Annotated in this window: 109 protein-coding genes, 5 tRNA genes and 1 other RNA gene (2 of these 115 only partly in view); 78 read left to right on the top strand and 37 right to left on the bottom strand. The window is 71.1% G+C overall.

The window, feature by feature from the left end; genetic code table 11:
- Window positions 1–328: the 5' portion of a YqaJ viral recombinase family protein gene (locus tag ACIQID_RS15000; protein ID WP_312675549.1), read on the bottom strand. The gene continues 353 nt to the left of window position 1, outside the view; the window shows 328 of its 681 coding nt (coding positions 1–328); the start codon lies at window positions 326–328; its stop codon lies beyond the left edge, outside the window.
- Window positions 329–732: 404 nt separating this feature from the next.
- Between ACIQID_RS15000 and rplJ the strand changes: the two genes are divergently transcribed.
- On the top strand, window positions 733–1221 hold the full coding sequence (rplJ, locus tag ACIQID_RS14995; RefSeq protein WP_025104226.1) for a 50S ribosomal protein L10: 489 nt from the start codon (window positions 733–735) through the stop codon (window positions 1219–1221).
- A 48-nt stretch (window positions 1222–1269) separates the two neighbouring features.
- A complete protein-coding gene (rplL, locus tag ACIQID_RS14990) occupies window positions 1270–1653 on the top strand; it encodes a 50S ribosomal protein L7/L12 (RefSeq protein WP_025104227.1) in 384 nt (127 codons plus the stop codon).
- A 66-nt stretch (window positions 1654–1719) separates the two neighbouring features.
- On the opposite strand, the gene ACIQID_RS14985 is transcribed toward rplL, so the two are convergent.
- Complete coding sequence (locus ACIQID_RS14985; protein WP_400286543.1) at window positions 1720–2724, bottom strand: LacI family DNA-binding transcriptional regulator; 1005 nt, start codon at window positions 2722–2724, stop codon at window positions 1720–1722.
- Window positions 2725–3007: 283 nt separating this feature from the next.
- Between ACIQID_RS14985 and ACIQID_RS14980 the strand changes: the two genes are divergently transcribed.
- The 7 genes from ACIQID_RS14980 (at window position 3008) to ACIQID_RS14950 (ending at window position 10784) form a co-directional block, all read left to right on the top strand.
- A complete protein-coding gene (locus tag ACIQID_RS14980; RefSeq protein ID WP_312675546.1) occupies window positions 3008–4330 on the top strand; it encodes an extracellular solute-binding protein in 1323 nt (440 codons plus the stop codon).
- Window positions 4331–4441: 111 nt separating this feature from the next.
- Window positions 4442–5779, top strand: a complete 1338-nt coding sequence (locus ACIQID_RS14975; protein ID WP_312675545.1) for a sugar ABC transporter permease — start codon at window positions 4442–4444, stop codon at window positions 5777–5779.
- On the top strand, window positions 5779–6747 hold the full coding sequence (locus ACIQID_RS14970) for a carbohydrate ABC transporter permease (protein WP_025104231.1): 969 nt from the start codon (window positions 5779–5781) through the stop codon (window positions 6745–6747). The genes ACIQID_RS14975 and ACIQID_RS14970 overlap by 1 nt, the downstream gene beginning before the upstream one ends.
- Before the next feature lie 139 nt (window positions 6748–6886).
- Window positions 6887–8257, top strand: coding sequence for a cystathionine beta-synthase (locus ACIQID_RS14965; protein ID WP_312675544.1), 1371 nt, complete (start codon window positions 6887–6889; stop codon window positions 8255–8257).
- Between the two features lie 54 nt (window positions 8258–8311).
- On the top strand, window positions 8312–9472 hold the full coding sequence (locus ACIQID_RS14960) for a cystathionine gamma-synthase (protein WP_071328902.1): 1161 nt from the start codon (window positions 8312–8314) through the stop codon (window positions 9470–9472).
- A gap of 47 nt (window positions 9473–9519) precedes the next feature.
- Window positions 9520–10161, top strand: coding sequence for a phosphatase PAP2 family protein (locus tag ACIQID_RS14955; protein ID WP_312675543.1), 642 nt, complete (start codon window positions 9520–9522; stop codon window positions 10159–10161).
- Window positions 10162–10181: 20 nt separating this feature from the next.
- Window positions 10182–10784 (top strand): GNAT family N-acetyltransferase, encoded by a 603-nt coding sequence (locus tag ACIQID_RS14950; RefSeq protein WP_400286536.1) that lies wholly within the window; start codon window positions 10182–10184, stop codon window positions 10782–10784.
- Between the two features lie 52 nt (window positions 10785–10836).
- Here ACIQID_RS14950 and ACIQID_RS14945 read toward each other — a convergent pair.
- Window positions 10837–10924 (bottom strand) — tRNA-Ser (locus ACIQID_RS14945).
- A 165-nt stretch (window positions 10925–11089) separates the two neighbouring features.
- Between ACIQID_RS14945 and mpaB the strand changes: the two genes are divergently transcribed.
- From mpaB to ACIQID_RS14885, 12 genes are all read left to right on the top strand, one after another.
- Window positions 11090–12157, top strand: coding sequence for a daptide biosynthesis RiPP recognition protein (gene mpaB, locus ACIQID_RS14940; protein WP_400286533.1), 1068 nt, complete (start codon window positions 11090–11092; stop codon window positions 12155–12157).
- A complete protein-coding gene (gene mpaD / locus ACIQID_RS14935; RefSeq protein WP_312675538.1) occupies window positions 12154–13413 on the top strand; it encodes a daptide-type RiPP biosynthesis aminotransferase in 1260 nt (419 codons plus the stop codon). The genes mpaB and mpaD overlap by 4 nt, the downstream gene beginning before the upstream one ends.
- Entirely contained in the window at window positions 13410–14582 is a 1173-nt protein-coding gene (gene mpaC, locus ACIQID_RS14930) for a daptide-type RiPP biosynthesis dehydogenase (protein ID WP_400286529.1), read from the top strand. The genes mpaD and mpaC overlap by 4 nt, the downstream gene beginning before the upstream one ends.
- A 5-nt stretch (window positions 14583–14587) precedes the next feature.
- Window positions 14588–14722, top strand: a complete 135-nt coding sequence (gene mpaA1 / locus ACIQID_RS14925; protein WP_255218700.1) for an MpaA1 family daptide-type RiPP — start codon at window positions 14588–14590, stop codon at window positions 14720–14722.
- 43 nt (window positions 14723–14765) lie between these two features.
- The gene (gene mpaA2 / locus ACIQID_RS14920; RefSeq protein ID WP_256209429.1) at window positions 14766–14891 is read left to right on the top strand and encodes an MpaA2 family daptide-type RiPP; all 126 of its coding nucleotides are present in this window, start codon (window positions 14766–14768) and stop codon (window positions 14889–14891) included.
- Between the two features lie 10 nt (window positions 14892–14901).
- Window positions 14902–15021 carry an MpaA3 family daptide-type RiPP gene (gene mpaA3, locus ACIQID_RS14915; protein WP_292788270.1) on the top strand — a complete coding sequence of 40 codons (120 nt, stop codon included), beginning with the start codon at window positions 14902–14904 and terminating at the stop codon, window positions 15019–15021.
- A gap of 68 nt (window positions 15022–15089) precedes the next feature.
- Window positions 15090–15902, top strand: coding sequence for a daptide-type RiPP biosynthesis methyltransferase (gene mpaM, locus ACIQID_RS14910; protein ID WP_400286523.1), 813 nt, complete (start codon window positions 15090–15092; stop codon window positions 15900–15902).
- Window positions 15899–17584, top strand: a complete 1686-nt coding sequence (gene mpaP, locus ACIQID_RS14905) for a daptide biosynthesis intramembrane metalloprotease (protein ID WP_400286520.1) — start codon at window positions 15899–15901, stop codon at window positions 17582–17584. Before mpaM ends, mpaP begins: the two co-directional genes overlap by 4 nt.
- Window positions 17581–18303, top strand: coding sequence for an ATP-binding cassette domain-containing protein (locus ACIQID_RS14900; protein WP_400286517.1), 723 nt, complete (start codon window positions 17581–17583; stop codon window positions 18301–18303). Before mpaP ends, ACIQID_RS14900 begins: the two co-directional genes overlap by 4 nt.
- Window positions 18300–19028 (top strand): ABC transporter permease, encoded by a 729-nt coding sequence (locus tag ACIQID_RS14895; protein WP_400286514.1) that lies wholly within the window; start codon window positions 18300–18302, stop codon window positions 19026–19028. The genes ACIQID_RS14900 and ACIQID_RS14895 overlap by 4 nt, the downstream gene beginning before the upstream one ends.
- On the top strand, window positions 19025–19756 hold the full coding sequence (locus tag ACIQID_RS14890) for a hypothetical protein (protein WP_400286511.1): 732 nt from the start codon (window positions 19025–19027) through the stop codon (window positions 19754–19756). Before ACIQID_RS14895 ends, ACIQID_RS14890 begins: the two co-directional genes overlap by 4 nt.
- Before the next feature lie 29 nt (window positions 19757–19785).
- Window positions 19786–20694 carry a rhodanese-related sulfurtransferase gene (locus ACIQID_RS14885; protein WP_312675524.1) on the top strand — a complete coding sequence of 303 codons (909 nt, stop codon included), beginning with the start codon at window positions 19786–19788 and terminating at the stop codon, window positions 20692–20694.
- A gap of 19 nt (window positions 20695–20713) precedes the next feature.
- Here ACIQID_RS14885 and ACIQID_RS14880 read toward each other — a convergent pair whose 3' ends face one another.
- From ACIQID_RS14880 to ACIQID_RS14865, 4 genes are all read right to left on the bottom strand, one after another.
- Window positions 20714–22978, bottom strand: coding sequence for a transglutaminaseTgpA domain-containing protein (locus ACIQID_RS14880; protein WP_400286507.1), 2265 nt, complete (start codon window positions 22976–22978; stop codon window positions 20714–20716).
- On the bottom strand, window positions 22965–24155 hold the full coding sequence (locus ACIQID_RS14875; protein WP_312675522.1) for a DUF58 domain-containing protein: 1191 nt from the start codon (window positions 24153–24155) through the stop codon (window positions 22965–22967). Before ACIQID_RS14875 ends, ACIQID_RS14880 begins: the two co-directional genes overlap by 14 nt.
- Window positions 24156–24165: 10 nt before the next feature.
- Window positions 24166–25155 (bottom strand): MoxR family ATPase, encoded by a 990-nt coding sequence (locus ACIQID_RS14870; RefSeq protein WP_312675521.1) that lies wholly within the window; start codon window positions 25153–25155, stop codon window positions 24166–24168.
- Window positions 25156–25264: 109 nt separating this feature from the next.
- Window positions 25265–28198, bottom strand: coding sequence for a DEAD/DEAH box helicase family protein (locus tag ACIQID_RS14865; RefSeq protein ID WP_400286502.1), 2934 nt, complete (start codon window positions 28196–28198; stop codon window positions 25265–25267).
- A 65-nt stretch (window positions 28199–28263) separates the two neighbouring features.
- On the opposite strand from ACIQID_RS14865, the gene ffs reads away from it, so the two are divergent.
- From ffs to ACIQID_RS14785, 16 genes are all read left to right on the top strand, one after another.
- Window positions 28264–28360, top strand: an RNA gene (gene ffs, locus ACIQID_RS14860) — signal recognition particle sRNA small type.
- 48 nt (window positions 28361–28408) lie between these two features.
- Window positions 28409–29017, top strand: coding sequence for a rhomboid family intramembrane serine protease (locus ACIQID_RS14855; protein WP_400286499.1), 609 nt, complete (start codon window positions 28409–28411; stop codon window positions 29015–29017).
- A complete protein-coding gene (locus tag ACIQID_RS14850) occupies window positions 29014–29712 on the top strand; it encodes a hypothetical protein (RefSeq protein WP_400286496.1) in 699 nt (232 codons plus the stop codon). Before ACIQID_RS14855 ends, ACIQID_RS14850 begins: the two co-directional genes overlap by 4 nt.
- A 62-nt stretch (window positions 29713–29774) precedes the next feature.
- A complete protein-coding gene (pta, locus tag ACIQID_RS14845) occupies window positions 29775–31904 on the top strand; it encodes a phosphate acetyltransferase (protein WP_312675516.1) in 2130 nt (709 codons plus the stop codon).
- On the top strand, window positions 31901–33121 hold the full coding sequence (locus ACIQID_RS14840; RefSeq protein WP_312675515.1) for an acetate kinase: 1221 nt from the start codon (window positions 31901–31903) through the stop codon (window positions 33119–33121). The genes pta and ACIQID_RS14840 overlap by 4 nt, the downstream gene beginning before the upstream one ends.
- Window positions 33122–33220: 99 nt before the next feature.
- On the top strand, window positions 33221–33979 hold the full coding sequence (locus tag ACIQID_RS14835) for a beta-phosphoglucomutase family hydrolase (RefSeq protein WP_312675514.1): 759 nt from the start codon (window positions 33221–33223) through the stop codon (window positions 33977–33979).
- Window positions 33976–36483 carry a glycoside hydrolase family 65 protein gene (locus tag ACIQID_RS14830; RefSeq protein WP_400286491.1) on the top strand — a complete coding sequence of 836 codons (2508 nt, stop codon included), beginning with the start codon at window positions 33976–33978 and terminating at the stop codon, window positions 36481–36483. Before ACIQID_RS14835 ends, ACIQID_RS14830 begins: the two co-directional genes overlap by 4 nt.
- Before the next feature lie 126 nt (window positions 36484–36609).
- Complete coding sequence (locus ACIQID_RS14825) at window positions 36610–38877, top strand: DNA polymerase III subunit gamma and tau (protein ID WP_400286488.1); 2268 nt, start codon at window positions 36610–36612, stop codon at window positions 38875–38877.
- Entirely contained in the window at window positions 38877–39470 is a 594-nt protein-coding gene (recR, locus tag ACIQID_RS14820) for a recombination mediator RecR (RefSeq protein WP_025104255.1), read from the top strand. Before ACIQID_RS14825 ends, recR begins: the two co-directional genes overlap by 1 nt.
- A complete protein-coding gene (locus tag ACIQID_RS14815; RefSeq protein WP_331201982.1) occupies window positions 39467–40381 on the top strand; it encodes a DMT family transporter in 915 nt (304 codons plus the stop codon). The genes recR and ACIQID_RS14815 overlap by 4 nt, the downstream gene beginning before the upstream one ends.
- 81 nt (window positions 40382–40462) lie before the next feature.
- On the top strand, window positions 40463–41743 hold the full coding sequence (locus tag ACIQID_RS14810; protein WP_025104257.1) for an aspartate kinase: 1281 nt from the start codon (window positions 40463–40465) through the stop codon (window positions 41741–41743).
- Window positions 41744–42081: 338 nt separating this feature from the next.
- A complete protein-coding gene (locus ACIQID_RS14805; protein ID WP_136051091.1) occupies window positions 42082–43152 on the top strand; it encodes an aspartate-semialdehyde dehydrogenase in 1071 nt (356 codons plus the stop codon).
- 46 nt (window positions 43153–43198) lie between these two features.
- The gene (locus ACIQID_RS14800) at window positions 43199–44671 is read left to right on the top strand and encodes a malate:quinone oxidoreductase (protein ID WP_400286483.1); all 1473 of its coding nucleotides are present in this window, start codon (window positions 43199–43201) and stop codon (window positions 44669–44671) included.
- A gap of 9 nt (window positions 44672–44680) precedes the next feature.
- Window positions 44681–45334, top strand: a complete 654-nt coding sequence (locus ACIQID_RS14795; RefSeq protein ID WP_312675505.1) for a thymidine kinase — start codon at window positions 44681–44683, stop codon at window positions 45332–45334.
- Between the two features lie 159 nt (window positions 45335–45493).
- The gene (locus ACIQID_RS14790; protein ID WP_331201981.1) at window positions 45494–46216 is read left to right on the top strand and encodes an FCD domain-containing protein; all 723 of its coding nucleotides are present in this window, start codon (window positions 45494–45496) and stop codon (window positions 46214–46216) included.
- Between the two features lie 10 nt (window positions 46217–46226).
- On the top strand, window positions 46227–47504 hold the full coding sequence (locus ACIQID_RS14785; protein WP_400286478.1) for an alpha-hydroxy-acid oxidizing protein: 1278 nt from the start codon (window positions 46227–46229) through the stop codon (window positions 47502–47504).
- An 88-nt stretch (window positions 47505–47592) separates the two neighbouring features.
- On the opposite strand, the gene ACIQID_RS14780 is transcribed toward ACIQID_RS14785, so the two are convergent.
- The 5 genes from ACIQID_RS14780 to ACIQID_RS14760 form a co-directional block, all read right to left on the bottom strand.
- Complete coding sequence (locus ACIQID_RS14780; protein ID WP_400286475.1) at window positions 47593–48360, bottom strand: HAD-IIB family hydrolase; 768 nt, start codon at window positions 48358–48360, stop codon at window positions 47593–47595.
- Complete coding sequence (locus ACIQID_RS14775) at window positions 48357–48833, bottom strand: VanZ family protein (protein ID WP_312675501.1); 477 nt, start codon at window positions 48831–48833, stop codon at window positions 48357–48359. The genes ACIQID_RS14780 and ACIQID_RS14775 overlap by 4 nt, the downstream gene beginning before the upstream one ends.
- A 68-nt stretch (window positions 48834–48901) precedes the next feature.
- Window positions 48902–48978, bottom strand: a tRNA-Pro gene (locus ACIQID_RS14770).
- Between the two features lie 119 nt (window positions 48979–49097).
- A complete protein-coding gene (locus ACIQID_RS14765) occupies window positions 49098–50039 on the bottom strand; it encodes a metallophosphoesterase (protein ID WP_400286472.1) in 942 nt (313 codons plus the stop codon).
- Entirely contained in the window at window positions 50030–52591 is a 2562-nt protein-coding gene (locus ACIQID_RS14760; RefSeq protein ID WP_400286469.1) for a transglycosylase domain-containing protein, read from the bottom strand. The genes ACIQID_RS14765 and ACIQID_RS14760 overlap by 10 nt, the downstream gene beginning before the upstream one ends.
- 89 nt (window positions 52592–52680) lie before the next feature.
- On the opposite strand from ACIQID_RS14760, the gene ACIQID_RS14755 reads away from it, so the two are divergent.
- Window positions 52681–52905 (top strand): hypothetical protein, encoded by a 225-nt coding sequence (locus tag ACIQID_RS14755; protein WP_400286466.1) that lies wholly within the window; start codon window positions 52681–52683, stop codon window positions 52903–52905.
- Window positions 52902–53360 carry a RidA family protein gene (locus ACIQID_RS14750; RefSeq protein ID WP_312675497.1) on the top strand — a complete coding sequence of 153 codons (459 nt, stop codon included), beginning with the start codon at window positions 52902–52904 and terminating at the stop codon, window positions 53358–53360. Before ACIQID_RS14755 ends, ACIQID_RS14750 begins: the two co-directional genes overlap by 4 nt.
- 99 nt (window positions 53361–53459) lie before the next feature.
- On the opposite strand, the gene acs is transcribed toward ACIQID_RS14750, so the two are convergent.
- The gene (gene acs / locus ACIQID_RS14745; RefSeq protein WP_312675495.1) at window positions 53460–55427 is read right to left on the bottom strand and encodes an acetate--CoA ligase; all 1968 of its coding nucleotides are present in this window, start codon (window positions 55425–55427) and stop codon (window positions 53460–53462) included.
- A 398-nt stretch (window positions 55428–55825) separates the two neighbouring features.
- Between acs and ACIQID_RS14740 the strand changes: the two genes are divergently transcribed.
- From ACIQID_RS14740 to ACIQID_RS14685, 12 genes are all read left to right on the top strand, one after another.
- Window positions 55826–56830, top strand: a complete 1005-nt coding sequence (locus ACIQID_RS14740; RefSeq protein ID WP_400286462.1) for a TadA family conjugal transfer-associated ATPase — start codon at window positions 55826–55828, stop codon at window positions 56828–56830.
- Window positions 56824–57723, top strand: coding sequence for a type II secretion system F family protein (locus ACIQID_RS14735; RefSeq protein WP_400286459.1), 900 nt, complete (start codon window positions 56824–56826; stop codon window positions 57721–57723). Before ACIQID_RS14740 ends, ACIQID_RS14735 begins: the two co-directional genes overlap by 7 nt.
- Window positions 57724–57760: 37 nt before the next feature.
- Window positions 57761–57961, top strand: coding sequence for a DUF4244 domain-containing protein (locus tag ACIQID_RS14730; RefSeq protein ID WP_312675465.1), 201 nt, complete (start codon window positions 57761–57763; stop codon window positions 57959–57961).
- Entirely contained in the window at window positions 57958–58338 is a 381-nt protein-coding gene (locus tag ACIQID_RS14725) for a TadE family type IV pilus minor pilin (protein ID WP_400286455.1), read from the top strand. The genes ACIQID_RS14730 and ACIQID_RS14725 overlap by 4 nt, the downstream gene beginning before the upstream one ends.
- On the top strand, window positions 58338–58667 hold the full coding sequence (locus ACIQID_RS14720; protein WP_025104274.1) for an Rv3654c family TadE-like protein: 330 nt from the start codon (window positions 58338–58340) through the stop codon (window positions 58665–58667). Before ACIQID_RS14725 ends, ACIQID_RS14720 begins: the two co-directional genes overlap by 1 nt.
- Before the next feature lie 78 nt (window positions 58668–58745).
- Window positions 58746–61616: a type I DNA topoisomerase gene (topA, locus tag ACIQID_RS14715; RefSeq protein ID WP_400286451.1), complete on the top strand. Its 2871-nt coding sequence runs from the start codon at window positions 58746–58748 to the stop codon at window positions 61614–61616.
- Window positions 61613–62242, top strand: a complete 630-nt coding sequence (gene tmk / locus ACIQID_RS14710; protein WP_025104276.1) for a dTMP kinase — start codon at window positions 61613–61615, stop codon at window positions 62240–62242. Before topA ends, tmk begins: the two co-directional genes overlap by 4 nt.
- Before the next feature lie 87 nt (window positions 62243–62329).
- Window positions 62330–63487 (top strand): DNA polymerase III subunit delta', encoded by a 1158-nt coding sequence (locus tag ACIQID_RS14705; RefSeq protein WP_312675461.1) that lies wholly within the window; start codon window positions 62330–62332, stop codon window positions 63485–63487.
- The gene (locus tag ACIQID_RS14700; RefSeq protein ID WP_400286445.1) at window positions 63484–65037 is read left to right on the top strand and encodes an alpha/beta hydrolase; all 1554 of its coding nucleotides are present in this window, start codon (window positions 63484–63486) and stop codon (window positions 65035–65037) included. The genes ACIQID_RS14705 and ACIQID_RS14700 overlap by 4 nt, the downstream gene beginning before the upstream one ends.
- A gap of 69 nt (window positions 65038–65106) precedes the next feature.
- Window positions 65107–65179: transfer RNA gene (locus ACIQID_RS14695), tRNA-Thr, on the top strand.
- A 78-nt stretch (window positions 65180–65257) separates the two neighbouring features.
- Window positions 65258–65839 carry an isochorismatase family protein gene (locus tag ACIQID_RS14690; protein WP_400286442.1) on the top strand — a complete coding sequence of 194 codons (582 nt, stop codon included), beginning with the start codon at window positions 65258–65260 and terminating at the stop codon, window positions 65837–65839.
- A complete protein-coding gene (locus tag ACIQID_RS14685; protein ID WP_400286439.1) occupies window positions 65836–66369 on the top strand; it encodes a DUF1697 domain-containing protein in 534 nt (177 codons plus the stop codon). The genes ACIQID_RS14690 and ACIQID_RS14685 overlap by 4 nt, the downstream gene beginning before the upstream one ends.
- On the opposite strand, the gene ACIQID_RS14680 is transcribed toward ACIQID_RS14685, so the two are convergent.
- Window positions 66350–66568, bottom strand: coding sequence for a hypothetical protein (locus ACIQID_RS14680; protein WP_400286436.1), 219 nt, complete (start codon window positions 66566–66568; stop codon window positions 66350–66352). The genes ACIQID_RS14685 and ACIQID_RS14680 overlap by 20 nt on opposite strands.
- Before the next feature lie 25 nt (window positions 66569–66593).
- Between ACIQID_RS14680 and ACIQID_RS14675 the strand changes: the two genes are divergently transcribed.
- Complete coding sequence (locus ACIQID_RS14675) at window positions 66594–67112, top strand: CGNR zinc finger domain-containing protein (protein ID WP_312675454.1); 519 nt, start codon at window positions 66594–66596, stop codon at window positions 67110–67112.
- Between the two features lie 3 nt (window positions 67113–67115).
- On the opposite strand, the gene ACIQID_RS14670 is transcribed toward ACIQID_RS14675, so the two are convergent.
- On the bottom strand, window positions 67116–67661 hold the full coding sequence (locus ACIQID_RS14670; protein ID WP_025104283.1) for a type 1 glutamine amidotransferase domain-containing protein: 546 nt from the start codon (window positions 67659–67661) through the stop codon (window positions 67116–67118).
- 158 nt (window positions 67662–67819) lie between these two features.
- Here ACIQID_RS14670 and ACIQID_RS14665 point away from each other — a divergent pair, with 158 nt between their 5' ends.
- Complete coding sequence (locus ACIQID_RS14665) at window positions 67820–68278, top strand: hypothetical protein (protein ID WP_400286431.1); 459 nt, start codon at window positions 67820–67822, stop codon at window positions 68276–68278.
- A gap of 8 nt (window positions 68279–68286) precedes the next feature.
- Here ACIQID_RS14665 and ACIQID_RS14660 read toward each other — a convergent pair.
- Both ACIQID_RS14660 and ACIQID_RS14655 read right to left on the bottom strand, forming a co-directional pair.
- Window positions 68287–68359, bottom strand: a tRNA-Lys gene (locus tag ACIQID_RS14660).
- Between the two features lie 135 nt (window positions 68360–68494).
- On the bottom strand, window positions 68495–69154 hold the full coding sequence (locus ACIQID_RS14655; RefSeq protein ID WP_312675451.1) for a fasciclin domain-containing protein: 660 nt from the start codon (window positions 69152–69154) through the stop codon (window positions 68495–68497).
- A 167-nt stretch (window positions 69155–69321) separates the two neighbouring features.
- On the opposite strand from ACIQID_RS14655, the gene ACIQID_RS14650 reads away from it, so the two are divergent.
- The 5 genes from ACIQID_RS14650 to ACIQID_RS14630 all read left to right on the top strand — a co-directional run bounded on the left by ACIQID_RS14650 (window position 69322) and on the right by ACIQID_RS14630 (window position 74157).
- Window positions 69322–71037 (top strand): cytochrome c biogenesis protein DipZ, encoded by a 1716-nt coding sequence (locus ACIQID_RS14650; protein WP_400286427.1) that lies wholly within the window; start codon window positions 69322–69324, stop codon window positions 71035–71037.
- A gap of 31 nt (window positions 71038–71068) precedes the next feature.
- On the top strand, window positions 71069–71671 hold the full coding sequence (gene sigK / locus ACIQID_RS14645; RefSeq protein ID WP_177173817.1) for an ECF RNA polymerase sigma factor SigK: 603 nt from the start codon (window positions 71069–71071) through the stop codon (window positions 71669–71671).
- On the top strand, window positions 71668–72444 hold the full coding sequence (locus tag ACIQID_RS14640; RefSeq protein WP_400286423.1) for an anti-sigma factor domain-containing protein: 777 nt from the start codon (window positions 71668–71670) through the stop codon (window positions 72442–72444). The genes sigK and ACIQID_RS14640 overlap by 4 nt, the downstream gene beginning before the upstream one ends.
- A gap of 29 nt (window positions 72445–72473) precedes the next feature.
- A complete protein-coding gene (locus ACIQID_RS14635) occupies window positions 72474–73103 on the top strand; it encodes a hypothetical protein (RefSeq protein ID WP_060923078.1) in 630 nt (209 codons plus the stop codon).
- A 169-nt stretch (window positions 73104–73272) separates the two neighbouring features.
- Window positions 73273–74157 (top strand): aminodeoxychorismate lyase, encoded by an 885-nt coding sequence (locus ACIQID_RS14630; protein WP_312675448.1) that lies wholly within the window; start codon window positions 73273–73275, stop codon window positions 74155–74157.
- A gap of 119 nt (window positions 74158–74276) precedes the next feature.
- Here ACIQID_RS14630 and ACIQID_RS14625 read toward each other — a convergent pair whose 3' ends face one another.
- The 8 genes from ACIQID_RS14625 to ACIQID_RS14590 form a co-directional block, all read right to left on the bottom strand.
- Complete coding sequence (locus tag ACIQID_RS14625) at window positions 74277–75089, bottom strand: hypothetical protein (protein WP_400286418.1); 813 nt, start codon at window positions 75087–75089, stop codon at window positions 74277–74279.
- Between the two features lie 234 nt (window positions 75090–75323).
- Window positions 75324–76103, bottom strand: a complete 780-nt coding sequence (gene pstB / locus ACIQID_RS14620) for a phosphate ABC transporter ATP-binding protein PstB (RefSeq protein ID WP_025104291.1) — start codon at window positions 76101–76103, stop codon at window positions 75324–75326.
- Window positions 76104–76131: 28 nt separating this feature from the next.
- On the bottom strand, window positions 76132–77229 hold the full coding sequence (gene pstA / locus ACIQID_RS14615; RefSeq protein WP_312675447.1) for a phosphate ABC transporter permease PstA: 1098 nt from the start codon (window positions 77227–77229) through the stop codon (window positions 76132–76134).
- Between the two features lies 1 nt (window position 77230).
- Window positions 77231–78214 carry a phosphate ABC transporter permease subunit PstC gene (gene pstC / locus ACIQID_RS14610; RefSeq protein WP_071328849.1) on the bottom strand — a complete coding sequence of 328 codons (984 nt, stop codon included), beginning with the start codon at window positions 78212–78214 and terminating at the stop codon, window positions 77231–77233.
- Window positions 78215–78320: 106 nt separating this feature from the next.
- Window positions 78321–79424 carry a phosphate ABC transporter substrate-binding protein PstS gene (locus tag ACIQID_RS14605; RefSeq protein WP_312675446.1) on the bottom strand — a complete coding sequence of 368 codons (1104 nt, stop codon included), beginning with the start codon at window positions 79422–79424 and terminating at the stop codon, window positions 78321–78323.
- A gap of 220 nt (window positions 79425–79644) precedes the next feature.
- The gene (locus tag ACIQID_RS14600; protein WP_312675445.1) at window positions 79645–80631 is read right to left on the bottom strand and encodes an NUDIX hydrolase; all 987 of its coding nucleotides are present in this window, start codon (window positions 80629–80631) and stop codon (window positions 79645–79647) included.
- Window positions 80628–82796 carry an RNA degradosome polyphosphate kinase gene (locus tag ACIQID_RS14595; RefSeq protein ID WP_312675443.1) on the bottom strand — a complete coding sequence of 723 codons (2169 nt, stop codon included), beginning with the start codon at window positions 82794–82796 and terminating at the stop codon, window positions 80628–80630. Before ACIQID_RS14595 ends, ACIQID_RS14600 begins: the two co-directional genes overlap by 4 nt.
- Before the next feature lie 44 nt (window positions 82797–82840).
- Window positions 82841–83524 (bottom strand): response regulator transcription factor, encoded by a 684-nt coding sequence (locus ACIQID_RS14590; protein WP_025104297.1) that lies wholly within the window; start codon window positions 83522–83524, stop codon window positions 82841–82843.
- 74 nt (window positions 83525–83598) lie between these two features.
- Here ACIQID_RS14590 and ACIQID_RS14585 point away from each other — a divergent pair, with 74 nt between their 5' ends.
- The 3 genes from ACIQID_RS14585 (at window position 83599) to ACIQID_RS14575 (ending at window position 85770) form a co-directional block, all read left to right on the top strand.
- Window positions 83599–83889 (top strand): hypothetical protein, encoded by a 291-nt coding sequence (locus tag ACIQID_RS14585; protein WP_400286409.1) that lies wholly within the window; start codon window positions 83599–83601, stop codon window positions 83887–83889.
- 150 nt (window positions 83890–84039) lie between these two features.
- Window positions 84040–84642 (top strand): FABP family protein, encoded by a 603-nt coding sequence (locus tag ACIQID_RS14580; RefSeq protein ID WP_400286406.1) that lies wholly within the window; start codon window positions 84040–84042, stop codon window positions 84640–84642.
- Between the two features lie 12 nt (window positions 84643–84654).
- Complete coding sequence (locus ACIQID_RS14575; RefSeq protein ID WP_400286403.1) at window positions 84655–85770, top strand: YgfZ/GcvT domain-containing protein; 1116 nt, start codon at window positions 84655–84657, stop codon at window positions 85768–85770.
- Window positions 85771–85782: 12 nt separating this feature from the next.
- On the opposite strand, the gene ACIQID_RS14570 is transcribed toward ACIQID_RS14575, so the two are convergent.
- Complete coding sequence (locus ACIQID_RS14570) at window positions 85783–87300, bottom strand: amino acid permease (protein WP_400286400.1); 1518 nt, start codon at window positions 87298–87300, stop codon at window positions 85783–85785.
- Window positions 87301–87440: 140 nt separating this feature from the next.
- The gene (locus ACIQID_RS14565) at window positions 87441–88262 is read right to left on the bottom strand and encodes a class I SAM-dependent methyltransferase (protein WP_400286397.1); all 822 of its coding nucleotides are present in this window, start codon (window positions 88260–88262) and stop codon (window positions 87441–87443) included.
- A gap of 60 nt (window positions 88263–88322) precedes the next feature.
- Here ACIQID_RS14565 and ACIQID_RS14560 point away from each other — a divergent pair, with 60 nt between their 5' ends.
- The gene (locus ACIQID_RS14560) at window positions 88323–89072 is read left to right on the top strand and encodes a phosphoglyceromutase (RefSeq protein WP_101848551.1); all 750 of its coding nucleotides are present in this window, start codon (window positions 88323–88325) and stop codon (window positions 89070–89072) included.
- An 80-nt stretch (window positions 89073–89152) separates the two neighbouring features.
- On the opposite strand, the gene phoU is transcribed toward ACIQID_RS14560, so the two are convergent.
- The gene (phoU, locus tag ACIQID_RS14555) at window positions 89153–89851 is read right to left on the bottom strand and encodes a phosphate signaling complex protein PhoU (protein ID WP_187662086.1); all 699 of its coding nucleotides are present in this window, start codon (window positions 89849–89851) and stop codon (window positions 89153–89155) included.
- 215 nt (window positions 89852–90066) lie between these two features.
- Here phoU and ACIQID_RS14550 point away from each other — a divergent pair, with 215 nt between their 5' ends.
- Both ACIQID_RS14550 and ACIQID_RS14545 read left to right on the top strand, forming a co-directional pair.
- Window positions 90067–91290: an ATP-binding protein gene (locus ACIQID_RS14550; RefSeq protein ID WP_312675436.1), complete on the top strand. Its 1224-nt coding sequence runs from the start codon at window positions 90067–90069 to the stop codon at window positions 91288–91290.
- On the top strand, window positions 91287–91970 hold the full coding sequence (locus ACIQID_RS14545; protein WP_071328841.1) for a response regulator transcription factor: 684 nt from the start codon (window positions 91287–91289) through the stop codon (window positions 91968–91970). Before ACIQID_RS14550 ends, ACIQID_RS14545 begins: the two co-directional genes overlap by 4 nt.
- 59 nt (window positions 91971–92029) lie before the next feature.
- On the opposite strand, the gene ACIQID_RS14540 is transcribed toward ACIQID_RS14545, so the two are convergent.
- Entirely contained in the window at window positions 92030–92500 is a 471-nt protein-coding gene (locus ACIQID_RS14540; protein WP_312675435.1) for a DNA modification methylase, read from the bottom strand.
- A gap of 134 nt (window positions 92501–92634) precedes the next feature.
- On the opposite strand from ACIQID_RS14540, the gene ACIQID_RS14535 reads away from it, so the two are divergent.
- The 5 genes from ACIQID_RS14535 to ACIQID_RS14515 all read left to right on the top strand — a co-directional run bounded on the left by ACIQID_RS14535 (window position 92635) and on the right by ACIQID_RS14515 (window position 97502).
- Complete coding sequence (locus ACIQID_RS14535; RefSeq protein ID WP_050722636.1) at window positions 92635–93117, top strand: CarD family transcriptional regulator; 483 nt, start codon at window positions 92635–92637, stop codon at window positions 93115–93117.
- Window positions 93118–93185: 68 nt separating this feature from the next.
- Complete coding sequence (gene ispD / locus ACIQID_RS14530; protein ID WP_400286389.1) at window positions 93186–94433, top strand: 2-C-methyl-D-erythritol 4-phosphate cytidylyltransferase; 1248 nt, start codon at window positions 93186–93188, stop codon at window positions 94431–94433.
- Window positions 94434–94442: 9 nt separating this feature from the next.
- Entirely contained in the window at window positions 94443–95849 is a 1407-nt protein-coding gene (gene cysS, locus ACIQID_RS14525; protein WP_312675431.1) for a cysteine--tRNA ligase, read from the top strand.
- On the top strand, window positions 95842–96846 hold the full coding sequence (gene rlmB, locus ACIQID_RS14520; protein WP_136051549.1) for a 23S rRNA (guanosine(2251)-2'-O)-methyltransferase RlmB: 1005 nt from the start codon (window positions 95842–95844) through the stop codon (window positions 96844–96846). The genes cysS and rlmB overlap by 8 nt, the downstream gene beginning before the upstream one ends.
- Before the next feature lie 14 nt (window positions 96847–96860).
- The gene (locus ACIQID_RS14515; RefSeq protein ID WP_331201954.1) at window positions 96861–97502 is read left to right on the top strand and encodes an NAD(P)H-binding protein; all 642 of its coding nucleotides are present in this window, start codon (window positions 96861–96863) and stop codon (window positions 97500–97502) included.
- Window positions 97503–97538: 36 nt separating this feature from the next.
- On the opposite strand, the gene ACIQID_RS14510 is transcribed toward ACIQID_RS14515, so the two are convergent.
- Complete coding sequence (locus tag ACIQID_RS14510) at window positions 97539–98840, bottom strand: DUF4032 domain-containing protein (RefSeq protein WP_400286383.1); 1302 nt, start codon at window positions 98838–98840, stop codon at window positions 97539–97541.
- Window positions 98841–98920: 80 nt separating this feature from the next.
- On the bottom strand, window positions 98921–100024 hold the full coding sequence (locus ACIQID_RS14505) for an ABC transporter ATP-binding protein (protein WP_187662078.1): 1104 nt from the start codon (window positions 100022–100024) through the stop codon (window positions 98921–98923).
- 228 nt (window positions 100025–100252) lie between these two features.
- On the opposite strand from ACIQID_RS14505, the gene ACIQID_RS14500 reads away from it, so the two are divergent.
- The 4 genes from ACIQID_RS14500 to ACIQID_RS14485 all read left to right on the top strand — a co-directional run bounded on the left by ACIQID_RS14500 (window position 100253) and on the right by ACIQID_RS14485 (window position 102893).
- Window positions 100253–101203, top strand: a complete 951-nt coding sequence (locus tag ACIQID_RS14500) for a thioredoxin domain-containing protein (protein WP_312675423.1) — start codon at window positions 100253–100255, stop codon at window positions 101201–101203.
- Between the two features lie 42 nt (window positions 101204–101245).
- Window positions 101246–101321: transfer RNA gene (locus ACIQID_RS14495), tRNA-Thr, on the top strand.
- A gap of 113 nt (window positions 101322–101434) precedes the next feature.
- Complete coding sequence (locus ACIQID_RS14490; RefSeq protein ID WP_400286377.1) at window positions 101435–101722, top strand: hypothetical protein; 288 nt, start codon at window positions 101435–101437, stop codon at window positions 101720–101722.
- Between the two features lie 217 nt (window positions 101723–101939).
- Complete coding sequence (locus ACIQID_RS14485; RefSeq protein ID WP_400286374.1) at window positions 101940–102893, top strand: aldo/keto reductase; 954 nt, start codon at window positions 101940–101942, stop codon at window positions 102891–102893.
- 7 nt (window positions 102894–102900) lie between these two features.
- On the opposite strand, the gene ACIQID_RS14480 is transcribed toward ACIQID_RS14485, so the two are convergent.
- The 4 genes from ACIQID_RS14480 to ACIQID_RS14465 are packed head-to-tail and all read right to left on the bottom strand — an operon-like array spanning window position 102901 to window position 106575.
- A complete protein-coding gene (locus ACIQID_RS14480; RefSeq protein WP_400286371.1) occupies window positions 102901–103569 on the bottom strand; it encodes a response regulator in 669 nt (222 codons plus the stop codon).
- Window positions 103566–104834: a sensor histidine kinase gene (locus tag ACIQID_RS14475; protein ID WP_400286368.1), complete on the bottom strand. Its 1269-nt coding sequence runs from the start codon at window positions 104832–104834 to the stop codon at window positions 103566–103568. Before ACIQID_RS14475 ends, ACIQID_RS14480 begins: the two co-directional genes overlap by 4 nt.
- Before the next feature lie 8 nt (window positions 104835–104842).
- Window positions 104843–105667, bottom strand: coding sequence for an ABC transporter permease (locus tag ACIQID_RS14470; protein ID WP_400286365.1), 825 nt, complete (start codon window positions 105665–105667; stop codon window positions 104843–104845).
- Window positions 105664–106575 (bottom strand): ABC transporter ATP-binding protein, encoded by a 912-nt coding sequence (locus tag ACIQID_RS14465; RefSeq protein WP_400286362.1) that lies wholly within the window; start codon window positions 106573–106575, stop codon window positions 105664–105666. Before ACIQID_RS14465 ends, ACIQID_RS14470 begins: the two co-directional genes overlap by 4 nt.
- 164 nt (window positions 106576–106739) lie before the next feature.
- Here ACIQID_RS14465 and ACIQID_RS14460 point away from each other — a divergent pair, with 164 nt between their 5' ends.
- A complete protein-coding gene (locus tag ACIQID_RS14460; protein ID WP_331202183.1) occupies window positions 106740–107654 on the top strand; it encodes a DMT family transporter in 915 nt (304 codons plus the stop codon).
- On the opposite strand, the gene ACIQID_RS14455 is transcribed toward ACIQID_RS14460, so the two are convergent.
- Both ACIQID_RS14455 and msrB read right to left on the bottom strand, forming a co-directional pair.
- Window positions 107651–108322 (bottom strand): nitroreductase family protein, encoded by a 672-nt coding sequence (locus tag ACIQID_RS14455; RefSeq protein WP_400286359.1) that lies wholly within the window; start codon window positions 108320–108322, stop codon window positions 107651–107653. The two genes, ACIQID_RS14460 and ACIQID_RS14455, sit on opposite strands and share 4 nt — an antisense overlap.
- Complete coding sequence (gene msrB, locus ACIQID_RS14450; protein WP_312675412.1) at window positions 108319–108723, bottom strand: peptide-methionine (R)-S-oxide reductase MsrB; 405 nt, start codon at window positions 108721–108723, stop codon at window positions 108319–108321. Before msrB ends, ACIQID_RS14455 begins: the two co-directional genes overlap by 4 nt.
- Before the next feature lie 71 nt (window positions 108724–108794).
- On the opposite strand from msrB, the gene ACIQID_RS14445 reads away from it, so the two are divergent.
- The 4 genes from ACIQID_RS14445 to groL all read left to right on the top strand — a co-directional run.
- Window positions 108795–109787, top strand: a complete 993-nt coding sequence (locus ACIQID_RS14445; RefSeq protein WP_400286355.1) for a DUF2332 family protein — start codon at window positions 108795–108797, stop codon at window positions 109785–109787.
- A gap of 9 nt (window positions 109788–109796) precedes the next feature.
- Window positions 109797–110057: a DUF3263 domain-containing protein gene (locus ACIQID_RS14440; RefSeq protein WP_312675410.1), complete on the top strand. Its 261-nt coding sequence runs from the start codon at window positions 109797–109799 to the stop codon at window positions 110055–110057.
- Window positions 110058–110128: 71 nt separating this feature from the next.
- Window positions 110129–110695 (top strand): LytR C-terminal domain-containing protein, encoded by a 567-nt coding sequence (locus tag ACIQID_RS14435; RefSeq protein ID WP_331201946.1) that lies wholly within the window; start codon window positions 110129–110131, stop codon window positions 110693–110695.
- A gap of 124 nt (window positions 110696–110819) precedes the next feature.
- Window positions 110820–111300 carry the start of a chaperonin GroEL gene (groL, locus tag ACIQID_RS14430; protein ID WP_136051540.1) on the top strand. Its footprint extends 1139 nt past the window's final position, so only the first 481 of its 1620 coding nucleotides appear in the window; the start codon lies at window positions 110820–110822; the stop codon falls past the right edge of the window.

The following is a 111300-nucleotide window of genomic DNA, read 5'->3' as shown; positions in this document are numbered from 1 at the left end:
GCCCCTCCGCGTCGACCGCGATCCCGTCCGGGGTGGCCAGGTGGCGGTGCTCGACCTCGGCCCGGAACAGGGCGGAGGACGGCATGATCCCGTGCGTCGCCGCGACCCATGCCGCGATCTCCGGCTCCCGACGGCGGCCGTGGTCGGTGTAGGCGTTGCCGCCGAACCGCGGACCTCCGCCGAGCTTGGCGTCGGCGGCACGGGCGATCGAGCGTTCGCTGGTGAGTCCCGCGACGTCGGTGGCCGTGATGCCCCGGGATCGTGCCCTCATCCAGGCCACGCGGTCGCGGGAGTCCGCGACGATGCGTTCGAGGAGTTCCGGGGTCACCAGAAGACTCTAACTCTCCCCCACCCCCGTCCCCGCCGTACACGCCGCCCCTCGCCCGACCCACCCCTCGCGTACGTCCCGGCCTCTCTGCGCGCAGCCGTAAGGGGCCGGGATGCGCGGAAAGGGGTGGGGTCGACGGAGGAGGAGGAGGAGGAGGGGAAGAGGCCGAGGGAGCGGGGATTTGGGGGAGAGGTGGGGGTGGGGTACAGTGGTCATAACCGAAGACCGCTGGTCATCGTGTGCGCGTGAGTGCACAGGATCGAAGCTCTGCATCGCAGGGGCCCGCGCAGGTGTCACGAACTTCCGAGCTCCGTGCGCTTGCGCCGGAGCTCTTCTCTTTTGCAGGGGGTCGGAGGCCGGCGCCCCACCACCGTGCGGCGCCTCGTACACACCAAGGAGTGACCATGGCGCAGAAGGATGCATCGGTCAACGAGCTCACGAAGTCATTCGAGAACTCGAACGCCGTCCTGCTGACCGAGTACCGCGGTCTGACGGTTGCCCAGCTCAAGCAGCTGCGCAACAGCATCCGTCAGGACGCTGAGTACGCCGTGGTGAAGAACACGCTGACCAAGATCGCCGCCAACAAGGCCGGCATCTCCGCGCTGGATGACGACCTCAAGGGGCCGTCGGCTGTCGCGTTCGTGCACGGTGACTTCGTCGCCACCGCCAAGGCTCTGCGTGACTTCGCCAAGGCCAACCCGCTTCTCGTGATCAAGTCGGGCATCTTCGAGGGCAAGGCCCTCACCGCCGACGAGGTCAACACGTACGCCTCGCTCGAGAGCCGTGAGGTTCTGCTGGCGAAGGCCGCGGGCATGATGAAGGCGACGATGGGCAAGGCTGCGGCCACCATCGACGCGCTTCGCGAAAAGCTGGAGACCGCCGAGGCCGCGTAAGCGACCGGCGATCTCGTCTACAAACCCCATCTATCTAGGAGATACATCATGGCGAAGCTTTCCACCGAGGAGCTGCTCGAGCAGTTCGCCGGCCTGACCCTCATCGAGCTCAACGAGTTCGTGAAGGCGTTCGAGGAGAAGTTCGAGGTCACCGCTGCTGCCCCCGTCGCCGTCGCCGGTGCCGCTGGCGGCGCAGGCGAGGCCGCGGCCGAGGAGGAGAAGGACTCCTTCGACGTCATCCTCGAGGCTGCTGGCGACAAGAAGATCCAGGTCATCAAGGCTGTCCGCGAGCTCACCTCGCTCGGCCTCGGCGAGGCCAAGGCCGTCGTCGACGGTGCTCCGAAGGCCGTCCTCGAGGGCGCCAACAAGGAGACGGCCGAGAAGGCCAAGGCTGCTCTGGAAGAGGCCGGCGCGACCGTCACCCTCAAGTAATTCCAGCGCACCAGCGCTTCTGCGAAGGCCCCGGGTTCCGCCCGGGGCCTTCGTGCGTCCGCGGGGTCAGCGCGGCGCCGCGGTCGAACTGCGGACGACGAGCGCCGAAGCGGCCTCGACGCGCTCGACCGGGGCATCCGGCTCGCTCATCCGCCGCATGAGCAGGCGCACGGCCTCCCGGCCCTGGTCCCGCGGCGACTGCCCGATGGTCGTGAGGGCGAACATCTCCGCGTGCTCGTGGTCGTCGATCCCGACCACGCTGAGTTCGGTCGGCACCGCGATCCCCAGGCGGCGAGCGGCGATCACGGCGCCGATGGCCGCCTCGTCGCACACGCCGACGATGGCGGTCGGCCGGTGCCGGCGGTCGCCGAGCAGGCCCGCCGCCGCCGCGTAGCCGCCGGGCATCGTGGGGGCCGCTCCGGCGACCCGCGCCCGCGCGGTCAGTCCCGCCGCGTGCAGTGCCTCCCGATAGCCGGCCAGGCGTCGGGCGTCGCCGTAGCTGAGGTCGGTGTCGTCCGTGGCGCCGCCGACGAAGGCGATGTCGGTGTGGCCGAGGTCGATCAGGTGCTCGGTGGCGATCCGGGCGGCGGCCGCGTCGTCGATCGACACGGCGCTCGATCCGGCGCTGTACGGGCCCACGCTCACGAGCGGGCGCCCGGTGCGATGCAGTCGCTCCAGCTCACGGGCGCTGGGCTGGATGCCGACGGCGATGATGCCGTCGAACCTCCGGCCGGGCAGCACGCTCTCGAACAGCCGCTCCCTGGCCTCCGTGCGCTCGGGGACGCCGTAGAGCGACAGGTCGTGGTCGAGCGCGAGCAGCGATTCCTGCACGCCCGCCAGCAGCTCGGAGAAGAACCACCGGTCCACGGGCGGCATCACCAGTCCGATGGTGCCGGTGCGCCCCGTGGCCAGACTCGTGGCGGAGGAGTGCGCGACGTACGCGAGATCCTGCGCCGCCTCCTCCACCCGCTGCCTGGTCTCCTCCGAGACGTAGCCGCGGCCGCTGAGTGCGCGGCTGGCCGTCGCCTTGGACACACCGGCGCGCATCGCGACGTCGGTGATCGTGCTCATCGTGTCCTCCTCGACCCGGTTCCACGACGGCGAGTGATCGGGCACTCGCCGGGAGCCATCGTAGCCGTTCCAGGACGGGGGAGGAACCGGTTCCAGGCGCATGGAACTGGGAGCGCTCCCACCCGAGCCCCCGCTGCCGCGTCAAAGGGTTGTGATCTTGTAACCTTCCCCAGTTGTACGGCGGGAAGGAACGCGAGTAGGTTGGCCTGGAATCGGTTCCCCAATGGTTGCGGCGATTGCTCTCCTTGGGCGGACTGAAGATCCACCTGAAGAGGAGAAGTACATGGCTTTGTCACAGCGATACCGCCTGCTCGCCCCCATCGCACTCGTCGGCGTCGCGTCTCTCGCGCTCGCCGGCTGCGCCGAGGGCGGGGGCGATGAGGGCGGGGAGACCAAGGACACCGTCCGGATCTCCGGCGGCATCACCGGCGTCGAGGCCGACGACCTGAACGCCTCCTTCGAGCAGTTCACGAAGGACACCGGGATCAAGGTCGAGTACACCGGCGACAAGGGCTTCGAGGGCAACATCGTCACCAAGGTGACCGGTGGCGACGCCCCCGACATCGCGATCGTCCCGCAGCCCGGTCTGCTCAAGACCCTCGTCGACACCGGCAAGGTCATGCCGGCACCGGAGGCGGTCGAGTCCGCCGTCGACGAGAACTGGTCCGAGGACTGGAAGAAGTACGGCACGTTCGACGACACCTTCTACGCGGCGCCGATGCTCGCGAACCTCAAGGGCTACGTCTGGTACTCGCCGAAGCAGTTCGCCGAGTGGGGCGTCGAGGTCCCGGAGACGTGGGACGACATGATCGCCCTCACCGACACGATCGTCGAGAAGACCGGTGGTCCGGCCTGGTGCGCCGGGTTCGCGTCCGAGGCCGCCTCCGGCTGGCCGGGGACGGACTGGATCGAGGACCTCGTCCTGCGTCAGTCGGGCCCCGACGTCTACGACGACTGGGTGGCCGGCGACGTGAAGTTCACCGACCCCGAGATCAAGCAGGCGTTCGACGCGGTCGGGGAGATCCTCCTCAACCCGGAGTACGTCAACGCGGGCTACGGCGACGTCAAGAGCATCAACTCCACCGCCTTCGGCGACGTCGCCAACGCGGTGGCCAAGGGCGACTGCGCGCTGACCCACCAGGCCTCGTTCCTGTCGGCGAACTTCCTCGACACGGAGACCGCGGACGGCAACGTCCCCGAGGTCGCGCCGGACGGCGACGTCTACGCGTTCATCATGCCGGGCGAGACCGCCGGTGAGCTCCAGGTCGAGGGTGGCGGCGAGTTCGTCGCGGCCTTCTCCGACGACGAGGCCACCCAGAAGGTGCTCGAGTTCATGGCATCGCCGGAGTTCGCCGACGCCCGTGTCGAGCTCGGTGGCGTCATCTCCGCCAACAAGAACGCCGACCCGAGCCTCGCCTCGAGCGAGTTCCTCCAGGAGGCGATGACCATCATGCAGGACGACGCGACGACCTTCCGGTTCGACGCTTCCGACCTGATGCCGTCGACCGTCGGCTCGGGCTCGTTCTGGAAGGGGATGGTCGACTGGATCGACGGCAAGGACACCGACACGGTGCTCTCCGACATCCAGGCCGGCTACGAGAACTGATCGCCTCGTCGCGATCTTCTCAGGCTGAGCGGGGCCGGGCTGCACAAGCCCGGCCCCGCTCCACCCATCCATACTGCGCGGGAACCCAGCATGATCCAGAAGGGGACGTTCATGTCGCACGCGACCATCGAGAAACCCGTCGAGGCTGACGCGCCGCCGACGACGCACGGCACCGACGAGAAGGGGAGGAAGACCACGCGCACGATCCTGGCGATCGGATTCGTGGTCGTCGTCGCGCTGGCTCTCCTCCTCGTCTTCACCGCTCCGACCGAGGAGTCCTCGCGGATCACGATCGGGTTCTCGCTCAACAGCTTCTTCCTGTGGCTGGGAGGACTGAACCCGCTGGTGCAGATCCCCGCCGTGCTGCTGGTGTTCGGCGTGGTCGTGGCCCTCATCCTCGTGCTGATCGAGTTCGCGCCCCGCCCCGGCAACGGCTACTTCGTCATGCGGCTGGTCGCGTGCCTCGTCATCCCGGTGCTCGCGCTGCTGCTGCTGCGCCCCTATGCGAACGCCGTCGTGTACGTCGTCGCGATCGCGCTCCTCGTCGGAGCGCTCCTCTTCTTCGCCGACTTCCGCGCCCGCCAGGGTGCCGGCTACCTGTTCCAGCTCGTGCTGTTCATGGCCCCCGCGGCGATCATGCTGCTGCTGGGTCTCATCTACCCGGCGATCTCGACGATCTTCAAGTCGTTCTTCGACAAGTCGGGGGACGAGTTCGTCGGACTCGAGAACTACATCTGGGTCTTCACGAACCCGGTCGGCACGTCGTCGGTGATCAACACCATCATCTGGGCGCTGCTCGCCCCGGTGATCTCTGTCGTCATCGGCCTCGCCTACGCCGTGTTCATCGATCGCGCCCGCGGCGAGAAGTTCCTCAAGGTGCTGGTCTTCATGCCGGTGGCGATCTCGTTCGTCGGCGCCGGCATCATCTGGAAGTTCATGTACGACGCCCGTCAGGGCGACCAGATCGGTCTCCTCAACGCGATCGTGACCGCTTTCGGCGGGGACCCCGTGCAGTGGCTGGCCATCAAGCCGATCCTCAACACGCTCATGCTGCTCATCGTGTTCATCTGGACCCAGACCGGCTTCGCCATGGTCATCCTCTCTGCCGCGATCAAGGCCGTGCCGGTGGAGCAGATGGAGGCGGCCGAGCTCGACGGCACGAACGCCTGGCAGCGCTTCCGCAACGTGACCGTGCCCGGCATCCGGTCGTCGCTGATCGTCGTGCTGACGACCATCACGATCGCCTCCCTGAAGGTGTACGACATCGTCGCCGTGATGACCGGCGGACGGGATGAGACCAGCGTCCTCGGCTTCGAGATGGTCAACCAGCAGCAGCGCTTCCAGAGCTACGGGCATTCCTCGGCGCTCGCCGTCGTGCTGTTCCTGTTCGTGTTGCCGCTGATCATCTACAACGCCCGATCGATGGCCAAGCAGAGGGAGATCCGCTGATGAGTGCAACGCAGGCCACCGTCGTGGACAACCGCACCAAGCGCCAGGTGGCGCGGGACACGCGCCGCAACGAGGCGACCGCCCACAAGAAGCTGACCTCGAAGGGGGCGACGATCGCGGCCGCGGTCATCGCGCTCTTCTGGACGATCCCGACCTTCGGGCTGTTCGTGACGTCGTTCCGGCCGGGCGCCGACACGCAGAACAGCGGCTGGTGGACCGTCTTCTCCAACCCGGAGTTCACGTTCGACAACTACGTGCAGGCGTGGAACTCGGGCGGGACCTCGACGACCCTCGCGACGGCCTTCATCAACTCGCTGGCGATCACCATCCCGGCGACCGTGTTCCCGATCGTGATGGCGTCGCTGGCCGCGTACGCGTTCGCGTGGATCGACTTCAAGGGTCGGAACATGCTGTTCATCTTCGTGTTCGCACTGCAGATCGTGCCGCTGCAGATGGCCCTCGTGCCGCTGCTGAGCCTGTTCTCGGACGGGCTGACGATCAACGACGTGCCGATCTTCCCCGGATTCGGCCTGAACGAGGTGCAGTACAGCTTCGCGCGCGTCTGGATCGCGCACGCGATCTTCGCGCTGCCGCTCGCGACGTTCATGCTCCACAACTTCATCTCCGAGATCCCGGGCGAGATCATCGAGGCGGCGCGCGTGGACGGGGCCGGGCACGGACAGGTGTTCTTCCGCATCATCCTGCCGCTCGCGGCTCCGGCGATCGCCTCCTTCGCGATCTTCCAGTTCCTCTGGGTGTGGAACGACCTGCTGGTCGCGACGATTTTCGCCTCGCCCGGCGCCCTGCCGATCACCCAGGCGCTGAACTCGCTCTCCGGAACCTGGGGGAACAAGTGGTTCCTGCAGTCGGCCGGAACGTTCATCTCGATCATCGTCCCGCTGATCGTGTTCTTCGCCCTGCAGCGCTTCTTCGTGCGCGGCCTGCTGGCCGGCGCGACGAAGGGCTGACCCGTCGACAGGCTCAGCCCCTTCGACAGGCTCAGCCCCTTCGACAGGCTCAGGGACCCACGTTCTGGGTCGCTGAGCCTGTCGAAGCGCGGGTGAAACACAGCCCCGGAGGCGGGAGCCCGCGCCGTACCCTGAACAGATGAAGTATGCGGACTCCATCGTCGACCTCGTCGGCGACACCCCCCTGGTGAAGCTCCAGCACGTCACCGAGGGCATCGCGTGCACGGTGCTCGTGAAGCTCGAGTACCTGAACCCCGGGGGGTCGGCGAAGGACCGGATCGCCGCGCGGATCATCGACGCCGCGGAGGCCGCGGGCGATCTGCAGCCGGGGGGCACGATCGTCGAGCCCACGAGCGGCAACACCGGCGTCGGGCTCGCCCTCGTGGCCCAGCAGCGCGGTTACCGGTGCGTCTTCGTGCTCCCGGACAAGGTGGGCGAGGACAAGATCGACGTGCTCCGTGCCTACGGCGCGGAGGTCGTCGTGACCCCGACCTCCGTCCCGGCGGACAGCCCGGAGTCGTACTACAGCGTGAGCGACCGCCTGGCACGCGAGATCCCCGGGGCCTTCAAGCCGAACCAGTACGAGAACCCGAACGGGCCGCGCAGCCATTACGAGACGACGGGGCCGGAGATCTGGCGCGACACCGACGGGCGCGTGACCCACTTCGTCGCCGGCGTGGGGACGGGCGGCACGATCACCGGCACCGGGCGCTACCTGCGCGAGGTGTCGGACGACGCGGTGCGCATCATCGGAGTCGACCCCGAGGGCAGCGTCTACAGCGGCGGCACCGGCCGGCCCTACCTCGTCGAGGGCGTCGGCGAGGACATCTGGCCCGGTGCCTACGATCCCGCCGTCCCGCACGAGATCGTCGCGGTGGGCGACGCGGAGTCGTTCGCGATGACGCGGCGCCTGGCCCGCGAGGAGGGCATCCTCGTCGGCGGCTCCAGCGGCATGGCGGTGGTCGGGGCGCTGCGGGTGGCGAAGGAGCTGCCGGCGGACGCGATCATGGTCGTGCTCCTGCCGGACGGCGGGCGCGGCTACCTGGGCAAGATCTTCAACGACGGGTGGATGCGCTCGTACGGGTTCAGCGAGGTGGAGGAGGGGGAGACGGTCGCGGACGTGCTCGCGGCCCGATCCTCCCGGCACGGCCTTCCCGACCTCGTGCACGCGCATCCCACCGACACGGTGCTCGAAGCGATCGGCATGATGACGGAGTACGAGGTGTCGCAGCTCGTCGTCCTCAGCGCGGAGCCGCCGGTGATGATGGGCGAGGTCGTGGGAACCGTCGACGAGAAGGGGCTGCTCGACCTGCTCTTCCGCGGCGAGGCCGAGCCGAGCGATGCCGTCGGCGCGCACGTGGGGGAGCGGCTTCCGCTCATCGGCATCCACGCGCCGGTCGCGCAGGCGCGGGCCGCGCTCGCCGACGCCGACGCCCTCCTCGTCACCGAGGGTGGCAAGCCGCACACCGTGCTGACCCGACAGGACCTGCTCGGCTACCTCTCCCGGTGACGCGGGACGTAACAGGCCGGGACCGGTCGGAGGAGCCGGACGTAGGCTGAGAGCATGTCCGACCACGACCACGCCTTCGCCACACGAGCCATCCACGCCGGGCAGGCGCCCGACCCGATCACCGGGGCGATCATCCCACCGATCTACCAGTCGTCGACGCACGTGCAGGACGGCATCGGCGGCTTCCGGGACGGCTACGAGTACAACCGTGCGGGCAACCCGACGCGCTCCTCGCTGGAGACGCAGCTCGCCGCTCTCGAGGGCGGAGTCGGGGCGCTGTCGTTCGCGTCCGGTCTCGCGGCCGAGGACGCGCTGCTCCGTGGCATCCTCAAGCCCGGCGACCATGTGCTCCTCGGAAACGACGTCTACGGCGGCACCTACCGCCTGCTCACGAAGGTGCTCGCGCCCTGGGGGATCGACACGACCACGGTCGAGCTCTCCGACGTCGACGTGATCCGGGCGGCCATCCGTCCCGAGACGCGCATCGTGTGGCTGGAGACGCCGAGCAACCCGCTGCTGAAGGTCGTCGACATCGCGCTCATCGTCGAGGTGGCGCACGCGGCCGGTGCCCTCGTCGTGGTGGACAACACGTTCGCCTCGCCGGCTCTGCAGCAGCCGCTCGCGCTCGGCGCCGACCTCGTCGTGCACTCGACGACGAAGTACCTGGGCGGGCACTCCGACGTGCTGGGCGGCGCCGTCGTCTTCGGCGACGACCGCTTCGTCGAGGCCGTGAAGTTCCAGCAGTTCGCGGTGGGCGCGGTCTCGGCGCCTCTGGACGCCTGGCTGACGACCCGCGGCATCAAGACCCTCGCGGTGCGGGTGCGCCAGCACTCCGAGAACGCGCAGGCCATCGCCGAGTGGGCCCAGGCGCGGCCGGAGTTCGCGCAGGTGTTCTATCCCGGCCTCCCGTCGCACCCCGGTCACGAGATCGCGGCGCGGCAGATGAGCGGCTTCGGCGGGATGCTGTCGCTCGGCCTCGCCGCGGGTGCGGACGCCGCCCGCGCCTTCGCCGAGAGCACGCGCGTGTTCCAGCTCGCCGAGTCGCTCGGCGGCGTGGAGTCGCTCATCGGCTACCCGCCGGAGATGACCCACGCGTCGGTCCGCGGCACGGAGCTCGCGGTGCCGGAGAACGTCGTGCGCCTCTCGGTCGGCATCGAGGACGTGGCCGACCTCATCGCGGACCTCGAGGAGGGTCTCGCCCGCATCGCCCGCTGACCGGCACGCCGACCCGCGATCGCGGGGGCGTCCGTCACAATGGGACGATGAATCGACGGATGCTGCTGTGGTGGGGCGTCGCCTGCCTCCTCCTGGCCACTGCCCTCGGCGCTCTCGTCGTCTTCGTGTATCCGCAGACGCCCGGCCTCGACCAGTGGTGGAACGACACGATCAGCGCGGTCCGCGCGGACTGGATGCTGAGCTTCGCCCTCGCGCTGAACTGGATCGGCGGCGGCTGGGTTGCCATCCTCGCCGTTCCGCTGCTGACGATCCTGATCCTGCTGCTGCTGCGCCGATGGCGGGGCGCCCTGTTCGCGGCGCTCTGCTTCCTCGTCAGCGCGGGCGCCGTCCAGCTCCTGAAGAACGTCTTCGGCCGCGCCCGACCGCACGACATGCTCGTGGTGAGCGACTACGGTTCCTTCCCGTCGGGGCACACCGCGAACGCGGCGACCATCGCTCTCGTGCTGTGGGTGCTCTTCCCGCGGGTATGGGTGGCGATCGTGGGTGCCGCGTGGATCGTGCTCATGGCACTGTCGCGCACCTTCCTCTCGGTGCACTGGGCGACGGACACGCTCGGCGGGGCGTTCGTCGGTGCCGGGGTCGTGCTCGTGCTCGCGGCCTGGCTGGTGCCGTGGGTGCGACGCGACGTCGAGGCAACCGCCCGCGCCGATAGGCTGAGCGGAACCTGACCGCCGCCCGAGGAGCCCCCGTGTCGCGTATCCGTCCCTACCGTCCGACCGATCGCGCGGCGCTGTTCGAGATCTGCCTGCGGACCGCCGACGCCGGAGGGGACGCGACCGGCGTGCTGCCGGATGACGATCTCTGGGGCCACCTCTTCGCGGTGCCGTACGTCGAGCGGCATCCCGACCTCGCCTGGGTCGTGGAGGCGGAGGACGGTCGCACCATCGGCTACATCGTCGCCACCGACGACACGGACGCCTTCTACACCTGGTTCCGCGACGAGTGGTGGCCGAGCCTGCACGCGCGGTATCCGCGGTCGGCCGACCCGCAGACGCGCGAGGAGAAGCTGATCGAGTACGGCTACACGCGGGAGCCGGGGGTCGAGCCGCACGCCGCGGAGTACCCGGCGCATCTGCACATCGACCTGCTGCCGGAGACCCAGGGGCAGGGGCTCGGTCGCGGCCTCATCGAGACGCTCTTCGCCGAGCTGCGCCGGCGCGGTGTCCCGGCGCTGCACCTGGGCATGGACCCCGCGAACGCCGGCGCGGCCGCGTTCTACGAGCGCCTCGGCATGACCGCGCTCCCGTCGGGACCCGGTGGTCTGACGTACGGGGTGCGCTTCGACGGCTGACGGCACCCGAAACGAGAGAAGACCTCCGCGATGCGGAGGTCTTCTTCGTCTGTGGCGGTGACGGCGGGATTCGAACCCGCGGTTGCTTGCACAACACACGCTTTCCAAGCGTGCTCCTTCGGCCGCTCGGACACGTCACCAGGGAACAACCTGTCCATCCTATCCGATGTCCCGGGGGCCTCGTGACATACCGGCGATCCCGTGCTGCGGTCGTGAAACCTGTTATATTGCGCGTCATCAGAGGTCTGGATATCTTCATATGAAGACGCAAAGGCGTCAGGCGGATCCGGTTCTCTGGGGGGATCATGGGGACGAGTGCGACGACGGCACGGCACGACGAGGGGTCGACGGGCGAAGACCCGCTCCTCGGGCCGCAGGCCCTGCGGGCGTGGGTCACCGGCGAACGTTCGACGAGCAGCCGGGTGTTCCTCCGGGAGTCCGAGACCGGCGCCGAAGCCGTCGCCGGGGCGGCCGCGCCCGAGGACGTCATCCTCGAGCCCGCGGGATCCGTGCCGAGGCGCGGGGCGGCCCGCGTCGTCGGGTACGGCGGGCGGCTCGCCGACCTCGGCGATGAGCTCTTCCTGGGGGAGCGCGGCGTCGAGCTCCAGGACTACATCGCGGCCTCCTTCGTCCAGATCGTCGGACCGACGGCCATGCGCTTCTTCGACGAGACGAGCTGGCGTGCCTTCCTCGACGACGCCGACCTCGCGCGCAGCACCGGGGTCTTCGCCGCCGCGATGCTCGACCCCCGGGTGCTGCTGGCGGATCGCTCCGCTCTCGCGCGGCCGCAGGAGGTGGAGATTCCGCGCGCCCTCCGCATCGACGGGGACGGCGGTGTGCATCTCGGGCTGCAGGGGGAGGCGATCGGCCACGTGGACGACCTCCCCGCCGCCCTCGGACGGGCCCTCCCGCGGGCGTCGGCGCTGGGCGGCGTGCCCGGCTCGGCCGACCTCGTCGCCGAACTCGACACCCGGCCGTGGCTCCGCCGCTACCTGGACGCCGCCGATCTCCGGAAGATGCTCCGCCTGCCGAACGGCACCGCCCGAATCGCGGGCTACGGGTGGGCGCTCCTCGACGACGACCTCGCGGATGCGGAGGCCTTGGCCGACGACCCGTTCCTGCTCGACACCGTCGAGGGGTTCCTGCTCGCCGACGTCCGGACGCTCCGCCGGCATCTCCTGTCGCCGCTGACCGCCGCGGTGGTCGACGCGATCCAGACCTCCGGCACGCGCGGGCGGGCGGCGGCGCGGGTGGCGCGCGCCTGCGGCGTGCCCGACGCCCACGCACGGCGCCTCTGTCTGGACGCGTTCACGGCGCTCGGCGTCCGCCTCGGTGCGCGGATCGAGGACGCCTCGGTGGACGGTGTGCGATGAGCGTGCCGCACGCGTTGTGGACGTCGATGCTCCCCGCCGACACCGTGTTCCCTCCGGATCGGGTGGCGATCGGTGCCACCGGCCATCGTCTCTTCTACGCCGACGGCTCCGACCGCCTCTGCGCGACCAGCGGCCTGTGGAACGTGCCCCTCGGCTTCGGCAATCCGGCGGTGACCGAGGCCGTGAGCAGAGCGACCCGCGACGCGTCGTACCTCTCGCTGTTCCGCGCCCCGCACCGGTACGCCGAGGACGCCGCCGATGCCCTCATCGCCCTCGCGGGTTCCGACCGCTACCGGCGGGTGATCTTCTCCACCTCCGGCGGGGCGGCGAACGACGCCGCCATGAAGCTCGCCCGGCAGTACTGGGCGCAGCAGGGCGCCGGGTCGCGGTCGCTCGTCGTGGGCCTTCGCGGCAGCTATCACGGCACGATGTACGGCAGCCACGTATTGAGCGGCGACGACCTGCTGCAGTCGGTCTACGGCGTCGACAGGCGCACGGTGCGGCACGTGTCGCACGCCGACGACGGGGTGGAGCTCGCCGCGCTGCTCGAGCGGGAGGGGCCCCGCGTCGCCTCCGTCGTGGTGGAGCCCGTCCTCGGCAGCGGCGCTCACGCTCTGTCCGCCGCCTTCGTCCATCGCCTGCTGGAGCTGCGGGAACGACACGGGTTCCTGCTGGTGGCGGACGAGGTCGCGACCGGTTTCGGGCGCACCGGTACGCTGTTCGCCACGGACCGCTGGGCGGCCGCCCCGGACGTCCTCCTCGTGTCGAAGGCGTTGACGAACGGGGCGATGGGGGCGGCCGCGCTCCTCGTCGGAGACCGCATCGCGACGACGTTCGCCCGCGGCGGGTGGACCTTCGTGCACGGGGAGACGCAGGCAGGAACGCCGGCCTGCGCGGCCGCGGTGCTCGCCGTGATCGACGAGCTCCGGCGCATCGACGTGGAGGCCACGACGCAGGCGCTGGCGACGACGGTGCACCGCCTGGCGCGGACCTGGCAGGACGACGGGATCGTCACCGACGTCACCGGCAGCGGCTGCTTCGTCGGGGTGGGGCTCCGCCACCCGGATGGGTCCCCGCTCTCCGGGGCCGATGTCCTGGAGGTGGTGTCCGCCATCGCCGACAGCGGCGTCGTGGTGCACCCCGGTCCCAGTTCCTTCCAGCTCATCCCCGGCTACGGCTTCACCGCGGCGGAGGTGGCCGAGACCGACCGGGCCGTCCGGGCCGGCCTGGCGCGCGTGCAGGAGGCCGCGGCATGACCGCGCCGTACGCCGCGCGCGTCCCCACGCTGTGGCACGGGCCGCGCGCACCGCAGGCGATGGCGCGTCTGACGGCCGGACGCGACACGCTGGTGATCGCCGACGCGGCCGCTGCACACCCCCTTCCCGCCGCTGCGTCCGCCCGGACGATGGCGGTGGACGCCTCGGCGGTGGACGAGCTCGGCGTCGTCCTGATCGCCGAGGAGATCGTCCGGCGCCCGCCCGAGGTCATCGTGGCCGTCGGAGGGGGAAGCGTCCTCGATGCGAGCAAGATCGCGGCCCTCGCCCTCAGCCCGGGACACCTGTTCGACTTCGCCCTCCAGCACGCGGCGACCGCCGCGCTCACCCTGCTGCCCGACGCGCCGCCGCCGGTCGACATCATCGCCCTGCCGACGACGCTCGGCACGTCGTCCGAGACGAACAGCGTCGCCATCCTCCGGAACCGCCGCGGAGCCCGACTCCTCGTCGGTCGCCCGCTGCGCCCCCGTCACGCCGTCCTCGATCCCGAACGGCTCGCCACGCTCAGCACCGCTGCCGTGCAGGAGGGAGCGCTGGAGGCCTTCCTCCGGGTGGCCGGAGCCTCGACGAGTCCGCGGACGGAGCGGGCCGCGCACGACGCGCGGATCCTCGGCCGGGCGCTGCTCGAGGCGGCCACGGGGGACGCGATGTCGACGGCGGGACGCCTGCGCCTGGCACGTCTGAGCGCCGCCACCCAGCGCACGGCCGCCCTTCGCGGGCCCGATCCCTACAGCGCCCGGCACTGGTACCTCGCGAACGAGGTCGCCTTCCATCTCGGCGTCCGCAAGATGACGGCCACGGCGGCGGTCATCGCCGCCGTCTGGCAGCGGATCGGTGCGGGCGATGCGCGCTGGGGCGACCGCGCCAGCCTTGACGCCTTCTGGGCCGGCGTCGCGGCGGGGACAGCACTGCCTCGTGACCCGGCCGCCGGCATCGCCGTCGTCGTCGATCAGGGAGGCCTCCCGTCACCGCCGCGCCCGAGCGCACGGGAGATCGATCGGATCGCCGCCGCCGTGGAGACGGCGTGGGGGGATCACCGCCCCATGCTGCGCGGAATCCGCGCTGCGGATGTCCGCGCCGTACTCCACGACTCCCGGTGGAGCACGTCCCCGGTCGGCGACCGCCGGCCCCGAGCGGCGGAGAGGAGGTGACGGGAATGAACGAAAGCACGGAGATGAGCATCCGATTCCAGGAGCTCGACCCGATGGAGGCCCCCAGTTGGGACAGCTTCTACCAGGGCGTGATCGGTGCGCTGGTCCTCATCGGGATCGGTGCGGCGGCCGCCACGTGATGCCGACCGGAAGCACCGGATCACAGAAAGGAAGGAGGGACACATGACCGCAGCACTGCCGACGCTCGAGTTCACCGAACTCGACGCCATGGATGCGCCGGGCGATGCCGACGACTACATCCGCGGTTTCGCCGTGGGCGTGATCATCGGAATTCTCGCTCTGACCTAGGAGGTGCACGTTGCAGACCACGTCGCTGGAGTTCCTGGAACTCGAACAGATCGACACCCCGCTCGAGTGGTGGGAGCACGCGAGCTACATCATCGCGATCATCGGCGGAGCCGCCGCCATCGCGACCTGACCGAGGGTGCGGGCGGGACCATCCGCCCGCACCCCCCGACCATCCATCCGAGGAGAGGCGATGCACGGATGACATCCCTGATCACCGAGACCGTGGCCGCGCGGCTCGACCTCGTCGGCGCGACCGCCAGGGAACAGGACCTGTATGCCGGGGCCGGCACCGACTTCTACGACCGGCTCGTCGGCCCGGACCGGGCGGAGATCCGCGAAGTCCTGGCACTCGCGCGTGCGGTCCCCGGTCCCGTCCTCGACCTCGCCGCAGGAAGCGGCCGCCTGACGATCCCGCTCGCACGCTCCGGGCATCGCGTCACGGCGGTCGATCTCTCCGCGGACATGCTCGGGCGCCTCCGCGGCGCCGTTCCGCACGAGGCGTCGGTCGAGTGCGTCGTGGCGGACATGCGCGACCTCGCGCTCGCCGGGCACTTCGGTCTCGTCGTCCTCGGGGCGACCTCGATCACGCTGCTCGACCGCGAGGGCCGTTCGCGGCTCTACGCGGGCGTCCGGCGTCACCTCACCGCGACCGGTGTCTTCGCCCTGACCGTCGCGGACGGCGCCTCGGCGGACAGTCTCGGCGTGGCGACCGATCGCGAGATCACCGTCCCGGGCGGCGCAGGGGAGGAGCCCTACCTTTTCGCGCAGCAGATCGAGGGCGACGGTGCCGTGCGGGTGGTCAACTGGGTCCGCCTCGCGGACATCGTTCCGCGCACGGAGGTGCCCGTCCTCACCAGTCGCCTGCACGTGCTGAGCCCCGAGGTCCTCGCGGGTGAGCTCGTCGCCGCGGGGTTCACGGCGCCCGAGAGGTCTCCCGTGCGGACTCCCGCGGGCGTGGAGATCCTGCTCCTCACGACCTCCCGCGCCGGGGATGGAAGGGGCGGGCGATGACGACGGCAGGACCTCGACCCGGTCGGCGTCGCCGTGGGGAAGGCCGCGCCACCCTCACGGCGGACTCGTGCCCGTCTCTCGCCGCCGGCGTCGCGTTCGAGCCGACGGCGGAGGGGTCAGGGTGGCTCGCCACCGTCCAGGGCGTGCCGACCGCCCGGCTGTCGCGAGCGGTGGTCGACCTGCTGACGGCGATGGACGGCCACACCCCCGTCTCGGCGTTGCAGACGCGCTTCGCCCCGGGGGAGACCGACGAGGAGGTGCTGCGACTGGTGGCGCGCTTCCGTGACAACGGACTCCTGGACGGGGGTGCGTCCCGGCCGCCCGGCCGTGTCGCCTATCGGCCACCGTTCACCGTGCAGTTCGCGACCCTCCGCGCTCCCGCGCTCTTCGCCCGCCTCGACCGTCTGGTCATCCCCGTCCCGCGTCGCGCGGTCCTCGCGGCCGCCGCCGCGGTGCTCGCTGCCGGGATCGTCGCCGTCGTCCTGCTCGCCGGCGAGCTGGGGGCCGTCCTCGCCCGTCCCGTCCCGCTCGCCGGCTTCGCGCTCGTCGTCGTGGCGCTCGGGCTCGCGACGCTGCTGCACGAGGCCGCGCACGGTCTCACCCTCACCCGGCTGGGCGGTCGACCGCGACGTGCGGGGTTCATGCTGCTGTATCTGACGCCCGCCTTCTTCGTCGACGTCACGGACGGCTGGCGGCTCACCGACCGTCGGCACCGGGTGGCGATCGCGCTCGCCGGTCCGGCCGTCCACGCCACCGTGGCGGCGGTGGCGATGGTGGTCGCCCTCGCCCTGCCGCCGTCGGTGGCCAGGGAGACACTGCTGCTCCTCGCGATCTCCTGCACGGTCGTGGTGCTCGTGAACCTGATCCCCTTCGTGCGCTTCGACGGGTACCTCGCCCTGATGAGCGCCCTCGATGAGCCGAATCTGCGGGGGAGGACGGTGCGCGACGGTGCGGCCTTCCTCGCCCGCCTCCTGTTCGGGGCGCCGCGACAGCCTCGGGCGCTCGAGCGGTGGTGGAGCGTGCCCTTCGGCCTCTGCTGCCTGGGGGCTCCGATCGTCATGGTGCTGTTCGCGGTCGTCCGGGCCGCACAGCTGCTCGCCGGGGGCGGTCCGGCGGCGAGCCTCCTCGTGCTCGCCCTCGAAGCCGTCGTGGTCGCGGTGGGTGTCGCCCTCCTGGCGCGCGCTCTGCTCCGGGTGCGGCGATCCGGTGTCTCGCGGTCCCGTCTCGTCGGGGTGACCGCCGCGCTCGCGCTCGGGATCGGGGCCGCCGGCCTGCTCATCCCGGTCCCGACGGCCGCGATGCTGGGGTTCTCCGTGGACGACGGCCGCGTGGTCCTGGTGCAGGGCGGCCGGGACACCGGCATCGACATCCCGGACGGGGCGCCGGTGGTCCTGTCGACGCGGGGCATCCTCGCGAACGAGTACCGCGGCGCGGGGACGATCCGGACCCGCCCGGCGACGGAGACCGAGGTGCCGATCGAGGCGCTCTTCCCGGTCAGGATGCCCGGGGCCGCCGTCGCGGCGACGGCCGTGGCGGAGGTGGAGGTGACGGGGGCGCGGAGTGCCCTGCCGGCGGCCGGACAGGCGCGCGTCGACCTCGGCACGGCCCCGCTCTGGCAGGCGATCTGGGCGACGGTCGCGTCGCCGCTGGCCGCTCTCACGAGCGAGAAGGAGAGAGGATGACCATGAAGCAGCACGCCATCGAGGTGCACGGTCTCACGAAGAGGTTCGGACGCCGCACCGCCGTCGAAGACCTGTCGTTCGCGGTGCCTCGCGGAGCGATCGTCGGGCTTCTCGGCCCGAACGGCGCGGGGAAGTCGACGACGCTGCGTGCGATCGTCGGACTCGTGCGGCCGACCAGCGGCGAGGCCGTCATCGACGGGGCGCCGTTCGGGGCGCTGGACAACCCGGCGGCGCACGTCGGGGTCCACATGGACGGGTTCGGCTTCGAGCCCGGCATCTCGGGGCGACGGCACCTGGAGATCTGCCGGCTCGCCGCCGGGATGCCCCGCGACCGCGTCGACGAGGTGCTGGACGAGGTGGGCCTCGCCGCCGACGCGCGCCGCCGCGTGAAGACGTACTCGACGGGGATGGCGCAGCGACTGGGTCTGGCCGCGGCGTTGATCGGTGCGCCGCGGACGCTCATCCTCGACGAGCCGGCGAACGGTCTGGATCCCGACGGCATCCGGTGGCTGCGCCGGTTCCTCCGCGGCTTCGCCGAACGCGGCGGCACGGTGCTCGTCTCCAGCCATCAGCTCCCGGAGCTCGAGCAGGTCGTGGACGAGGTGGTCGTCATCAAACGCCGCGCGCTCTTCGCCGGGAGGCTGGACGACCTCGTCACGGGTGGGGTCGACTCGCTCGAGAGCCGGTACTTCGATCTCGTCGAAGGAGCCCCCGCATGAGCGGCGTGATCCGTGGCGAGCTGCTGCGCGCGGTCAGCGGGCTGTCGATCCTGGCCGTGTACCTCGTCGCGGTCCTCATGCCGGCCTTCGTGCTCTTCTCCGACGGCTCCCGCCTCGCGGTGGACGGCCTCGACGCGGGCACGGCGACGGCCCGGCTGCTGGAGCCGCTCGCGTGGTCGGTCATCTCGGCGGCGTTCGTCGGCGCGTACCCGGTGACGCGGGAGTACTACTACGGCTCCATGGACCGGACGCTCACGGCGGTCGGGTTCCGCCGCGCCTTCCCGGGGAAGCTGGTCGCCGGTGTCCTCGTCGCCCTCGCGCTGGCCGTGGTCGTCGTCCTGCTGTGGATGCTCGGCATCTCGGTCTTCCTGGCTCGGCACGGGCTCGCTCTCGAGCTCACCGCGGACGCGGGGCGCATCGTCGCCGGGGCCCTGGCCGGCGTGGTCCTCGGTGCCGTCATCGGCGGCGCGATCGGCTGGATCACCCGGAACTACTACGCGACGGCGATCATCGTCCTCGTCTTCCCGATGGCACTGGAGTTCGCGATGCTGCGGACGGCGCCCGAGGTCGCGCGGTTCTCGCCGGGAATGGCCATCGCGGCGCTGAGCGTGCCGGAGTACCAGGGGCGGCTCCTCGCCTTCGCGCCCGCCCTCGCCATCGGGGTCACGTGGGCGGTGGGCCTCGTCGCGCTCGCGGCCGTCCGGGGCCGCCGGAGCCTCGCATGATCGGTCGGGCGCTGCGCGCGCAGGCGCGCGGGGCCGTCGGGGACGTCGTCCTCCTCGGCATGACGCTGGCGGCCCTCGTGCTGTCCCTCTCCCTCGCCGCCAGTATCCCGGCGGACCTCGCGGACGCTCCGCCGGCAGTCCGGGAGGACCTCGTCGCCCCCTTCGACGCGGTGCTCGCGACCTACGCCGGCATCCTCGCGGCCGTCTACGGCTCCTTCCGCTACACGATCGACCGACGGGACGGCGTCGTCGCGCAGCGGCTGATGCTGGAGTCCCGCTGGGCGATGCTCGTCGTCCGGGTGCCCGCCGCGGCGCTGGGCGGCGCGGTCGTGGCGGGCGCCGCCGTGGTCGGCGGTCGCCTGGCGCTGCTCGTCACCATGGGCGGCGTCCCCGTGCGCGGGTCCGCCGTCGCGTCGGCCGTCGCCCTCGGTGCGGCCGCGGCTCTGTGGGGTCTGGGGGTCGGCATCGTCGTGCAGGCGCATCTCGCGGCGCTGTTCGTCGCCGCGCTCACGATGGGATTCGGGATGCTCGTCGCGCTGTTCTGGAGCGCGGGTGCCGCGTACCTGCCTCTCCCGGCCCTGCTCGACGCCTTCCGGTTCGACGTGTCCGTCATCGGCATCCCGGCGGATCGTGGCCTCGGGGCCGCGGCGGTGCCGATCGCGGCCGGCTGGGTCCTGCTCGCGGTCGGCGCGGGGGCGGCCGTGTTCCTGCGGCGGGACGTGTCGTAGGGCTCCCGGAGGCGACGTAGGATTCCTGGGTGGCCACCCCCAAGATCGTCCTCTTCTACGCGTTCACTCCGCTCGCCGATCCGGAGGCCATCCGCATCTGGCAGCGGGACCTCGGCGAGGCGCTGGGGCTGCGCGGACGGCTGCTGATCTCGGCGCACGGCATCAACGGAACCCTGGGCGGCGACCTCCCGGCGCTGAAGAAGTGGGCACGCTCGTTCCGCTCCTATGCGCCCTTCCGCGACGCCGACATCAAGTGGAGCGAGGGCACCGGAGTCGACGCGGCGGGTCGCAGCCTCGACTTCCCGAAGCTGAGCGTGAAGGTGCGCGACGAGATCGTGTCGTTCGGCGCTCCGGACGAGCTCCGCGTCGACGCGGACGGCGTCGTCGGCGGAGGCGCGCGGCTCACGCCCGACCAGCTGCACGCCCTGGTCGCCGAGCGGGGGGACGAGGTCGTGTTCTTCGACGGGCGGAACGCGCTGGAGGCCGAGATCGGACGCTTTCGCGGCGCCGTCGTGCCGGACACCGAGACCACCAGGGACTTCGTGCGTCTGCTCGACTCCGGCGCCTACGACGATCTGAAGGGCAAGCCCGTGGTCACCTACTGCACCGGGGGCATCCGCTGCGAGGTGCTGTCGAGTCTCATGGTCGCCCGCGGTTTCGGCGAGGTCTACCAGCTCGAGGGCGGCATCGTCCGGTACGGCGAGACCTACGGCGACGACGGCCTCTGGGACGGTTCGCTCTACGTCTTCGACGGGCGCGGATCCGTCGACTTCTCCGACCACGCGCGGGTGATCGGCGTCTGCGCGGGATGCGGTGCCGCGACGAAGCGCACCGCGAACTGCCCCGACCCTTCCTGCCGGGCGCAGTTCGTCGTCTGTGCGGACTGCGACGCGGTCGCGTGCCCGACGCACGCGGCGGCGTCCGCGGCGCAGCCCTGACCGCGGCGCCTGCCGCCCGTCAGACCAGCAGCCGGGAGTCGGAACCCCGCGGCGCATAGAGCGACCGCGGCAGCAGCAGCGCCCCGGCCCGAGCCCCTCCGGCGACGTGCGCGCGGAGGCTGACGAGCACGGCCCGCAGGGGGACGGCGAGGTCGTCGGCAGCGGCGCCCGCCCGCGCGTAGTTGGCGCGCTCCACCGCCGCGACCAACCGGCCCAACGCGACCTCGTCGGCGCCCGCCAGCCTGACGAGTCCGGCGGCGCGCATCCGCGGGCTCTCCGCGTCCGAGACGGGGATGCGGAGGTCGATCAGGGTGTCGCGCAGCTCCGCCCAGGCCGCGGCGGCATCCCCGCGTGCGGCACGACGCATCCGGAGGCGCCGCTCGACGAACCGGACGAGGGCGGGCAGGAGGAGCACGATCACGACACCGAGCCCGGTGAGGAGGACCGGTGTCGGGTCGAGCCGGCGCAGCTCTCCGGAGTCCGTGGAGCCGGCATCCGCATCCCTCCGGTCGACCTCGGGGCCGGAGGTCTCCTCCGTCTGCGGGGCCGTCGTGGGTGCGGGCGTCGCGGGGCCGCTGCTGCTGCCGCCCCCCGTGGCGCCGGCACGGAACGCCGTGGGGACGCCGAGCGAGGCCGTCGGCTCGAAAGGCACCCAGCCGATGCCGGGGAACAGCACCTCCGGCCAGGAGTGCAGCTGGTCGCTCGAGACCGAGAAGATCGACTCGTCACCGCGCTTCTCATCGGTCGGAGAGCCGGGGAGGTACCCGACGACGATCCGCACCTGCATGCCCAGGCTCTCGGCCATGAGCGCGAAGGAGCCGGCGAAGTGCACGCAGTAGCCGGAGCGTTCCTCGAGGAAACGGGCCACCGCGTCGGCGCCGGTGCCGTCGAAGCCCTCGTCGACCGGCGTCTCCAGCGAGTACTCGAACTGCGACCGGAACCAGTTCTGCAGCGCGACGAGGCGGTCGTAGTCGGTCTCCTCGTCCGCGGTCACCTCCGCTGCGAGCTCGGGGATGATGGCGGGGAGCTCGACGTCGTCGTCCGCGGTGTCCTCCAGGGGCGGGGCCGCCTCCGTCGCGCGGATCTGCTCCAGCGTCGGCGTCACACGGAGGGAGGTCACCGTGTAGTCGTTGCCGACCGCGTCGGCGCGGCGGGAGAACAGCGTGCGGTTCTCGGGCGCGACGCGCCACGCGGCGCTGAGACCCTGCACGTCGGTGGCCGGATACGGCACCGGCAGCCAGGAGCTCGACATGCGCAGCACCCGGATCGAGGTCGTCTGCTCCGCGGCGGTGACGTCCTCGCTCCACTCCGGGTCGCCGAACCCGTCCACCTGGGACTGGAGGTCGCCGCGGTCGGGCTGCCAGACGCGGCCGTCGAAGCGGGAGAGCGTGGTGAGGCGGAGGTAGGGAGCGGCATCCGCCTCGGTGGCCACCGTCAGCACCTCGACCGGACTCGGCTGCCGCAGGTCGTCGCCCAGGCGAAGGGAGGCGTCGACCGTGACGCCGACCCCGGTCCCGGCGATGCTCGACGAGACCGGGAGCAGCGGGGTCACGACGAGGGTGGTCGCGATGGCGGCGGCGCCCACGGCGACGGCGACACCCGCCGACGCGCGGCGCGGGGACTCCGGGTGCCGTCGCGCCGTGACGCGGAACACGAGGAGGGCCACGACCGCGGCGATGGCGAACCAGGCCACGTTCGGCGGCCCCAGCGTGACGATCATCGGCACCGCGCCGACGGCACCCAGCAGGACGGTGGCGAGGACGGCGGCCCGGTGGGCGAGGAGATGGTCGAGCAGGATCGCGACGATGGCGAAGCCCGCACCCAGGGCGGCCGCGAGGCCGGGCGAGGCCTCCAGCGGAGCCGAGCCGAACACGATCTCCTGGACTGCGGCGGAGGCGAGGGCCTGGAACAGGGTGAGCGTGCCGGACGTCGGCACCACCCCCGCGATGGCGGTGTCTCCCGCGAGGAGCAGCGTCAGGAGGCCGACGGCCACGAGGAGCTGGGCGAGAAGGGCGACCAGCCCGACGACGGTCGCCGGACGCGCGCGCAGCAGATGCCGCACGAGCATGCCGGCGCCGATCACCGCGACGACGACGAGGGTCACGACGAACGACCAGACCCCTGGCTCGATGACCGCCGTGAAGGGCCACAGCGCGGTGAGCGCGGCGAGGCCCGCGAGAGCCCCGAGGGGGAGGATCCCGGGCGGCTCCTCCCGATCGCGATGCCACCGCGGGCGGGTGTCGGCGGGCACGGCGGCGGGCCGCGGCCGCTCAGCCCGGAACATCGACGGCTCCCGTCCGCGCCGAGAGCGCGTCGTCCCAGGCCTCGGCGACGTCGGTGCCCAGTCGCGTCACGGTCCAGCCGTGCTGACGGGCGGCCTCCTCGGTGCCCGGCTGCGGGTCGGTGAGGAAGAGGAGAGGTGCGGCGGCGCCGGCGGGGCGGAGCAGTGCGGCGTCCTCCTCGTCCAGTCGGCCCGTCACGTAGACGAGCGGTCCGGGCGGTGTCCCGCCCAGCAGGGCGACGAGGTCGCGGCGCTCTCCGCGCGGCGTCACCATCGCCAGCGCCACGAGCAGACCGTCCCGGTCGTCCTCGTGGCCGCGGAGCGCACCGAGGAGCGTCCCGGTGCTGTCCAGGACGTCGACGCTGTAACCCTCGGCGGCGAGATGGAGGGCGGCGGATGCGCACAGCGAGACGGCGGCCTCGAACGTCGGATCGATCTCGTCGGCGCTCGCGGTCCACCCGCTGCCCGAGCGATCGAGCACGACGACGGCGTCCGGGCTCGACTCCTCCTCTTCCTGCCGGACCATGAGCTCCCCGCGGTGCGCGGTCGCCCTCCAGTGGATGCGGCGCATCGAGTCGCCGGGCGCGTAGCCGCGGGGCGAGAGGTTGTCGCTGCCCTGGCCGAGCCGGGTGGAGGAGGTGTGCGCCGTGCCGCCCGCCGCGCCGATCCGGACGGCGAGCGGCGTCAGGGCGAAGACCTCCGGAACCACCGTGATCGTCCGCGTGTCGCCGAACGCCTGCTCCCGCTGCGCCAGGCCGAACGGGTCGACGGTCCGCAGCAGGAGCGGCCCGAGGGGCCAGACGCCGCGGCGGACGCCGGTGACGAGGTAGCTGAGCTGCGGGCTGTCGGCGGGGTACTCGCCCCCCGAATCGCCGGTCACCGCGGCGGGCAGCACGTCGTGCCACAGCCCGTGCGGTACCCGGAGGGCGCGGAGCGTGAAGCGGACCGTCACGCGGGAGGTCTCCGACACGGTGAGGAGGTCGGTCGAGATCTGGCGGGTGACCGTCCCCGACCGGCGGGGGAGACGGACGGCGAGAGCGGCGAACAGCGTGAGCGCAGCCAGCAGGACCCCGAGGTACAGCAGGATGCGCGCGCCGAGGACGTTGGCCGCGATCATGCAGCCGAGCGCCGCGACGAGCGCACCGGTGCCGCGCGGCGTGAGTAGTCGACGTCGGCGCATGGCGGTGTCCTCAGGAGCGGGTCGCGACGGGCACGCGGACGCGGTCCGCGATCTGCGTGAGCGCGGCCTCGACCGGCTGGGCACCCGCGCGGTGGGCACCGCGGGCGGGGAGCAGACGGTGGGCGAACACGGGGATGAGGAGGTCGGTGATGTCGTCCGGGATGACGTAGTCGCGCCCGTCCAGCGCGGCCCAGACCTTCGCCGCGCGGACGAGCTGCAGCGTGGCCCGCGGGCTGGCGCCCAGGTGCAGGCTGGGGTCGCTCCGGGTGGCCTGGGCGAGGGCGACCGCGTACTCCTCGAGCGCGGGGGCCACGTGGACGGACCGTGCCCAGGCGATGAGCTGCGAGATCGCGGCGGCGTCCGCGACCGGGGTCACGGTCGCCAACGGGTTCACGACATCGCGCTGGCGGAGCATGAGGGCCTCGGCCGCGGGATCGGGGTAGCCCATCGATATGCGCATCATGAACCGGTCGCGCTGCGCCTCCGGGAGCGCGTAGGTGCCCTCCATCTCCAACGGGTTCTGCGTGGCGACGACGAGGAACGGGTCGGGCAGGGGATGGGTGGAGCCGTCGACCGTGACCTGCCCCTCCTCCATGGCCTCCAGGAGTGCCGACTGGGTCTTGGGGGAGGAGCGGTTGATCTCGTCGGCGATGACGATGTGGGCGAAGACGGCGCCGCGCTTGAACTCGAACTCGCGGTCGACGGGGTTGTAGACGGAGACGCCGGTGACGTCGCCGGGCAGGAGATCCGGCGTGAACTGGATCCTCCGGACGGTGGCGTCGACGGTCGCGGCGAGGGCCCGCGCCAGCATGGTCTTCCCGACGCCGGGCACGTCCTCGATGAGCAGATGGCCTTCGGCGAGCAGGCAGACGAGGGCGCTGCGCACGGCCTCGGGCTTCCCGTCGATCACCTGGCTGATCGAGCCGAGGATGGCCGCGGTCTGGGCGGCGAATCCGTCGGCGTCGATCGCGACCGGGCTCAGGGGGGCGTTCTCTGGCATGCGTTCCCTCTCGTCCGGCGCAACGATGCGCGTGCATCGATCGTACGCTCCGCACGCCCTGCGGGACCATGCCGGGCTGCTCGGCCTCCCGGACACGGCCGGCCGGCAGCTAGCCCCAGATCCGGTACCGCGGCTCCGCGGGGTCGAGCAGGGCGGGGGTGAGCCGGGCGACCTGCAGCAGCACGAGACCGGTGGTCCCGCGGAGCTCGTGGAGTTCGCACTGCCCGACGCTCTCCCGCCACCGCGCCGCGAAAGCCTCGGCGTCGGCCCGGCGACGGGAGAGCGCTGTGGGCACCGGCAGCAGACGGCGGCCGGGGACGGCACGGTCGACGAGCGAGCGGACGCGGTCGAGCACGGGACCGGGGCGGCCGAAGACGCCCTGGTCGACCCGGAGGAGGAAGCGCGGGCTCTCGGCCACGGCGAACAGCTCCTGCAGGGCGTCGGCGACCCGTGCGCGGTCGCGCCGCGGGCCGGCGACCTCTATCCAGAACTCGCCGTCGGACCGGCTGCGCACCCGGACGGTCGAGGGGTCGAAGGGGCCCACCCGCCCGGCGTCGTGGAGGGATCGGGCGATGGCGAGCGCCGCGCCCCCGTACAGAGCGGCGGGGTCACGGAGGCGGCGCAGCGCGCGCAGCACGCTGGAGCCGCACACGACGGCGGTCGCCAGCACGCCGCCGAGGGCCGCGGCGGCGATGCCCGCCTCGAGCGGGAGGGAGAGCGCGCCGACCGCGCCCAGCGCCGTCGCCCCCAGGGCGACGCCGGTCGCGCTGACTCCGAAGGTCAGGGGCACGGCGGCGGCGAGGGCCGGTCCCGTCCGCAGCAGACGGGCCTCCGGTGTCGGGCGGACGGACACCACATCGCGCTCCCTGGAGTCGTGAGGCTCGCCGATCCGCCAGTCCGCTCTGGTCTGCGCGCGCGGGGGGAGCCGGGAGAGCGTCTCCTCGTTGATCCTCTCGATCGTGGCGCCGGGGACCTTGTCGAGGACGTCTTCGAGGGCGGCGATCGCGGCGGAGGGGAGCGCGTGATCCAGTCCCGAGACGACCCGGGTGCCGTCGTCGGCGCTGAGCCCCCAGAGATGCCCGTGTCGTCGTCGCAGGCGCTGCGTCTCGGCGGTGCTGTCCAGGTCGACGGACGCGGGGATGAGGCACGCCACCGACCAGTTGTGCGCCACCTTCTCGGGCCACTCCGGGTCGAGACGCAGGGTGCGCCCTCGGAGCTGCTGGGTTCCGGTGCTCGTCGCCACCGCGGTCAGATCGATCAGGGTGTTCACCGACGGACAGTCCCACCCTTCGCCGAGGAGCCCGCGAGTGCCGACGAGCACCCGCACGGTGCCGCGTCGGATCAGCTCCGAGACCGCCGCGACGACCTGTCCGCGTCCGGCCTCGGCGACGCGGAGATCCCGGGTGGCTCCCGCTCCGTCGGCGATCGTCACCTCGTCTCCGAGCACCGCGGACAGCTGCTCCGCGAGATCGGCGGCGTCGGCTGCACGCACCCGCAGATGATGAGCGGTCAGCAGCACCGGCCGCAGCGCCCCGGTCACCTTGTCGGTGGCCAGGAGATCGAAGACGCGGAGCGCGCCGGCGGGCTGCCCGGTGAGCCCGCGGCGGCTGCCGTGCTCCACGAAGTCGGTCACGACCACCGCGCGCACCTGGGCGCCGGCGTCTCCGCTCACCTCGCGGTGCAGGATGTCCACGGCCGCGCGGTCCTTCGCCACCGAGGACGTCAGCGTGGTCTCCACCGGGTCCCGGCCGCGTCGCAGCCCCCGGTCGGTGAGGTGCAGGCCGAAGTCCGCGAGGGCTCCGCGCACGTGCTCCCACTGGCCGCGCGCGGCGGGGTCGGTGAGCAGGCGCGTCTGTGCGAAACGGGTGAGGACGGTCAGCAGGTCGTCGGTCGTGCAGCGGCCGAACAGCACCGGAGGCAGGAGCGCACCCAGCGGATGCCCCGGCGCCACGGCCCGGAGGACGACCCCGGCGGCCCTAGTGAGCGGGAAGTCCGTGGAGAGCGCCTGTTCCAGCCGTGCGCGCCGGGCGACGTCGGGCGCGCTCGTGTCGTCAGACGGGTCAGAGGCGGCTGCGGGCTCCGGTTGCAGCGTCGCCTCGAGATAGGCCACGCCGTCCGGCGAGGACAGCACCTGCCCGACGAGGTCCGCCAGCAGGGCTTCGTGTCGTCGGATGAAGGCCGCCTCGGTCGGATCCGGCTGGGTGAACCAGATCGAGTCCCGGTAGGGCGCGAGGTGGCCCTCCTTGACGACGGCAGGGGCCGGCACCTCGTAGTCCACGTCTCCGAGCAGGCGCGAGTAGTTCTCGTACTCGACCCCGTCGTCCGGCGAGGGCAGCGTCGCCGTCAGGCCGATCAGGACCGGGGGCCACCCCGCGGCCCGGACGCGCGCCGCCAGATAGGCGACGACCAGCGCCCAGTGATCGAGCAGGTGATGGCACTCGTCGAGGACGATCGTGCGGACACCGGAGCCGACGATCGCGTCGATGAGCGCCACGGCGTTGGGGTGCAGTACCCGGGCCAGCTCCTCCGGGCGCTGCTGCGAGAACGAGCGGCGCACCCGGCGTATCCGCCGGCGGAGTCCGGAGCGGTAGCGATCGGGGTTGTCGATCTCGAGCGTGGCGAGCCAGGTCGCCGCCTCGGCCTCGGACCGTTCGGTCTCAGCGAGCTCGGCGATCCACCGATGGCGCGCGAGCTCCTCGAACGGAGAGCCGTCGCCGGTGACGCTGAGCAGCTGATAGGTCAGCACCGTGAGGTCGCCGAGTCGCCGCGGATCGTCCGAGACGGCATCGTCCTCGGGGGCGAGCTTCCGCGCCTCCCGGAGCCATTGCTGGCGGATGGTGAGCGTGGGGGTCAGGACGAGCGTGCGGCTCCCCTCCCGCGCGGCGAGCAGCAACCCGAGCAGGGTCTTGCCGGAACCCGGTGGTGCGACGATGTGCATCTTGTCGTCGGAGCCGCCCTCGATGCGCTCCAGCACCTCGGCCTGGTACGTGCGCAGCGAGCCGCGGAACCGCCAGGACGAGAGCGGGTGGGTGAGCGGATCCATGACCTGCACAGTCTCTCAAAGACCGGGGTGTGTCATCGCGCCGGTCGGCGTCGGGTAGAGTGGACGACGGCTCTCCGCGTGGCGGCATCCAGGCCAATTCCCCCAGGGCGGAAACGCAGCAAGGGTAACCGGGCTCTGCTGGGTGCGCGGAGGGTCTTTTCTTTTGCCCGCGTCCAGCCGGCCGCAGGGTGCGCCTGCGAGAATCGAGCGGTGACCGTTCCTCCGCCGGCCAGACCCGAGCATCCGCTGCGGCGATTCGCGTCGCCCGTGCTGCTGCTCGCGGCCATGTGGGCGGTGCAGTTCGCGGACGCCGTGCTGCCGGGCTCCTTCAGCGGCCTCGGCATCCGTTCATGGGACCCCGCGGGACTGCTGGGGATCGTCTTCGCCCCGCTGCTGCACGCGAGCTGGGCACATCTGATCGCGAACTCCGTGCCCTTCCTCGTGCTCGGCTGCCTGGTCGCGGTCGAGGGCACACGCCGGTTCTGGGCGGTCACCGTGATCGTCGCGGTCGTCGGCGGGCTGGGCACCTGGCTCGTGAACGCCCCCGGCACGCTGACGGTCGGCGCCTCCGGACTCGTGTTCGGGTACTTCGGCTACGTGGTGATGCGGGTGTTCGCTCCCGGCCGCGTGTCGCACCGCATCCTCTACGCGGTGATCGCCGTCGTCGTGATCGGCCTGTACGGCGGCACCATGCTGGCCGGGGTGTTCGGCGTCGCGGACGGCGTGTCCTGGCAGGGCCATCTCTTCGGCGCGATCGGGGGCGCAGCGGCCGCGCTCGCCGGACGGCGTCCCGACCGGCGCCGCGCCGTCGGGCGATGACGGCTCCGCGCACGAGGGGGACGGCGGCGAAGCGGTCCGCCGCCGCCCGTCGACCGGCCCCGTCGCGGGAGGCGGCCGCACGCCGACGCCGCGAGGCCCGCCGTCGGGTCGCCCGGCGTGCCCGGCGGAAGCGGATCCTGCAGCGCGTCGCGGTGTCGGCCGCGGTGGTGGCCGCTGTGGCGGTGCTGTTCGTGCTCATCCCCCTGGGACTGGCGAGGGATCCGGCGCCGGTCTGCCTCGACCGCCCGTCGACCTTCCCCCAGGCGGGCGTCGCCGGATGGAGCGGCGAGCAGCTCGAGAACGCCGCGACCATCATCCGCACCGCCGACGAGCTCGGGTTCGCGCAGGACGGCCAGATCCTCGGCGTCATGACCGCGATGGGGGAGAGCAGCCTCCGCAACATCGACTACGGGGACTGGGAGACGCGCGGCTGGACCAATCCGGATGGATCGCGCACGACGAGCATCGGCCTCTTCCAGCAGCAGGACTGGTGGGGCAGCGCGGAGCAGCGGATGGATCCCGCCACCGCCGCCCGGTTGTTCTTCGAGCGCCTGGCGCGGATCCCCGACTGGCGGTCGATGGCCCCGTCGCACGCCATCCACCGGGTGCAGGTGAACACCGATCGGGACTACTACACGCGGTACCAGGAGGACGCGACGGCGGTCGTCGACGTGCTCTCCGGACCGTGCGAGTGACGCCCGCGTTTGTCACGGCAGCGCCGGGGCACGGTGTCGGGGTGCCCGCCTAAGCTGGAGCCGTGTCGCGGAGCATCTACATCACCTCGGCCGAAGGCCACACCGGGAAGTCGACGATCGCCCTCGGGGTGCTCGACGCGCTGATGCGCGTGTCGCCGCGCGTCGGCGTCTTCCGCCCGATCGCCCGGGCGGTCGCCGAGCGGGACGAGATCCTCGAGCTGCTGCTCGCCCACGACGGCGTCCAGCTCGACTACGAGGACTGCATCGGGGTCACCTACGACGACGTGCGCGCTGATCCGGAGGGCGCGCTGTCGACCATCGTCGCGCGCTTCAAGGCCGTCGAGGCGCAGTGCGACGCCGTCGTGATCGTCGGCAGCGACTACACCGACGTCGCGAGCCCCGCCGAGCTCGGCTTCAACGCCCGGATCGCGGCGAACCTCGGCGCCCCCGTCCTGCTCGTGCTGAGCGGCCGGGACCAGCAGCGGCAGGCCGAGCAGCTCGGCACCACGACCGCTCGGGTGCCCGCCGCCGTCGGCCAGATCGCCGCCCTGGCGCTGCCGGAACTCGCCGAGGAGCGCGCGGAGCTGTTCGCGGTGGCCGTGAACAGGGCCGACCCCGACGGGCTCGATGCCATCGTCGACGCGGTGCGGGCCGTGGTCCCCGCCGCCACCCCGGTCTGGGCGCTGCCCGAGGATCGCGCGCTCGTCGCGCCGTCCATCCGCGGCATCGTCTCCGCGGTCGACGGGACGCTGCTCAAGGGCGACGAGGATCGTCTGACCGCCGTCGCGCTGTCGATCGTCGTGGCCGGCATGTCGATGGTGAACGTCCTGCCGCGCCTCACCGACGAGGCCGTCGTCGTGATCCCCGCCGACCGCACCGAGGTGCTGCTCGCCGCCCTCCTCGCCGACTCCTCCGGCACGTTCCCGCGGATCGCCGGGATCATCCTCAACGGGCCCTTCCCGCTGCCGGACCCGATCCTCCAGCTGCTCGACGGCTTCGCCTCCTCGGTGCCGATCATCACCACCGACCTCGGCACCTACGACACGGCGGTGCGGGTGATGGGCGCCCGCGGCCGTATCTCCGCCGATTCGCGCGGTCGTTACGACCGGGCGCTCGGACTCTTCCAGGCGCATGTCGACGTGGCCGAGCTCACCGAGCAGCTCGGTCTCGCCGAGTCGCACGTCGTCACGCCGCTCATGTTCCAGTACGGCCTGATGGAACGCGCGCGGTCCGACCGTCGCCACATCGTCCTCCCCGAGGGCGACGACGACCGCATCCTCCGGGCGGCGGCGGCGCTGCTGTCCCGCGAGGTGGCGGAGCTGACCATCCTCGGCGACGACGGTGCGATCCGCGCGCGGGCGGCGGAACTCGGCCTCGACATCGCGGGCGCTCAGGTGCTGAGTCCCACCGACCCGGCCCTCGTGGAGCGCTTCGCCGCCGAGTACGCCCGGCTGCGGTCCCACAAGGGGATCACGCTCGCGCAGGCCGCCGACACCGTCACCGACGTCTCCTATTTCGGGACGATGATGGTGCACCTCGGGCTCGCCGACGGCATGGTCTCCGGTGCCGCGCACACCACGGCGCACACGATCCGGCCGTCCTTCGAGATCATCAAGACGAAGCCGGGGGTGAACGTCGTCTCCAGCGTGTTCCTCATGGCCCTCGCCGACCGCGTGCTCGTGTACGGCGACTGCGCGGTCATCCCCGATCCCACGGCCGAGCAGCTCGCCGACATCGCGATCTCGTCCGCCACCACCGCCCGGCAGTTCGGCATCGACCCCCGCGTGGCGATGCTGTCGTACTCCACCGGCGAGTCCGGGTCGGGGGCCGACGTCGACAAGGTCAGGGCGGCGACGGCGCTCGTGCGCGAGCGCGCTCCCGAACTCCTCGTGGAGGGTCCCATCCAATACGACGCCGCCGCCGACGCGGCGGTCGCCAAGGCCAAGCTGCCGGACTCGGCGGTGGCGGGGCGGGCGACCGTGTTCGTCTTCCCCGACCTCAACACCGGCAACAACACCTACAAGGCGGTGCAGCGCTCCGCCGGCGCCGTGGCCATCGGTCCGGTGCTGCAGGGACTCAACAAGCCCATCAACGACCTGTCCCGCGGTGCGCTCGTCGACGACATCGTGAACACGGTGGCCATCACGGCGATCCAGGCCCAGGGCGACGAGCGATCGGGGGAGGAGGCGTGAGCGCGATCCTCGTCATCAACAGCGGGTCGTCCTCGCTGAAGTACAGCCTCATCGACACCGCGCACGAGGATGAACTCGCCAGCGGGCTCATCGAGCGCATCGGACAGGATTCCAGCCCCGTCGCCCACACCGTGCACCCGGAGCCGGGTGACGGACCGTCGGCGACGATGCTCGACGCCACCTACCGCGACGAGCAGTCCATCCCCGACCACGCCGCGGCCTTCGAGGTCATGCGCGCGCAGTTCGCCGCGCACGGTCCCTCGCTCGACGCCCATGCGCCGGTCGCGGTGGGGCATCGGGTCGTGCACGGTGGGGCGCGGTTCTACGCGCCGACCCTGATCGACGCCGACGTCGAGCGGCAGATCGGCGAGCTGGCCGTGCTCGCGCCGCTGCACAACCCGGCGAACCTCGCCGGCATCCGGGCGGCGCGTGCCGTGTTCTCCGATGTCCCGCATGTCGCGGTCTTCGACACCGCGTTCCATCAGACGCTCCCGCCGGCGGCCTACACGTACGCGATCGATGCGGCGCTCGCCGCCGAGCACCGGGTCCGTCGGTACGGCTTCCACGGCACGAGCCATCAGTACGTCAGCGAGACCGCCGCGCGCTTCCTGGGGCGCGACCTCGGGACGCTCCGGCAGCTCGTGTTCCACCTCGGCAACGGCGCGTCGGTCACCGCGATCGACGGGGGGCGCTCGGTGGAGACCTCGATGGGCCTGACGCCGCTCGAGGGCCTCGTCATGGGGACGCGCTCTGGCGACCTCGATCCGGCCGCCCTCGTGCACCTGTCCCGCCGCGCCGGCTACACGATCGACGACCTCGACACGCTGCTGAACACCCGCAGCGGGCTGGCGGGACTCGCCGGTCGCAGCGACATGCGCGACATCCTCGCCGGCGTCGCCGCGGGCGAGGAGGCCGCCACGCTCGCCTTCGACGTGTACGTCCACCGTCTGCGGGCCTATGCCGGCGCGTACATCGCGCAGCTCGGCGGGGTCGACGTGGTCTCCTTCACCGCCGGCGTCGGCGAGAACGCGGCCCCCGTCCGGGCAGCGGCGATGGCGACGCTCGGCTTCGCCGGTATCGAGATCGACCCCGCCCGCAACGAGGCGAAGGAGCGCGGGGTCCGCGTCATCTCGACCGATGCGTCCGCCGTGACGGTCCTCGTCGTCCCCACCGACGAGGAGCTGCAGATCGCCAGGCAGACCGCCGAGCTGCTCTGATCCGGGTCCGGGGTTACCCCGCGCGCGCCACCGCCATTACGCTTGCACAGTGGCACGGAGAGGTGCCGACCCGACCCTCGTCCTTCTCCTGGAGGCTCTGTGCCAGACGCGCTGCCCGACCTGTTCCACGCCGACGGTGTGCTGTTCGACCTCGACGGCGTCCTCACGCCGACCGCCGAGGTGCACATGCGCGCCTGGAAGGCGGTCTTCGACGACGTCTTCGCCCGCTGGGACATCACGCCGCCGTACACCGACGAGGACTACTTCGCCTACGTCGACGGGAAGAAGCGCTACGACGGCGTCGCGAGCCTGCTGCGCAGCCGCAACGTCGAGGTGCCCTGGGGATCCGTGGACGACGACCCGTCCGCCGAGACCATCTGCGGGATCGGCAACCGCAAGAACGCCGCGTTCGCGACGTCCCTCCGCAGCCAGGGCATCGCTCCGTTCCCCGGCTCCCTCGCCGTGGTCGAGGCGCTGCACGCCGCCGGGATCCCCCTCGGCGTCGTCTCCAGCTCCAAGAACGCCGAGGAGGTGCTGGCGGCCGCCGGCATCCGGTCCTTCTTCCGCGTCGTGATCGACGGCGTCGTCGCCGAGCGCGAGCACCTCGCCTCCAAGCCCGCGGCCGACATGTTCGCCGCCGGCGCCACGGCCCTCGGCGTCGACCCCGCCCGCAGCATCGCCGTCGAGGACGCCACCTCCGGCGCCGCCTCCGCCGCCGCGGCCGGCTACGCGGTCGTCATCGGCGTCGACCGCGGCGCGGGCGCCGACGCGCTGCGCGCCGCCGGTGCGACCCACGTCGTCGACGACCTCGGCGTCCTGCTTCCCGCCACCCGCACCGACACCCCGGAGACCGCATGATCGACCGCGACCGCTTCCCCGTCGACCCGTGGCGTCTCATCGAGACGCGCTACTCGGAGGAGGGCGTCGGCGAGACGCTGTTCTCGGTCGGCAACGGCTACCTCGGACTCCGGGGCAACCACATCGAGGGGCGCGGCGCGCAGGAGCACGGCACCTTCATCAACGGGCTGCACGAGACGTGGCCCATCCGGCACGCCGAGCAGGCGTACGGCTTCGCCGAGGTCGGCCAGACCATCGTCAACGCCCCCGACGCCAAGGTGATGCGGCTCTACGTCGACGACGAGCCGATCTCCCTCGACGACGCGGACGTGCGGGAGTACGCCCGCACGCTCGACATGCGCACGGGCGTGCTGGAGCGGCGCGTGGTCTGGGAGACCCCCTCCGGCAAGCGGGTGCGCATGCGGGATCAGCGTCTCGTGAGCTTCGAGGAGCGGCACCTCGCGGTGCTGCGACTCGAGGTCGTCGTCGAGAACGCCAACGCCCCGGTCACGATCAGCTGCCAGCTGCTGAACCGTCAGGACGGCGCGGGCGTGTACGCCGGCTCCCCGATGACGACCAAGGGTGCCGCGTTCGATCCGCGCAAGGCCGAGCGCATCGCCGACCGTGTGCTGCAGCCGGCGGAGCACTGGCAGGACGGCCTGCGCTCCGCGCTGTCGTACCGGGTCGCCGCGTCCGGCATGACCGTCGCCGTCGTGGCCGACCACATCATCGAGACGGAGAACGACTACAACGTCCGGACGCTCATCGAGCCGGACATCGCCAAGAACGTCTTCCGCGTGCAGGCGAAGGCCGGCGTGCCCATCACGATCACCAAGCTCGTCAGCTACCACTCCTCGCGCGGCGTGCCCCCGCGCGAGCTCGTCGATCGCTGCCGTCGCTCGCTCGACCGGGCCGCGGACGAGGGCGTGGAGACGGTCTTCCGTCGCCAGCGCGAGTGGCTCGACGCGTTCTGGGAGCGCAGCGACGTGCAGATCGGCGGGCGCGACGACCTGCAGCAGGCCACGCGCTGGTGCCTGTTCCAGCTCGCGCAGGCCTCGGCCAGGGCCGACGGCGCCGGCGTCCCCGCCAAGGGCCTGACCGGTTCGGGCTACAGCGGCCACTACTTCTGGGACACCGAGATCTACGTGCTCCCGTTCCTCACCTACACGACGCCGCGCTGGGCCTACAACGCGCTGCGAGCCCGGGTGAAGATGCTCCCCGCCGCGCGCCGCCGGGCCGCCCAGCTCAACGAGGCCGGCGCGCTGTTCCCGTGGCGCACGATCAACGGCGAGGAGGCCTCGGCGTACTACGCCGCCGGCACCGCGCAGTACCACATCAACGCCGACATCAGCTTCGCGCTCGGCAAGTACGTGCGGGCGACCGGGGACGAGGCGTTCCTGCGCCGGGAGGGGGCAGACGTCGCGATCGAGACCGCGCGGCTCTGGGCCACCCTGGGCTTCTGGCGGGGGTCGCGGCTGGTGGAGCAGTCCGGTGCCGGCGACGGGATCCAGACGTTCCACATCCACGGTGTCACCGGCCCGGACGAGTACACGACCGTCGTGAACGACAACCTGTACACGAACGTCATGGCGCGGTACAACCTGCGTTACGCGGCCAAGGTCGTGCGCGAGATCCGCGACAGCTACCCGGAGGACTACGCGGCCCTCGTCGAGCGGACGGGTCTCGGCTCCGGTGAGGCGGAGTCCTGGGAGCGGGCGGCGGAGGCGATGTACATCCCGTACAGCGAGAGCCTCGGCATCCACCCGCAGGACTCGCTGTTCCTGGAGCGCGAGGTCTGGGACCTCGCGAACACCCCGGCCGACCAGCGCCCGCTGCTGCTGCACTTCCACCCGCTCGTGATCTACCGCTTCCAGGTGCTCAAGCAGGCCGACGTCGTGCTGGCGCTGTTCCTGCAGGGCAACCACTTCTCGCCCGAGGAGAAGAAGGCCGACTTCGACTACTACGACCCGCTGACGACGGGCGATTCGACCCTGTCCGCGGTCGTGCAGTCGATCCTCGCGGCCGAGGTGGGCTATCAGGACCTCGCGCAGAAGTACTTCGAGCAGTCGCTGTTCGTCGATCTGCACGACCTGCACCACAATGCGGCCGACGGCGTGCACGTCGCCTCGGCCGGCGGTGTGTGGACGGCCCTCGTCTGCGGATTCGGCGGCATGCGCGACTACGGCGGCGACCTCAGCTTCGACCCGCGCCTTCCCGAATCCTGGCCGTCGTTGTCGTTCCCGCTGCAGTGGCAGGGGACGGCGATGCAGGTGACCGTCACGCGGCACGAGCTGCGGGTGCAGGTGCGCAGCGGCCCTCCGGTGCCGTTCAGCGTGCGCGACAACGCTTACATCGCGACCCTGGAGGACGAGGTCATCGTCCCCCTCGCGAACCAGGGACCGGTGATCCCCGGACGCCCGACGCTGCAGGAGTTCGCCGACGCCCGCCGCGACGACGGCACCCGTCTCTCGGCCTCGGTCCCGGTGATCACGAGCGCGATCCCCGTCATCGAGAACCTCGACTGACCGCCGACCCACCCCTTCGCGTGTGTCCCACCCCCTTGCGGGCGTCCGCAAGGGGGTGGCTCGCGTGAAAGGGGCCGGGTCGAGCGAGAGGGGAGCAACGTCGGTGGCACGCCGTAGGCTGGAGGGGTGACCACAGCCCTCTACCGCCGCTACCGACCCGAGACGTTCGGCGAGATGATCGGGCAGTCGCAGGTGACCGATCCGCTCATGACCGCGCTGCGCGGCGACCGCGTGGGCCACGCCTATCTGTTCTCCGGTCCCCGCGGCTGCGGCAAGACCACCTCGGCGCGCATCCTCGCGCGGTGCCTGAACTGCGCCGAGGGGCCGACCGACACCCCCTGCGGGACGTGCCCGAGCTGCGTCGAGCTCTCCCGGGCCGGCGGCGGATCGCTCGACGTGGTCGAGATCGACGCCGCGAGCCACAACGGCGTCGACGACGCGCGCGACCTGCGGGAGCGGGCCACCTTCGCCCCGAGCCGTGACCGCTTCAAGATCTTCATCCTCGACGAGGCCCACATGGTGACCCCGCAGGGCTTCAACGCCCTGCTGAAGCTGGTGGAGGAGCCCCCGCCCCACGTCAAGTTCATCTTCGCCACGACGGAGCCCGAGAAGGTCCTCGGCACGATCCGCTCGCGCACGCATCACTACCCGTTCCGGCTGGTGCCGCCCGCTGCGATGCTCGAGTACGTCGAGAAGCTGTGCGCGGAAGAGGGCGTGATCGTCGAGCAGGGTGTGCTGCCGCTCGTCGTCCGCGCCGGGGGAGGCTCTCCCCGCGACACGCTGTCGCTGCTGGACCAGCTGATCGCGGGATCGGATGCCCCGGCCGGCTCCGAGACCGTCACGGTCGGCTACGCGCGGGCGGTGGCGCTGCTCGGGTACACCCACGGGGCGCTCCTCGACGAGATCGTCGATGCGCTGGCCGCGGGCGACGCCGCGACCGCCTTCCCGGCCATCGACCGCGTGGTGCAGACCGGACAGGACCCGCGGCGCTTCGTCGACGACCTCCTGGAGCGCCTGCGCGACCTCATCGTCATCGCCGCCGTCGGCTCCGGCGCCTCCGCGGTGCTCCGCGGCATCGCCGAGGACGAGCTCGACCGGATGCGCCGCCAGGCCGAGTCCTTCGGTGCCGCGCGGCTCTCCCGTACGGCCGACGTGGTCAGCGCGGCGCTCGACGACATGTCCGGCGCCACGTCACCGCGACTCCACCTCGAGCTCATGGTCGCCCGTGTCCTCGCGGCCGCTCCCGGTGGCTCGGCCCCGTCCGGCGCCTCGGCATCGGGTGCGCTGCACCCGCCGGCGACGACGCATCCGCCGGTGATCCCGCCGACATCGGCGCCGCCCTCGGCGACCGTCCCGACCGCGCCCGTGCCCGAGCCCGCGCCCGAGAGGGCGACGCCGCCGGCGCCGCCCGAGGCATCGACCTCGTCCGCGCCGGCCGCTCCCACGCCGGCGGCCTCCGGTCCCACGCCGGCCGCCGAGCCCTCTCCGGAGCCCGGCCCCGCCCCGGAGCCCGCGCCCGCTCCGACCCCGGAGTCGTCCGTCGCGCCGTCCGCTCCCGTCACGTTCGACCGCGTCCGCGACGCCTGGCCGGCCGTGCTGAAGCGTCTCGAAGGCATCAGCCGCACGTCCTGGCTGCTCGCCACCGCTGTGCAGCCGCTGGCGTACGACGGCGACTCCGAGGTCCTGACCCTCGGATTCACGAGCCAGCACGACGTCGCGAAGTTCAAGGGGACCACGCCGGGCTCCGGCCCGTCCGACCACCTCCGCACGGCCATCGAGCAGGAGGTCGGGGTGCGGGTCAAGTACCTCCCCGCCCCGATGCCGCCCGGTGGGGCGCCGCGGCAGCCGGCCTCCTCCGGTTCCGCTGCACCGGCCGACGCCGCTCCCGCATCGGAGCCTGCGTCAGCACCTCCCTCCCGTCCGCAGACGCGCGCCGCCGCGGCCCCCGTGACGGAGTGGGCGGTCGCACCGATCCCGACCGCGACGGCCGCCGCTGCGCCCGCACCCACGGCTCCCCTCGCCGTCGACGACGAGCCGGAGGAGGTCGAGGCCGCCTCCGCTGCCCCGACCCCGCCGGCCGACGGCAGGGTCGACCGCGACGAGCTGCCGCTGCCCGGTGATGACGACGCTCCCGCATTCGACGAGGAGCCGCCGTACGATCCGGCCTACGAGCCCCCGGCTCCGTACGACCGCCCTCCCTCCCCACGCGCGACTCCGGCGGCGGCCCCGCAGGCGGCCGCGCGCACGGCCCCCACGGCCGCTCCACCGGTCGTCGTCGAGCGCACCCCCGCCGCCGGCGGCGTGCAGCGCTACGGAGAGGCCGTGATCCGCCAGGTGCTCGGCGCGACGTTCCTTCGCGAAGAGCCCTACGAGCCCCCCACGAGGTTCTCCTGATGTACGACGGCATCGTCCAAGAGCTGATCGACGAGTTCGGCCGCCTTCCCGGCATCGGCCCGAAGTCGGCGCAGCGCATCGCTTTCCACATCCTGCAGACGCCGACGTTCGACGTCGCCCGTCTCGCCGAGCTGCTGACCGAGATCCGCATCCGGGTCCGCTTCTGCGAGATCTGCGGCAACGTCGCGGAGCAGGAACGCTGCGCGATCTGTCGCGACCCCCGCCGCAACCAGGCACTGATCTGCGTGGTCGAGGACGCGAAGGACGTCGCGGCGATCGAGCGCACGCGGGAGTTCCGCGGCCTGTACCACGTGCTCGGCGGCGCGATCAGCCCCATCGCGGGCATCGGACCGGACGACCTGCGGATCGCCCAGCTCATGACGCGGCTCGCCGACGGCACCGTGCAGGAGGTCATCATCGCCACGAACCCCAACCTGGAGGGGGAGGCGACGGCGAGCTACCTGAGCCGGCTCCTGACGACGATGCAGATCACGGTCTCGCGGCTCGCCTCGGGCCTCCCGGTCGGCGGCGACCTCGAGTACGCGGACGAGGTGACGCTCGGCCGGGCCTTCGAGGGCCGGCGCGTGCTGTGACCCCGCAGTCCGGCTTCTCGCGCCGGGGCTGGCTGCTCTTCGGAGTCATGGCCCTGCTCTGGGGCGTGCCCTACCTCTTCATCAGCGTGGCGGTGGACTCGATCTCCCCGCCGGCGATCGTCGCGGGACGGACCCTGATCGCCGCTCTCCTCCTGCTGCCGTTCGCCCTGCGCAGCGGCGCCCTCCGCGCGGCGCTGCGGCACTGGCCGTGGGTGCTGGCCTTCGGGGCCGTGGAGATGGCCGGACCGTTCCTCCTCCTCGGGCACGCCGAGATGACGCTGCCCTCCGGAATGACCGGACTCCTCGTCGCCACGGTGCCGCTGTTCGCCGCCCTCATCGCGTTGGGCGGTGGCGACCGTGGCGTGCTGCGTCCCGCCCGCGGCATCGGCCTGCTGGTCGGCTTCATCGGCGTCGCCATCGTCGTGGCGGGGCCGGGGCTCTTCGGGGGAGAGGTGAGCCTGCTCGCGGCGGGGGAGGTGCTGCTCGTCGCGGTGCTGTACGCGATCGCGCCGTTCATCGTGGCGCGCAAGCTGAACGACGTCCCCTCGCTCGGCACGATCACCCTGTCGCTGCTCATGATCGGCATCTTCTACCTCCCGATCGGTCTGCTCACCCAGCACGAGGTGCCCACGCTCCCGTCGATCGGCGCCCTGCTCGCCCTCGCCGTCATCTGCACGGCGCTGGCCTTCCTGGCCTTCTTCGCGCTGATCCGCGAGGTCGGACCGGTCAGGGCACCGCTGTTCACCTACGTGAACCCGGTCGTGGCGATCGTGCTCGGGGCCATCGTGCTCGCCGAACCCCTCACCCCGGGACTCCTCCTGGGATTCCCGCTGATCATCATCGGGTGCTGGTTCGCCGCCACCGGAGGGCGGCTGCGTCCGGTGACGCCCGTCCCGCCCGCCCCCGCCTGAGCCGTCACATGCGCGGGGCGGCATGCGCGCCGATCGTAGAATGACCGTGGGCGGATCCGCCCGACATCCCAGGGAGTGAACGTGGCCCTCATCGTGCAGAAGTACGGCGGCTCGTCGGTCGCCGACGCAGAGAGCATCAAGCGCGTCGCCAAGCGCATCGTCGACACCCGTCGCGCCGGTCACGACGTGGTCGTCGCTGTGAGCGCCATGGGCGACACGACCGATGAGCTGCTGGACCTCGCGAACGAGGTCGCGCCGATCCCCGCCCCGCGCGAGCTCGACATGCTCCTCTCCAGCGGCGAGCGGATCTCGATGGCGCTGCTGGCGATGGCGATCCACTCGATGGGCTTCGAGGCCCGGTCGTTCACCGGCAGCCAGGCCGGCATGATCACCGACTCGCAGCACGGGGCGGCGCGCATCGTCGACGTCACCCCGGTCCGGCTCCGCGAGGCGCTCGACGAGGGCGCGATCGTCATCGTCGCCGGCTTCCAGGGCTTCAACCGCGACACCCGCGACATCACCACGCTCGGCCGTGGCGGGTCGGACACGACGGCCGTCGCGCTGGCGGCCGCGCTGTCGGCGGATGTCTGCGAGATCTACAGCGACGTGGACGGCATCTTCACCGCCGACCCGCGCGTGATCCCGAAGGCGCAGAAGCTCGACCACGTCTCCAGCGAGGAGATGCTGGAGCTCGCCGCCAACGGCGCCAAGGTCCTCTACATCCGTGCCGTGGAGTACGCCCGCCGGCACGGCGTCCTCATCCACGCCCGGTCGACGTTCTCGTCGGCCGAGGGCACATACGTTCTGGGCGAGGGTATGAAGAACCCTCGCGAAGCCGAGGGAGCAGTCATGGAAGAACCGATCGTCGCCGGCGTCGCCACCGACTTCAGCCAGGCCAAGATCACCGTCGCCGGGGTGCCCGACGTCCCCGGCAAGGCCGCCGAGATCTTCAAGATCGTCGCGAAGTCCGGCGCCAACGTCGACATGATCGTGCAGAACGTCTCCGCCACCGGGCGCACGGACATCTCCTTCACGGTCCCGAAGGCCGACGCCGCTGCCGCGCTCAAGGCCCTCGCCGGCGAGCAGACCGAGGTCGGCTTCCAGAACCTCATCCACGACGACCAGATCGGCAAGCTGTCGGTGGTCGGCGCGGGGATGCGCACGCATTCCGGTGTCTCGGCGACCCTGTTCGAGGCGCTGTCCGCCGGCGGCATCAACATCGAGATGATCTCCACGTCGGAGATCCGCATCTCGGTCGTGCTCCGCGACACCGACCTCACCGAGGCCGCCCGCACCGTGCACACCGCCTACGGTCTCGACGGCGACGCGGAGGCCACGGTCCACGCCGGCACCGGTCGCTGACCCCGCGTCTGCTCAGGCGTTCGCGCGGGTTCAGGCGGCCCTGTGCACGCGTGCCTGTTGTCCCGTGTTCGCCTGTTCTCGTGGGTCTGTTTGTCTCCCGGGGTGTGCGTCTGCTCAGGCGTTCGCGCGGGTTCAGGCGGCCCTGTGCACGCGTGCCTGTTGTCCCGTGTTCGCCTGATTCGCCGCGGGCGGCTGCCTTCGTGAAACAGGCGGTCTTCGGGGTGGTCGCAGCGCGATAGACTCGCGGAAACCCTGACACCGGCGCCAGGCGCAGCCTCAGCATCCCGACGCCGCGCCCGTAGCCTCGTACGCCGTACCGCACGAAGCCAAGGAACATCATGACCCGCATCTCCGAATCAGGACTCTCCGTCGCCATCGTCGGCGCCACCGGCCAGGTGGGCACCGTGATGCGCGAGATTCTCGCGGAGCGTTCGTTCCCGATCCGCGAGCTGCGGCTGTTCTCCTCGGCGCGTTCCGCGGGAACGGCGATCGAGTTCGGTGGGCAGACGGTCATCGTCGAGGATGTCGAGGCCGCCGACCCGTCCGGTATCGACATCGCCCTGTTCTCCGCCGGCGCCACCGCCAGTCGTGCCTACGCGCCGCGGTTCGCCGAGGCCGGAGCGGTGGTCGTCGACAACTCGAGCGCCTGGCGGATGGATCCCGAGGTCCCCCTCGTCGTCAGCGAGGTCAACCCGCATGCGATCGACGACCGGCCCAAGGGCATCATCGCGAACCCGAACTGCACCACGATGGCGGCGATGCCGGTGCTCAAGGTCCTCGACGCCGAGGCCGGCCTGGAGCGCCTGATCGTGTCGACCTACCAGGCGGTGTCCGGCTCCGGACTCGCCGGCGCGCAGGAGCTGCTCGGCCAGGTCGAGGGCGTGCTCGCGCAGGGCGACACCCTCCGCCTCGTGCACGACGGCTCCGCGGTCGACTTCCCCGAGCCCGAGAAGTACGTCGCGCCGATCGCCTTCGACGTGATCCCGCTCGCGGGGAACCTCGTGGACGACGGGGACAACGAGACCGACGAGGAGAAGAAGCTCCGCAACGAGAGCCGGAAGATCCTCGAGCTGCCCGATCTGCGCGTCGCCGGCACCTGCGTCCGCGTGCCGGTGTTCACGGGTCATTCGCTGTCGATCCACGCCGAGTTCTCCCGCGACCTGACCCCGGAGCGCGCCACAGAGGTGCTGAGCGCGGCGCCCGGTGTCGTGCTCGACGAGGTGCCGACCCCGCTGCAGGCCGCGGGCAAGGACCCGAGCTTCGTGGGTCGCATCCGCGCCGACCAGTCGGCTCCGGAGGGCAAGGGGCTCGTGCTCTTCATCAGCAACGACAACCTCCGCAAGGGAGCGGCGCTGAACGCGGTGCAGATCGCCGAGGTGCTCGCGGAGCGTCTGGCCCCGGTCGCCTGAGGGTCGCATGGTCTGCGGTGTCCTGGCCGCGAACTAGACTGTTCGAGTGACTGAAAACGTCGATGTCGTCCTGATCGGCGGTGGCATCATGAGCGCCACCCTGGGTACCCTGCTGCACGAGCTGCAGCCGGACTGGAAGATCGTCGCCTTCGAGCGGCTGTCGGACGTGGCGCAGGAGAGCTCGAACCCCTGGAACAACGCCGGGACCGGGCACGCCGCGCTGTGTGAGCTGAACTACATGCCGCAGCAGGGCGACGCTCCGCTCGACCCCGCCAAGGCGATCTCGATCAACGAGCAGTTCCAGCAGAGCCGCCAGTTCTGGTCCTCCCTCGTCGAGAAGGGTGTGCTGGACGAGCCGTCGACCTTCATCAACGCGACGCCGCACATGACGTTCGTGCGGGGCGAGAAGGATGTGGCCTACCTCAAGAAGCGTTACGAGGTGCTCAAGGAGCAGCCGCTGTTCGCGGGGATCGAGTACAGCGAAGACTCCCGCGTCATCAACCAGTGGGCGCCGCTGCTCATGCAGAAGCGCCGGAAGGGCGAGCCGTTCGCGGCGACCCGGGTGCCCGCCGGCACCGACGTCGATTTCGGCGCCCTCACGCACCAGCTCTTCGGTCACCTCCGCGACTCGGGCGTCTCGGTGCGTACGAACCACGAGGTCAAGTCGCTCAAGCGTCAGAAGGACGGCACCTGGCTCATCAAGTACCGCACGACGATCGGCCGCACCCCGAACGAGATCAAGGCGAAGTTCGTGTTCGTCGGGGCCGGCGGCTGGGCGCTGAAGCTCCTGCAGAATTCCGGCATCCCTGAGATCAAGGGCTACGGCGTCTTCCCGATCGGCGGTCAGTTCCTCAAGACGACGAATCCGAAGATCGTCGCGCAGCACAAGGCGAAGGTCTACTCGCAGGCCTCGGTCGGCGCGCCGCCGATGTCGGTGCCGCACCTCGACACACGTGTCGTCGACGGTGAGGCGTCGCTCATGTTCGGACCGTTCGCGACGTTCAGCCCGAAGTTCCTCAAGAACGGCTCGATGCTCGACATCGTCACGCAGGTGCGGCCGCACAACCTCTGGCCGATGCTGCGCGTCGCCTTCGCCAACCCCGACCTCATCACGTACCTCATCAGCGAGCTGATGAAGAACCACCGCAAGAAGGTCGACAGCCTGCGCACCTTCATGCCGACGGCCAAGGATGAGGACTGGACGCTCATCGACGCCGGTCAGCGCGCCCAGGTCATGAAGAAGGACCCGAAGAAGGGCGGCGTGCTGCAGTTCGGCACCGAGGTGGTCGCCTCGGGTGACGGCTCGATCGCCGGCCTCCTCGGCGCATCGCCCGGGGCATCGACGGCCGTGCCGATCATGCTCGATCTGCTGAAGAAGTGCTTCCCCGAGGAGTACCCGGGCTGGGAGTCGCAGCTGCGCGCGCTCATCCCCACCTTCGGCCGGAAGCTCAACGGCGACGCGGAGCTCGCGGAGGAATCGACCACCGCGACCGCCGCCGTCCTCGGCATCAACGCCTGACCTCGGACCGTGGCGAAGCTCTACTTCCGCTACGGCGCGATGAACTCGGGGAAGTCGACCGCCCTGCTGCAGGTCGCCTACAACTACGAGGAGCGCGGCCAGCACGTGCTCCTCGCCAAGCCGGCGATCGATACCAAGGGCGCGGGGCAGATCGAGAGCCGCCTCGGCGTCACGCGGCCGGTCGACTTCCTCATCGGTCCGGACGATGACGTGCGCGCGCTCTTCGGGGTCCACCGCGAGCGCATGCGGCGGTCCACGGAGGAGGAGCTCCTCCCGACCGGCCCGGTCGACGTGGCCTGTCTCCTCATCGACGAGGCGCAGTTCCTCACGCCCGCTCAGATCGACGATCTCTTCCGCATCGCGGTGGAGGACGGCATCCCGGTGATGGCCTACGGCATCCGCAACGACTTCCGCACCCACGCGTTCCCCGGCTCCGCCCGTCTTCTGGCCATCGCGCACTCCCTGGAAGAGCTCAAGACCATCTGCCGCTGCGGGCGCAAGGCGGTGTTCAACGGCCGCGTGGTCGGCGGCCGCTTCGTCTTCGACGGCGACCAGGTCGCGATCGACGAGGGTGCCGACGGCTCCGCCTCGCCCGAGCTCACGACCTACGAATCGTTGTGCGGCACCTGCTACCTGGAGGAGTCGGGCGGCCGTCTCGGCTGACCCTCCCGTCGACCCACCCCTCTGCGGTCGCCCCACCCCTCTGCGTGCGCGCGCACGCTGCCGGGACGCACGGAAGGGGGGTGGATCGCGCGCGCAACAGTGCCGCATTGCGTGGTCTGACCACACGCGCTAACCTGTGGTCTGACCACAGGAGGCGGGATGACGGACCAGCCGGCACGCGCATGGCGACTCGTGCTCGAGCACATCGAGCGTGATCTGCTCGACGGTCGTCTCGGGCCGGGGGACCGGCTGCCGTCCGAAAGGGACCTCGCGAGCGACCTCGGTGTCGGACGATCGAGCGTCCGGGAGGCGTTCCGCGTGCTCGAGGTGCTCGGCCTCATCCGCACCGCCACCGGCTCCGGGCCGCAGGCGGGCGCCATCGTGATCGCCACCCCCACCGGCGGGATGTCGGCGCTCCTCCGGCTCCAGGTGGCCGCGCAGGGCTTCCCCCTCGACGACGTCGTCCGCACGCGGCTCGTGCTCGAGGATGCGGTCGTCGACGCTATGGCATCGGCCGCCCATCGGGACACCGCGCGGGCGCACGAGCTGCTCGCTGCCATGGATGACGGCGCACTCACTCCGGCCGAGTTCCTGGCCCTCGACGCCCAGCTGCACCTCTCCCTCGCGGAGGGCAGCGGCAACACCGTCATCGCGGCGATGATGGCGGGACTCCGCTCCGCCATCGAGTCGTACGTGCTCGCGGGCGCGGCGACCGTCGACGACTGGGACCGCATGGTCGACCGCCTGCGGTCCGAGCACCGTGCGCTGGTCGCCGCGATCGACGCGGGCGATGTCGACACCGCCCGGCGCCTGATCCGCGCCCACATCACCGGCTACTACACCGCCGCGGGCCTCACCCGCACGATCCCCCCGCAGAACTGAGAGGCAGACAATGGTCCAGCGCCAGCTCCCCAATCCCGCCGAGCTGTTGGAGCTCATGAAGTTCAAGAAGCCCGAGCTCGACGGACGCAAGCGCCGCCTCGACGCCGCGCTCACCATCGACGATCTGCGGAAGATCGCCAAGCGCCGCACGCCCAAGGCCGCCTTCGACTACACGGACGGCGCCGCCGAGGGCGAGCTGTCGCTGAGCCGGGCCCGCCAGGCGTTCCAGGACGTGGAGTTCCACCCCGGCATCCTCAAGCCGGCGCCGGACGTCGACACGGCCGTCGACATCCTCGGCAGTCCGTCCGCGCTCCCGTTCGGCATCGCGCCGACCGGCTTCACCCGGCTCATGCAGACCGAGGGCGAGATCGCGGGCGCCGGTGCCGCGGCCGCCGCGGGCATCCCGTTCACGCTGTCCACCCTCGGGACCACCTCGATCGAAGACGTCAAGGCGGCGACGGTGCGGGAGCCGCAGGGCCCCGTGCCCGGTCGGAACTGGTTCCAGCTCTACGTCATGCGCGACCGCGAGATCTCGTACGAGCTCGCCCGTCGCGCCGCCGCCGCGGGCTTCGACACGCTGCAGTTCACCGTCGACACCCCGGTCGCCGGCGCCCGGCTCCGCGACAAGCGCAACGGCTTCAGCATCCCGCCGCAGCTCACCCTCGGCACGATCATCAACGCCATCCCGCGACCCTGGTGGTGGTTCGACTTCCTGACCACCCCGAAGCTGGAGTTCGCGTCGCTGAGCACGACCGGCGGCACCGTGGGCGAGCTCCTCGACGCGGCGATGGACCCGACGATCAGCTATGACGACCTCGCCGTCATCCGCGACATCTGGCCCGGCAAGATCGTCATCAAGGGCGTGCAGAACATCGAGGACTCCGTGCGCCTGCGCGACGCGGGCGTCGACGGCATCGTGCTCTCCAACCACGGTGGCCGCCAGCTCGACCGCGCCCCGATCCCGTTCCACCTCCTGCCCGAGGTCCGTCGGGCGGTCGGCGACGACTTCACGGTCATGATCGACACCGGCATCATGAACGGCGCCGACATCGTGGCGTCCGTCGCGCTCGGTGCCGACTTCACGCTGATCGGCCGCGCCTACCTCTACGGCCTCATGGCGGGAGGTCGGCAGGGCGTCGACCGCACGATCGCCATCCTGCGCGGCGAGATCGAGCGCACGATGCGGCTGCTGGGCGTGGCCTCGCTCGCGGAGCTGGAGCCCGGGCACGTGACCCAGCTCACCCGTCTGGTGCCCGTCTCCCGCGCGGCGGGCGTCGAGGTGCGCTGACCGCCTGCCCGCACGACTCGGCAACGCCTGCACGACGGATCCGGCCGTCCCGTCGTGCAGGCGGGTCGAGGCCGTGCGGCCGTACCCGTCAGACCCGGGTGGAGAGGGTCGGCAGGAGGGCTTCCAGGCGCGCAGCCGTGTCTTCCCAGCCCTCGACGGCCACCGATGGCACACCCAGCGCCAGGACGGGGTAGTCGTTGCCGCCCTCGTCGAGACGGTCGCCGTAGAACAGCATCGCCGTGAGCTCGATCCCGGTGTGCGCGGCGAGCTGCCGCATGCCGAACGCCTTGTCGATACCGGCACGGGTGATGTCGATGGAGGTCGAGCCGCCGGAGCGCACCTCGAGGCCCGGCAGCCGCGCGGCGACGGCATCGCGCAGCGCCCCGCGCTTCGCACCCGTCGGATCCCACGCGTGCTTCGCGTCGCGCGGCGCCTGCTGGCCGAGTGCCGAGAACGTGATCTGCGAGCCGCGGTCCTCGAGGATCTCGCCCCAGGGCTCGGTCTCCCAGAGCCCGAGGCGCTCCGCCTCCTCACGGAGAGCCGTGAGGGCGGCGGACTTCTCCTCGCCGCTCAGATCGTGCGCGTACACCGCCACGAAGTCCGTGCCGTCGTGCCGCAGATACCGCGTGCCGCACGTGGGAAGCAGATGCAGGCGGGAGAGGGCCGCGGGGTCGGCGTCGGCGAGCTGCGCCACCACCTGCGTGCGGAACTGCGCCTCGTTGCCGCCGGAGATGATGGCGACGTCGACGGACCGGAGCAGCTCGTTCAGGAGCGCGGCGATCCGCGGGTCGATCGTGCCCTTGGACGGCGCGAGCGTGTCATCGAGGTCGAAGGCGACGAGAGAGGGCGATGTCATGATGCCTCCACCCTAGGCGTTCCGGGCCGAGAGGACGGTGTGGCGGCGAGCAGGGTGCACAGGACCGCGAGGGCGACGCCGACCGACGCACCCGTGGAGTTGGCCAGCACATCGCCCGCCGTGGCGGCGCGATGGGGGAGGGCCACGGCCTGGGCGGTCTCGATCGCCACGGAGAGCGCCGGGCCGATCAGCAGCGACAGCGGCCAGAGCCGACGGGGCAGGAGCAGGAACGCGAGGATGCCGACGGGGACGAAGACGACGACGTTCGCGAGGATCTCGAGACGCGTGAAGTCGAGGCCCGTCCAGCCGATGCGGTGGAGCGCGCCGAGGGCGACGTCCACCACGGAGGGCATCGTCTGCTCCACCCGCGCGGGCGTGAGCGTGAGGAACGCGATGCCGGCGAGGAACGGAAGCCCGAGAGCGAGGGCCCAGACGCGCGTCGAACGGCGCGGCGGCGGCAGGAGCCTCCCCATGCGTTCCCCTCTCGCACGACATCCCGATACAGAGAAGGCCGCCCTTGCGGGCGGCCTTCTCGTGTCACTGGTCGGGGTGACAGGATTTGAACCTGCGACCTCTTCGTCCCGAACGAAGCGCGCTACCAAGCTGCGCCACACCCCGTTTTGCAACCCTCCGAGTCTACAGCGAAATGCCTCCAGCACCGAATCGAGCGCGCACATCCGCGTGGCGCGCCCTGCGGGAGCCGTCGGCACCGGCATCCGTACCCGCGTCGTGCGGGGTCAGGCGCGCGCGGTCAGGGTGAGCAGCGTCGCCTCGGGGCGGCACGCGAAGCGCACGGGAGCGTAGATCGAGTGTCCGCAGCCCGCGCTCACGTTCAGCGGTACCGAACGGCCGTCGTGGGTCCAGGTGCTCAGACCCTTGGCCTGCTTGAGGGGGATGTCGCAGTTCGCGACGAGGGCACCGTACCCCGGGAGGCACACCTGGCCGCCGTGCGTGTGACCGCCGAGGATCGCGTCCGCGCCGAGGTCGACGAAGCCGTTGAGCACTCGCTGGTAGGGGGCGTGGGTGACTCCGAGCACAGGAGCCCCCTCCGGACGCGGGCCGAGGGCATCGAGGGCGGCGGGAAGCAGGTCCAGGCGCTCCCAGTCGCGATGCGCGTCGTCCACGCCGAACAGGTCGACGGTCTCTCCGCGGACGGTCAGCCGCGCGGCGGTGTTGTTCAGGTCGGCCCAGCCGAGCTCGTCCGTGAAGTAGCCGTCCATCGCGGCGGTGTCGAGCAGCGCCGGCTGTCGGATCTTCTGAGAGGGACCCGCGAAGTAGCGCAGCGGATTGCGCGGCGTGGGCACGTTGACGTCGTTGGACCCGTGCACGAACACGCCGGGGACGCCCGCGAAGGGGGCGAAGGCGCGGCGGATCCCCTGCAGGCCGTCCTCGTGGCCGAGGTTGTCGCCGGTGTTGACGATGAGGTCGGGCTGGAGCTCGGCGAGCGAGGTGAGCCAGTCCTGCTTCCGACGCTGCCACGGCGCCATATGCGCGTCGGAGAGGTGCAGGATCCGCAGGGGCGCGGCGCCGGCGGGAAGGGCCTCCGCCGTCACCTCGCGCACCGTGAACAGGTAGCGCTCGATCCCGATGCCCCACACCGCGGCGGCCGCACCGACGGCCCCCACCGCGCCGAGCGCGATGAGGGCCGGGTGTGCCGCGCGGCGCGCGCCTACTTGCACGTCACCCTGATCGGCGTGGACTTCGTGGCCGCGGTGTTCGCCGCCGGGTCCGTCGAGGTCACCTTGGCATCGTCCGCATTGCACGATCCGGCGCGTTCGACCGACGTGAAGCCGGCCGCGATCAGCGCGGCGTTCGCGGCGGTCGGAGACTGTCCGGTGACGTCGGGGACGGTCGCTCCGTCTCCGTTGCTCGGCGAGATCGTGATGGTCGCCCCGGACGGAGCCTGACCACTGGGATCCTGCGCGACGACGATGTTCGTCGCCTTGTCACTGTCGACGGGATCGCCCACCGAGACGGTGAACCCGGCACGCTCGAGGGTGGCCGTGGCCTCCTCCACGGTCTGTCCGACGACGTCGGGCACATCCACCCGGATCTGCCGGATGAGGTTGCCGTCGGGCTGCGGGAAGGCGTCGCCGCCGTAGACCATGTTGGCCGCGTGCTGAGCCGTCCTCGCCAGCGGATAGCGCACCTCGTTGAGGAGGTGGCTGCCGGTCCAGACGTTGAAGACGTTGTCGTGGTTGCCGTTCGACCGGCCGGCCCAGACCGCGGTCGCGACCTTGGTGCTCGACTCGATCATCATCGTCGACCAGAGGTCGTGGGTACCGGTCTTGCCGATCAGGGGCGTGCCGTCGAACGGGTTGGCCCTGGCACCGGTGCCTCCGCCGGCCATGACGCCCTGGAGCGCGTAGGCGGCGGTCGCGGCGACCTCCGGGGCGAGCACGCCCTCGGTGCACGAGGCCTTGGGGAGCTCACGCTCCTTGCCCTCCGCGTCGATCACCTTGTCGATCGCGCGCGGCGTGCAGTACGTGCCGCCGCTCGCGACGGTCGCGTACGCGTTGGCCATCGCGATGGGGGAGATGTTCTTCGGGCCGAGCACGTCGTACGGCACGTTCTCCTCGGTGACCTTGTTGCCGTTGGCCAGCGTGACGCCCATCTTGTCGGCGACCTTGTTGATGTCGCAGACGTCGAGCTTGGCCGCCATGGCGAAGTAGCCACTGTTGAGCGACTGGGCGGTGAAGGTCATCGGGGTGCCGGGGTATCCGCGGCTGCGACCGAAGTTGCCGATCTCCGCCGTGTTCGTCGCCTGCGGGCTGCCGCAGACGGGGATCCGCAGGTTGGTCTGCACGGTGCCGTTCAGGTTCTCCCGGACGGAGTGCCCCTTCTCGAGCCAGTCGATGAGGGTGAACAGCTTGTACGTCGATCCCACCTGGAAGCCGCCGGACTTGCCGTACTTCTGGTCACCGGCGAACACGAGGGAGGAGTACGCCTGATCGGTGGTCGGCGTCTCGGAGAACATCGTGTTCTGGGTGATGGAGAGGATGCGACCGGTGCCGACCTCGATGGAGACGCCGGCGGCGCCGAAGTACTTGTTGTCGAAGTTCGCGGGGACGACGTTGGCCATCTCCTCTGCGGCGGGGTCCTGCACCCGGAAGTCCAGCGACGTGTAGATCTTCAGGCCACCGCGGCGGAGCAGGTCCCGACGGTCCTGGATGTCGGCGCCGAAGGCCTCGTCGTTCTCGACGATCGACTTCACGTACTGGCAGAAGTAGGCGTTGCGCCCGGCCGCCGCACAGCCCTGGACCGGGACGGTGATCGCCGGCTCGATCGCCGAGGCCATCGCCTCGTCGTGCTGGGCCTGGGTGATCTTCTTGTCGGCGAGCATGCGCCCGAGGACGTAGTCACGACGGTCCTTGGCGTCCTTGTAGCCGTCCTCCGCGGAGTTGTGGGCGACGCCGTCCTTGGTCGTGTACGTCCCCTCCGGCTTGTCGATGCGGTAGGTGTTCGGGTTCTGCACGATGCCGGCGAGGGTCGCGGCCTGCGCGACGCTGAGCTTGCTGGCGGACGTGGAGAAGTAGTACCGCGAGGCGGCCTCGATGCCGTAGACGGTGCCGCCGAAGTTCGCGATGTTCAGGTAGCCGAGGAGGATCTCGTTCTTCGAGTAGTCCTTCTCGATCTGGATGGCGTAGCGCATCTCCTGGAGCTTGCGCTCGATGCCGTCGACGCCGGACGCGTTGGTCGCGTCCTGCCAGCACTGCTGCAGCTCGTCCGCGTAGGTCTCCGAGGCCGTGCTGACGTTCTGCTCGCACTGCTGGATGCGGACGTTCTTCACGAACTGCTGGCTGATGGTCGAGGCGCCACGGCTCGAGGTGCCGCGCACGTTGTCGACGAGGGCCTTCACCGTCGCGCCGAGGTTGACCCCGCCGTGGGTGTAGAAGTTCTTGTCCTCACTGGAGAGGATCGCGTCGTAGAGGACCGGCGAGACTTCCTCGTACTTCACCGGGACGCGGTTCTGCTCGTAGAAGGACGCCAGGACGACCGGCTTGCCCTCGGGGTTCGTGGCGTAGATCGTCGACTGCTCCATCGGAGTGTCGACCTTCAGCACCTCGGGCAGCTCATCGAAGATGGTCAGCGCCGTGGTGCCGGCGACGCCGGTCATCGCGAGGACGGGGGTGACGCTGGCGGTGACCAGCAGACCGGCGATGGCGCTCAGTCCGACGAGCCCGACGAGACCGCCGAGCACGCCCTTCACCGTGCGGTTCTTTTGGGGCATACGCTTGATCGTAGGGGAGTTCCCTGAATACCGGCTTTGACGAGCGCGGCCCGGTCTGCCCTGGACGCGCCCTGATCGACAGGAGTGCCATGACCACGTGGGAGTACCTCACCACGCCGCTGCTGATCCACAACACCGCGGCCATCCTCAACAACTGGGGCAAGCAGGGCTGGGAGCTCGTCCAGGTGGTGCAGGGCCCCGAGGGCGGTCTGGTCGCCTACTTCAAGCGCCCCGTCACGACGGACGCCTCGACCAACGCCGGTCTCGCCGCCGCCGCCGAGGCCTCGCGTCAGTTCGAGGGAGGCCAGGCATGAGCGTCGCCGCCCGTCTCTCCGAGCTCGGCATCGAGCTGCCCGCCGTCGCCGCTCCCGTTGCCGCGTACGTGCCGGCCGTCGTGCACGGCGGCCTGGTCTACACGTCGGGCCAGCTCCCGTTCGTCGACGGCGCCCTTCCCGCGACCGGCAAGGTCGGCGCGGAGGTGTCCGCCGAGGACGCGAAGGCCTACGCCCGGACGTGCGCTCTGAACGCGTTGGCCGCCGCCGCCGACGTCGCGGGCGGCGTGGACCGCATCGCCGGCGTCGTCCGGGTGGGCGGCTTCGTCGGCTCCGCGGAGGGCTTCACCGGGCAGCCCGGCGTCATCAACGGCGCGAGCGAGGTGCTCGGCGAGATCTTCGGCGAGGAGGGCCGGCACGCGCGTGCCGCCGTCGGTGTCGCGGAGCTCCCGCTCGGCAGCCCCGTCGAGGTCGAGGTCACGTTCCGCCTCGCGTAGTTCCTGTGCCCCGGCTCGCCGAGCCCCCGGGTACATGTCGAGACCCCCTGCCGCAGACGTCTGCAGCAGGGGGTCTCGTCGTGAACCCGGGGTCTCGCGTTACTTGACCTGGGCGGAGATGATGCTCATCACGGCGGTGTCCGCGAGCGTCGTCGTGTCGCCGACCTCGCGACCCTCGGCCACGTCGCGGAGCAGACGCCGCATGATCTTCCCGGAGCGGGTCTTCGGCAGCTCGCCGACGATGTAGACGTCACGCGGACGCGCGATCGCGCCGATCTGCTCGCCCACCCAGAGCCGCAGCTGCTGGGCGAGTCCCGCCGGGTCGTGCGCGGAGAGGTAACTCTCCTTGATGATCACGAACGCCACGACCGCCTGACCCGTGGTCTCGTCCGAGGCGCCGACGACGGCGGCTTCGGCCGTGGCCTCGTGCGCGACGAGCGAGGACTCGATCTCCGCGGTCGACAGGCGGTGGCCCGAGACGTTCATCACGTCGTCGACGCGTCCGAGCAGCCAGAGGTCGCCGTCCTCGTCGAGTCGGGCGCCGTCGCCGGCGAAGTAGTAGCCCTGGTCCTCGAACTTCTCCCAATAGGTCTCGCGGAAGCGCTCCGGGTCGCCCCAGATGCCGCGCAGCATGCTCGGCCAGGGTTCGGTGATGACGAGGAGGCCGCCGTTGCCGTTGCCGACCTCGACGCCCTGCTCATCGACGACGTCGATCGAGATGCCGGGCAGGGGCACCTGCGCCGAGCCGGGCTTCGTGGCGGTGATCCCGGGGAGCGCCGACACCATGATCGCGCCGGTCTCGGTCTGCCACCACGTGTCGACGATCGGCGTCGAGCCGGCGCCGATGACCTCGCGGTACCACATCCAGGCCTCGGGGTTGATGGGCTCGCCAACCGAGCCGAGCACGCGGAGCGAGGACAGGTCGAACTTCTGGGGAACGCTGCGACCGATCTTCATGAACGAGCGGATGGCGGTCGGCGCCGTGTAGAAGATCGAGACCTTGTACTTCTCGATGAGCTCCCACCAGCGGCCGGGGTGCGGGGTGTCCGGGGTGCCTTCGTAGAGCACCTGGGTCGCGCCGTTCGCGAGGGGGCCGTAGGTGACGTAGCTGTGTCCGGTGATCCAGCCGATGTCGGCGGTGCACCAGTAGACGTCGGTCTCCGGCTTCAGGTCGAAGACGTTCTTGTGCGAGTACGCCACCTGGGTGAGGTAGCCGCCGGAGGTGTGCAGGATGCCCTTCGGCTTCCCCGTCGTGCCCGAGGTGTACAGGATGAAGAGCGGGTTCTCGGCGGGGAACGCCTGTGCGGTGTGGTCGGCGGAGGCGGCGGGGACGACGTCGTGCCACCACAGGTCGCGGCCCTCGGTCCACTCCACCTCGTTCTCGCCGCGTTTGACGACGAGCACGTGCTCGACGGTCTGCTGCTCGCCCTCACCGCGGTCGGCCAGCGCCTGGTCGACGGCCGGCTTCAGGGGGGAGACGCGGCCCTTGCGGTACCCGCCGTCCGCGGTGATCACGAGCTTGGCGCCGGCGTCGTCGATCCGGGAGCGCAGGCTGTCCGCGCTGAAACCGCCGAAGACGACCGAGTGGATGGCTCCCACGCGCGCCACGGCGAGCATCGCGGCGATCGCCTCGGGGATCATCGGCAGGTAGATCGCGACGCGGTCGCCCTGACCGATGCCGAGCCCGTCGAGCACGTTCGCGACGCGCTTGACCTCGTCCGTCAGCTCGGCATAGGTGATGCGGCGGCTGTCGCCGGGCTCGCCCTCCCAGAAGAGCGCGACGCGGTCGCCGTTGCCGGCCTCGACGTGCCGGTCGAGGCAGTTGTAGGCCACGTTGAGCTCGCCGTCGTCGAACCACTTGGCGAAGGGCGGATTGCTCCAGTCGAGGACCTGCGTGAAGGGCTTGTGCCAGTGCACGAGCTCGCGCGACTGGTCGGCCCAGAAGCCCTCGCGGTCCGCGGCGGCGCGCTCGTAGAGCTCCTGCGAGGCGACGGATTGGGCGGCGAACTCCTCCGACGGCGCGAAGCGCCGGGTCTCGTCGAGAAGGTGATCGATCTGACTGCTCATCGGCAGGCGCTCCTTTGCGGCGTTCGGGTCGTGCAGGCATGGCCGCAGGGGGAGTGCGACCAGGTCAGGGCGAATCTATCCCCGCCCCTGACCGTCGAATACTGCCGAAAGTCGGTAGTCCGATGGGTTTTGTCAGGACGGTCGCCTTGCGTACACTCGACGACAGCCGAGATCTCATTCCGGCCTTGGCGTGCCCGATTCCCCCGATCGAGAGCCGCCGTGGGCGGCACCTCATTCCCCCCGTGAGGTGCCGCCCTTTCTCATGGGAGCGCTCCCGCCCCCTCGTCCGCCGCGGTCCCCTCCTGCACCGCTGCGGGTGGCGTCTGCTTGTGCACAGGGTCCGACGGCACACGTGCCCCTCGCGGTCGACGCGCACAGCCGCGGCCTACCGTCGCCGTATGCCTGATCGATTCGTCATCCACCCTCGCCCTTCCGGGGCTCGTGCCGCGTCGCGCGCTCCGCAGGAGGCCTTCCGGAGCGAGCCGGCATTCGCCCCGCTCGCGCCGTTCGTCGACGACGAGGTGACGGACGTGTTCCTGAACGGCGCGGACGCGCTGTTCGTTGATAGAGGGAGCGGGGCGGAACGCGTGCCGGACTGGCGGGCCACGGAACGCGAGGTCCGCGAGCTCGCCGTGGCGCTCGTCGCCATCGGCGGGCGACACCTCGACGATCAGACGCCCTGCGTCGACGTGCGACTCGGCTCCGGGGTCAGGGTGCACGCCGCCTTGGCTCCGGTGGCGGCGCGGGGTACCGCCGTGTCGATCCGCGTCCCGCGCATACACGCGGCCGACCTGGACACGCTCGCGGCACGGGGAGCGTTCGACCCCCGGCAACGACGATGGCTCGGCGCCCTCGTCCGCGACCGCGCCAATCTCCTGCTCACCGGGGGAACGGGCTCCGGCAAGACGACGCTGCTGTCGGCTCTGCTGTCGGAGGTCCCGCCCGATGAGCGCATCGTCACCATCGAAGACGTCGCGGAGCTGAGGCCCGGGCACCCGCACCATGTGGCTCTGGAGGCCCGCCAGGCCAACCTCGAAGGCGCCGGGGAGATCGATCTGGCGCGACTGGTGCGGGAGTCCCTGCGCATGCGGCCCGACCGTCTGGTGGTGGGGGAGTGCCGAGGGGAGGAGGTGCGTGAGCTGCTCACCGCGCTCAACACCGGCCACGACGGCGGTGCGGGCACCCTGCACGCCAGCGGTCTGGCGGACGTGCCCGCCCGCTTGGAGGCCCTGGGAGCGCTCGCCGGCATGGATGCGGTGGCCCTCGCGCGTCAGGCGGTGAGCGCCTTCACCATCGTGCTGCACCTGGAGCGCACCCCGGCCGGGGCGCGACGCATCGCGAAGGCCGGTCGTCTCGTGCTCGCGGGCGACCGTCTGGCGATCGAGGAGGTCGAGCCGTGGTGACGCTCCGTGTGCCGCGTCCGGCGTCGGCGGCCGGTCCGCAGGTCGCCGATTCCGTCCAGACGCTCGCGGTGCTCCTGCAGGCCGGGGCGATCCCCCTCGTCGCCTGGCGGCACCTCGCGGGCACGGGAGACCCGTCCGCGACGGCGGTGCTGGAAAGAACGGACGAGGGCGTGCCCCTGGTCGCGGCGATCGAGGCGCAGGGCGGCATGTGGACGGAGCTGGCGGCGGCGTGGGAGATCGCCACGACGGTGGGGGCGCCGCTGGCCGACGTGCTCCGCACCATCGCCGAGGCGCTGCGCGATGCCGCGTCGGCGGCGGACGACGTCCGGGTGGCCCTTGCCGAGCCGGCGGGCACGGCGCGACTGCTGCTCTGGATGCCGCTGGCCGGTCTGCTGCTCGGCGTCGCGCTGGGGTTCGACACCCTGGGCGCGATCATCGGCAACCCCCTCGGGGGCGCGTGCGTCGTCGCCGGCCTGCTGCTGGTCGTGGTCGCCCGACTGTGGACGCGACGACTGCTGCACCGTGCACGTCCCGAGCCGGGAACGCCGGGCATGACGGCGGAGCTCGTCGCGATCGCGCTCACGGGTGGGGCACCGATCGACCGCGCCGTCGCGCTCGTCACCGAGACCGGAGTCGTCGATCCCGCCGAGCGGGACCGCGTCGGCCAGGTGCTCGAGCTCTCCCGTGCAGCCGGCGTCCCCGCCGTGGAGCTGCTGCGCGCGGCGGCGGCACAGGACCGGCATCGTGCCAGGGTCCAGGGGCGTCTTCGCGCCGCGCGCCTCTCCACCCGCTTGCTGCTTCCGCTCGGGGTGTGCACGCTGCCGGCGTTCCTCCTCGTCGGCGTGGCGCCCCTCCTGCTCAGTGTGCTCGCCTCCACGCCCCTGCCGACCTGACCCCTCCACGACCATCGAGAAAGAAAGAGGTAAGAAGATGAACGACACCCTGCCCACCCTGGATCGCCGCCGTGCGCGGGCACTCTTCGGAGACGACACCGGTGCGGCGACCGCCGAGTACGCGATCACCACCATGGCCGCCGTCGCCTTCGCGGGTCTGCTCGTGGCGATCATGCGCTCGGAGGAGGTGCGGGGCATCCTCACCGGCCTCGTCCGCCGAGCCCTGACCGTCTCATGACGGGCGGCGTACCCGACGGCGGCGCGAACCCGGCACCCTGGCGGTGGCGCGGCGACCGCGGCGCCGTCGCGGCGGAGCTCGCCCTGGCGCTGCCGGCCATCGTGCTGGTGCTGCTGCTCGGGGCGGGTGCCCTCGTGGCGGCGGCGCGGCAGGTCGCGCTGCAGGATGCTGCCGCCGACGCCGCACGGGTGCTCGGCCGTGGCGAGGACGCGGCGGCAGCTGCCCGGGCCGTCCACGAGGCGATCCCGGGCGCCGGTGCCGCCTTCGCCCCTGCCGGCGACCTCGTGTGCGCCACGGCGACGCTCCGGGTGTCCCTCGGAGCGGTCATCAGCGTCCCGCTGCGCGCCACGAGCTGTGCCCTGGACGGGGGCCGCTGATGGCGGGCTCGGCGCTCGCGGCCGCGCTCCTCGTGGTGAGCGCCACGCTGTCCGTCGGTCTTGCGGCCGTGGGCGGTGCGGCGGTCACGGCACAGCGTGCGGCGGGCGCCGCCGACGCCGCCGCGCTCGCCGCCGCCGATGCCGCGAGCGGCGCGGTGCCGACGGCGGACGAGCCCTGTGCGTTGGCCGCCAGGGTCGCCGCGGCGAGCGGGGCGGCCCTGACGAGCTGTTCGCTGGAAGGGTATGTGGCGACCGTGTCCGTGGAGGCGGCGTACGCTGGACTCGCTGCCGTCTCCCGCGCTCGTGCCGGGCCACCCGAGGAACCATGACGGCGGCTCTACCCCTCGCCCGCTGTGAACGACCCCTGATAGCGGTGTGTATGGTGTGCTTCGAAGAAAGGACGCCCCTTGGCTGAAGGCAAGAAGCTCGTCATCGTCGAGTCCCCGACGAAGATGCGGTCTATTCAGGGATACCTCGGCGACGGTTACGAGGTGCTCAGCTCCGTCGGCCACATCCGTGATCTCGCCGACAAGAAGGACATCCCGGCCGAGGACAAGAAGGCGTACGGCAAGTACTCCATCGACATCGACAACGGCTTCGACCCCTACTACGTGGTCTCGGACCGCAAGACCAAGACGGTCGCCGAGCTCAAGCGCGCGCTCAAGCACGCCGACGAGGTCCTGCTCGCCACTGATGAGGACCGCGAGGGCGAGGCCATCGCCTGGCACCTGCTGGAGACGCTCAAGCCCAAGGTGCCGGTCAAGCGCATGGTCTTCCACGAGATCACCAAGGACGCGATCCAGGCCGCTGTGGGCAACACCCGTGAACTCGACCACGCCCTCGTCGACGCGCAGGAGACCCGCCGCATCCTCGACCGCCTCTACGGGTGGGACGTCTCGCCCGTGCTCTGGTACAAGGTCAAGACAGGGATCTCGGCCGGCCGCGTGCAGTCCGCCGCGACCCGCCTGATCGTCGACCGCGAGCGCGAGCGCATGGCCTTCGTCTCCGCGGAGTACTGGGACGTCGATGCCGACGCGGCTGCGGCCGGCACGTCCTTCCGCATCCGCCTGGTGCGCGTGGACGGCGGCCAGCTCGCCCGCGGCTCCGACTTCGACGACACCGGAAAGCTCAAGAAGGCGGTCGTGGTCCTCGACGAGGCGAAGGCGGCCGCCCTTGCGCGCGCCGTCGATGCCGCAGGGGCGGGAACCGTCACCAAGGTCGAGGCCAAGCCGGGAACCCGCAGCCCCTACGCGCCCTTCACGACCTCCACCATGCAGCAGGAGGCGGGCCGCAAGCTCTCGATGAGCGCGAAGCAGGCGATGAGCGTCGCCCAGCGCCTCTACGAGAAGGGCTACATCACCTATATGCGTACCGACTCCACGGCGCTGAGCACCCAGGCGGTGCAGGCGGCCCGGAGTCAAGCCGTGGCTCTCTACGGCGACAACGCGGTGCCGCTCAAGCCGCGCGTCTACAAGTCGAAGAGCAAGAACGCGCAGGAGGCGCACGAGGCGATCCGCCCCTCGGGGGAGAACTTCCGCACGCCGTCCTCGCTGTCCGGCGAACTCGACCGCGAGGAGCAGCGGCTGTACGACCTGATCTGGAAGCGCACCGTCGCCAGCCAGATGTCGGACGCCAAGTACGAGACGACGACCGTCACCATCGCGGTCGAGGCGGACGGCCAGACGGCGGAGTTCACCGCCTCCGGCACGGTCTACACGTTCAAGGGATTCCTGGAGGCGTACGAAGAGGGCCGCGACGAGAAGCGCAGCGACGCCGACGCCGCCGAGAACCAGTCCCTGCCTGCGGTCTCCGTCGGAGACGAGCTGGCCGTGTCCGCGGCGGAGGCGAAGGGGCACCGGACTACGCCGAAGCCGCGCTACACCGAGGCCTCGCTGGTGAAGGTGCTCGAGGAGAAGGGCATCGGCCGTCCCTCGACCTTCGCCACGATCCCGGAGACCATCCTCGATCGCGGGTACGCGGTCAAGCGCGGCCAGGCCCTCGTGCCGACATGGCTCGCGTTCAGCGTGGTGCGTCTGCTCGAGGAGCACTTCGCCGAGCTCGTCGACTACGACTTCACCGCGGCGCTCGAGGACGACCTCGACACCATCGCACGCGGCGAGCAGAACCGCGTGGAATGGCTGAAGTCGTTCTACTTCGGCTCCGACTCGCACGTGGGTCTTCGCCAGGTCGTCGACAACCTCGGGGAGATCGATGCCCGTGCGCTGAACTCGACGCGGATCACCGACACCGCGACGCTGCGCTTCGGCAAGTACGGCCCCTACCTCGAGGTGGCGGACCCGAAGGATCCGGAGGCCAAGCCGCGCATCGTCAACGTCCCCGAAGATCTCGCGCCCGACGAGCTCACGGCGGAGAAGGCCCAGGAGCTCATCGATGCGCCCGTCGCCGGCGACCGTGTCCTCGGGGTGAACCCGGAGAACGGCAAGGTCGTCGTCGTCAAGGACGGACGCTTCGGCCCCTACGTGCAGGAGAACGATCCGGTCTCCGACGATGCCGCCGTCGATGAGGCCACCGGCGAGGTCGTCGAGGCCCCCAAGCCCAAGCGCGGCGCGAAGAAGGAAGCGGCGCCCAAGCCCCGCACCGCCTCGCTGTTCCGCTCGATGTCGGTGGACACGATCGATCTCGACACCGCACTGCAGCTGCTGAGCCTGCCGCGCGTGGTCGGCGTCGACCCCGAGACGGGGGACGAGATCACCGCGCAGAACGGCCGCTTCGGTCCCTACCTGAAGAAGGGCGCCGACTCCCGGTCGCTGGAGAGCGAGTCGCAGATCTTCGACGTCACGCTGGAACAGGCGCTGGAGATCTACCAGCAGCCCAAGTACGGCGCCCGTCGGGCGTCGAGCGCGCTGGCCGAGTTCGAGGCGGACCCGGTGAGCGGCAAGCCCATCCGCGTGCGCGACGGCCGCTTCGGGCCGTACGTCACCGACGGCGAGACGAACGTCACCATCCCGCGCGGACAGACCCCGGACGACATCACGTTCGAGATCGCCGTGCAGATGCTCGCGGACAAGCGCGCCAAGGGTCCGGCGCCCAAGCGGGGAGCGGCGAAGAAGGCTCCCGCCAAGAAGGCTCCGGCCAAGAAGGCTCCGGCCAAGAAGGCGCCGGCCAAGAAGGCGCCGGCGAAGGCCTCCACGGCGAAGAAGTCCACGGCGGCGAAGACGTCGACCACGTCGGCAGCCCGCTCGGCGGCGGCCAAGAAGGCCGCGGCGACACGGGCCGCGAACGCGGCGGCGAAGGCGGCAGAGAAGGCGGACTCGTGACCGCAGGCCCCGGCCTCTGGATCACGCTGGAGGGCGGGGACGGCTCTGGGAAGACGACCCAGTCGAACCTCCTCGCCACCTGGCTCGAGCAGAGCGGTCGAACGGTCGTGCGCACCCGGGAGCCGGGTGGCTCCGAGGTCGGGCAGCTCATCCGCGACATCGTGCTCCACCACCGCGGAGACATCGCGCCGCGCGCGGAGGCGCTGCTCTACGCCGCCGATCGTGCGCACCACGTCGCCACGGTGGTGCGCCCCGCGCTCGCTCGCGGCGAGATCGTGCTGCAGGACCGCTATCTCGACTCCTCGGTGGCGTACCAGGGCGCCGGACGCGTCCTCGATGCCACGGAGATCCGCGATCTGTCACTGTGGGCTGCCGAGGGGGCGCTTCCGGATCTCACTGTGCTCCTCGATCTCGATCCGGCCACGGCGCGCACGCGCCTCGACTCGGCCGACAAGCCGTTCGACCGGCTGGAGGCCGAGAAGGAGGCCTTCCACGCCCGCGTGCGGGACGCCTACCTCGAACTGGCCCGTGCGGAGCCCGCCCGGTTCCTCGTGATCGACGCCGCGGCGTCGCCCGAGCGCATCGCCGATCGCATCCGCGCCCGCGTCTCCGCACTGTTCGACTGATCCTCCACAGAGAAGGCTTCATCCGACGGGACGCACAGCCCGCCCGTGGGTGGTGGGAGCGTCGGCGGTCGCGATTAGGCTGAGTGCATGCCCTCGACCCTCGCCCCGCCTTTCCCCTGGGCCGACGTCTGGGGGCAGGAGGCCGCCGTCGAGACGCTGCGCGCCGCCGCGTCCGATCCCGCCGCGCTCTCGCACGCCTGGCTGATCACCGGTCCTCCCGGGTCCGGACGCTCGACCCTCGCCTATGCCTTCGCCGCCGCACTGATCGCCGAGGGGGCCGACGACGAGGCCACGATGCGGCAGGTCCTCGCCGGCACCCACCCCGATGTGACCGCATTGCGCACCGACAAGGTGATCATCACCATCGCCGAAGCGCGGGCCCTCGTCGAGCGCTCCTACTTCGCGCCCTCCGCCGGGCGCTACCGGGTCATCGTCGTCGAGGACGCCGACCGGATGGTCGAGCGCACCTCGAACGTCCTGCTCAAGGCGCTGGAGGAGCCGCCGGAGCAGACCGTCTGGATCCTCTGTGCGCCCAGTGAAGCCGACCTCCTCCCCACCATCCGGTCGCGCGTGCGGTCGCTCCGTCTCCGCGAGCCCGACGTGGCGGACGTCTCCCGTCTCATCAGTCTCCGCACGGGTGTGGACGAGGCGGTCGCCGAGCAGGCCGCCCGGCACGCGCAGCGTCACATCGGCATGGCCCAGCGTCTCGCCACCGACGATGCGGCGCGGCGACGTCGCGACGAGACGCTCCGGGCCGTGATCGGGGTGCGCGGGGTCAACGACGCCGTCGAGGTCGCCGGGCGCATCATCCAGGCGGCGACGGAAGACGCCAAGGCGCTCACCGCCGAGCGGGATGCGGCGGAACGTGCCGCGCTCCTGCGCACCGTCGGTGTCGCGGAGGGGCAGGCGGTGCCTCCGGCGCTGCGCGCCCAGGTGTCGGCACTGGAGGACGACCAGAAGAAGCGGGCGACGCGGAGTCTGCGGGACGGCATCGACCGGGTCCTCACCGACCTGCAGTCGCTCTTCCGCGACGTCGTGATGGTGCAGTACGGTCGCGGCGACGATCTCATCAACCGCGAACTGCACACCGAGGTGGCCGGCCTCGCCGCCGCCTGGAGCGTGGAGCGCACGCTCGTCGTGCTCGACCACCTGGCCGAGACCCGTGAGGCGCTGGAGCGCAACGTCGCCCCGCTGCTCGCGCTCGAGAGTTTGCTCGTGACCGTCACGAGCGGGAGGAAACCGTGAAGACTCGATCCCTGCCCCGCCTCCGTCGCACCGCGGCGCTCATCGCCGGTCTGGCCGCCGCCTCGGTCGTGCTCTCCGGATGCCTCTACGCCATGATCCCGGAGCAGTCCTCGAAGCCGGCCGTCGAGAGGACGCCGGACACCGAGGGCGTCGCGGAAGATCTGCTCCCCTTCTACTCCCAGGAGCTGGACTGGACCGCGTGCGGGCAGGGCTTCGACTGCACGACCGTCACCGCGCCGCTCGACTGGGAAGACCCCGGGGCCGGAGAGATCGAGCTCGCCGTGGTGCGGCACCGCGCCGAGGGCGAGGCGATCGGCTCGCTGCTCACGAACCCCGGAGGCCCCGGTTCCAGCGGCGTCGACCTCATCCAGGGCAGCCTCGACTACGCGGTCGGTCCGGCCCTCATCGAGAACTACGACGTCATCGGCTTCGACCCCCGCGGCGTCGGAGCCTCCACCGCCGTCACCTGCTACGACGCGAAGGAGATGGACGAGTACCTCTACGGCATCCCGTCCGCGCCGCGCGGCACCCCGGAGTGGGAGTCCGAGCTGCTCGACTCCGCCCGCGCCTTCGGCGAGGCGTGCGACGCCAACAGCGAGGGGATCCTGCCGTACATCACCACGGTCAACGCTGCTCGCGACATGGACCTCCTCCGCGCCGTCCTCGGCGACAAGGAGCTCAACTACCTCGGGTACTCGTACGGCACGTTCCTCGGCGCGACCTACGCCAAGCTCTACCCGGAGAAGGCCGGACGGCTCGTGCTCGACGGGGCGATCGACCCCTCCGTCCCCGGTCTCGACGTGGGGGCCACGCAGGCGCTCGGCTTCGAGTCCGCACTGCGGGCCTACATGCAGAACTGCCTCGACTCCGGATCCTGCCCCTTCAGCGGGACGGTCGACGAGGCGATGGCCGATCTCGGTGCCCTCCTCGCGAGCGCGGACCGCACGCCCCTGAAGAACGGCGACGGCCGGCTCATGGGGGCCGATGCCCTGATGACGGCGATCATCGCGGCGCTGTACTCGGAGGACAGCTGGGGGATCCTCACCCAGGCTCTGGACGAGGCGCTGCAGGGCGACCCGTCGACGGCCTTCCGCCTCGCCGACTTCTACAACGGTCGGGAGAACGGCGCCTACATCGACAACTCGACCGAGGCGTTCCGCGCGTACAACTGCATGGATTACCCGGTCGAGGACGACCCTGCCGCCGAGGCGGCCACCGAGAAGAAGATCGCGGAGGGCGCGCCGACCATCGCCCCGTACTGGTCCGGACCGGACCCGTGCGAGGTGTGGCCGTATCCGCCCACCGGCACCCGCGAGAAGATCACCGCGGAAGGCGCGGGCCCCATCGTCGTCGTGGGCACCACCAACGATCCGGCGACCCCGTACGAGTGGTCGGAGTCGCTCGCCGACCAGCTCTCCGAGGGCGTCCTCATCACCCGCGTGGGCGAGGGGCACACCGGCTACAACAAGGGCAACGTCTGCGTCGACGAGGCGGTGGAGGCCTTCCTCCTCGAAGACGTGGTGCCGGAAGACGGCCTGCGCTGCGAGTGATCGCGTCTCGATTCGCGAGCGAGCGCGAGACAGGGTAATATCGGTGATCGCGCCGCTCACGCGTCGCACGCCGCTTTAGCTCAGTCGGCAGAGCATTTCACTCGTAATGAAAAGGTCGTCAGTTCGATTCTGACAAGCGGCTCAGGAAAACCCCCGGAACCCTCGTGGTCCCGGGGGTTTCCTCGTCTCCGGGCCCGGCCGTGGGGCGTACGCTCGGAGCATGAGCAGAGCGCTTCTCATCGTCGACGTGCAGAACGACTTCACCGAGGGCGGCGCCCTCGCGGTTCCGGGCGGTGACGCGGTGGCCGCCGCCGTCTCCTCCTACCTCGCGTCCCACGCCGACGACTACGAGGTCGTCGTGGCCTCCCGTGACTGGCATGACGCCGACGGCGACAACGGCGGCCACTTCTCCGCCACTCCCGACTACACCGACTCCTGGCCGGTGCACTGCGTCGCCGGCACCGCGGGAGCCGACTACGACCCGCTGCTCGTGACCGACCGCGTCACCCACCACGTGCGCAAGGGCCAGGGCCGCCCTGCGTACTCGATGTTCGAGGGGGTGACCGACGACGGGGCGACGGTCGCCGCGGTGCTGAGCGCGGCCGGCGTCGTCACGGCGGATGTCGTGGGCATCGCCACGGACCACTGCGTCCGGGCTTCTGCGCTCGACGCGATCGCCCACGGCGTCCACGTCCGTGTGCTCGCCGACCTGATCGCCGGGGTCGCCCCAGAACCCAGCGCCGCGGCCCTCGCCGAGCTCGCGCATGCCGGTGCCGAGCTCCTCGAGAGCGCGGAGGCATGAGCCGCAGCGTCCTCCTCCTCCGTGCGGTCAACCTCAGCGGACGCAACAGCGTGCCGATGGCCCGGCTCCGGGAGGTGCTCGCCGCCGCGACCGACCTGGAGGACGTCTCCACCTACATCGCGAGCGGCAACATCCTCTGCGCGACACCGCGTGACCCGGCGGCGTCCTGCGCGAGGGTCCGGGCGATCGTCGCGGAGGAGTTCGGCGTCGACACTCCGGTGATCCACCGCACGCACGCCGCGCTCACCGAGTCCGAGGCGGCCCAGCCCTTCCCGGAAGGGGATCTGAAGCTCGTGCACGCGATGTTCCTCGAGGGCGCTCCCGCCGCCGGCGCCCTCGAGGCCCTGCACGAGCGTCTGGTGCCGGGGGAGCGTCTCGCCCTGGTCGGACACGATCTGTGGATCGACTACGCCCCCGGCGGGGTGCACACGACGAAGCTCACGAAAGCCGTGCTCGACCGGGCGCTCGGGGTCCCCGGGACGGCGCGCAACCTGCGCACGGTGCGGAAGCTCATCGCGCTGACGGCGTGACCACGGCCCGGCTCAGCGCGGTCGGCGGCATCTCGGCATGCGGGGCGAGGTCGACCCGGCGGGAGTCGCAGCCCGCGCACCGGACGTACAGCACGACGCCCTCGCTGGTGGGATGGCGTGACTCCACGAGCCAGGCGTGCTCGTGGGTGTCGGCGGGGGAGGCGAGCCGGGGGATCGGGAGGGTGTCGGAGGAGGTCATGGGACCAGCGTGATGTAATGGTCTTATGCATCTCAACCCTTACGGGGAGTATGCGGTGCTCCTCGCCGCCTCCCTCGCGAACGACTGGCCGGAGGACCGTGCGGGGATCGAGGAGCGCACGCTCGCGCTGGGGATGACGCAGACGTTTCCGCCGGCCCCCGACGACCACGCGCAGGTGCGCGCCGTGATCGACGACTGGCTGGCCATCGTGGACGAACCGGATGCCGATGCGCGAGCCGCCCTGCTCAACGACCAGCTCGCCATCGCGGGCGCCTATCCCCGGCTCACCAACCACGACGACGAGGGCTGGCACCTGCACTATCGGGACGACGTGCGCTCGCTGCCCTTCGTGCTGCGCGCGATCATCAACCTCGGCACGGCGCTGCACCTCGTGACCCGGGGGATGAACCGACTCGGGCGCTGCGACGCGCCGCCGTGCACCAACGTCGTCGCGGACGTGACGCGCAACGGCCGCCAGCGGTTCTGCTCCGTGAGGTGCGCGAACCGGGCGGCCGTGCGGCGCCATCGGGCGCGCGTGAACTGAGCGTCAGGCGGTCTGTCCCGCGTGCTTGCCCTCGCCGATCTCCTCGACGAGCTTGGCGTTGAACGCCGGGAGGTCATCGGGGGTGCGGCTCGACACGAGACCCTCGTCGACCACGACCTCCTCGTCCACCCAGCTCGCGCCGGCGTTGCGGAGGTCGGTCTTCAGACTCGGGTAGCTCGTGATCGTCCGACCGTCGACGACACCGGCCTCGATGAGGATCCAGGCGCCGTGGCAGATGACGCCCACGGGCTTGTGCTGCTCGAAGAACGCACGGGCCAGATCGATCGAGGCCTGATCCATGCGGAGGTGATCGGCGTTCACCACGCCGCCGGGCAGCACGAGCGCGTCGAACTGGTCGGCGCTGGCGTCCGCGGCCTTCAGGTCGACGGCCTGTTCGTGACCGTTCTTGCCGGTGATCGCCGCTCCGTCCGGCGCGATGAGCGTGGCGCTCGCGCCCTCCGTCGTCACCGCCTCCCAGGGGCTCGTGAGCTCGCTGTCCTCGAAGCCGTCCGTCGCCAGGAATGCCACGCGGTTTCCGGTGAGAGTCATGGTCCGTCCTTTCGGTGGGAAGTCGCCCTGTTCCGGGGACTCCTCGACCCTCTCCCACCGCATCAGAGCTCGCCAGGGGGTGGCCAGCCGGGAGCGACGGTGATACAGGACAGCCGCGTCGGCGCGGAGCGGCGCGGTCGACTCGATACGATCCACACATGCGCCTCCGTCCTGCTCTCCTCCTCCTGCCGGTGCTGGTCGTGCTCGCGGGCTGCACACCCGCTCCGGAACCGACGCCGACCGCGACGTCCAGCGCCTCGGCGACGCCCTCGCCCGCCCCGACCACGGCCCCGACGCCCACGGAGACGTCTTCGCCCCCGGCCGCCGGCACCTTCGCGAAGGGTCAGCTCGTGTCGCTCTGCACCGAGAAGATCCGCTCGATCTCGCCGGATGCGACGTTCTTCGCCGACATGGCGACCACCGAGTGGCTGGAAGAGTCGGCGGTGTGGTTCGTGGCCGTCCCGGAGACGATCGACGGTCAGGACAACGTCGCCGTCTGCGGCATCGGGGGGAGTCCGGAGGCGCCGGACTTCGTGATGCACGGCGAGACGCTGCCGGACGGTGTCGCCGGGATCCGCGACGACCTGCTCGCCGGGAACGTCGGCGGCGACGACTGAGGATGCGGTGGGCCCCGTGGGGCTCGAACCCACGACCCGCGGATTAAAAGTCCGATGCTCTGCCAACTGAGCTAGAGGCCCGTGCTCCCAGTCTAGGGGGCGCACGACGAGGGGCCGTCGGCGCCACAGCCGCCGACGGCCCCTTCACCTGCCCCGTGTCCCTCCTGACAACAGGGGAGGCCGTGTGCCGGTCGGGTCGCCGGCACCGTCCCTGGCTTACTCAGCCGGGGGCATCAGGACCGTGTCGATGAGGTACACGGTCGCGTTCGCGGTCTGCACGCCGCCGCAGATGACGTTGGCGTCGTTGACCATCCACTCGTCACCGCTGCCGGTCACCTCGAGGTCGGCGCCCTGGACGGTGGTGTGCGTGCCCTCGATGTCGGACGGCTCGATCTGGCCGGGGACCACGTGGTACGTGAGGATCGAGGTCAGCAGGTCGCTGTCGGTCTTCAGCGTCTCGATGGTCGCGGGGTCGATCTTCGCGAAGGCGTCGTCGACCGGGGCGAACACGGTGAACTCGTCGCCGTTGAGCGTGTCGACGAGGTTCACGTCGGGGTTCAGCTCACCGCTGACCGCCGACACGAGCGTCGTCAGCATGGGGTTGTTCGAGGCGGCGACCGCCACCGGGTCCTGGGACATGCCCTGGATGGAGCCGGCGCCGTCCGGCACCTCTGCGGCGTAGGCCTCGCAGCCCGGGCCGACGAGGTTGGCGGCGGGGTCCATCTCCATCGGCGTCGACTCCGACGTCTCCGGGGTCGTCGGCTCCGACGACTCCTCCGTGCTCGTTCCGCTGCCCATGGAACATGCCGAGAGCAGGAATGCGCTCGCCAGACCCAGGGTGACTGCTGCGGTGACCTTCTTCTTGGTGCTGAACATGTCGAGCTCCTTCGAAACTCCGGCCACGGCCTCTCCGTGGCGTCGAGGGCTGTTCGGAAGCCTCTGCGGATCGGATGGGAGGAATTACGAGATTCTCCGAAATCGGATCCGATCCAATCCGCCGCGGGGGGTCGGCGCGAACAGCACCCGACAGAGACGAGGACCTCATGGACCTGATCATCATCGGCCTGCTCGGCGGGCTCATCACCGGCATCTCGCCGTGCATCCTGCCCGTGCTCCCGGTGATCTTCCTCACCGGCGGTGCCCAGTCGGCGTCCTACGAGGGGGAGGCGGTGCCGGCCAAGCGCAGCCGCCCCTACTTCGTCATCGCCGGCCTCGTGCTGAGCTTCACGCTCGTGACGCTCGCCGGGTCGCTCCTGCTGGGCCTGCTGAACCTGCCGCAGGACATCATCCGCTGGGTCGGCATCGCGGTGCTGGTCGTCATCGGGGTGGGACTCATCGTGCCGCGGTTCCAGCACATCCTGGAGCGGCCGTTCCAGCGCTTCGGACAGCGCGAGGTGAAGAACCGCGGCAACGGCTTCGGTGTCGGCCTCGCCCTCGGGGCCGTGTTCGTCCCGTGCGCGGGCCCGGTCCTGGCCGCCATCATCGTCGCCGGGTCCACAGGGCAGATCGGCCTGGGCACCGTGCTGCTCACCGTCTCCTTCGCGATCGGCGTCGCCGTGCCGCTGCTGGTCTTCGCGCTCGCGGGACGCAGCGTCATCGAGCGCATCCGGGCCTTCCGGACCAAGGAGCGGGCGCTGCGGATCGCCGCCGGCGTGGCGATGATCGCGCTCGCCGTGGGGCTGGTGTTCAACGTCCCCCAGGCGCTGCAGCGTCTGCTCCCGGACTACACCGCGCCGCTGCAGGAGCAGATCGCCGACTCCGAGCAGGTGCAGGACGCCCTCGACCTCGGCGGCCTGGTGAACGAGGAGAACAAGGACCTCGACAAGTGCACGAACGGCGCGACCGAGCTGGAGTCCTGCGGGACGGCGCCGTCCATCAAGGGGATCCAGCAGTGGCTCAACACCCCGGACGGGGAGGCGATCGACCTGAAGGACCTGCGCGGACAGGTGGTCCTCATCGACTTCTGGGCGTACTCCTGCATCAACTGCCAGCGCTCCATCCCGCACGTCGTGGCCTGGGACGAGGCCTACCGGGACGCGGGGCTGCAGGTGATCGGCATCCACTCGCCCGAGTACGCGTTCGAGAAGGATCCCGGGAACGTCGCGGCCGGCGCGCGCGACTTCGGCATCGAATACCCCGTCGCCCTCGACAACACCCTCTCCACCTGGACCAACTACCGCAACCGGTACTGGCCCGCGCACTACCTCATCGACGCGGAGGGGACCGTCCGCCACATCTCCTTCGGCGAGGGCAACTACGCCGCGACCGAGGCGATGATCCGGGAACTGCTGCAGGATGCCGACCCCGACGTCGAGCTGCCCGCCGCCACGGACGTGAAGGACGAGACCCCCGAGGTGGGAGCCACGACACGGGAGACCTTCCTCGGCTCCTCGAAGGACGTCAACTACGGCGGCGGCGACGAGTACCGCCGCGGCGACGGCAGCTTCCGCTTCCCCGATGACCAGCCCGACGACAGCTTCGCGCTGGACGGCGACTGGACCGTGGACACGCAGTACGTCACACCGGCCGGAGACGACGACGGCCGGATCCGCCTGCAGTATCGGGCGGCCGAGGTGCGCATGGTCGTCGCGGGATCGGGAGAGGTCGTGGTCCGGGACGCGGACGGCAAGGCGCAGACGATCCGGATCGATGGGACGCCGCGTTCGTACGGGCTGCTCGAGCAGGACGACATCGCGAAGGGCACGTTCACGCTCGAGGTCCCCGCCGGCGTCGAGGTCTATTCGTTCACATTCGGGTGACGGCTGCACGGGAAGAGGGAGGAGATACGGCATGCTTATGGAGATGGTCATCGATGGGATGGACGTCCCCGAGGACGGGGCGGCGCCGCAGGATGCTGTCGCCGACCTCCTCGTCCGCGTCGCCTCCGGTGATCAGGCTGCCTTCGCGGCGCTGTACGACTCCCTCTCCTCCCGTGTCTTCGGTCTCATCCTCCGCGTGCTCGTGAACCGCGCGCAGAGCGAGGAGGTGCTCCAGGAGGTCTTCCTCGAGATCTGGCAATCCGCTTCCCGGTTCGCTCCGAACAAGGGACAGGGACGAACCTGGGTGATGACCATCGCGCATCGCCGGGCCGTGGATCGGGTGCGGGCTTCGCAGTCGAGTGCGGACCGGGACGTGCGCGCGGGCTTCAAGGACCTCGGCGTCGCGCACGACAGCGTGGCGGAACGGGTCGAGCTGGGGATCGAAGGAGAGCGGGTCGTCGCGGCGCTGACCGGGCTTCCGGAGGCGCAGCGGGAGGCGCTCGTCCTCGCCTACTACGGCGGTTACAGTCAGAACGAGATCGCGGCGCTCGTGGGAGCGCCACTCGGAACGATCAAGACACGGATGAGAGACGGGCTGACCCGGCTCCGCACGGCGATGGGGGTGACGGCATGAACGAGAAGGACTTCGCAGAGCTCGCGGCAGGTGCCGCGCTCCACGCGCTGTCGGCGGAAGACGAGCGCCGGTACCGCCGTGCCCTCGCCGAGCACCCGGAATGGGCGGCGCAGGACGACACCGACACCGACACGGCCGCTCTCCTCGCGGACGGCGCGACTCCGGTCGCCCCACCCGCCGGCATCCGTGCGGCTCTGCTCGCGCAGATCGCCCAGACTCCGCAGAGCGATGCCTCCGAGCCCACCTCCGCCTCCGAGCCCGCCGGACCCGCGGACGAGAGCCCTGCCTCCGGCGTCGCCTCTCCCGGCCCGGCTCGCCGCTGGACCCGGCTCGCGTTCGCGCTCGCCGCGTGCCTCGCGCTCCTGGTGGGCGTCGGCATCGGTGCGGTCGCCCTGAACGACCAGCTGAACCGCCCGGCGAGTGTCGTCGCGCTGCAGGAGATCGAATCCGCGGGCGACGCGCAGAAAGCCACGGTCGAGCTCGACGACGGCGCGACGGCGACGGCGCACTGGTCGGGCTCGGTCGGCAAGGCCGTGCTCGTCACGGACGGGCTGCCCGAGGCGGCCGACGGGAAGACCTACGAGCTGTGGTTCGTCCGCGGCGAAGACCCCATCGCCGCGGGTGTGTTCGACGTCGACGGCGGGGAGGCCACCGCGCTCCTCGAGGGCGAGATGCAGGCCGGCGACGCCATCGCGGTGACGGTCGAGCAGGAGGGCGGATCGCCCTCCGGGCTCCCTACGACCGACCCGGTGATCGTCATCCCGACGGCCTGAGCGTCCGAGGCGGGGCGTACCCTGGAGGGATGCCCGAGCAGCACCATCGCCCCGTGCGTCGTCCGACGAGCGCCTTCGACAACATCGTCGGCGCCCATGATCCCGCCGAGGAGACGCGTGTCGCACACGCCACCGCCTCCGCGTTGCTGACCCGCGTCCGGGAGGACGAGAGCGGGGCGAGCGTCGAACGGCTGATCGCCTTCACGAGCGAGCACGGCATCGACGAGATCGCGGAGCTGTGGTCCAAGGCGCCGTCGCGCACCCTCCCCGGGTCGCTGTGGCGGCTGTACGTGCTCCAGCTCGCGATCCACGGCGATCCGCGCACCGCGGCCCTGCTCTACGACCGGGGACGGGTGGAGCTGCCGTCGGCCGACGCCGTGGTCGCCGGGGCGCCGGTGCCGGCGAGCCCGGACGAGCTCGTGGCGCTCATCGACACGATCCTGCGCGGCGCCTTCCGCGGCGACTTCGCCGTGGCGCTGGAGCGTGCGGCGGCGTTCTGCCGCGTCCAGGCCTCGGGGGCGACGCACACCGCCGACGACTACGAGCCCACGGAGCCCGCCCGGGCCAGCGAGCTCACCACGCGGGCGCTGCGGCTGAGCAGCTATGCCCAGGACCTCGCGGCGTCGGCGGCCTTGTGGCGCACCGGCGCCCTGGCCTGAGTCGAGCGGGCGGGACAGCGTCCGGACAGAGAAAGACCGGGCCGCAAGAACGCCTCTCGGCGGAAGGCCGCTCGCAGCGGCGAAAATTGGAGCCCGGGGTTATGCGGCCCGGCCACTCCAGTGTAACGCGAGGACGCGGTGGGTATTCCCGGCGGCCTAGGCTCGTGACATGACCCGTCGCTTCGCCCTCATGATCGATCCCGTCGCCGCCGACGAGCAGCGCGCCGACTACGCCGACACGTTCACGCAGGTGGACGCCGCGGCCCCCGCCCTCAGCGTCGGCGAGCTGAGCACGCAGCGCGGCGACGGCGTGTTCGAGTCCATCGGGGTCGTCGACGGACATGCGCAGGAGGTCGTCCCGCATCTGGAACGCCTTGCGCACTCGGCGCGACTCTGCGACCTCCCGGTGCCGAATCAGGAGCAGTGGCGGGAGGCGATCCAGCGGGCCGCAGCACAGCTCGGTGCGGGGGAGTCGGTCATCAAGCTGATCCTCAGCCGCGGCGTCGAGCACGGGCCGACGCCGACCGCGTGGGTCACGGCGGCTCCGGCGGCGGACTTCGCCGCGGTACGGCGGAACGGCGTCAAGGTCGTCACCCTCGACCGCGGATACGACCTCGGCGCCGCGGAGCGGGCACCCTGGCTGCTGCTCGGCGCCAAGACGCTGTCCTACGCCGTGAACATGGCGGCCCTGCGCGAGGCCAAGCGCCGCGGAGCCGACGACGCGATCTTCCTGTCGAGCGACGGCTTCGTGCTGGAGGCTCCGACGGCCTCTCTCATCCTGCGCTTCGGCGACCGCTTCACGACGCCGGCCCCGAACGGCGGGATCCTGCACGGCACCACGCAGCTCAGCGTCTACGACCACCTCCTCGCGCGGGGCTTCGAGGTCGGGTACGACCGCATCCCCGCCGCCGATCTGACGCGGGCCGACGCCGCATGGCTCGTGTCGAGCGTCCGTCTCGCCACCGCCATCACCGCGATCGACGGCACGCCGGTCCCCGTCGACACCGCCCTCACGGACGACCTCAACGCCTACCTCCTCTCCCCGCGCGACTGAGCCCTCCGGGTGCCCGGGCACGACTTCGGAGATGCCAGACGACATGCCGTAGGCCCGGCCCCGACACCGGCGTGTCGTCGACGATCTCCGAAGCTGTGCACGGCACAGGGCGGGCGGGATCAGGGGCGGCGACGCATGGTCTCGACGATGGCGCGCTCGACGAGGGGCCAGTCGTGGAGGACCATCGCGTAGTCGAAGCGGAGAGTGGGGTGGCCCCAGCCGGCGGCGGTCGCATCGCGGACAAGATCGCGGTGCCGGAGAGAGCCCGCCTCGTGGTTGGCGCGTCCGTCCGTCTCGATGATGAGCCAGTCATCGATGAGGAGGTCCACCCGGCCCGTGCCGACCACGCCGACCTGTGTCCGCACGCGCCACCCGTGGCACCGGATCCTCAGCCGCACCAAGGATTCCAGGCCGCTGTCGGCATCGGCCCGCGAGAAGCCGATGAGGTCGCGCCCCTCGGGCCCGAGCCGGTCACCGAGACGGCGCAGCCCGACCGCATCGATGAGTCCGAGCCGCCGGGCGGACTCCAGAGCGACGAAGAACGCCTCCGCCCCGCGGCAGCCGTAGATCTGCCGGAGTACGAGGGGCACCCCCGGCTGCTCGAAGGCACTGCCTGACGTCGCAGCATCCCAGTGCGTCACGCAGTCGCAGTCCTCGTGCGGATACTGATGGCGGTCGTGGTGCATCCAGACGTGCAGAGCCGGCTCGTCGAGCACCCAGATCCCGAGGTGCCGCGCCGCGGACTCGCAGCCGAGGACCCCGCCGTGAGCGGCGGCGGTCACGACCTCCACGCACGCGGCGGCCGTCGCGTAGACCCCGCGCCGCACCCGGACGAGGGCGCCGCCGCGCACCTGACGCTCGACCTGCCGTCGTCCGTATCGGGCGCGGAGCTCGGCATACGGCCAGACCTGCGTCCCTCGCCCCGTGCACATCCCGCCATCATTCGCGCCGCCTCGCCCTCTCTGGCCGCGGCCCGACTCGGTAGCCCGCCGTCTGTGGACGATCCTCCCCACTCGTGACCTGTGCAGGAATCACGACCCGTGCGCAGCTTCGGAGATCGAAGGAGACACGCCGAGGCGGGAGGCCAGGCGACGGCGTGTCCCAGAACATCTCCGAAGTTGTGCCCGGGGCCGGGGGCCGGGCCCGAAGACCGAAGAGAGTGCGGGTCAGCCGAAGCGGCCGGAGACGTAGTCCTCGGTCGCCTGCACCGACGGGGTCGTGAAGATGCTCGTGGTGTCGTCGTACTCGATGAGCTTGCCGGGCTTGCCGGTGCCGGCGATGTTGAAGAACGCGGTCTTGTCAGAGACCCGGCTCGCCTGCTGCATGTTGTGCGTCACGATCACGATCGTGAACTCGTTCTTGAGCTCGCCGATCAGCTCCTCGATCGCGTACGTCGAGATGGGGTCGAGGGCCGAGCACGGCTCGTCCATCAGCAGCACCTCGGGGGAGACGGCGATCGCTCGTGCGATGCACAGACGCTGCTGCTGGCCGCCCGAGAGCCCGGAGCCCGGACGGTCGAGGCGGTCCTTGACCTCGTTCCACAGGTTCGCGCCGGTGAGGGACTTCTCGACGAGGTCGTCCTGCTCGCTCTTCGACATGCGCTTGTTGTTGAGCTTCACACCGGCGAGCACGTTCTCCTTGATCGACATCGTGGGGAACGGGTTCGGCCGCTGGAACACCATGCCGACCTGGCGACGCACGAGGACCGGGTCGACGCCGGCACCGTAGAGGTCCTTGCCGTCGAGCAGCACCTCGCCCTCGACGCGGGCGCCGGGGATCACCTCGTGCATGCGGTTGAGGGTGCGGAGGAAGGTGGACTTGCCGCAGCCCGACGGGCCGATGAAGGCCGTGACGCTGCGCGGCTGGATGTCGAGGGAGACGCCTTCGACCGCGAGGAAGTTGCCGTAGTAGACGTTGAGGTCGTTGACTTCGATGCTCTTGGACACGTGGATTCCTATTCTGAGTGGTCGGGCCTCAGCGGCCGTTGACCTTCGGGGCGAACAGCTTCGCGATCAGGCGGGCGAGCAGGTTCAGCACCATGACGATGAGGATGAGGGTGAGGGCGGCGGCCCAGGCGCGCGCGACGGCGGCGTCCGGGCTCGTTCCCTGGTTCATGTACTGGTTGTAGGCGAACACCGGGAGGGTCATCATCTGACCGTCGAAGATGTTCGTGTTGAGGCTCTGCGTGAAGCCGGCGGTGAGCAGCAGCGGGGCGGTCTCGCCGATCACGCGGGAGATGGCGAGCATGACGGAGGTCATGATGCCGGCGATCGAGGTGGGCAGGACGACCTTGAGGATCGTGAGCCACTTCGGCACGCCCAGGGCGTAGGAGGCCTCGCGCAGCTCGTTCGGGACGATCCGGAGCAGCTCCTCGCTGCCGCGGACGACGACCGGCGTCATCAGCACGGCGAGGGCGAGCGCACCCATGAAGCCCATCGAGATCCCGGGACGGATCAGGAGGGCGAACACCGCGTAGATGAACAGACCCGCGACGATCGAGGGGATGCCCGTCATCACGTCGACGAAGAACGTGATGGCCTTGGCGATCTTGCCGCGACCGTACTCGACGAGGTAGATCGAGGTCATCAGACCGACCGGGACCGAGATGATCGTGGCCGTCAGCGTGATGAGGACCGTGCCCCAGATGGCGTGCACGATACCGCCGCCGTCGCCGACGACGTTGCGCATCGAGTACGTGAAGAACTCGGCGTCGAACCGTTCGACGCCGTTCGCCACCACGGTCCACAGCAGGGAGATCAGCGGCAGCAGGGCGATGAGGAAGGCCGTGGCGACGAGGGCCGTCATCAGGCGGTCGACGGCCTTGCGGCGGCTCTCGGCGATGGACGAGATCACCGTGATGATCACCATGTAGAGCAGGATGCCGACGATGACGGTGCCCGCGATGTTGAAATCGGCGAGCGGGGTGTCGGAGCCGGCGGCGGCGACGCCGAACACCGCGGCGGAGACGACGAACGAGACGCCGAGGAGGGCCCAGGGCGCCCATTTCGGCAGCCGGCCGGAGGTGAGCGCGGTGGTGCTCGCGGCGGGCGGAGCGCTGGTGAGGGCGGTCATGTCAGTTCGCTCCCGAGAACTCGGCGCGGCGGGCGACGATCCAGCGCGCCAGCGCATTGACCGCGAAGGTCACGACGAAGAGGATGAGGCCGGTCGCGATCAGCGTGTTCACGCCGGTTCCGTGCGCCTCCGGGAACGCGAGCGCGATGTTCGCGGGGATCGGCGTGGGGTTGGTGGCGGTGAGCACGAGGAAGCTGACGACCGCCGAGGGGGAGAGCACCATCGTCACGGCCATCGTCTCGCCGAGCGCGCGGCCGAGGGCGAGCATCGCCGCCGACACCATGCCGCCGCGGGCGAAGGGGAGCACGGCCATGCGGACCATCTCCCAGCGCGTGGAGCCGAGGGCCAGGGCGGCCTCCTCGTGGAGCTTGGGGGTCTGCAGGAAGACCTCGCGGCAGATGGCGGTCATGATCGGGATGCACATCACGGCGAGGACGAGGGCCGCGGTGAGGATGGTCTTGCCCGTCGCGGAGACCTGTCCGCCGAAGAACGGCACCCACGAGGCGTTCTCGTTGAGCCACACGTAGATCGGCTGCAGCATGGGGGCGAGCACGAGGCCGCCCCAGAGGCCGAACACCACGGAGGGCACAGCGGCGAGCAGGTCGATGATGTAGCCGAGGAACGACGCGAGCCGGCGGTGGGCGTAGTGCGAGATGAAGAGCGCGATGCCGATGGCGATCGGGGCCGCGATCAGCAGGGCGATGAACGAGGCCCAGAGGGTGCCGAAGACGAGCGGCCACACGTACACCCAGAACGACTCGCCCCGGAGGATGTGGTTGTCGGTGGTGTCGAGCTGGAAGGCCGGCAGGCTCTGGATGATGAGGAAGGCCGCGACGAGCGCCAGCACGACCAGGATGATGATGCCGGCCGCCAGCGCGGTACCGGAGAAGACCCGGTCGCCGAGGCGCTGCTTGGCCTTGATCGGTGTGGGCGGCGCCGGTGTCGGTGCCGGTGCCGTTGTCGGCTCCTGCGCGGTCGTGCTCATGATCTCCCTGTTTCGGGCCGGGTGGAGATGGATCGGGTGCTGACCTGGCGGAGCCCCCGCGCCCGCTCGGGGACGCGGGGGCACCGTCGTCAGTGGATCGGCAGGATCAGCCGACCTGGATGAGGTCGATCGCGGCCTGGACCTGCTCGCGCAGGCCGTCCGAGATCGGGGCGCTGCCGGCATTCTCGGCTGCGGCGTCCTGGCCCTCGGCGCTCGCGATGTACGTGAAGTACTCCTTCACGAGCTCCGCGACGTTGCTGTCCTCGTACTGCTCGCAGCCGATGAGGTAGCTGACCAGGGCGATGGGGTAGGCGCCGTCCGTGGCGGCGGCCGGGTCGACGTCGAACACGAGGTCACCCTCGCCGCGGCCCTCGGCCAGCGGCGAGCCCTCGACGAGCTTCGCCGCGGCCTCGGCCGAGTACGAGACGAAGTCCTCGCCCACGCCCACGGCGACCTGGCCGAGGCCGTCCGCCTGGGAGGCGTCGAGGAAGCCGATCGCGCCGTTGCCGGCGGTGAGGGCCTGCTTCACGCCGGAGGTGCCCTGCGCGGCCTCGCCACCCTGGATCGGCCACTCGTCGGAGACCTCGTAGGTCCAGACGTCGGGGGCCGTCGCGCTGAGGTACTTGGCGAAGGTCTCCTGCGTGCCGGAGGGGTCGGAGCGGTGCACCGGCGAGATCGCCAGGTCGGGGAGCTCGACGCCGTCGTTCAGGGCGGCGATGGCCTCGTCGTTCCAGTTGGTGATCGTGCCGGCGAAGATGCCCGCGATCGTGGCGGCGTCGAGGTTCAGCGTGTCGATGCCCTCGAGGTTGAAGGCGACCGCGACGGGGGAGATGTAGAGCGGGACCTCGACGATGTCGTCGGTGGTGCAGGCGCCGAAGCCGCCCGCGGCGATCTCGTCGTCGTTGAACGCGCGGTCGGAGCCGATGAAGTTGCTGCCGCCCTCGAGGAAGTTCTCGCGGCCGGTGCCGGAGCCGGTGGGCTCGTAGTTGACCGTCACGTCGGGGTTGGCGGTCTGGAAGGCGGCGACCCAGGCCTCCTGGGCTGCGGTCTGCGAGGACGCGCCGGTGGCGTCGATCGTTCCGGAGAGCGTGGACTCCGAGGGCTCTTCGCTGGAGCCGCCGGCTCCGCCTTCGTTCGCGGCACAGCCGGCGAGGGCGAGAGCGGCGACGGCGCCGATGGCGCCGATTCGTGCGATTCGGGAGATCTTCACTGTGGATCCTTCGATCTTGGAGGGTGGGGCCCGGTGCAGGGCACACAGTGACGCTAGGGGCGACGGTTAACGAGACTCTCCCGCGCAGGTGAACGGGAGGTGAACGACCGGCGACTCTCTGGGGCCGACCCCCGTCGCCGCGCCCCCTTTTCGAATCGCCCGATTTGCGCCATTCCCGGCCGAGATGGAGCAAAGTGCGCGACTCGAACGGGGGGAAGGGTCAGACCTTCGGGGCGTGGGTCTCGATCGAGATGATGCCGGAGCCGGGATTGGTCGCCGAGACGTGCACCACGGAGAACGCGCCGGTCTCCAGATCGGCGGCGCTGCCCACGTACGAGCCGTGCACGGTGCCGGTCGCGAGGGCGATCTCGGAGAGGAGCGCAGGCAGCACGGGGCCGTGGCTGCAGAGCACGGCGGGCTTGCCGGCGCGGATGCGGCGGCCGACGACGGAGCGGAGGTCGGCGACGCCGTCCTCCCAGGCGTCCTGGCTGATCTTCTCGGTGAGCACCGGCTTGCGGTCCAGAGCCTTGGCGAGCGGCGTGACGGTCTGCACGCAGCGCACCGCGTCGCTGGTGACGATCTTGCGCACCCCGAACGCGCGGAGCGGCCCGACGATGGCCTTGGCCTGACGCTTCCCGCGGTCGGAGAGCGGCCGCGCGGCGTCCGCCTTGTCCCACTCCGAGCGGGGCAGGGCCTTCGCGTGCCGGAGGGCGATCACCGGGAAGGTCCGCAGCACGCCGTCGTCCACCAGCGCCGCGAACGCATCGAGGATCTCCAGATCGACGGGGTAGCTCAGCGCGGCACGGGCCTTCTTGAGGCTGACCCACTCGAGCGCGGCGATCTCGCGGTTGGGCACGAAGGTCGAGGCGCGGATCGCCGCGTCCGTCGCCTCGGCAGCCCAGTAGTGGACGACCTTCTGCTTGCGGGACGCGAGGTGGTAGCGGCTGATCCCGACCGGCACCCCGAGAGCGACTCGGATGCCGGTCTCCTCGTGCACCTCGCGCACCGCGGTCTCCGCGAGCATCTCGCCCGGGTCGACCTTCCCCTTCGGCAGGGTGACGTCGCGGTACTTCGTGCGGTGGATGAGCAGGATCCGCAGCTTGCCGTCGACCAGACGCCACACCACGGCACCGGCCGCGTACACGGCCTTGTCCGCCCACTTCGCCTCGGCCGCGGACGGCGGGAGCTGGACCTGCCGCGCCGTCATCGAACCGCCCGCGCCCGACGACGTCGCTGGATCATCCCCATGGTCTTATCCTGCAGGTCGGTGAGCGGCTTGCCGTCGGCGTCCACGGCGTGGCGCTCCCAGACGCCGCCGCGGCCGAGGTGCCACGATGAGGTCCGGTCATCCATCGCCAGGTCGAAGAAGGCGGTCAGCTCCTTGAGGTGCGCGGGATCCGTGACGCGGACCAGGGCCTCGACGCGGCGGTCGAGGTTGCGGTGCATCATGTCGGCGCTGCCGATGTACACCTGGGGGTCGCCGTCGTTCTCGAACGTGAAGATGCGGGAGTGCTCGAGGTAGCGGCCGAGGATGCTGCGCACCGTGATGTTGTCGCTGATCCCGTCGAGATCGGTCCGCAGGCTGCAGATGCCGCGCACCCACACGTCGACCTTCACCCCCGCGGCACTGGCGCGATAGAGCGCGTCGATGATCTCCTCGTCGACCATCGAGTTGACCTTGATGCGGATGTGCGCGGGCGTGCCCGCCTCCGCGATCCGGCGTTCGGCGTCGATCAGCCGGACGAGGCCCTTGCGGAGGTGCAGCGGGGCGACGAGGAGGCGCTTGAACTTCTTCTCGATCGCATATCCGCTGAGCTCGTTGAACAGGCGCGTGAGGTCCTTTCCGACCTGCGCGTCGGCGGTGAACAGGCCGAAGTCCTCGTAGATGCGGCTGGTCTTCGGGTTGTAGTTGCCGGTGCCGACGTGCGAGTAGTGCTGGAGCTTGCCGTCCTCCTCGCGGATGACGAGGGCGAGCTTGCAGTGGGTCTTGAGCCCGACGAGGCCGTACACCACGTGCACGCCGGCCTTCTCCAGCTTGCGTGCCCAGACGATGTTGTTCGCCTCGTCGAATCGCGCCTTCACCTCGACGAGCGCGAGCACCTGCTTGCCTGCCTCTGCCGCGTCGATGAGCGCCTGCACGACGGGGCTGTCGCCGGACGTCCGGTACAGGGTCTGCTTGATGGCGAGCACGTGCGGGTCGCGGGCGGCCTGCTCGAGGAACGCCTGCACGCTCGTCGTGAACGACTCGTACGGGTGGTGCACGAGCACATCGGACTTGCGGATCGCCTTGAAGATGTCGGCACGGTTGCTCGACCCCGCGGGCTGGAAGGCGACGGCGGTCGTGGGCAGGTGCGGCGGATAGCGCAGGTCGGGACGGTCGATCCGCGACAGGTCGAACAGCCCGCGCAGGTCGAGCGGCCCGGGCAGGCGGTAGACCTCCAGGTCGGTGATGTCGAGTTCCCGGACCAGCAGGTCCATCGTGACGTCGTCCATGTCGTCGGTGATCTCGAGCCGGATGGGCGGCCCGAACCGACGACGCAGCAGCTCGGCCTCGAGCGCCTGGATCAGGTTCTCGCTCTCGTCCTCCTCGATCTCCACGTCCTCGTTGCGGGTGAGGCGGAACGCGTGGTGGTCGAGCACCTCCATGCCGGGGAAGAGGTCGCCGAGGTGGTTGGCGATGAGCTCCTCCAGCCGCAGGAAGCGCTTGATCTCGCCGCCGCCCGGCACCTCGACGAATCGGGGGAGCATCGGCGGCACCTTGAGACGCGCGAACTCCTGGCGCCCGGTGCGGGCGTTGCGGATCCGGATCGCGAGGTTGAGCGACAGGCCCGAGATGTACGGGAACGGGTGGGCGGGATCCACGGCCAGCGGCATCAGCACCGGGAAGACCTGTGCGGAGAAGTATTCGGAGAGCGCGGTGCGCTCGTCGTCGGTCAGCTCAGACCAATCGGCGATCTCGATGCCGGACTCGGCGAGAGCGGGACGGACGAGCTTCGTCCAGGCGTCCGCGTGGCGGAGCTGGAGCGCGTGCGCCTCCCGCGAGATGTCGGCGAGGGCATCCACGGGGGAGCGTCCGATGTTGGTCGGGACGGCGAGACCGGTCATGATGCGGCGCTTGAGACCGGCCACGCGCACCATGAAGAACTCGTCGAGGTTGCTGGCGAAGATCGCCAGGAAGTTCGCCCGCTCCAGCTCCGGCAGCGACGGATCCTCCGCGAGCTCCAGCACCCGCTGGTTGAACGCGAGCCAGCTCAGCTCGCGGTCCAGGTAGCGATGGTCGGGGAGCTGCGAGTCCGGCGCCTCGACGGCGTCGTCGAAGTCGTCGTCTTCGGCGTCGCCGAGTCCGGCGTCGGCGAGTGCGGGATCGATCATGGGGTACATCTAAGCACCGGCAGGTGTCGGGCGTGTGAACGCGGTCAGCGCGAGCCGACCAGGCTGTCGTCCTCGTAGACGTTGAAGCGGTACCCGACGTTGCGCACGGTGCCGATGATCTGCTCCTGATCGCCGAGCTTGGCGCGCAGCCGTCGCACGTGCACGTCCACGGTCCTGGTGCCGCCGAAGTAGTCGTAGCCCCACACCTCGCTGAGCAGCTGCTCACGGGTGAACACCCGAGAGGGATGCGTGGCGAGGAAGTGCAGGAGCTGGAACTCCTTGTAGGTGAGGTCCAGCGGCCGGCCGTGCAGCTTGGCCGAGTAGGACTGCTCGTCGATCGTGACGCCGGAGGCCTGCACCCGCGCCGGTTCCGCGACCTCGTCCCGCCGCGCGAGTGCGAGGCGCACGCGCGCGTCGATCTCGGCGGGACCGGCGGTGGCCAGCAGCACGTCGTCGATTCCCCATTCGCCGGACAGCGCGCTCATGCCGCCCTCGGTCACCACGAGGAGGAGCGGCGCATCCTGCCCGGTGGCCCGCAGCAGACGGCACAGCGACTTCGCCCCGACGAGGTCGTGGCGGCCGTCGACGATGACGATGTCGTACTCCGGGGCGTTGATCAGCTGCGCGGGCTCCGCGGGGATCTGCCGCGTGCGATGGCTCAGCAGCTCGAGGGCGGGCAGCACCTGCTCCGAGAGCGGAGCATTGGTCAGAACCAGCACCAGGGCCACGCGCACTCCTCACCGGCGGGGGGATCGACGCCGTGCCGCCATGATAGCGGCCGCCGATGCGCAAGAATGGAGACATGTCAGAACCGGCACTCGCGCCCCGCAACGCCTTCACCGGCGTCATCGCGGTCTGGGCGACCGCGTTCGTGGGCAGCATCGTCATCGGGATCCTCGCTCCGGACGAGTGGCGCATCCCCTGGATGTTGGTCGGCTTCGGTGCCGTGGTGCTGCTCTCCTTCGCCGTCCAGCTCTGGTACGGGCGCACGCAGGGCTTCATCTTCCGCGTCGCGAGCAGCGTGACGGGTTCGCTGCTGCTGATGGGGATCATCTCCATCGGCTTCGGCCTGGCCGCCCTCATCCCCTCCTGAGCCGGATCGCCGGGGGTAAGGTGGAGGTCATGGACATCATGGCGCTCGAAATCTTCTTCATCGGCCTGCTCGGCCTGGCGAGCCTCGCGATCGTTTTCGTCTCGGCCGTGGTGCTGCGCAACCTCTTCCGCGGCCAGCGCTGACGACATCGTGATCGAGCTCCCCACCGACCTTCCCGCCGACCTCGCCCCGCTGGCGTGGCTGATCGGCGTGTGGGAGGGGTCCGGTGTGATCGACTATCCGGTCGGCGAGGAGCGTCTGCAGGGCGAGTTCACCCATCGCGTCAGCTTCAGCCATGACGGCGGACCGTTCCTGAACTATGCGGCCACGGCGACCTTCGTCGGCGACGAGGGGGAACCCTCCATCCCGCTGACCGCCGAATCGGGTTTCTGGCGTCTGGCGCGTCCGGCGGCGGCCGCCGACGTCGGGCCGGCGCTGCTGCCGCCGACGGCGACGCCCGTCACCCGCACTGTCGACGACGTGGAGGCGCTGCGGTCCGCCAACGGCGCGTTCCCGCTCGAGGTGTCGCTCGCGCGCTCCGACGGCATGCTCGAGTACTACCTCGGCGAGATCAACGGACCGCGGGTCGACCTCACGTCGGACGCGATCGTGCGCGGTGCGGGCGCCAAGGACTACGGGTCCGCCTCGCGGATGTACGGACTCGTCGACGGACACCTGCTCTGGGCGTGGGACATCGCCGCCCTCGGCACACCTCTGCGGGCGCACGCCTCGGCGCGGCTCGCCCGCGTCTGAACGGAGCACACCGTGAGCAGCAGCGTCTTCGACGGCGTCCCCGGCGCGATCGCGGGGGAGCGCGGCATCGCCCACTTCGGCGACCCGTTCCGCGAGCAGCGCCGTCTCGCGGCCGGAACGGCGATCGCGCCCCTCGACGACCGGGCGGTCATCGAGGTCTCCGGCCCCGAACGCCTTCCCTGGCTCGACTCCATCACGTCGCAGGCGGTGGGTCGCCTGCAGGCGGGGGAGAGCACCGAGCTCCTCGTCCTCGATCCGCAGGGGCGCGTCGAGCACGCCGCGGGCGTCCTCGACGACGGCATCTCGACCTGGCTCCTGGCGGACGCGGATGACGCGGAGGGGCTCGCGACCTGGCTGACGCGGATGAGATTCCGCACCCAGGCCACGGTCGAGCTGCGCCCCGACCTCGCGCTGCTCGGATTCGTCGACGGCGGACCCGCGGCCGAGCGCGTGCGCGGCCTGGAGGCTGCGCGGATCTGGGTCGACCCGTGGCAGCACGTCGCCGTCGGGGGCCATCAGTACGCCGACGTGGCCGCCCACCCGGGCACCGACCTCGCCTGGCGGATCGGCATCGTGCCGGAGACGGCGGCGCGCGCGCTCGCCGCGGAACTCGATCGGGAGGATGCCGCCGGACTCCTCGCCGCCGAAGCGCTGCGCATCGCCGCCTGGCGTCCGCGGTGGGCGGCCGAGGTGGATGAGCGGTCGCTGCCGCACGAGTCGGACTGGCTCCGCAGCGCCGTGCACCTGAACAAGGGCTGCTACCGCGGGCAGGAGACCGTCGCGAAGGTGCACAACCTCGGCCATCCACCGCGGCGGCTCGCCCTGCTCCAGCTCGACGGCAGCGACGCCGTGCTGCCGGAACCCGGAGCCCCCGTGTTCGCGGGTGATGACGAGGTCGGGCACATCACCTCCTCCGCGCGGCATCACGAGGACGGGCCGATCGCCCTCGCCCTCCTGTCCCGCCGCGCCCCCGTCGGCGACCTCGTCGTCCGGGCCGAGGGGATCGACATCGCCGCGTCCCAGCAGATCATCGTCCCGGCCGACGCCGGCGCCACCGCGGACGTCCCGCGACTGACGCGGCTGTCCCGGCGTCCCACGGCGCCCGATCCCCGCGACGCCGGCGTCTGAGCCGGACGTCCGTCAGACCTCGACCCCCGGTCCGGTCGTCGAGCGCTGCGCGGCGAGCTCCGCAATCCGTCCTCGGGCCAGGAACCAGCCGCCGATGATCGCAGGGATCAGCACGCCGAGGCTGGCGACCGTCCAGGTGCCCGTCGGATAGTCGAAGGCCATGAGCACGACGACGGATGCGAGGAACGCCAGCGTCAGGTACGAGGTGTAGGGCGCGCCGAAGAGGCGGAACGACGGTCGTTCGACGAGTCCGCGTCGCGACAGCCGGTACAGCCGGAGCTGGCAGAGGATGATGGTCGCCCAGGCCGCGATGATCCCCAGCGCGGACATGTTGAGCACGATCTCGAACGCCTGGCCCGGCACCACCGCGTTCAGCAGCACGCCGGCCAGCGCGAACACCGCGGTGACGAGGATGCCCACGACGGGCACGCCGCGACGGCTCATCCGGCCGGTCGCGCGTGGTGCGGCGCCCGAGGCCGCGAGCGAGCGGAAGACCCGCCCCGTCGAATAGAGGCCGGCGTTCAACCCGGAGACCGCGGCGGTGATCACGATGAAGTTCATGGCGCTGCCGGCCACCGCCCCCACGTCCGGCCCTCCCACGTGCGAGAAGAACGTCACGAACGGACTCTCCCCGGCCCGGTACACCGTGTACGGGAGCAGGAGGGCGAGCAGGAGCACCGACCCGACGTAGAACACGGCGATGCGCAGGATCACCGAGTTGACGGCCCGGGGCATCACCTTCTCCGGGTTCTCCGTCTCGCCCGCCGCGGTGCCGACCAGCTCGATGGAGGCGTAGGCGAAGACGACCCCCTGCATCACGATCACGGCGGGGAGCACCCCTTCCGGCGCGAAGCCTCCGTGCGCGGCGAGCATCGCGACTCCCGTCGGCCCCTGATCCGTCTGCCAGCCGGCCGCGAGGAACACCACGCCGATCACGAGGAAGAGGGCGAGCGCGGCGACCTTCACGAGCGCGAACCAGAACTCCATCTCGCCGAACAGCCGGACCGAGACGAGGTTGAGGCCGACCACGACGACCAGGGCGATCAGCGCGAGCAGCCACTGGGGGACGACGCGGAACGCCGACCAGTAGTGGACGTAGAGCGCCACGGCCGTGGAGTCGACGATCGCCGTCATACCCCAGTTCAGCAGATACAGCCAGCCGGCGGCGTAGGCCAGCTTCTCACCGAAGAACTCCCGCGCGTACGAGATGAACGATCCGGAGGAGGGGCGGTGGATGACGAGCTCCCCGAGGGCGCGGAGGATGAAGAAGGCGAAGATCCCGCACACGAGGTACGAGACGGCCAGCAGGGGACCCGCGGCGTTCAGGCGTCCTCCCGCCCCCATGAACAGGCCGGTCCCGATCGCGCCCCCGAGGGCGATCATCTGCAGGTGCCGTGCCTTCAACGCGGTCCGGTAGCCGGACTGCTCGTGCGTGAAGTCCTGCGCCGATGTCAGGACATCGCCGAGTCGTTCGCGTTCGTTCTCCTGCGCCTCCGCGGATCCTTCCGCCTTCGCGTCCTCGGTCGTCATCGCCTCTCCTGCCTTCGGAACGCATGGCGATCAAGTCGGCGCACGCGTCGGTACGGCCCGCCGCGTACGACGCTAGCGGTGTGCGGGCTCGCCGTTCGGTGCGCACCGGTATACAGCAGGACGGCCGCGGAGCCGTGCCGTCAGGCCGGTGCCACGGCGTCCCAGGGCAGTGTGAGCTCGCCCAGTCGCCAGCGGCTCCGCCCGCCCTGTACGGGCCAGCCCTGCGCGCGCAGGGCCGCCACCGCGGCGAGGAAGCGCTGCGTGGCCCCGAAGGTCGACAGGGGAGCGGCGCGCTCCCACTCCCGGTCCAGATCGACGAGCAGCGCGTGGATGCGCTCGCCGGGCACGTTGCGATGGATGAGGGCCTTGGGCAGCCGCTCCGCGACGATGCTCGGGACCTCGAGTCCGCGGAGGCGAAGGGAGACCGTGAAACGGAGCGGAGTGCCGCCGGGGTCGACATCCACCCAGCTCGCCACCCGCCCGATCTCGTCGCAGGTCCCCTCCACCAGCAGGCCGTCCGGCGCGAGGCGGTGCGCCATCGTCCGCCAGGCCGCGGCGACCTCGGCCTCGTCGTACTGCCGCAGGACGTTCATCGCCCGGATGACGGCCGGTCGCCGACCGCCGGGGAGTGGCACCTCGAACCCGCCGCGGCCGAAGGAGACGCGGAGGTCGGCGGGGAAGGGAGTTCGGCCGGCCTCGACCTCTCGGCGCTGCTGCTCCGCGGTCGCCACCCGGTCCGGATCGAGCTCGAGGCCGCGCACCTCCGCATCCGGACGCACTCGTCGCAGTCGGGCGGCCAGCTCGAACGCGGTGACCCCGCTCGCTCCGAACCCGAGGTCGACGACGAGGGGGTCCGTCGCGCGTCGGAAGGCGGGGGAGGCGGCGATCCAGCGGTCGTTCCGACGCAGCCGGTTCGTCCCGGTCGTGCCGCGGGTCGGCCGACCGAGGGGAGATGACGCCATGCGTCCATCCTCCCTCCTCCGCCGCTGTGCCCGCTCCGCGCCCCCGGATAAACTGACGACATGACTGCGAAGCGCACCCTGATCCTGCTCCGCCACGGCCAGAGCGAGTGGAACGAACTGAACCTCTTCACCGGTTGGGTGGATGTCCGCCTGACCGAGCAGGGCAAGGGCGAGGCCCGTCGCGGCGGTGAGCTCCTCGCCGAGTCCGGCATCCTGCCCGACGTGCTGCACACGTCGCTGCTGAGCCGGGCGATCCAGACCGCCGACATCGCGCTGGATGCCGCCGACCGGCTGTGGATCCCGGTGAAGCGCTCGTGGCGGCTCAACGAGCGCCACTACGGGGCGCTGCAGGGCAAGGACAAGGCGCAGACGCTCGAGGAGTTCGGTCCGGAGCAGTTCCAGCTGTGGCGCCGCTCGTTCGACGTGCCGCCGCCCCCGCTGGACGACGCGAGCGAGTTCAGCCAGGTCGGTGACGCCCGCTACGAGGGCATCGACGGCGAGGTGCCGCGCACGGAGTCGCTCAAGCTCGTCATCGACCGTCTCCTGCCGTACTGGGACGCGGAGATCGTCCCCGACCTCGAAGCCGGCAAGACCGTCCTCGTGACCGCGCACGGCAACTCGCTGCGCGGCCTCGTCAAGCACCTGGAGGGCATCAGCGACGACGACATCGCCGGTCTCAACATCCCGACCGGCATTCCGCTCGTTTACGAGCTCGACGAGAACAACGCGCCGACCGGTCCCGGTCGCTACCTCGACCCGGAGGCCGCCGCCGCCGGTGCCGCGGCCGTCGCCGCCCAGGGCAAGAAGTAACCGAGCCCCCGGTTTCACGCCGAGACCCCCTGCTGCAGGCGACTGCAGCAGGGGGTCTCGGCGATAAGGCGGGGGCTCGGTCAGGCGTGGCCGAGCTGCTCCTGCTGCTCCACCGCGAGGGCGATGTCCTCCTCCTCGACGTGCCAGTCGCCCGTCGCGAGGTAGACGACCTTCTTGGCGACGGCGACCGCGTGGTCCGCGAACCGCTCGTGGTAGCGGCTCGCGAGCGTCGCGTCGACCGTGGCGACGGCCTCGCCCTTCCAGTTGTCGCTCAGCACCTTCTCGAAGACGCTGGCGTGCAGCTCATCGACGTCGTCATCGGCGTTGCGGATCGCGTCCGCGAACTTCAGGTCCTGGGTGCGGAGGAGCTCCGCGAGCGTGCGGGAGATCTCGACGTCCAGCTCACCCATCTTCACGAAGGTGCCCTTCAGGCCCTTCGGGATTGCGCGCTCCGGGAAGCGCAGGCGGGCGAGCTGGGCGATGTGCTCGGACATGTCGCCCATCCGCTCCAGGGACGCGCTGACGCGGAGCGCCGTGACGACGATGCGGAGGTCGCGCGCGACCGGCTGCTGGCGGGCGAGGATCTCGATGGCCTGCTCGTCCAGCGCGACCGCGAGCTCGTCGATCTTGGCGTCGTCGGCGATGACCTCCTCGGCCAGGGCGACGTCGCTCGTGGCGAAGGCGCGGGTCGCCTTGTCGATGGATACGGTGACGAGCTCGGCGATCTCGACGAGGCGGGACTGCAGGTCCTCGAGGGACTGGTGGAAGACTTCGCGCATGGTGGGCGCAACCTTTCATTCGGATCCCGGCTGACGGTCCAGCGCGGGGCGGCGGGGCGTCCGCAGGGGGGAGGACTGCGCGCGCGCAGGCCTGAAGCGATTGTCTGCTCCGAAGGTTAACGAACGGTGCCCGGCGAGTGAATAGTACGTCTCCGCTCCCCGGGATGGCGCGGGAACCCGCCGGATGGACGGTGAACGCGCTCTACGCTGGAGTCATGACCCTGCCGCAGCTCGCGCTGTCCTCCCTCGCCATCGGGTTGGCGATCGGGGTGGGCCTCTCCCTCCTCGTCGTCTGGGCCTATCGGGCGCGGGCGCGGGCGGAGGAGGAGACGTCGATGACGATCCCGACCGGGATCACCGACGTGCTGCGCAGCATGGACGACGCCGCGTGCGTCGTCGACGTCTCCGGTCTGGTGCTCGCCACGTCGAAGGCCGCCGCGCGGTTCGGGATCGAGGTCGGATCGACGCTCGAGAACCCGGAGCTCCGGCAGCTCGTGCGGGGCGTCCGCTCGACGGGGGAGACGGCGACCGAGTCCCTGCGCATCACCCGCGGCGGTCTCAGCCTCGACCCCCGCCTGGTGTCGGCCAGGGCGAGCGCGATCGGCACGCGTCTCGTGCTCCTCATCATCCGCGACGTGACCGAGCAGGAGCGCCTGGACCAGATGCGCCGGGACTTCGTGGCCAACACCAGCCACGAGCTCAAGACGCCCGTCGGGGCGGTGAGTCTGCTCGCGGAGGCCATCGAATCCGCCGCCGACGACCCTGCCCAGGTGCGGGCGTTCGCGTCCCGGATCTCCGCGGAGGCGGGCCGCCTCGGTCAGCTCACCGGACGGATCATGAGCCTGTCCCGTCTGCAGGCGGAGGACGGGCTGACCGAGGTCGCCCCGGTCTCGATCGACGAGGTCGTCGCCTCCTCGATCGAAGCGCACGTCGTGCAGGCCGACTCCGCCGGTGTCGAGCTCGCCCGTGGCGGCGACCGCGGCGTCTGGGTCCGCGGCGACGCGCAGATCCTCATCGAGGCGGTCGGCAACCTGATCGCCAACGCCATCGTCTACTCCCCACGCGGCTCCCGCGTGGGCGTCGGCGTGAAGGCGGACGACGACGTCGTGGAGATCGCCGTGTCCGATCAGGGCATCGGGATCGCCGAGGCCGACCGCGAGCGCATCTTCGAGCGGTTCTATCGCGCGGATGAGGCCCGCTCCCGGCGCACCGGCGGCACCGGTCTCGGCCTGTCCATCGTCAAGCACGCCACCCAGCGGCACGGGGGAGAGGTGCGGCTGTGGTCGCGCCCCGGCCGCGGGTCCACGTTCACCATCCGCCTGCCCCGGATCGATGCTCCCGCGAACGCCGGGCAGGGCAAGAAGAGCAAGAAGAAGCGCGCGCGCAAGGCCGCCCCCGCGACCGGGGCGACGCGCGTCCGGAACGGAGAGACCGCATGACCCGCATCCTTCTCGTCGAAGACGAGCCCGACCTCGCCGACCCGCTCGCGTACCTGCTCCGCCGCGAAGGCTACGAGGTGGAGATCGCCGAGGACGGCCCCGGTGCGCTGACGGCGTTCCGGGAGCGCGGCGCGGACATCGTGCTGCTCGACCTTATGCTCCCGGGGATGCCGGGGACCGAGGTGTGCCGTCAGATCCGCTCGACCTCGGCCGTGCCGATCATCATGCTCACGGCGAAGGACTCCGAGGTCGACATCGTCGTGGGGCTCGAGCTCGGCGCGGACGACTACATCACCAAGCCCTACTCGTCGCGGGAGCTGCTCGCGCGGATGCGGGCGGTGCTGCGGCGGGTGGTGCAGGCCGAGGGCGAGCTCGACGAGCGGGTGCTGGAGGGCGGGCGCGTCTCGCTCGACATCGATCGTCACACGGTGTCCGTGGCCGGCGAGCAGATCAACATGCCGTTGAAGGAGTTCGAGCTTCTGGAGGTGCTGATGCGCAACTCCGGCCGGGTGCTCACGCGCGGCCAGCTCATCGACCGCGTGTGGGGGAGCGACTACTTCGGCGACACCAAGACGCTCGACGTGCACATCAAGCGCATCCGCTCGCGGATCGAGGAGAACCCCAGCGAGCCGGTGATGCTCGTGACCGTCCGCGGCCTGGGGTATCGCTTCGAGGGGTGACGACAGACGCGAGAGGCCGGCACCCCACGGGTGCCGGCCTCTCGCGTCTGTCCGGGGACTCAGTCCTGAGGAGCGAGGTCCGAGTAGTACGGCAGGGTGCCGTCGAGGACGGGCACCTGCGTGGTCACACCGGCGGAGTCGCCGGACTGGAAGTGCATCGCGACGGTGGCGCCGGGCATGGTGTCGAGGCCGATGATCTCCACCGGCTCCTGGTCGGCGCCGAGGCTGACCGATCCGCCGGCCGGCACGGTGATCATGAACGGCTCGCCGCCCTCGAGGGCGACCGTCAGGGTGGCGCGGTCCTGCGTCGGGTTGACGATCGCGCCGACGAAGTTCCCGGCCGTGCCGTCGTCGTTGGCGATGATGAGGGCGTTCCGGACGGCGATGGGGCCGTCCTCGTCCGACACGTTCACGCCGTCGGAGGCGGCGTACTCGGTCTTCGTCGCCTGCGGCGTGATGAACGTGCACCCGGTCGCGCCGAGCAGAACGAGGGCGCTGATGGCGGCAGACGCGACAAGGCGCGATTTCACGGGTCCTCCTGAGGTCCGACGGGATATCCCTCCCCATTCTATGGGTAAGTCGAGGGACCGCTGGGAACGGGAAGCGCGAACCTTAGCGCATATCCCCTGTGGTATCCTTGAGGTTGCCGAAAGGACATGTTTTTATGCTTTTTGAGGTTGGCGAGACCGTCGTCTATCCGCACCATGGCGCTGCGACCATCATCGAGGTCAAGGAACGCATCATCAAGGGCGAGACGAAGAAATACCTGAAGCTCAACGTTACGCAGGGCGATCTCATCATCGAGGTCCCGGCCGAGAACGTCGACCTCGTCGGCGTCCGCGACGTGATCGGCAAGGAGGGCCTCGACCACGTGTTCGAGGTGCTGCGTGCGCCGTTCACCGAGGAGCCCACCAACTGGTCGCGCCGGTACAAGGCGAACCTGGAGAAGCTCGCGTCCGGCGATGTCATCAAGGTGAGCGAGGTCGTGCGCGACCTGTGGCGCCGTGACCAGGACCGCGGCCTGTCCGCGGGCGAGAAGCGGATGCTGGCCAAGGCCCGGCAGATCCTCATCTCGGAGCTGGCCCTGGCCGAGAAGATCGACGAGGACAAGGCGGGCGCACTGCTCGACGAGGTCCTCGCGTCCTGAGACGTTCTCCACGGAAGGCGGGTGCTGCGGCACCCGCCTTCCGTCGTCTCCGCGGGTAACGTGAAGCTGTGAGCATCCTCCCCGTCCCGCATACCGCGATCATCGTCGTCGCCGCCGGTTCCGGCACCCGTCTCGAGGCGGGAGCGCCCAAGGCGTTCGTCGGCATCGACGGCCGCACCATCCTGCGACACGCCCTCGACGGCGTCTTCGCGGCGGCCCCGCTGCAGGTGGTGGTCGTGGCCCCCGCAGGCTACGAAGGCGACGCGGAGACGGAGCTGCGGGAGGCCGCCGGCGATCGCGCCGACCTGGGCCGCGTGGTCACCGGAGGGGCGACGCGGCAGGAGTCGGTCGCCGCGGGGCTCGCCGCCCTCTGGGGGGACGTCACGACGGTCCTCGTGCACGACGCGGCGCGCGCCCTCACCCCGCCCGCCGTCATCGACGCCGTGGCCGCGGCCGTGGCCGGGGACGCCGGTGCGGTGCCGAGCCTCCCTGTCGTGGACACCCTCAAGCGGGTCGCGGACGGTCTCGTCGTCGGTGCCGTGGACCGCGCGGAGCTCGCGGCCGCGCAGACGCCCCAGGGCTTCCCGCGCGGGCCGCTGGAAGCGGCCTACACGGAGGCGACCGCTCAGGGCGCCGAGTACACCGACGACGCCGCGCTCTTCGCGGCGGCGGGGCACCCGGTACGCCTGGTCCCCGGCTCCGAGCGTTCGTTCAAGATCACCACCCCGGCCGATCTGGAGCGGGCCCGCCTCCTCGTCGCGACCGCGCCCGACTCGCCCTCCGCGGCGCCCCGTACGTCGGCGGTCGCCGGGCTCGGGCCCCGCGTGGGCATCGGCACGGACGTCCATGCGTTCGGCGGCGACGGGTCGCTGTGGCTCGCCGGGCTGGAATGGCCGGGGGAGCCCGCGCTCTCCGGGCACTCGGACGGGGACGCGGTCGCCCACGCGATCGTCGACGCCCTGCTCGGCGCCGCCGGGCTCGGCGACATCGGCGAGCACTTCGGCACCGCCCATCCGGAGTACGCGGGGGCGCACGCCGACGTCTTCCTCGCCCGTACCGCGGAACTCCTGGCGGAGGCGGGCTTCGCGATCGGCAACGTGTCGGTGCAGTTCCAGGGCAACCGCCCGCGCTTCAGCGGACGTCGCGGGGAGGCCGAGGCTGCCCTGTCGGCGGCGCTCGGGGGCGCTCCGGTGGCGGTGACGGCCACCACGACGGACGGCCTCGGATTCCCCGGACGGGGCGAGGGGATCGCGGTCACGGCCGTCGCGGTCGTCATCCCGCGAGCGGAGCGGGGCCTCTCAGCGCCCGCCGAGTAGGCTTGAGCGGTGACTCTCCGCCTCTACGACACCCGCGCACAGCTGCTGCGCGACTTCGTGCCTCTCGATCCCGAGAACATCACGATGTACGTGTGCGGACCCACGGTGCAGTCCGGACCCCACATCGGCCACGTCCGGGCGGCCCTGAGCTTCGACCTCCTGCGCCGATGGGTGACACACCGGTACGGCCGCGTGACCTTCGTGCGCAACGTCACCGACATCGACGACAAGGTGCTCGCCAACGCCACGGACTCCGAGCCGTGGTGGGCGCTGGCCTACCGGATGGAGCAGGAGTTCGCCGCGGCGTATGCGGCCATCGGCATCCTGCCGCCGACCTACGAGCCCCGCGCCACGGCCTCGGTCCCGCAGATGCAGGAGCTGATCGCCCTGCTCATCGACCGTGGGCACGCGTACCCCGCTCCCGACGGATCGGGGGACGTCTACTTCGACGTGCGCTCCTGGCCGTCCTACGGCGACCTCACCCATCAGTCCGTGGACGCGATGGAGGCGGCGCAGGACGCCGATCCGCGCGGCAAGCGCAACCCGCAGGACTTCGCTCTGTGGAAGGGCGCCAAGCCCGACGAGCCCGCCGACGCGACGTGGGCGTCGCCGTGGGGGCCTGGGCGCCCGGGCTGGCACATCGAGTGCTCGGCCATGGCGAAGCGATACCTCGGCGCGGAGTTCGACATCCACGGCGGCGGCCTGGATCTGCGGTTCCCTCATCATGAGAACGAGCTCGCGCAGTCGACCGCAGCGGGAGACGGCTTCGCCCGCTACTGGGTGCACAACGGCCTGGTGACCGTCGACGGACAGAAGATGTCGAAGTCGCTCGGCAACTTCACGCTCGCGCGGGACGTGCTCGACGAGCGGGACCCGCTCGTCGTGCGATACGCCCTCGCCGCCGCGCACTACCGGTCGAGCCTCGACCTCTCGGACTCCTCGTGGACCGAGGCGGAGGCGGCGCTCGGCCGTATCCGCTCGTTCCTCGACCGGGCGTTCCGCGGGGGCGGCGACGGGAGGGGCAGCGAAGACACGCAGAGCCTGCCCGACGCCTTCGTCGAGGCGATGGACGACGACCTCGGCGTGCCCCAGGCGCTGGCCGTCGTGCACGAGAGTGTGCGGGCCGGGAACTCGGCGCTGGACGCGGGGGACACAGCCACGGCCTTGGACGCGGCGCAGGCGGTGCTCGCCATGACCGGCGTGCTCGGACTGGGTGGGGAGCAGGACCTCCGGGGCGCCGACGGCGCGCAGGCAGCGGCGCTGGACGCGCTGGTGCAGGAGATGATCGCGCAGCGCGCCACCGCGCGCGCGGAGAAGGACTGGGCGGCGGCGGATCGCATCCGAGACGCGATCGCCGCCGCAGGAATCACGCTGGAGGACACTCCGGCCGGAACTCATTGGAGTATCGATGGCTAAGCCAGGGCGCCCCGGCGCGAGCAAGGGAAACAAGAAGGGCCCCACCAAGGGCACGGGAGGCCTCGGGCGCAAGGCGCTCGAAGGGCGCGGCCCCACGCCGAAGGCGGAGGACCGCGCGTGGCACCCCGCCGGTAAGCGCAAGGCCGCGGCCGAGCGCTTCGCCGCCGCCGGGGGCAAGGGCAAGCCCGGAGGGCGTCCCGCCTCCGGGGGCAACCCGAATCGCAACGCCAGGTCGAAGGACAACACCAACGACACCGAGACGGTCACCGGGCGCAACTCGGTGCTCGAGGCGCTGCGCGCGAAGATCCCGGCGACCGCGATGTACATCGCGCAGCGCGTCGAGATGGACGACCGCGTCAAGGAGATGCTGTCGATCGCGACCCACCGCGACATCCCGGTGCTCGAGGTCACCCGTCAGGAGCTCGACCGGATGGCCGGCTTCGACGGCGTGCACCAGGGCGTGGCCCTCAAGGTGCCGCCGTACGAGTACGCCCACCCGCAGGACCTCCTGGAAGAGGTCATCGATCGCGGCGAGACGCCGCTGTTCGTCGCCCTCGACGGGATCACCGACCCTCGCAACCTCGGTGCGATCATCCGCTCGACGGCGGCGTTCGGGGGCCACGGCATCATCCTGCCGCAGCGCCGTTCCGCCGGGGTGAACTCCGCGGCGTGGAAGACGAGTGCGGGCGCGGCTGCCCGTATCCCGGTCGCGCTGGCCTCGAACCTCACCACGCAGCTCAAGGAGTTCAAGAAGCAGGGAGTGTTCGTGCTCGGACTCGACGGCGACGGCGACGTCTCGCTGCCGGCGCTGGAGCTGGCGGACCGCCCCGTCGTCATCGTCGTGGGCTCGGAGGGCAAGGGTCTGTCCCGCCTCGTGACCGAGACCTGCGACCAGATCGTCTCCATCCCCATCTCCGCGGCGACCGAGTCGCTGAACGCCGGCATCGCGGCCTCGGTCGCGCTCTACCAGGTCGCGACCGTCCGCGCCGCAGGCTGACCGAGAGGAACACCATGGCCCGCATCATCGTCCTGGGAGGAACCGGCTACGCCGGACGCCACATCGTCGCGGAGGCGGTGAGCCGCGATCACGCGGTCGTCGCCATCTCGCGCTCGGCCCCCGCGGATCCGGTCGCGGGTGCGGCGTATGTCCAGGGGTCGGCGCTCGACCCGGCGACGCTGACCGAGGCGTTCGCGGGCGCGGACGCGGTGGTCTCCGCACTCTCGCCGCGCGGTGACATGGAGGACCGCGTCCTGGAGGCGCTGACGAACGTCGTCGGGCTGCTCGACGGCACCGAGACCCGGCTGGGCGTCGTGGGTGGCGCGGGCGGCAGCCTGGTCGCCCCCGGCGGGCCCCGTCTGTTCGATCAGGACTTCCCGGAGGAGTACAAGCACGAGGCGCAGGTCGGCATCGACGCGCTCGCGCTCCTGGAGCGCACGGAGGACAGCCTGGACTGGTTCTTCGTGCACCCGGCCGAGGTCTTCGGGCCGTGGGCCGAGGGAGAGCGCACCGGACATTACCGGGACGGCGGCGACGTGCTCGTGCGCGACGAGGAAGGCAAGTCCTTCATCTCGGGAGCGGACTTCGCCGTCGCTATCGTCGACGAGATCGAGCAGGGAAACCACCACCGCGAGCGGTTCACGGTCGGCTACTGACGCCGTCCGGCGCGGCACCGGTCCGGACGGGCCGCCTCAGACGAGGTCGCGCCAGTCCACCTCGTCGTCGTCACCGAGCGCCAGCGTGCCGGTGACGACGGGGAGGCCCATCGTCTCGGTCGGCGGCCCCATGATGGTGGCTTCGTCGCGCCGGTGGCGGAGCACGTCGTTGATGTAGCTCGTCAGCACCTCCGCAAGGGCCACCGAGCGTCCCTGCGCCTGGGACAGGTACCAGCGGTGCTCCAGCACCTGGTGGAACACCTCAGCCGGCTCCAGCTTGGCGCGCAGGTCGTACGGGATGGCGCGCACGACGGGTTCGAAGACGCGCGTGAGCCACTCGTGGGCGTACATCTCCTCGTCCGCCCACTGCTTGGTGGAGCGGGCACGGAACTCGTCGAGGTCGTTGAGGAGCCGTCGGGCCTGGTTCTCCTCGACGTCGAGACCGGTGAGGCGGATGAGCCGGCGCTGGTGGTGTCCCGCGTCGACGACCTTGGGCTGGATCTCCACCACGGTGCCGTCCGCGGTCGTCGACATCGACATCTCGTCGATGTCGAAGCCCAGTGCGTTGAGCCGTTCGACGCGTTCCGTGATGCGCCAGGTCTCGGCGGCGGAGAAGGACTCCTGCGCGGTGAGCTCGGCCCACAGCGACCGGTACGACGACACGATGCCGTCCGCGATGGCGACGGCGTCGACGCCGTGCTCCAGACGACCGCCTGCGGCGAGGTCCATGATCTCGCCGGCGATGTTCGTGCGGGCGAGATCCAGGTCGTAGGCGCGCTGTCCGTCCGTGAGCCCCTCTTCGTGCAGCTCTCCGGTCTCCGCGTCGACGAGGTATGCCGCGAACGCTCCGGCATCCCGGCGGAACAGGGTGTTGGAGAGCGAGACGTCGCCCCAGTAGAAGCCGACGTTGTGCAGGCGCACGAGCAGCAGCGCCAGAGCGTCGACGAGGCGGGTGGCCGTGTCCGGACGGAGCACCCGGGTGAACAGCGCCCGATAGGGCATCGAGAAGCGCAGGTGCGAGGTGACCAGCGCCGCCGGGAGCGGCGTCCCCGACGCGTCGGTGCGCCCCGCGATCACCGCGACGCGTTCCACGCACGGCACGTCGAGGCGCGAGAGGTTGCCGAGCATCTCGTACTCCCGGCGCGCCATCTCCGTCGTCGTCTCCTTGACCGCCACCACGCGACCGGAGAGGTCGGCGAAGCGGACGAGGTGGCGGGACAGGCCCTTGGGCAGCGAGACGATGTGCTCGGACGGCCACTTCTCCAGGGGCGTCGACCACGGCAGCGAGAGCAGCCCGGGGTCGACCGTCTTGGCCGTGATCCGAAGGGATTCCTGCATGGGTGCTCCTGAGGGGTACCGGGAAAAGACGCGGCGCGGGCGACCGAAGTCAGCCCGCGCCGCGGATGGGTGCTCTCCGATCAGGCGGAGACGACCGGCTTGTCGTTCAGGCGGTCGCCGGACTCCAGGTCGAAGGCGTGCACGTGGCCCGGGTTCGCGGCGAGGGTGACGGTCTCGCCGGCGTTCGGGTGGTTGCGGCCGTCGACGCGGGCGACGAGGTCGGTGCGCTTGCCGTTGATCTCGGTGTGGCCGTAGAGGTAGCCGTCGGCGCCGAGCTCCTCGACGAGGTCGACGACGACCGACAGGCCCTGGCCGTCGGCCGGGCCGACCGTGATGTCCTCGGGGCGGACGCCGACCGTGACCTGCGAGCCGTTGGCGCGGCCCACGGTGTCGCGGTCGAGCGGGACGACCTCGGTGCCGAAGCGCACGCCGCCGTCGGCCAGGTCGGCCGAGAACAGGTTCATCGCGGGCGAGCCGATGAAGCCGGCGACGAAGACGTTCTCCGGCTTCTCGTACAGGTCGCGCGGCGAGCCGACCTGCTGGAGCAGGCCGTCCTTGAGCACGGCGATGCGGTCACCCATGGTGAGCGCCTCGGTCTGGTCGTGCGTGACGTAGACCGTGGTGACGCCGAGACGACGCTGCAGCGACGCGATCTGCGTACGGGTCTGGACACGGAGCTTCGCGTCGAGGTTCGACAGCGGCTCGTCCATGAGGAAGACCTGGGGCTGACGGACGATCGCGCGACCCATGGCGACACGCTGACGCTGACCACCGGAGAGGGCCTTCGGCTTGCGGGTGAGGTACTGCTCCAGGTCGAGGAGCTTCGCGGCCTCGAGGACACGCGCGGCGCGCTCCTCCTTGCCGACGCCGGCGATCTTGAGCGCGAAGCCCATGTTCTCGGCCACGGTCATGTGCGGGTACAGCGCGTAGTTCTGGAACACCATCGCGATGTCGCGGTCCTTCGGCGGCACGTCGGTGACGTCGCGGTCGCCGATGAGGATGCGGCCGGAGTTGACCTCTTCGAGGCCGGCGAGCATGCGGAGGGAGGTGGACTTACCGCAACCGGAGGGACCGACCAGGACGAGGAACTCGCCGTCTCCCACCTCGAGGTTGAGCTTGTCGACAGCCGGACGGGTGCCGCCGGGGTACAGGCGGGTGGCCTCGTCGAAAGTCACAGATGCCATCGTGTTTCTCCTTCACCGGCAGGTACGTGCCGGACGATCCGTAGTGAATGAAGCGGCGGAGCGACCCGCCGTGACCCTCCATCGGGTCGGGATCAGTATGGCACGAACGGCCGCACCTGGGTATTTCTCAGCCTCACTGGTTAGCATCGAACCCGGCCGTGCGCAGCGGCGATCACCGCCCGACGGTGGTCGGGGCCAACCCGGACCCCCTGAGACTCAAGAGGAACGATGTCGAGCGACGAAACGCCGAACGTCCCCGCCCCTCGCAATTCGCGCGAGGCCGTGCGGGAGAAGGCACAGAAGGTGCACGCCCAGCAGTCGCGGGCGCGTCTCATGCGACGGATCATCATCGGTGCGGTCGCGATCATCGCGGTCGGTGCGATCGGGACCGCCGTGACGCTCGCCGTGACCTCGCAGACGTCCAAGCCGCAGCTCAGCCCGAGCGGCATGGAGGCCGACGGCGTCGTGGTGACGGACATCGCCTCCGCCGCGATCGCCGGCACCGCGTCCCCCACGCCGGACCCCGAGCCCGGCGAGGCCGGGGCCAGTGAGACGCCGTCGCCCGAGCCGTCCGCGGCCGGCGCCGTCGAGGTCCACGTCTACGTCGACTACCTCTCGCCCGATGCGGGCAAGTTCGAGCGCGCCAACGCCCGTCTGCTCGCCCAGTGGATCGAGGACGGCGCCGCGACCGTCAGCTACCACCCGGTCGCTCTGCTCACCGCCAGCTCCAACGGCACGAAGTACTCGCTGCGTTCCGCCGCTGCCGCCGCGTGCGTGGCCACCCACTCGCCGGACCAGTTCTACGCCTTCAACCACGACCTGCTCGACGACCAGCCCGACGTGGGCAGCGACGGGATGTCGGACGAGGAGCTCGCCAACCTCGCGGGGGCGGTCGGCGTGGACGACGCCAAGACCGTGCGCTCGTGCATCCAGGACGGCGACTACGTCAACTGGGCCAAGGAGGCCACGACGCGTGCGCTCAAGGGGCCGCTCCCCGGCTCCGACGACCTCGTGCTCACGGCCGCGCCGATGATCGTCGTCAACGGCGAGGCCTACGTCGGCGCGCTGGATGACCCGCAGGAGCTGTCGACGTTCGTCATGTCCGTCGCCAGCGAGGCGTACTACGAGTCCACGTCTCCGACGCCCACCCCGACCGCCACCTCGGCGCCGGCGGAGTAGTCCGTCGCGCGTCCCCGCCATCGCTAAGCTGTGATGGCATCCGCCGACTTGGCGCAATTGGTAGCGCACCGTACTTGTAATACGGGGGTTACGGGTTCGAGTCCCGTAGTCGGCTCCATACGGGAAGGCCCGCATCCCCCGGGAAACACGGGGAATGCGGGCCTTTCGCGCATCTCGGCGAGGAGTGCTGCCCACCTCGCCGGCACCCGGGCCCAGCGCTAGGCTCTGCGCATGAGCGAACCCGCGGACGAGCCCGGCCCGTCGCTGATCCAGCAGCGGCTCGCACTGCAGCGACGGAGGACGTGGGCGATCGTGCTCGCCGTGTTCTGGACGGTGAGCGCCGCCTGGTGGCCGAGCTCTGGTCTTCTGACGGACGCGCGCGCCCTCGATGTGATGCGGGTGGCCGTCGGGGCGGTGAGCGGGGTGTTGGCGATCGCGTACGTGCTCACGGTGAGGCGCGCGCTGCGGGACATCCGAGACTTCGAAGCGCGACACGGAGCAGACGCGGGCCGCCGATAGCCGGCCCGGGTCCCGGAGTCGGCTCTCTCTGGCCGAACCCTTCGCGTGATCGCGACGCCTCTGCGTGCCGTGACGTCCCCCGCTTGCATATCGCGTATCACTTCGGAGGGTGTTATGTTACTGGGGTGCAGGTGGTCGGCACCCCGCCCCGGCCACCTGCGCATCTTTCCGCCCCGCCGCGGGAATGTTCGCGCCGCTCACAGCGGTTGTCTCGGACATGACCCGCATCGGCTCCAGTGACCTCGACGTCTTCCCCCTCGCCCTCGGCGGCAACGTGTTCGGCTGGACCGCCGACCGTGACGCCTCCTTCGCCGTCCTCGACGCCTTCGTCGACGGGGGTGGCGACTTCATCGACACGGCGGACTCCTACAGTGCCTGGGTCCCCGGCAACGAGGGCGGCGAGAGCGAGACGATCATCGGGGCATGGCTCGCGTCGCGGCGGCCCCAGGGCGTCGTCGTGGCGACCAAGGTCAGCCAGCACCCCGCCTTCCGCGGTCTCTCGGCCGGGAACGTCCGTCGGGCGGCCGAAGCGTCGCTCGCTCGCCTCGGAGTGGACGAGATCGACCTCTACTACGCGCACTTCGACGACGAGTCCGTGCCGCTGGAGGAGACGGTCGAGGCGTTCGGCGGCCTCGTCACGGACGGGCTCGTGCGGCACGTGGCGGTGTCGAACTACACGGCCGACCGCATCCGTCAGTGGATCGACATCGCGGACCGACTCGGCGTCGCGCGACCGGTGGCCGTCCAGCCGCACTACAACCTCGTGCATCGCAACGACGTGGAGGACACCATCATCCCCGTCGCCGAGGAGTTCGGGCTGAGCCTCGTGCCGTACTACGCGCTGGCCAGCGGCTTCCTCACCGGCAAGTACCGCTCGACGGACGCCGGGGGAGCGGAGTCCCCGCGGGCCGCCGGCGCCGCGAAGTACGCCACCGCGGCTGGACTTCGGATCATCGAGACGCTGGACGAGGTCGGTGGAGCGCACAGTGCCTCGGTCGCCGCGACCGCCCTGGCCTGGCTGCGCGCGCAGCCGACCGTGGTGGCTCCCATCGCGAGCGCCCGGACGGTGGATCAGGTGCCGGATCTGCTCGCCGGAGCGCGGCTGGAGCTGTCGACGGAGGAGGTCGAGCGCCTGAACCGCGTCTCCGCGTGGACGCCGCCGCAGGGCTGACCCGCTCTCACCGACCGACGAGGCCGAGCCGGTGCGCGAGGATCACGGCGTGGATCCGGTCCCGCGCCCCGAGCTTCGCCAGGATCCGCCCGACGTGCGTCTTCACCGTGGACTCGCCGACGTAGAGGGTCGTCGCGATCTCGGCGTTGGTGAGCCCCTGGCCGATCGCAAGGAACACCTCGCGCTCGCGTTCGGTCAGCGAGCGGTACCCGGCATCCTCGATCTCGTCGACGGGGGAGGCGCCGAGCTGCGGGCCGACGTGCTCGATCAGCATGCGGGTGATCCTCGGCGCCAAGGCGGCGTCCCCGCGGTGCACGGCACGGACGGCGGAGAGCATCTCGTGGCGCTGGGCGTCTTTCAGGAGGAACCCGCTGGCACCGGCCCGGATCGCGCCGAAGGCGTACTCGTCGAGGTCGAAGGTGGTGAGGACGAGCACCTTCGTCTCGGGGTGGGCGCCGACGATGGCCGTCGTCGCCGCGATACCGTCGAGCTCGGGCATGCGGATGTCCATCAGCACGAGGTCGGGGGCGAGCGCGGCGCTCTGCGCGATCGCCGCCTTCCCGTCGGCGGCTTCGCCGATCACGACGATGTCGGGCTCCGCCTCCAGGACCATGCGGAACCCCAGGCGGATCAGCTCCTGGTCGTCGACCAGGAGCACACGGATGGGCGATGTCATGTCTTCCCCTCTCCGCTCGGCGTCACGGCCGGAGCCTCGGACGATGTCGGCAGGACGGCACGGAGGATCCATCGGCCCGCGCCGTCCGGCCGTGACTCCAGTGTGCCGCGGACGTGAGCGGCGCGCTCGAGGAGACCGCGGAGGCCGAAGCCTCCTTCTGCAGGGGAGCCCGCAGCGCCGTCGTTGACGATCTCGACGACCACGGTAGCGGGCGCGTACTCCAGACGCACGGCCGCGGTCGTCGCGGTCGGCGCGTGCCGCATCGCGTTCGTCACCCCCTCCTGCACGATCCGTCCGAGCGCATGGGCGACGTCGGACGAGACATCCGCCTGCCCCGTCGTGGCGAGGGTGACCGGATAACCGGTCCGCTGCGCCGCCGCGACGGTCTCCTGTGGGGAGGCGGGCGAGACCGGCGCGAGGAGGAGTGGGGCGTCGTCGTCTCGCAGCACGCCGAGCATCGCCCGCATCTGCGTGAGCGCGCTGCGGGCGGTGTCCGCCGCGGAGGTGGCCGCCGCACGCGCCTGCTCGCGGTCCGGGGTCGCGGCCGCCCCTTCGGACAGTGCCACGACCACGGTGAGGGAGTGCGACACGATGTCGTGCATCTCCCGCGCGATCCGTGCCCGCTCCGCCGCCGCGGCGAGCTGCGCCTGCTGGTCCCGCTCCACGAGGAGCTGCCGGGAGCGGTCGATGACGGCGTCCAGATAGCGCTTCCGGTTCCCGACGTTCACGCCGATCAGCGTGCCGATGAGCCCGAGCACGACCGTGCCGAGCAGGGCGTTGACCGCCCCCTGGAGCGTGAAGACGCCGGCCCAGAGGAGAAGGCCGGCTCCGGATGCGGTGGCGGCGACGCCGATGCCGAAAGCAGTCCACGCGGCACGGGCGGAGCGGTACACGGCGAGCGAGTACCCGGCGAACAGCAGCAGCGGGCTGCTCCCCGGCAGCACGGTGAACAGCAGGAACACGTCGAGCAGGATCGCCGCGACCGCGGGGAGCCAGGGCTTCCGTCGGCGCCAGAGCAGGGTGGCGGAGGCCGCGACCACGCCCAGCGGCAGCAGGGCGGCGAGCACGAGGCCGATCGGTCCTCTGTCGGTGCCATCGATGCGTGCGGCGGGCGTGATCGTGAGGATGATGCAGAGCAGGGTGAGCAGGACGTCGGCGAGGACGGGATGGCGCGCCCAGAAACGCCGGAACACGCCGGGAGGACGAGGGAGCCGCAGCCCCTCGTCCTCCCGGACGGTGTCCGTTCCGCGTCGCTTCGCCGGCACCGGGTCTCCTACGCGTCGCGCGTGCGGAGGACGGCCCATGCGGCCAGCAGGCCACCGACCACCCAGCAGCCGAGGGTGAGGTAGGCGACCGGAGCATCCAGCGTCGCCGTGTCACCGGGCAGGATCGCGCTCTGCGCGGCGGCGACGGGCAGGTAGGCGGAGGCGTCGATCACCCAGGCCCAGGCCTCTCCCGCCATCGCGAAGAAGCTCGCGACGATCGGCAGGACGAACAGCAGGCCGACGGTCGCCGCGATCGCCCCGGCGCCCGAGCGCAGGACGAAGCCGAACGCCACGCCGATCAGCGCGAAGACGGCCATGGCGAGGGAGGCGACCACGATCGGCAGGACGGAGGCCGCGGGGTCCGACCAGTCGATGCCCTGCTCGCGTCCCGCGACGACGGCGGAGACCGCGGCCGCCGCGGCGCCGAAGATGACCAGCGACGACAGGAACAGGAAGCCCGCGAGCACGAGCGACTTCGCCAGCAGCACGGAGCCGCGGATCGGGTCGGCGGTCAGCGTCGAGCGGATCATGCCCGTGGAGTACTCGCCGGTCACCGAGATCGCTCCGATGATGCCGGCGAGCAGCATCGTGAACTGGATCGGCATGACGACGGCCTGGATCGGGTCGAACCCGGGGGCGTCGATCGCCTGGGCGATGAGGACGGCGATGCCGATCGTGAGCACGGCGGCGATCGCGATGGACCACCACGTCGACCGGAGGGTGATGAGCTTGATCGCCTCACCGCGCACGGCGCGTGCGAAGGTGAGGCGCCGACCCGAGTCGACGGCGGGGGGCGCGACGGCCGGGGTCGTCACGGCGGGGGCGGCGGTCATGAGAGCTCCTTCGTGCGGTACTCGACGGCGTCGCCGGTGAGGGCGAGGTAGGCCTCTTCGAGGGATCCGGTGGTCGGGGTGAGTTCGTGCAGCGGAATCCCGCGCTCCGCGGCGAGGTCGCCGATGCGCGCTGCGGGGAGCCCGGCGATGTCGAGCAGGTCGGGAGCAGCGCTGACGATCTCCACGTCCGGGCCGCCCACCGCGGCCACGAGGTCGGTCGGGCGCGGCGTCCGCACGCGCACGCGGTTCGTCGTCCAGGAGCGGACCAGCTCCGCGAGCGGGGCGTCGGCGAGGACCTTGCCCCGTCCCATCACGATGACGTGGTCGGCGGTCTGGGCCATCTCGCTCATGAGGTGGCTGGACAGCAGGACCGTGCGGCCCTCGGAGGCGGCATGCCGGACGAACTGCCGCACCCAGCGGACGCCCTCCGGATCGAGGCCGTTGACCGGCTCGTCGAGGATGAGGGTGTGCGGGTCGCCGAGAAGCGCGGAGGCGATCCCGAGGCGCTGCCCCATGCCGAGCGAGAACTTCCCGGCGCGCTTGCGGGCGACCGAGCCCATGCCGGCCAGCTCGATGACCTCGTCGACGCGCGACGTCGGGATGCCGTGCGTGGCGGCCATCGCCCGGAGGTGGTCGCGCGCGGTCCGACCGGTGTGCACGGCCTTGGCGTCGAGGAGCACGCCGACCTCGGTGAGGGGCGCGCGGAGCTTGCGGTACTCCCGCCCGGCGACGGTCGCCCGGCCGGCCGACGGACGGTCCAGCCCGACGATCATGCGCATGGTCGTCGACTTCCCTGCGCCGTTCGGTCCGAGGAAGCCGGTGACGGTCCCCGGCTGCACGGTGAAGGACACGCCGTCGACGGCGGTCTTGTCCCCGAATCTCTTGGTGAGGCCTTCTGCGGTGATCATGGTCCCCACGCTACGGATCGCCGGGCCGCGGCGCGTCCTCCCGGAGGACGATTCCCCGGTGCGGTGCCGTCGTCCTCCAGGAGGACGGTGCGGTGGAGGACAGGTGGGCGCGGAGGCTCCGATAGTGTCGAGAGGTGACCGCCGCCCGCCGCCTTCCCGCCCCTGTGGCGCTCGGCGGAGCCGTCGCGATCGGGGTCATGACCGCGATCCAGGCGCGCATCAACGGGGTCCTGGGCGTGCGCGTGGACAACGGCATCGTCGCGGGGTTCCTCTCCTTCGCGGTCGGGCTCGTGGCCCTCGCCGTGGTCATCTCCTTCCTGCCTTCGGCGCGCCGCGGTGCGATGCGTCTCGGTCGCGGTGTCCGGGACCGCCGGATCCCGTTCTGGATGCTCCTCGGGGGAGCCTGCGGCGCGCTCACCGTCTCCACCCAGGGGCTGACGGCGGGCATCCTGGGCGTCTCGCTCTTCACCGTCGGCGTGGTGGCGGGACAGACGCTGCACGGCCTCGTGCTCGACCGCATCGGCTTCGGTCCGGCCGGCGTCGTCGCCGTCACCCCCGGTCGCGTGATGGGCGGCGTCCTCGCGCTCGCCGCGGTCGGGATCTCCCTCTCCGGCGACGTGCTGGCGACCGCTCCGCTGTGGATGCTGCTGCTGCCCTTCGCCGCCGGTGTCGGCATCGCTTGGCAGGCGGCGACGAACGGACGGCTGGCCCAGCGCGTGCAGTCGCCGATCGCCGCCACGCTCATGAGCTTCATCGCCGGCACCCTGGTGCTCGCGGTCGCCGCCGGCATCAGCGTCGCCGTGCGGGGGTGGCCGGCCGCATTGCCGACCGAGCCGTGGCTCTACATCGGCGGCTTCCTGGGGGCGGGGTACATCCTGCTCGGCGCCTTCATCGTCGCCCACACCGGCGTCCTGCTGATGGGCCTGGGCTCGGTGCTCGGACAGCTCGTCACGTCCGTCGTGATCGACCTGCTCTGGCCGGCGCAGGCGGGACCGGCGCTGTGGCAGGTGGTCGCGATGGTGATCGTGGCCGTCGGCTCGGTGCTGGTCGCGGTGCCCTGGCGACGCCGCCGGCTCTAGGAGCGGCTCTTCTTCGCAGCCTTCGCGGCCTTCTTCTTCGCCTTCTTGCGCGCCTTCTTCTCGGCCTTCGCGGCCTTCTTCCTCTCGGCCTCCTGCGCCGGCGCCTCGGCTGCCGCTCGGGCCTCCGGGGAGGGCTTCGGGGGGCGGGTCAGGAGCGCGCGGGCGTCGACGGTCTTGCGACGTCCAGGGCTCTTGCCCTCGGGCTTCGCGCCGACGTAGAGCCAGCCGAGGAGCTCCTCGTCCGACCCCAGTCCGTGCATGCGCGCGACCGGCTCCGAGCGGGTGTAGTGGCCGGTGCGCCAGATGACGCCCCACCCCGCTTCGTCGAGCAGCAGGCTCAGCACATGGGCGACCCCGGAGGCCACCGCCTCCTGCTCCCAGCGCGGCACCTTCTCGCTCGGACGGTAGCTGGCGACCACCGCGATGAGGAGCGGGGCCCGCAGCGGTTTGGTCGACGGCTCCGCATCGCCCTGCGCCTCTGCGATCGCGGCGCCGAGAGCCTCGCGGTCTGTGCCGCGGAGCTCGATCAGACGCCAGGGGCGCAGCGACGAGTGGTCCGCGACGCGGCCGGCGGCGCCGACGAGCGTCACCAGCTCCTCACGGTCGGGAGCCGTGTCGCCGACCTTCGACCAGGACTGCCGGGCGCGAACGGCGTCGAGCGCGCTCACGGCTCGTCGGGCGTGAAGTTCAGCGCGATCGAGTTCATGCAGTAGCGGTCGCCCGTGGGCGTGCCGAAGCCGTCGGGGAAGACGTGCCCGAGGTGCGAACCGCAGTTCGCGCAGCGGACCTCGGTGCGGACCATCCCGAGGCTGTCGTCCTCGAGCAGCTCGACCGCGTCCGGGCGGACCGACTCGTAGAAGCTCGGCCAGCCGCATCCGGAGTCGAACTTGGTGCCGCTCTTGAAGAGCTCCGCACCGCAGGCGCCGCAGGTGTAGAGGCCGGCGCGCTCCTCGTCGAGCAGCTCGCCCGTCCAGGCGCGCTCGGTCGCCGCCTGGCGCAGCACGGCGTACTGCTCCTCGCCGAGCTCTTCGCGCCACTCGTCTTCGGTCTTGTTCACGCTGTAGGGCATCGTGTCCTCCTGAGTCCTCTCCATTCTCTCTCGTGCGGAGCGCCGGTGGCGCTTCGCGTCAGAATGGACGCATGACCGATGCCGTGCAGGAGCGCTACGCCCGGTTCGCGGCGACGGAGGCCCCGGGGCGCAGCGCGCTGTACGCGGAGTGGGCGGCCGGGGTCGCCGCCGACCCGGAGGTGAGGGAGCTGCTGGCCCGGATACCCGCGACCCGCCGACAGCCTCCCCTCGTCTTCGCCGTCTCCCGCCTGCTCGGGGCCGGTCACCGGCCGTATCGGGAGTGGCGTCGGTTCGCCCTCGCGCATGCCGATCGGCTCGTCCAGGAGTGCACCCGCCGGGCCCTGCAGACCAACGAACCGCTCCGGACCGCCGCGCTGCTGCCTGTGCTCTCCGAGATCGACGGGCCGATCGCGCTGCTGGAGATCGGGGCCGCGGCGGGTCTGTGCCTGTATCCCGATCGCTACTCGTACCGCTTCACGGACGCGGACGGTCGGCTCCGTCACGCCCTCGACCCGAGCGTCGGCCCCTCGACGGTGGTCCTGGAGAGCGTCGTGTCGGGTGACCTCCCGCCGCTGCGCCTGCCCGAGGTGGTCTGGCGCGCGGGCATCGACCTCGCCCCGCTGGACGCGGCGGCCGCCGACGACCGGCGCTGGCTCCGCGCGCTCGTGTGGCCCGGAGAGGAGGGGAGGGAGCAGCGCATCACCGCCGCGCTCGACATCGTCGCCGCCGACCCTCCGCTCCTCGTCGCCGGAGACGCGGCCGCCCACCTGGAGGATCTGGCGGCGTCGGCTCCGGCGGACGCCACTCTCGTCATCACCACCCCCGGGGTGCTCGTGCACATCCCGCGGGCGGAGCGGTCGGAGCTGGTCGCGAGGATCGCGGGACTCCCGGCGCACTGGGTCACGATCGACCCGCCGGGCCTCCTCGACGTCTGGGATCCGCCGGTCGCCGCCGAGAGCTGGCCGGGGTTCGTCGTCGCTCACGACGGCCGCGTGCGCGCCGCCGCCGACCCGCTCGGGGCGTGGTGGGAGTGGCGCGCCGAGGATCGCCTGCCGACGACCTAATCTGAGGGCATGTCCGCAGACCACCTCACGGAGCGCGACCGCGCGATCCTCGCCCTGGAGGCCGCCTGGCCGCGGCATGGCGGCATGAAGGAGGAGGTCATCCGCAGCACGCTCGGCATGAGCGCGGCGCGGTACTACCAGCTGCTCGGCCGGCTGATCGACTCCGAGGCCGCGCTCGCGTTCGACCCGATGCTCGTGCGGCGCCTGCGTCGTCTCCGGGACGCCCGCGGCGCCAGGCGGGCCGCGCGGATCCCCGGCTTCACGGGCTGAACGGTCGGCGACCGCGCCGATCGGGCCCGTCGCGGAACGGTTTGCCAGGGACGTGCCGCTAGCATCGAGGGGTGTCCAAGCCCCCCCGTGACCGTTTCGACGAGGTCCCCCGTTCCACCGGACGCGTGGGAGCACACCGCGCCGAAGCCCCGGGCATGAACGGCTGGGTCGTGCTCCTGTGGTCGTTCGTCGCCGCCCTCGTGCTCATCATCGCCGGCATCTTCGGCGCCCTGGCCGTCATGGGACGCATCGAGCTCTTCCCGGATTCCGCGCCCTCCGCGGTGGCCACGCCGGAGGAGACCGGGGTGATCGACCCGACCTACTCGGTGCTCATCCTGAACGCCACCCCGGACAACGGTCTGGACGACCAGATGCGCGACACCCTCATCAACGCCGGATGGGCGGCGGACACGGTGCTCGCCAGCGACAGCGAGAGCGACGACTTCGCCACGACGACCGTCTATTACGTCAGCGCCGAGGATGAGGAGGCCGCCCAGGGCCTCGCCGGAGTCATCGGCGGTGCCGAGGTGCAGCAGAGCGACTACTACGCGGGCCAGACGGAGGACGGGCAGAAGCAGCTCACCATCGTGATCGGTCTCGACCGCGCCGCGTCGGTGCCCGAGACTCCCGCGCCCTGACGCCGGTCTCCCCACCGGACCGCACGGCTTGCACTCGATGGTGTCGAGTGCCAGAATGGCGTTAGCACTCTCTCACTCTGAGTGCTAAACCCACCGTCTACGTCCAGGAGGGACGACAAAACTCATGGCAAAGATCATCGCCTTCGATGAGGAGGCCCGCCGCGGCCTCGAGCGTGGCCTCAACATCCTCGCCGACGCGGTCAAGGTGACCCTCGGCCCGCGTGGTCGCAACGTCGTGCTCGAGAAGAAGTGGGGCGCTCCCACGATCACGAACGACGGTGTCTCCATCGCCAAGGAGATCGAGCTGGACGACCCGTACGAGAAGATCGGTGCGGAGCTCGTCAAGGAGGTCGCCAAGAAGACCGACGACGTCGCCGGTGACGGCACGACGACCGCCACGGTGCTCGCCCAGGCCCTGGTCCGCGAGGGTCTGCGCAACGTCGCGGCCGGCGCCGACCCCATCTCCCTCAAGCGCGGCATCGAGAAGGCCGTCGCCGCGATCACCGAGGAGCTGCTGAGCTCGGCGAAGGAGATCGACTCCAAGGAGCAGATCGCCGCGACCGCCTCCATCTCCGCCGCCGACCCCGCCATCGGCGAGCTCATCG

It is taken from the genome of Microbacterium sp. NPDC091676 (genome assembly GCF_044756645.1).
In the GTDB taxonomy this organism is placed as follows: Bacteria; Actinomycetota; Actinomycetes; order Actinomycetales; family Microbacteriaceae; genus Microbacterium; species Microbacterium paraoxydans_D.
The sequence above is the reverse complement of the archived record's forward strand: the minus strand, read 5'-3'. Positions and strand labels throughout refer to the sequence as shown.

What these genes read in the sequence shown, in the direction of transcription:
- rplJ (WP_025104226.1), top strand. Translation starts at nt 733, where the DNA reads ATGGCGCAGAAGGATGCATCGGTCAACGAGCTCACGAAGTCATTCGAG.
- rplL (WP_025104227.1), top strand. Translation starts at nt 1,270, where the DNA reads ATGGCGAAGCTTTCCACCGAGGAGCTGCTCGAGCAGTTCGCCGGCCTG.
- ACIQID_RS14985 (WP_400286543.1), bottom strand. Translation starts at nt 2,724, where the DNA reads ATGAGCACGATCACCGACGTCGCGATGCGCGCCGGTGTGTCCAAGGCG.
- ACIQID_RS14980 (WP_312675546.1), top strand. Translation starts at nt 3,008, where the DNA reads ATGGCTTTGTCACAGCGATACCGCCTGCTCGCCCCCATCGCACTCGTC.
- ACIQID_RS14975 (WP_312675545.1), top strand. Translation starts at nt 4,442, where the DNA reads ATGTCGCACGCGACCATCGAGAAACCCGTCGAGGCTGACGCGCCGCCG.
- ACIQID_RS14970 (WP_025104231.1), top strand. Translation starts at nt 5,779, where the DNA reads ATGAGTGCAACGCAGGCCACCGTCGTGGACAACCGCACCAAGCGCCAG.
- ACIQID_RS14965 (WP_312675544.1), top strand. Translation starts at nt 6,887, where the DNA reads ATGAAGTATGCGGACTCCATCGTCGACCTCGTCGGCGACACCCCCCTG.
- ACIQID_RS14960 (WP_071328902.1), top strand. Translation starts at nt 8,312, where the DNA reads ATGTCCGACCACGACCACGCCTTCGCCACACGAGCCATCCACGCCGGG.
- ACIQID_RS14955 (WP_312675543.1), top strand. Translation starts at nt 9,520, where the DNA reads ATGAATCGACGGATGCTGCTGTGGTGGGGCGTCGCCTGCCTCCTCCTG.
- mpaB (WP_400286533.1), top strand. Translation starts at nt 11,090, where the DNA reads ATGGGGACGAGTGCGACGACGGCACGGCACGACGAGGGGTCGACGGGC.
- mpaD (WP_312675538.1), top strand. Translation starts at nt 12,154, where the DNA reads ATGAGCGTGCCGCACGCGTTGTGGACGTCGATGCTCCCCGCCGACACC.
- mpaC (WP_400286529.1), top strand. Translation starts at nt 13,410, where the DNA reads ATGACCGCGCCGTACGCCGCGCGCGTCCCCACGCTGTGGCACGGGCCG.
- mpaA1 (WP_255218700.1), top strand. Translation starts at nt 14,588, where the DNA reads ATGAACGAAAGCACGGAGATGAGCATCCGATTCCAGGAGCTCGACCCG.
- mpaA2 (WP_256209429.1), top strand. Translation starts at nt 14,766, where the DNA reads ATGACCGCAGCACTGCCGACGCTCGAGTTCACCGAACTCGACGCCATG.
- mpaM (WP_400286523.1), top strand. Translation starts at nt 15,090, where the DNA reads ATGACATCCCTGATCACCGAGACCGTGGCCGCGCGGCTCGACCTCGTC.
- mpaP (WP_400286520.1), top strand. Translation starts at nt 15,899, where the DNA reads ATGACGACGGCAGGACCTCGACCCGGTCGGCGTCGCCGTGGGGAAGGC.
- ACIQID_RS14900 (WP_400286517.1), top strand. Translation starts at nt 17,581, where the DNA reads ATGACCATGAAGCAGCACGCCATCGAGGTGCACGGTCTCACGAAGAGG.
- ACIQID_RS14895 (WP_400286514.1), top strand. Translation starts at nt 18,300, where the DNA reads ATGAGCGGCGTGATCCGTGGCGAGCTGCTGCGCGCGGTCAGCGGGCTG.
- ACIQID_RS14890 (WP_400286511.1), top strand. Translation starts at nt 19,025, where the DNA reads ATGATCGGTCGGGCGCTGCGCGCGCAGGCGCGCGGGGCCGTCGGGGAC.
- ACIQID_RS14880 (WP_400286507.1), bottom strand. Translation starts at nt 22,978, where the DNA reads ATGTTCCGGGCTGAGCGGCCGCGGCCCGCCGCCGTGCCCGCCGACACC.
- ACIQID_RS14875 (WP_312675522.1), bottom strand. Translation starts at nt 24,155, where the DNA reads ATGCGCCGACGTCGACTACTCACGCCGCGCGGCACCGGTGCGCTCGTC.
- ACIQID_RS14870 (WP_312675521.1), bottom strand. Translation starts at nt 25,155, where the DNA reads ATGCCAGAGAACGCCCCCCTGAGCCCGGTCGCGATCGACGCCGACGGA.
- ACIQID_RS14865 (WP_400286502.1), bottom strand. Translation starts at nt 28,198, where the DNA reads ATGGATCCGCTCACCCACCCGCTCTCGTCCTGGCGGTTCCGCGGCTCG.
- ACIQID_RS14850 (WP_400286496.1), top strand. Translation starts at nt 29,014, where the DNA reads ATGACGGCTCCGCGCACGAGGGGGACGGCGGCGAAGCGGTCCGCCGCC.
- ACIQID_RS14830 (WP_400286491.1), top strand. Translation starts at nt 33,976, where the DNA reads ATGATCGACCGCGACCGCTTCCCCGTCGACCCGTGGCGTCTCATCGAG.
- recR (WP_025104255.1), top strand. Translation starts at nt 38,877, where the DNA reads ATGTACGACGGCATCGTCCAAGAGCTGATCGACGAGTTCGGCCGCCTT.
- ACIQID_RS14805 (WP_136051091.1), top strand. Translation starts at nt 42,082, where the DNA reads ATGACCCGCATCTCCGAATCAGGACTCTCCGTCGCCATCGTCGGCGCC.
- ACIQID_RS14790 (WP_331201981.1), top strand. Translation starts at nt 45,494, where the DNA reads ATGACGGACCAGCCGGCACGCGCATGGCGACTCGTGCTCGAGCACATC.
- ACIQID_RS14785 (WP_400286478.1), top strand. Translation starts at nt 46,227, where the DNA reads ATGGTCCAGCGCCAGCTCCCCAATCCCGCCGAGCTGTTGGAGCTCATG.
- ACIQID_RS14780 (WP_400286475.1), bottom strand. Translation starts at nt 48,360, where the DNA reads ATGACATCGCCCTCTCTCGTCGCCTTCGACCTCGATGACACGCTCGCG.
- ACIQID_RS14775 (WP_312675501.1), bottom strand. Translation starts at nt 48,833, where the DNA reads ATGGGGAGGCTCCTGCCGCCGCCGCGCCGTTCGACGCGCGTCTGGGCC.
- ACIQID_RS14760 (WP_400286469.1), bottom strand. Translation starts at nt 52,591, where the DNA reads ATGCCCCAAAAGAACCGCACGGTGAAGGGCGTGCTCGGCGGTCTCGTC.
- ACIQID_RS14755 (WP_400286466.1), top strand. Translation starts at nt 52,681, where the DNA reads ATGACCACGTGGGAGTACCTCACCACGCCGCTGCTGATCCACAACACC.
- ACIQID_RS14750 (WP_312675497.1), top strand. Translation starts at nt 52,902, where the DNA reads ATGAGCGTCGCCGCCCGTCTCTCCGAGCTCGGCATCGAGCTGCCCGCC.
- acs (WP_312675495.1), bottom strand. Translation starts at nt 55,427, where the DNA reads ATGAGCAGTCAGATCGATCACCTTCTCGACGAGACCCGGCGCTTCGCG.
- ACIQID_RS14740 (WP_400286462.1), top strand. Translation starts at nt 55,826, where the DNA reads ATGCCTGATCGATTCGTCATCCACCCTCGCCCTTCCGGGGCTCGTGCC.
- ACIQID_RS14730 (WP_312675465.1), top strand. Translation starts at nt 57,761, where the DNA reads ATGAACGACACCCTGCCCACCCTGGATCGCCGCCGTGCGCGGGCACTC.
- ACIQID_RS14725 (WP_400286455.1), top strand. Translation starts at nt 57,958, where the DNA reads ATGACGGGCGGCGTACCCGACGGCGGCGCGAACCCGGCACCCTGGCGG.
- ACIQID_RS14720 (WP_025104274.1), top strand. Translation starts at nt 58,338, where the DNA reads ATGGCGGGCTCGGCGCTCGCGGCCGCGCTCCTCGTGGTGAGCGCCACG.
- ACIQID_RS14705 (WP_312675461.1), top strand. Translation starts at nt 62,330, where the DNA reads ATGCCCTCGACCCTCGCCCCGCCTTTCCCCTGGGCCGACGTCTGGGGG.
- ACIQID_RS14690 (WP_400286442.1), top strand. Translation starts at nt 65,258, where the DNA reads ATGAGCAGAGCGCTTCTCATCGTCGACGTGCAGAACGACTTCACCGAG.
- ACIQID_RS14685 (WP_400286439.1), top strand. Translation starts at nt 65,836, where the DNA reads ATGAGCCGCAGCGTCCTCCTCCTCCGTGCGGTCAACCTCAGCGGACGC.
- ACIQID_RS14680 (WP_400286436.1), bottom strand. Translation starts at nt 66,568, where the DNA reads ATGACCTCCTCCGACACCCTCCCGATCCCCCGGCTCGCCTCCCCCGCC.
- ACIQID_RS14675 (WP_312675454.1), top strand. Translation starts at nt 66,594, where the DNA reads ATGCATCTCAACCCTTACGGGGAGTATGCGGTGCTCCTCGCCGCCTCC.
- ACIQID_RS14670 (WP_025104283.1), bottom strand. Translation starts at nt 67,661, where the DNA reads ATGACTCTCACCGGAAACCGCGTGGCATTCCTGGCGACGGACGGCTTC.
- ACIQID_RS14665 (WP_400286431.1), top strand. Translation starts at nt 67,820, where the DNA reads ATGCGCCTCCGTCCTGCTCTCCTCCTCCTGCCGGTGCTGGTCGTGCTC.
- ACIQID_RS14655 (WP_312675451.1), bottom strand. Translation starts at nt 69,154, where the DNA reads ATGTTCAGCACCAAGAAGAAGGTCACCGCAGCAGTCACCCTGGGTCTG.
- ACIQID_RS14650 (WP_400286427.1), top strand. Translation starts at nt 69,322, where the DNA reads ATGGACCTGATCATCATCGGCCTGCTCGGCGGGCTCATCACCGGCATC.
- sigK (WP_177173817.1), top strand. Translation starts at nt 71,069, where the DNA reads ATGCTTATGGAGATGGTCATCGATGGGATGGACGTCCCCGAGGACGGG.
- ACIQID_RS14640 (WP_400286423.1), top strand. Translation starts at nt 71,668, where the DNA reads ATGAACGAGAAGGACTTCGCAGAGCTCGCGGCAGGTGCCGCGCTCCAC.
- ACIQID_RS14635 (WP_060923078.1), top strand. Translation starts at nt 72,474, where the DNA reads ATGCCCGAGCAGCACCATCGCCCCGTGCGTCGTCCGACGAGCGCCTTC.
- ACIQID_RS14630 (WP_312675448.1), top strand. Translation starts at nt 73,273, where the DNA reads ATGACCCGTCGCTTCGCCCTCATGATCGATCCCGTCGCCGCCGACGAG.
- ACIQID_RS14625 (WP_400286418.1), bottom strand. Translation starts at nt 75,089, where the DNA reads ATGTGCACGGGGCGAGGGACGCAGGTCTGGCCGTATGCCGAGCTCCGC.
- pstA (WP_312675447.1), bottom strand. Translation starts at nt 77,229, where the DNA reads ATGACCGCCCTCACCAGCGCTCCGCCCGCCGCGAGCACCACCGCGCTC.
- pstC (WP_071328849.1), bottom strand. Translation starts at nt 78,214, where the DNA reads ATGAGCACGACCGCGCAGGAGCCGACAACGGCACCGGCACCGACACCG.
- ACIQID_RS14600 (WP_312675445.1), bottom strand. Translation starts at nt 80,631, where the DNA reads ATGACGGCGCGGCAGGTCCAGCTCCCGCCGTCCGCGGCCGAGGCGAAG.
- ACIQID_RS14595 (WP_312675443.1), bottom strand. Translation starts at nt 82,796, where the DNA reads ATGATCGATCCCGCACTCGCCGACGCCGGACTCGGCGACGCCGAAGAC.
- ACIQID_RS14585 (WP_400286409.1), top strand. Translation starts at nt 83,599, where the DNA reads ATGTCAGAACCGGCACTCGCGCCCCGCAACGCCTTCACCGGCGTCATC.
- ACIQID_RS14570 (WP_400286400.1), bottom strand. Translation starts at nt 87,300, where the DNA reads ATGACGACCGAGGACGCGAAGGCGGAAGGATCCGCGGAGGCGCAGGAG.
- ACIQID_RS14565 (WP_400286397.1), bottom strand. Translation starts at nt 88,262, where the DNA reads ATGGCGTCATCTCCCCTCGGTCGGCCGACCCGCGGCACGACCGGGACG.
- ACIQID_RS14560 (WP_101848551.1), top strand. Translation starts at nt 88,323, where the DNA reads ATGACTGCGAAGCGCACCCTGATCCTGCTCCGCCACGGCCAGAGCGAG.
- phoU (WP_187662086.1), bottom strand. Translation starts at nt 89,851, where the DNA reads ATGCGCGAAGTCTTCCACCAGTCCCTCGAGGACCTGCAGTCCCGCCTC.
- ACIQID_RS14550 (WP_312675436.1), top strand. Translation starts at nt 90,067, where the DNA reads ATGACCCTGCCGCAGCTCGCGCTGTCCTCCCTCGCCATCGGGTTGGCG.
- ACIQID_RS14545 (WP_071328841.1), top strand. Translation starts at nt 91,287, where the DNA reads ATGACCCGCATCCTTCTCGTCGAAGACGAGCCCGACCTCGCCGACCCG.
- ACIQID_RS14535 (WP_050722636.1), top strand. Translation starts at nt 92,635, where the DNA reads ATGCTTTTTGAGGTTGGCGAGACCGTCGTCTATCCGCACCATGGCGCT.
- rlmB (WP_136051549.1), top strand. Translation starts at nt 95,842, where the DNA reads ATGGCTAAGCCAGGGCGCCCCGGCGCGAGCAAGGGAAACAAGAAGGGC.
- ACIQID_RS14515 (WP_331201954.1), top strand. Translation starts at nt 96,861, where the DNA reads ATGGCCCGCATCATCGTCCTGGGAGGAACCGGCTACGCCGGACGCCAC.
- ACIQID_RS14510 (WP_400286383.1), bottom strand. Translation starts at nt 98,840, where the DNA reads ATGCAGGAATCCCTTCGGATCACGGCCAAGACGGTCGACCCCGGGCTG.
- ACIQID_RS14505 (WP_187662078.1), bottom strand. Translation starts at nt 100,024, where the DNA reads ATGGCATCTGTGACTTTCGACGAGGCCACCCGCCTGTACCCCGGCGGC.
- ACIQID_RS14500 (WP_312675423.1), top strand. Translation starts at nt 100,253, where the DNA reads ATGTCGAGCGACGAAACGCCGAACGTCCCCGCCCCTCGCAATTCGCGC.
- ACIQID_RS14490 (WP_400286377.1), top strand. Translation starts at nt 101,435, where the DNA reads ATGAGCGAACCCGCGGACGAGCCCGGCCCGTCGCTGATCCAGCAGCGG.
- ACIQID_RS14485 (WP_400286374.1), top strand. Translation starts at nt 101,940, where the DNA reads ATGACCCGCATCGGCTCCAGTGACCTCGACGTCTTCCCCCTCGCCCTC.
- ACIQID_RS14480 (WP_400286371.1), bottom strand. Translation starts at nt 103,569, where the DNA reads ATGACATCGCCCATCCGTGTGCTCCTGGTCGACGACCAGGAGCTGATC.
- ACIQID_RS14470 (WP_400286365.1), bottom strand. Translation starts at nt 105,667, where the DNA reads ATGACCGCCGCCCCCGCCGTGACGACCCCGGCCGTCGCGCCCCCCGCC.
- ACIQID_RS14465 (WP_400286362.1), bottom strand. Translation starts at nt 106,575, where the DNA reads ATGATCACCGCAGAAGGCCTCACCAAGAGATTCGGGGACAAGACCGCC.
- msrB (WP_312675412.1), bottom strand. Translation starts at nt 108,723, where the DNA reads ATGCCCTACAGCGTGAACAAGACCGAAGACGAGTGGCGCGAAGAGCTC.
- ACIQID_RS14445 (WP_400286355.1), top strand. Translation starts at nt 108,795, where the DNA reads ATGACCGATGCCGTGCAGGAGCGCTACGCCCGGTTCGCGGCGACGGAG.
- ACIQID_RS14440 (WP_312675410.1), top strand. Translation starts at nt 109,797, where the DNA reads ATGTCCGCAGACCACCTCACGGAGCGCGACCGCGCGATCCTCGCCCTG.